Origin of the sequence: Clostridium homopropionicum DSM 5847 (assembly GCF_001263795.1) — a bacterium.
GTDB lineage: Bacteria > Bacillota > Clostridia > Clostridiales > Clostridiaceae > Clostridium_H > Clostridium_H homopropionicum.
On record NZ_LHUR01000012.1, the window covers coordinates 1 to 115,343 of the forward strand.

At 30.8% G+C, this 115,343-nt stretch carries 94 protein-coding genes, 1 riboswitch and 1 other annotated feature (1 of these 96 running past the window's edge); of the genes, 17 read left to right on the forward strand and 77 right to left on the reverse strand.

The genetic code is table 11. The features are described from left to right. The 21 genes from CLHOM_RS03540 to CLHOM_RS03640 form a co-directional block, all read right to left on the reverse strand. The coding region (locus CLHOM_RS03540; RefSeq protein ID WP_242846731.1) for an NAD(P)-binding domain-containing protein at window positions 1-316 on the reverse strand (316 nt) is incomplete at its 3' end. A gap of 110 nt (window positions 317-426) precedes the next feature. After that, the gene (locus CLHOM_RS03545; RefSeq protein ID WP_052220314.1) at window positions 427-1,617 is read right to left on the reverse strand and encodes a glycosyltransferase family protein; all 1,191 of its coding nucleotides are present in this window, start codon (window positions 1,615-1,617) and stop codon (window positions 427-429) included. An 11-nt stretch (window positions 1,618-1,628) separates the two neighbouring features. Next, the gene (locus CLHOM_RS03550; RefSeq protein ID WP_052220315.1) at window positions 1,629-2,687 is read right to left on the reverse strand and encodes a glycosyltransferase; all 1,059 of its coding nucleotides are present in this window, start codon (window positions 2,685-2,687) and stop codon (window positions 1,629-1,631) included. A 90-nt stretch (window positions 2,688-2,777) separates the two neighbouring features. Then, the gene (locus CLHOM_RS03555; protein WP_052220316.1) at window positions 2,778-4,040 is read right to left on the reverse strand and encodes a hypothetical protein; all 1,263 of its coding nucleotides are present in this window, start codon (window positions 4,038-4,040) and stop codon (window positions 2,778-2,780) included. A 20-nt stretch (window positions 4,041-4,060) separates the two neighbouring features. Next, complete coding sequence (locus tag CLHOM_RS03560) at window positions 4,061-5,197, reverse strand: glycosyltransferase (RefSeq protein ID WP_052220317.1); 1,137 nt, start codon at window positions 5,195-5,197, stop codon at window positions 4,061-4,063. 24 nt (window positions 5,198-5,221) lie between these two features. Beyond that, window positions 5,222-6,481 (reverse strand): glycosyltransferase family 4 protein, encoded by a 1,260-nt coding sequence (locus CLHOM_RS03565; protein ID WP_052220318.1) that lies wholly within the window; start codon window positions 6,479-6,481, stop codon window positions 5,222-5,224. A 25-nt stretch (window positions 6,482-6,506) separates the two neighbouring features. After that, a complete protein-coding gene (locus CLHOM_RS03570; RefSeq protein WP_052220319.1) occupies window positions 6,507-7,562 on the reverse strand; it encodes a mannose-1-phosphate guanylyltransferase in 1,056 nt (351 codons plus the stop codon). Window positions 7,563-7,604: 42 nt separating this feature from the next. Further along, window positions 7,605-8,579 carry a mannose-6-phosphate isomerase, class I gene (manA, locus tag CLHOM_RS03575; protein WP_074782755.1) on the reverse strand — a complete coding sequence of 325 codons (975 nt, stop codon included), beginning with the start codon at window positions 8,577-8,579 and terminating at the stop codon, window positions 7,605-7,607. Window positions 8,580-8,592: 13 nt separating this feature from the next. Further along, the gene (locus tag CLHOM_RS03580; RefSeq protein ID WP_423230625.1) at window positions 8,593-9,243 is read right to left on the reverse strand and encodes a sugar transferase; all 651 of its coding nucleotides are present in this window, start codon (window positions 9,241-9,243) and stop codon (window positions 8,593-8,595) included. A 220-nt stretch (window positions 9,244-9,463) separates the two neighbouring features. After that, a complete protein-coding gene (locus tag CLHOM_RS03585) occupies window positions 9,464-10,246 on the reverse strand; it encodes a tyrosine-protein phosphatase (protein ID WP_052220321.1) in 783 nt (260 codons plus the stop codon). Next, window positions 10,243-10,959, reverse strand: coding sequence for a CpsD/CapB family tyrosine-protein kinase (locus CLHOM_RS03590; protein ID WP_052220322.1), 717 nt, complete (start codon window positions 10,957-10,959; stop codon window positions 10,243-10,245). Before CLHOM_RS03590 ends, CLHOM_RS03585 begins: the two co-directional genes overlap by 4 nt. Before the next feature lie 12 nt (window positions 10,960-10,971). Further along, window positions 10,972-11,664 carry a YveK family protein gene (locus CLHOM_RS03595; protein ID WP_052220323.1) on the reverse strand — a complete coding sequence of 231 codons (693 nt, stop codon included), beginning with the start codon at window positions 11,662-11,664 and terminating at the stop codon, window positions 10,972-10,974. A gap of 51 nt (window positions 11,665-11,715) precedes the next feature. Continuing rightward, window positions 11,716-12,798, reverse strand: coding sequence for a hypothetical protein (locus CLHOM_RS03600; protein WP_052220324.1), 1,083 nt, complete (start codon window positions 12,796-12,798; stop codon window positions 11,716-11,718). Between the two features lie 78 nt (window positions 12,799-12,876). Then, a complete protein-coding gene (locus tag CLHOM_RS03605) occupies window positions 12,877-14,532 on the reverse strand; it encodes a hypothetical protein (protein WP_052220325.1) in 1,656 nt (551 codons plus the stop codon). A gap of 72 nt (window positions 14,533-14,604) precedes the next feature. Beyond that, window positions 14,605-16,290: a S41 family peptidase gene (locus tag CLHOM_RS03610; protein WP_052220326.1), complete on the reverse strand. Its 1,686-nt coding sequence runs from the start codon at window positions 16,288-16,290 to the stop codon at window positions 14,605-14,607. A gap of 67 nt (window positions 16,291-16,357) precedes the next feature. Next, complete coding sequence (locus CLHOM_RS03615; protein ID WP_052220327.1) at window positions 16,358-20,866, reverse strand: DUF5050 domain-containing protein; 4,509 nt, start codon at window positions 20,864-20,866, stop codon at window positions 16,358-16,360. Between the two features lie 138 nt (window positions 20,867-21,004). Continuing rightward, window positions 21,005-21,472 (reverse strand): hypothetical protein, encoded by a 468-nt coding sequence (locus tag CLHOM_RS03620; RefSeq protein WP_052220328.1) that lies wholly within the window; start codon window positions 21,470-21,472, stop codon window positions 21,005-21,007. Window positions 21,473-21,610: 138 nt separating this feature from the next. Continuing rightward, on the reverse strand, window positions 21,611-22,585 hold the full coding sequence (locus CLHOM_RS03625) for an SLAP domain-containing protein (RefSeq protein ID WP_052220329.1): 975 nt from the start codon (window positions 22,583-22,585) through the stop codon (window positions 21,611-21,613). A 33-nt stretch (window positions 22,586-22,618) separates the two neighbouring features. After that, window positions 22,619-23,491 (reverse strand): hypothetical protein, encoded by an 873-nt coding sequence (locus CLHOM_RS03630; protein ID WP_052220330.1) that lies wholly within the window; start codon window positions 23,489-23,491, stop codon window positions 22,619-22,621. Between the two features lie 150 nt (window positions 23,492-23,641). Further along, window positions 23,642-24,205 carry a sigma-70 family RNA polymerase sigma factor gene (locus tag CLHOM_RS03635; RefSeq protein WP_052220331.1) on the reverse strand — a complete coding sequence of 188 codons (564 nt, stop codon included), beginning with the start codon at window positions 24,203-24,205 and terminating at the stop codon, window positions 23,642-23,644. 235 nt (window positions 24,206-24,440) lie between these two features. Then, window positions 24,441-24,812 carry a hypothetical protein gene (locus tag CLHOM_RS03640; protein ID WP_052220332.1) on the reverse strand — a complete coding sequence of 124 codons (372 nt, stop codon included), beginning with the start codon at window positions 24,810-24,812 and terminating at the stop codon, window positions 24,441-24,443. Between the two features lie 183 nt (window positions 24,813-24,995). Between CLHOM_RS03640 and CLHOM_RS03645 the strand changes: the two genes are divergently transcribed. Then, window positions 24,996-25,700, forward strand: coding sequence for a Fic family protein (locus CLHOM_RS03645; protein ID WP_052220333.1), 705 nt, complete (start codon window positions 24,996-24,998; stop codon window positions 25,698-25,700). A 77-nt stretch (window positions 25,701-25,777) separates the two neighbouring features. Here the strand turns inward: CLHOM_RS03645 and mgsA are convergent, their stop codons facing one another. The 9 genes from mgsA to CLHOM_RS03690 form a co-directional block, all read right to left on the reverse strand. Further along, window positions 25,778-26,152 carry a methylglyoxal synthase gene (gene mgsA / locus CLHOM_RS03650; RefSeq protein WP_052220334.1) on the reverse strand — a complete coding sequence of 125 codons (375 nt, stop codon included), beginning with the start codon at window positions 26,150-26,152 and terminating at the stop codon, window positions 25,778-25,780. A 438-nt stretch (window positions 26,153-26,590) separates the two neighbouring features. Continuing rightward, on the reverse strand, window positions 26,591-28,798 hold the full coding sequence (locus CLHOM_RS03655) for an S-layer homology domain-containing protein (RefSeq protein WP_052220335.1): 2,208 nt from the start codon (window positions 28,796-28,798) through the stop codon (window positions 26,591-26,593). Between the two features lie 18 nt (window positions 28,799-28,816). Next, window positions 28,817-29,995 (reverse strand): ABC transporter permease, encoded by a 1,179-nt coding sequence (locus CLHOM_RS03660; RefSeq protein WP_052220336.1) that lies wholly within the window; start codon window positions 29,993-29,995, stop codon window positions 28,817-28,819. Beyond that, on the reverse strand, window positions 29,995-30,672 hold the full coding sequence (locus tag CLHOM_RS03665; RefSeq protein ID WP_052220337.1) for an ABC transporter ATP-binding protein: 678 nt from the start codon (window positions 30,670-30,672) through the stop codon (window positions 29,995-29,997). The genes CLHOM_RS03660 and CLHOM_RS03665 overlap by 1 nt, the downstream gene beginning before the upstream one ends. Next, complete coding sequence (locus tag CLHOM_RS03670) at window positions 30,672-32,624, reverse strand: efflux RND transporter periplasmic adaptor subunit (protein ID WP_052220338.1); 1,953 nt, start codon at window positions 32,622-32,624, stop codon at window positions 30,672-30,674. Before CLHOM_RS03670 ends, CLHOM_RS03665 begins: the two co-directional genes overlap by 1 nt. Window positions 32,625-32,657: 33 nt before the next feature. Then, window positions 32,658-34,016, reverse strand: a complete 1,359-nt coding sequence (locus tag CLHOM_RS03675; RefSeq protein ID WP_341376365.1) for a sigma-54-dependent transcriptional regulator — start codon at window positions 34,014-34,016, stop codon at window positions 32,658-32,660. Continuing rightward, window positions 34,000-35,499, reverse strand: a complete 1,500-nt coding sequence (locus tag CLHOM_RS03680) for a two-component system sensor histidine kinase NtrB (RefSeq protein WP_052220340.1) — start codon at window positions 35,497-35,499, stop codon at window positions 34,000-34,002. Before CLHOM_RS03680 ends, CLHOM_RS03675 begins: the two co-directional genes overlap by 17 nt. Before the next feature lie 398 nt (window positions 35,500-35,897). Beyond that, a complete protein-coding gene (locus tag CLHOM_RS03685) occupies window positions 35,898-39,389 on the reverse strand; it encodes a beta strand repeat-containing protein (protein ID WP_052220341.1) in 3,492 nt (1,163 codons plus the stop codon). A gap of 67 nt (window positions 39,390-39,456) precedes the next feature. Then, window positions 39,457-40,620, reverse strand: a complete 1,164-nt coding sequence (locus tag CLHOM_RS03690; protein ID WP_052220342.1) for a hypothetical protein — start codon at window positions 40,618-40,620, stop codon at window positions 39,457-39,459. 764 nt (window positions 40,621-41,384) lie between these two features. Here CLHOM_RS03690 and CLHOM_RS03695 point away from each other — a divergent pair. The 3 genes from CLHOM_RS03695 to CLHOM_RS18445 all read left to right on the forward strand — a co-directional run bounded on the left by CLHOM_RS03695 (window position 41,385) and on the right by CLHOM_RS18445 (window position 44,593). Next, a complete protein-coding gene (locus CLHOM_RS03695) occupies window positions 41,385-42,197 on the forward strand; it encodes a YihY/virulence factor BrkB family protein (RefSeq protein WP_052220343.1) in 813 nt (270 codons plus the stop codon). Window positions 42,198-42,706: 509 nt separating this feature from the next. Then, a complete protein-coding gene (locus tag CLHOM_RS03700; protein WP_052220344.1) occupies window positions 42,707-43,969 on the forward strand; it encodes a S1C family serine protease in 1,263 nt (420 codons plus the stop codon). 438 nt (window positions 43,970-44,407) lie between these two features. After that, the gene (locus tag CLHOM_RS18445; RefSeq protein ID WP_052220345.1) at window positions 44,408-44,593 is read left to right on the forward strand and encodes a hypothetical protein; all 186 of its coding nucleotides are present in this window, start codon (window positions 44,408-44,410) and stop codon (window positions 44,591-44,593) included. 44 nt (window positions 44,594-44,637) lie between these two features. On the opposite strand, the gene CLHOM_RS03710 is transcribed toward CLHOM_RS18445, so the two are convergent. Together CLHOM_RS03710 and CLHOM_RS03715 are read right to left on the reverse strand one after the other, a co-directional pair. Beyond that, entirely contained in the window at window positions 44,638-46,143 is a 1,506-nt protein-coding gene (locus CLHOM_RS03710; protein WP_052220346.1) for a sensor histidine kinase, read from the reverse strand. After that, window positions 46,140-46,847 carry a response regulator transcription factor gene (locus CLHOM_RS03715; RefSeq protein ID WP_052220347.1) on the reverse strand — a complete coding sequence of 236 codons (708 nt, stop codon included), beginning with the start codon at window positions 46,845-46,847 and terminating at the stop codon, window positions 46,140-46,142. The genes CLHOM_RS03710 and CLHOM_RS03715 overlap by 4 nt, the downstream gene beginning before the upstream one ends. A 259-nt stretch (window positions 46,848-47,106) precedes the next feature. On the opposite strand from CLHOM_RS03715, the gene CLHOM_RS03720 reads away from it, so the two are divergent. Next, on the forward strand, window positions 47,107-49,092 hold the full coding sequence (locus tag CLHOM_RS03720) for a fructose-bisphosphatase class III (protein WP_052220348.1): 1,986 nt from the start codon (window positions 47,107-47,109) through the stop codon (window positions 49,090-49,092). Between the two features lie 70 nt (window positions 49,093-49,162). Here CLHOM_RS03720 and CLHOM_RS03725 read toward each other — a convergent pair whose 3' ends face one another. The 4 genes from CLHOM_RS03725 to CLHOM_RS03740 all read right to left on the reverse strand — a co-directional run bounded on the left by CLHOM_RS03725 (window position 49,163) and on the right by CLHOM_RS03740 (window position 54,129). After that, window positions 49,163-51,166: a glycoside hydrolase family protein gene (locus tag CLHOM_RS03725; protein WP_074782753.1), complete on the reverse strand. Its 2,004-nt coding sequence runs from the start codon at window positions 51,164-51,166 to the stop codon at window positions 49,163-49,165. A 60-nt stretch (window positions 51,167-51,226) separates the two neighbouring features. Next, on the reverse strand, window positions 51,227-52,273 hold the full coding sequence (locus CLHOM_RS03730) for an HD-GYP domain-containing protein (protein ID WP_052220349.1): 1,047 nt from the start codon (window positions 52,271-52,273) through the stop codon (window positions 51,227-51,229). Between the two features lie 271 nt (window positions 52,274-52,544). Further along, complete coding sequence (locus tag CLHOM_RS03735) at window positions 52,545-53,822, reverse strand: LysM peptidoglycan-binding domain-containing protein (RefSeq protein WP_052220350.1); 1,278 nt, start codon at window positions 53,820-53,822, stop codon at window positions 52,545-52,547. A gap of 127 nt (window positions 53,823-53,949) precedes the next feature. Then, complete coding sequence (locus CLHOM_RS03740) at window positions 53,950-54,129, reverse strand: Spo0E family sporulation regulatory protein-aspartic acid phosphatase (RefSeq protein WP_052220351.1); 180 nt, start codon at window positions 54,127-54,129, stop codon at window positions 53,950-53,952. 183 nt (window positions 54,130-54,312) lie between these two features. Between CLHOM_RS03740 and CLHOM_RS03745 the strand changes: the two genes are divergently transcribed. Beyond that, window positions 54,313-55,443: an amidase domain-containing protein gene (locus CLHOM_RS03745; protein WP_052220352.1), complete on the forward strand. Its 1,131-nt coding sequence runs from the start codon at window positions 54,313-54,315 to the stop codon at window positions 55,441-55,443. Window positions 55,444-55,514: 71 nt separating this feature from the next. Here the strand turns inward: CLHOM_RS03745 and CLHOM_RS03750 are convergent, their stop codons facing one another. The 23 genes from CLHOM_RS03750 to CLHOM_RS03860 form a co-directional block, all read right to left on the reverse strand. After that, entirely contained in the window at window positions 55,515-56,321 is an 807-nt protein-coding gene (locus CLHOM_RS03750) for a TPM domain-containing protein (protein ID WP_052220353.1), read from the reverse strand. A gap of 20 nt (window positions 56,322-56,341) precedes the next feature. Beyond that, window positions 56,342-56,911 (reverse strand): LemA family protein, encoded by a 570-nt coding sequence (locus CLHOM_RS03755; RefSeq protein WP_052220354.1) that lies wholly within the window; start codon window positions 56,909-56,911, stop codon window positions 56,342-56,344. 247 nt (window positions 56,912-57,158) lie between these two features. Continuing rightward, window positions 57,159-58,112 carry a lysylphosphatidylglycerol synthase domain-containing protein gene (locus CLHOM_RS03760; protein ID WP_052220355.1) on the reverse strand — a complete coding sequence of 318 codons (954 nt, stop codon included), beginning with the start codon at window positions 58,110-58,112 and terminating at the stop codon, window positions 57,159-57,161. 267 nt (window positions 58,113-58,379) lie between these two features. Beyond that, window positions 58,380-58,739 carry a P-II family nitrogen regulator gene (locus CLHOM_RS18655; protein ID WP_052220356.1) on the reverse strand — a complete coding sequence of 120 codons (360 nt, stop codon included), beginning with the start codon at window positions 58,737-58,739 and terminating at the stop codon, window positions 58,380-58,382. 39 nt (window positions 58,740-58,778) lie between these two features. After that, window positions 58,779-60,074 carry an ammonium transporter gene (locus tag CLHOM_RS03770; RefSeq protein WP_052220357.1) on the reverse strand — a complete coding sequence of 432 codons (1,296 nt, stop codon included), beginning with the start codon at window positions 60,072-60,074 and terminating at the stop codon, window positions 58,779-58,781. A 281-nt stretch (window positions 60,075-60,355) separates the two neighbouring features. Then, window positions 60,356-60,574: a hypothetical protein gene (locus CLHOM_RS03775; protein WP_074782751.1), complete on the reverse strand. Its 219-nt coding sequence runs from the start codon at window positions 60,572-60,574 to the stop codon at window positions 60,356-60,358. After that, window positions 60,571-60,996, reverse strand: a complete 426-nt coding sequence (locus CLHOM_RS03780; RefSeq protein ID WP_052220358.1) for a hypothetical protein — start codon at window positions 60,994-60,996, stop codon at window positions 60,571-60,573. The genes CLHOM_RS03775 and CLHOM_RS03780 overlap by 4 nt, the downstream gene beginning before the upstream one ends. An 8-nt stretch (window positions 60,997-61,004) precedes the next feature. Then, entirely contained in the window at window positions 61,005-61,526 is a 522-nt protein-coding gene (gene sigY / locus CLHOM_RS03785) for an RNA polymerase sigma factor SigY (RefSeq protein ID WP_052220359.1), read from the reverse strand. A 90-nt stretch (window positions 61,527-61,616) separates the two neighbouring features. Beyond that, window positions 61,617-62,873 carry an HlyC/CorC family transporter gene (locus CLHOM_RS03790; protein WP_052220360.1) on the reverse strand — a complete coding sequence of 419 codons (1,257 nt, stop codon included), beginning with the start codon at window positions 62,871-62,873 and terminating at the stop codon, window positions 61,617-61,619. Window positions 62,874-62,977: 104 nt separating this feature from the next. After that, on the reverse strand, window positions 62,978-65,143 hold the full coding sequence (locus CLHOM_RS03795) for a CHASE4 domain-containing protein (protein ID WP_052220361.1): 2,166 nt from the start codon (window positions 65,141-65,143) through the stop codon (window positions 62,978-62,980). 144 nt (window positions 65,144-65,287) lie between these two features. Then, entirely contained in the window at window positions 65,288-66,184 is an 897-nt protein-coding gene (locus tag CLHOM_RS03800; RefSeq protein WP_052220362.1) for an HD domain-containing protein, read from the reverse strand. A 73-nt stretch (window positions 66,185-66,257) separates the two neighbouring features. Further along, complete coding sequence (locus tag CLHOM_RS03805) at window positions 66,258-66,722, reverse strand: toxin-antitoxin system YwqK family antitoxin (protein WP_052220363.1); 465 nt, start codon at window positions 66,720-66,722, stop codon at window positions 66,258-66,260. Between the two features lie 2 nt (window positions 66,723-66,724). Continuing rightward, the gene (gene ytvI / locus CLHOM_RS03810; RefSeq protein ID WP_052220364.1) at window positions 66,725-67,777 is read right to left on the reverse strand and encodes a sporulation integral membrane protein YtvI; all 1,053 of its coding nucleotides are present in this window, start codon (window positions 67,775-67,777) and stop codon (window positions 66,725-66,727) included. A 248-nt stretch (window positions 67,778-68,025) separates the two neighbouring features. Beyond that, entirely contained in the window at window positions 68,026-69,252 is a 1,227-nt protein-coding gene (locus CLHOM_RS03815) for a cation:proton antiporter (protein ID WP_052220365.1), read from the reverse strand. A gap of 297 nt (window positions 69,253-69,549) precedes the next feature. Next, window positions 69,550-72,216 carry a bifunctional lysylphosphatidylglycerol flippase/synthetase MprF gene (gene mprF / locus CLHOM_RS03820; RefSeq protein WP_052220366.1) on the reverse strand — a complete coding sequence of 889 codons (2,667 nt, stop codon included), beginning with the start codon at window positions 72,214-72,216 and terminating at the stop codon, window positions 69,550-69,552. 171 nt (window positions 72,217-72,387) lie between these two features. Then, window positions 72,388-73,485, reverse strand: a complete 1,098-nt coding sequence (gene mnmA / locus CLHOM_RS03825) for a tRNA 2-thiouridine(34) synthase MnmA (protein WP_052220367.1) — start codon at window positions 73,483-73,485, stop codon at window positions 72,388-72,390. 86 nt (window positions 73,486-73,571) lie between these two features. Further along, complete coding sequence (locus tag CLHOM_RS03830) at window positions 73,572-74,624, reverse strand: AI-2E family transporter (RefSeq protein ID WP_052220368.1); 1,053 nt, start codon at window positions 74,622-74,624, stop codon at window positions 73,572-73,574. A gap of 39 nt (window positions 74,625-74,663) precedes the next feature. Next, entirely contained in the window at window positions 74,664-75,641 is a 978-nt protein-coding gene (locus CLHOM_RS03835; RefSeq protein ID WP_052220369.1) for a YceG family protein, read from the reverse strand. Between the two features lie 191 nt (window positions 75,642-75,832). Then, window positions 75,833-77,158 (reverse strand): pyrimidine-nucleoside phosphorylase, encoded by a 1,326-nt coding sequence (locus CLHOM_RS03840; RefSeq protein WP_052220370.1) that lies wholly within the window; start codon window positions 77,156-77,158, stop codon window positions 75,833-75,835. A 244-nt stretch (window positions 77,159-77,402) separates the two neighbouring features. Continuing rightward, window positions 77,403-78,221 (reverse strand): purine-nucleoside phosphorylase, encoded by an 819-nt coding sequence (locus CLHOM_RS03845; RefSeq protein WP_052220371.1) that lies wholly within the window; start codon window positions 78,219-78,221, stop codon window positions 77,403-77,405. A 140-nt stretch (window positions 78,222-78,361) separates the two neighbouring features. Further along, complete coding sequence (locus CLHOM_RS03850; protein ID WP_052220372.1) at window positions 78,362-79,540, reverse strand: phosphopentomutase; 1,179 nt, start codon at window positions 79,538-79,540, stop codon at window positions 78,362-78,364. A gap of 137 nt (window positions 79,541-79,677) precedes the next feature. Then, a complete protein-coding gene (gene deoC, locus CLHOM_RS03855) occupies window positions 79,678-80,346 on the reverse strand; it encodes a deoxyribose-phosphate aldolase (protein WP_052220373.1) in 669 nt (222 codons plus the stop codon). A 118-nt stretch (window positions 80,347-80,464) separates the two neighbouring features. Continuing rightward, window positions 80,465-81,508, reverse strand: a complete 1,044-nt coding sequence (locus tag CLHOM_RS03860) for a LacI family DNA-binding transcriptional regulator (protein WP_052220374.1) — start codon at window positions 81,506-81,508, stop codon at window positions 80,465-80,467. A gap of 157 nt (window positions 81,509-81,665) precedes the next feature. Then, window positions 81,666-81,793: riboswitch (cyclic di-AMP (ydaO/yuaA leader) on the forward strand. Between the two features lie 2 nt (window positions 81,794-81,795). Here CLHOM_RS03860 and CLHOM_RS03865 point away from each other — a divergent pair. Further along, window positions 81,796-82,575, forward strand: coding sequence for a cell wall hydrolase (locus CLHOM_RS03865; RefSeq protein WP_052220375.1), 780 nt, complete (start codon window positions 81,796-81,798; stop codon window positions 82,573-82,575). A gap of 240 nt (window positions 82,576-82,815) precedes the next feature. Here the strand turns inward: CLHOM_RS03865 and speD are convergent, their stop codons facing one another. Continuing rightward, a complete protein-coding gene (gene speD / locus CLHOM_RS03870; protein WP_052220376.1) occupies window positions 82,816-83,625 on the reverse strand; it encodes an adenosylmethionine decarboxylase in 810 nt (269 codons plus the stop codon). Window positions 83,626-83,782: 157 nt separating this feature from the next. On the opposite strand from speD, the gene pdaA reads away from it, so the two are divergent. Continuing rightward, window positions 83,783-84,586 carry a delta-lactam-biosynthetic de-N-acetylase gene (gene pdaA, locus CLHOM_RS03875; protein WP_052220377.1) on the forward strand — a complete coding sequence of 268 codons (804 nt, stop codon included), beginning with the start codon at window positions 83,783-83,785 and terminating at the stop codon, window positions 84,584-84,586. Continuing rightward, entirely contained in the window at window positions 84,549-84,707 is a 159-nt protein-coding gene (locus CLHOM_RS18270; RefSeq protein ID WP_161803195.1) for a hypothetical protein, read from the forward strand. Before pdaA ends, CLHOM_RS18270 begins: the two co-directional genes overlap by 38 nt. 97 nt (window positions 84,708-84,804) lie before the next feature. Here the strand turns inward: CLHOM_RS18270 and CLHOM_RS03880 are convergent, their stop codons facing one another. Both CLHOM_RS03880 and CLHOM_RS03885 read right to left on the reverse strand, forming a co-directional pair. Next, window positions 84,805-86,925 (reverse strand): RNA degradosome polyphosphate kinase, encoded by a 2,121-nt coding sequence (locus CLHOM_RS03880; RefSeq protein WP_052220378.1) that lies wholly within the window; start codon window positions 86,923-86,925, stop codon window positions 84,805-84,807. Between the two features lie 44 nt (window positions 86,926-86,969). Continuing rightward, complete coding sequence (locus tag CLHOM_RS03885) at window positions 86,970-88,517, reverse strand: Ppx/GppA phosphatase family protein (protein ID WP_052220379.1); 1,548 nt, start codon at window positions 88,515-88,517, stop codon at window positions 86,970-86,972. A gap of 199 nt (window positions 88,518-88,716) precedes the next feature. On the opposite strand from CLHOM_RS03885, the gene ppx reads away from it, so the two are divergent. After that, window positions 88,717-90,219 carry an exopolyphosphatase gene (gene ppx / locus CLHOM_RS03890; RefSeq protein WP_052220380.1) on the forward strand — a complete coding sequence of 501 codons (1,503 nt, stop codon included), beginning with the start codon at window positions 88,717-88,719 and terminating at the stop codon, window positions 90,217-90,219. A gap of 65 nt (window positions 90,220-90,284) precedes the next feature. Beyond that, window positions 90,285-90,869: an HD domain-containing protein gene (locus tag CLHOM_RS03895; protein ID WP_052220381.1), complete on the forward strand. Its 585-nt coding sequence runs from the start codon at window positions 90,285-90,287 to the stop codon at window positions 90,867-90,869. A gap of 5 nt (window positions 90,870-90,874) precedes the next feature. Here the strand turns inward: CLHOM_RS03895 and CLHOM_RS03900 are convergent, their stop codons facing one another. The 5 genes from CLHOM_RS03900 to CLHOM_RS03920 form a co-directional block, all read right to left on the reverse strand. Beyond that, window positions 90,875-92,653 (reverse strand): aminopeptidase P family protein, encoded by a 1,779-nt coding sequence (locus CLHOM_RS03900; protein ID WP_052220382.1) that lies wholly within the window; start codon window positions 92,651-92,653, stop codon window positions 90,875-90,877. After that, window positions 92,623-93,726 carry an ethanolamine utilization protein EutH gene (eutH, locus tag CLHOM_RS03905; RefSeq protein WP_052220383.1) on the reverse strand — a complete coding sequence of 368 codons (1,104 nt, stop codon included), beginning with the start codon at window positions 93,724-93,726 and terminating at the stop codon, window positions 92,623-92,625. The genes CLHOM_RS03900 and eutH overlap by 31 nt, the downstream gene beginning before the upstream one ends. A 493-nt stretch (window positions 93,727-94,219) precedes the next feature. After that, entirely contained in the window at window positions 94,220-96,055 is a 1,836-nt protein-coding gene (locus tag CLHOM_RS03910; RefSeq protein WP_052220384.1) for an extracellular solute-binding protein, read from the reverse strand. 3 nt (window positions 96,056-96,058) lie between these two features. Continuing rightward, window positions 96,059-96,928, reverse strand: a complete 870-nt coding sequence (locus CLHOM_RS03915; RefSeq protein WP_052220385.1) for an ABC transporter permease — start codon at window positions 96,926-96,928, stop codon at window positions 96,059-96,061. 11 nt (window positions 96,929-96,939) lie between these two features. Continuing rightward, window positions 96,940-98,025: an ABC transporter ATP-binding protein gene (locus tag CLHOM_RS03920; protein ID WP_052220386.1), complete on the reverse strand. Its 1,086-nt coding sequence runs from the start codon at window positions 98,023-98,025 to the stop codon at window positions 96,940-96,942. 340 nt (window positions 98,026-98,365) lie between these two features. Here CLHOM_RS03920 and CLHOM_RS03925 point away from each other — a divergent pair, with 340 nt between their 5' ends. The 4 genes from CLHOM_RS03925 to CLHOM_RS03940 all read left to right on the forward strand — a co-directional run bounded on the left by CLHOM_RS03925 (window position 98,366) and on the right by CLHOM_RS03940 (window position 103,447). Next, entirely contained in the window at window positions 98,366-98,848 is a 483-nt protein-coding gene (locus CLHOM_RS03925) for an NADH-quinone oxidoreductase subunit NuoE family protein (protein ID WP_052220387.1), read from the forward strand. A 25-nt stretch (window positions 98,849-98,873) separates the two neighbouring features. Beyond that, window positions 98,874-100,793, forward strand: a complete 1,920-nt coding sequence (locus CLHOM_RS03930; protein WP_052220388.1) for an NADH-quinone oxidoreductase subunit NuoF — start codon at window positions 98,874-98,876, stop codon at window positions 100,791-100,793. A 20-nt stretch (window positions 100,794-100,813) separates the two neighbouring features. After that, window positions 100,814-102,556: an NADH-dependent [FeFe] hydrogenase, group A6 gene (locus CLHOM_RS03935; protein WP_052220389.1), complete on the forward strand. Its 1,743-nt coding sequence runs from the start codon at window positions 100,814-100,816 to the stop codon at window positions 102,554-102,556. A 102-nt stretch (window positions 102,557-102,658) separates the two neighbouring features. Further along, window positions 102,659-103,447, forward strand: coding sequence for a protein-glutamine gamma-glutamyltransferase (locus CLHOM_RS03940; protein ID WP_052220390.1), 789 nt, complete (start codon window positions 102,659-102,661; stop codon window positions 103,445-103,447). A gap of 78 nt (window positions 103,448-103,525) precedes the next feature. On the opposite strand, the gene CLHOM_RS03945 is transcribed toward CLHOM_RS03940, so the two are convergent. The 6 genes from CLHOM_RS03945 to CLHOM_RS03970 all read right to left on the reverse strand — a co-directional run bounded on the left by CLHOM_RS03945 (window position 103,526) and on the right by CLHOM_RS03970 (window position 109,068). Continuing rightward, window positions 103,526-104,695 carry an aminotransferase class I/II-fold pyridoxal phosphate-dependent enzyme gene (locus CLHOM_RS03945; protein ID WP_052220391.1) on the reverse strand — a complete coding sequence of 390 codons (1,170 nt, stop codon included), beginning with the start codon at window positions 104,693-104,695 and terminating at the stop codon, window positions 103,526-103,528. Further along, window positions 104,692-105,171, reverse strand: coding sequence for an Lrp/AsnC family transcriptional regulator (locus tag CLHOM_RS03950; protein WP_052220392.1), 480 nt, complete (start codon window positions 105,169-105,171; stop codon window positions 104,692-104,694). The genes CLHOM_RS03945 and CLHOM_RS03950 overlap by 4 nt, the downstream gene beginning before the upstream one ends. Window positions 105,172-105,223: 52 nt before the next feature. Further along, window positions 105,224-105,478: a binding site (T-box leader), on the reverse strand. Between the two features lie 57 nt (window positions 105,479-105,535). Beyond that, a complete protein-coding gene (locus tag CLHOM_RS03955; protein WP_052220393.1) occupies window positions 105,536-106,723 on the reverse strand; it encodes a DegT/DnrJ/EryC1/StrS family aminotransferase in 1,188 nt (395 codons plus the stop codon). 26 nt (window positions 106,724-106,749) lie between these two features. Continuing rightward, on the reverse strand, window positions 106,750-107,874 hold the full coding sequence (locus tag CLHOM_RS03960) for a DegT/DnrJ/EryC1/StrS family aminotransferase (RefSeq protein ID WP_052220394.1): 1,125 nt from the start codon (window positions 107,872-107,874) through the stop codon (window positions 106,750-106,752). A gap of 33 nt (window positions 107,875-107,907) precedes the next feature. Continuing rightward, the gene (locus CLHOM_RS03965; RefSeq protein ID WP_052220395.1) at window positions 107,908-108,678 is read right to left on the reverse strand and encodes a DeoR/GlpR family DNA-binding transcription regulator; all 771 of its coding nucleotides are present in this window, start codon (window positions 108,676-108,678) and stop codon (window positions 107,908-107,910) included. 210 nt (window positions 108,679-108,888) lie between these two features. Continuing rightward, a complete protein-coding gene (locus CLHOM_RS03970; protein ID WP_052220396.1) occupies window positions 108,889-109,068 on the reverse strand; it encodes an aspartyl-phosphate phosphatase Spo0E family protein in 180 nt (59 codons plus the stop codon). Window positions 109,069-109,588: 520 nt separating this feature from the next. Here CLHOM_RS03970 and CLHOM_RS17800 point away from each other — a divergent pair. Then, a complete protein-coding gene (locus CLHOM_RS17800) occupies window positions 109,589-109,729 on the forward strand; it encodes a cyclic lactone autoinducer peptide (RefSeq protein ID WP_082204349.1) in 141 nt (46 codons plus the stop codon). Between the two features lie 117 nt (window positions 109,730-109,846). Further along, on the forward strand, window positions 109,847-110,491 hold the full coding sequence (locus CLHOM_RS03975) for an accessory gene regulator ArgB-like protein (RefSeq protein ID WP_052220397.1): 645 nt from the start codon (window positions 109,847-109,849) through the stop codon (window positions 110,489-110,491). Window positions 110,492-110,512: 21 nt separating this feature from the next. Here the strand turns inward: CLHOM_RS03975 and pelG are convergent, their stop codons facing one another. The 4 genes in view from pelG to CLHOM_RS03995 are tightly spaced (at most 1 nt apart) and all read right to left on the reverse strand, a layout consistent with a single transcriptional unit that may run on beyond the window. Beyond that, window positions 110,513-112,018: an exopolysaccharide Pel transporter PelG gene (pelG, locus tag CLHOM_RS03980; protein WP_052220398.1), complete on the reverse strand. Its 1,506-nt coding sequence runs from the start codon at window positions 112,016-112,018 to the stop codon at window positions 110,513-110,515. After that, window positions 111,981-113,429, reverse strand: coding sequence for a GT4 family glycosyltransferase PelF (pelF, locus tag CLHOM_RS03985; protein WP_052220399.1), 1,449 nt, complete (start codon window positions 113,427-113,429; stop codon window positions 111,981-111,983). The genes pelG and pelF overlap by 38 nt, the downstream gene beginning before the upstream one ends. Then, window positions 113,429-114,436: a tetratricopeptide repeat protein gene (locus CLHOM_RS03990; protein WP_052220400.1), complete on the reverse strand. Its 1,008-nt coding sequence runs from the start codon at window positions 114,434-114,436 to the stop codon at window positions 113,429-113,431. Before CLHOM_RS03990 ends, pelF begins: the two co-directional genes overlap by 1 nt. Before the next feature lies 1 nt (window position 114,437). Beyond that, window positions 114,438-115,343, reverse strand: the 3' portion of a protein-coding gene (locus tag CLHOM_RS03995) for a GAF domain-containing protein (protein ID WP_052220401.1). Its footprint extends 303 nt past the window's final position; 906 of the gene's 1,209 nt are visible here — the last part of the coding sequence; the start codon falls outside the window, past its right edge; its stop codon occupies window positions 114,438-114,440.

The following is a 115,343-nucleotide window of genomic DNA, read 5'->3' on the forward strand; positions in this document are numbered from 1 at the left end:
TAAATTTATCAAGTGGTGTTGGAACTGCAATAGCTACTGCATCCACATCTTTAACAAAAGAGAAATTAGTAGTAGCTTTTATTTTACCTTCTTTAACTAAATTTTCTAAATCCTCATCTAAAATATCTCCAATATAGTTATGTCCTTCATTTACCAAGTTTACCTTTTTTTCTTGAACATCAAAGCCTATTACAGTATATCCTGCTCTTGCTTTTTCTACGGCTAGCGGTAATCCTACATAACCTAGTCCTACAACTCCTAGTTTCGCAGTTCTGTTCTTTAGTTTTGATAAAAGTTCATCCTTTAATACTAACATATTTCTCCTCCTAAATGTACTCTCTATAAAAGAACATATGTAATATATTACCAAATTTCAATGATTTATAACTAGTATATTAAGTTTTAAATAAATGCAAGGCATTAAAACTATTTAAGATTATTGAACTTATTAATCACATTTAAATATTGTTTTTCCAAATTTTTCACAACTTGACTCCAAGCAAAAATTTTACTTTCACATGAGATTACTCTTCTATTTAAATTCCCTTTATATATACTACTAATTTCTTTACTAATATTTTTAACAATATCTCTTTCATCCATTTTAAATAAATATTCATCTTGATTAAATTGAATCTCAAATAGATTCACACCTTGACTATCATATATTTTATCTCTCAATTGTTGAGTATATTTAAAATTTGGAACTAAAATTGGGCATCCTGTTCCAAGTGATTGAAAATATGATATCGTATATCTTGTCCAAATTGCTAAATCAGCCGCATTAAATAATTCATTTAATCTATTTTCATTAACTAATTGTGGAATAATAATGATATCACTATTATCTAAGTATATTGAAATATCTTCATTAATCTCTCCAACAATTATCATCCTCATCTTGCTATTATTTGCTTTAGCAGATAAGAATGATTTTACTAATAAATTTAGCTTTTTATTTCCCAAAAATTTACCACTTGTAATTATTAAAAATTCATCAGCCTTTACGCTTAGTTCATTTCTAACTTTATTTCTGCAACTATTGTTCATTTTAAATATTTTATCATTATATCCTAATGTTGCAACTTCAACAATTTTATTGTCAGTTGATATAATATTAGATAAATATTCTAACGATTCTCTACTTACAGTTCTAATTCCAGTTGAATTTCTAGCTGTATTTTTTATTAAATGCCTATTTATGATTTTATTACGGATTACTCCTAAGAAAGATCCAAAATCTGTTCTTTGCTCATGTTCATAAATCACAGGAATATTTTTCTTCTTAGCTTCTTCAGATGCAAAATAACTAATTAACTGCCTCCCCTCCATTAAATGAACTATATCCGGCCGAAAAGTATCAAAGACATCTTTGAAAGAAAAGTAAACCATATCTTTTAGAAGAAATTTATGTTCCCTTCTTTCAACAAACTTGTCAGATACCTCTTCTCTAACAAGGTTTAGCCTCCTTTGTTTAGTTAAGTTACTAAATGGATAATAAATGTCTGATGTGATCACTTTTACTTGATGTCCATATTCCTCTAATAGTTTTGCATAGTAATTTTCTCTATATGAATGATTTGACATATAAAAACCAATTATAAATAATATTTTCACTATAAAACTCCTTAAATTAATAATTTCTTATATTCTTCAATATACTTCTCAGCTATATTTTTATAAGAATAATTTCTAACAATAAATTCGCTCATTATGTTATTTTTATTCCAATCTTCATTTATTTTTAAATTAATTGTATTTTCAATTTCTTGATCATTAAATGGATTTATATATGAAACATAATCTCCAAAATATTCTTTGGTACCTCCTAAGCTTGTAATTATAGAATTTGTCCCAATGGAGCATGCTTCAAGAGCCGCTAACCCTGGCGTTTCCATTGTAGAAGGTAAGCAAAATACTTTAGATGAATAATATAAATTTGCTAAATCTCCTCTATCATATATTCCATCTAAAATTATAATATTAGGACTCCCTTTTATCACTTCAATACACTGATCATAATAGTCTTTATTCCCTATCGCTCCAACAATTACTAAAGGCCAATTATTTTTTTTTGCAATATTTATTAATTTCAATTGATTTTTTCTTGGTTCTATCCTTGCTACATTCAAAATATATTGCTTATGCAAATGATCAATTCCATACTTTCTCAGTGTTGTGCATACAGTTTTAACATTTAAGTAATCCTGTATATTTTCTGTAGCATTATGAATTTTTTTAAATTTTTTTTCATTCTTTATTATTGATTTAATAAATTCTAATTCATCATACGTATTAGGGTAAATTCTATCACTTAAATTCCAAAGATTAATAATACGTTTTTGTATAGACAATTGTTCTGGTACTAGTTTGGATATTTTAAAAGCTGATTTAACTTTTAATTGAGTATATGTATCCATTGAATTAGGTAAATAAATTGGACTTATTACTACCTTTTTATTTAGTTTTTTTACAAATTTGGCTAATTCCAAATAGTATTCATTTGATTTAAAAAAATGTATAATCTCATATTTCTTTATTTGGTTTATAGTACAATCTTTATTATAAATATTAATTTCAATATCTTTTTGGATATTATTGATTTCTTTTGCAGTCTTTTCCATTTGAATTTCTGCCCCACCTCTAAAAACATTCCCAAATGCATGTCCAACGTACAATAATTTCATAATATATTCCCTCTTTTTTTCAATATGTTAAGTAGTTTAATAGAAATATAAAATCACCCAAAATTACAATTTATATAAAACATCTTATTATCAACCTAAAATATCACAATTATTATTATAATTTTTTAAGTTTATTTTTATATTAATAAAATATACAAAAGCCCAATAAGTTACACTTAAAAAATACTCACCATTAAAAAGTTGAATAAAACAAAATAAAGCAATTGTAAAATAATACTTATTATTAAGGTTTTTTCTTTTATCAAATAAAAGCAAGCTAAATAATATAAGTAGAAAATTTATTAGTCCAATAATCCCTAGGTCTATACCAACTCTAGGTAATGTAGATTGTGAACTTACTGTGCTAATACCCAGTCTTAAATTTTCAATAAACATTAATCTATTTCCAATTCCATTTCCTAGGAAAAAATTGTTTTGCAAACTTTCTCTTAATGCAATAAATGGTCCAACGAATCTTATCCCACCCGAACTAGTGTTACTAAAAATTTCATTCTTTCTATTTAAAAAAGTTTGCAAATAAATATTATTTTGAAAAATTTTTATACTTAATATTGTTATACAAATAATAAAAAAAATAAATAGACAATTTTTTAGATTAAATTTTCTTTTATGACTTTTAATCCAAGAAAATATTCTAAATGTAAAAAATACTAAAAGTACTAAAATTCCAGTTCCAGCAAAACTTAGAATAATAGCAATCATATCAATTACTATTAATATCAAAAAAACCTTATTCTTTTCATTCCAAAATTTTATGTATAAGAAACATATACTAAGAGCAGTATATTGTGATAAAAGAGAAGGCTCCTTATATATCGCGTTTGCCCTAAAGAATATCTTTCCTCCAAAAGATATTGAATTTGACCAATTATAGCCTTTCTGCATAATAGGTTCATAATATAAGTTACTTAAAGGCCATCCATAACTTCTTCCCAAAAACTGATATATTGCATATATAGACAATATGCTAGTTATATATATGTATATATCTATAATTCTTTCAAATTCACTTTCTTCTACTTGGCGGTACGATAAAATTAGGAAAGTTAAGAAAAAAATTGTATACACTAAACTTGTTATCTTTCCATTGTTAATTAAAAAATTAAACATACAATAAATTATCATTATATATGCAACTTTATTAGTAAGATTATATTTATATCCTATTCTAAAATTTTTAAAATCAATAATCTTAAGAATACATACAATCCCAATAATAAAAATTCCAACAGTTATAGTAAAATCCTTTATAAAAAAAATACTATAAGCATCAAATATGGTAAATATTATTAACATGTTAATTAACTTGTCTGAAGTCTTTTTTATATACATATTATTAAGGATCCTTTCATCTATGAAATTTCAACAATAGAATCTAATTGTTCTACCACCCTTTCTATAGAATAATACTTATTAAAAATATATTTTGCATTATTTTCATTTAAACAATAATCATTTTTTTTATTAATCACATTATTAATTAAATTTATAAATTCTGATGAATTGTTTGCTTCAAAAATAACTTCATTTTCGTTATCATTTAAAGCTTCTTCATATCCAACTAGAGATTCTTTAGTAGCAATTACAGCTAGTCCTAATGATAAAGCTTCTGCAACTTTTACTTTCATACCTGCTCCCTGAAAAATAGGTGATATGAATATGCTATTTTGAGGAACTATGTCTTCTATTCTATTAAAATTTGCATATATATATATATTATTTATCCCATTAAATTTTATTAATTCCTCATTTGGTCTGTTTCCGCCTATAATTAAATTCATATCAATAAAATTAATTTTATTCCATACTTCTTTTATGAACCACAAAATGCCATTATAATTAGGTGCATACCATAAAGATGCCAAAAAAACTAAATTTAATTTCATATTATTCTTAACTAGTTTAATATTACTTTTTTCCAAACATATAGGAAGTATAAATTCATTTGAATTAGAATAATTATATAACTTATGTGCTCTTTTCCTATCCCTTTCAGTTAGAAAAATAAGTTTGTCACTAAATTTTAGAGCACTATTTTCATCTCTACTTACACTTATCTTTTCTATTAGCTTAATAAAAATTTTTTTTAATCCATAATACTTCTCAACATAATTTTCACAGTAATCATACTCAATATTATCCAACTGAGTTATTATTCGTATATCATTATTTTTCTTTCTAATATCTTTTGCAATAAAACCTAATCTACTATTAGATAAAATAATTATGTCTGGTCTATATCTCAAAAGTTTATGTCTGTCTATTTTCCAGTTTATATAGAGATAATTAGAATGAAATACAGTTCTAGATAAAATATCATAAATTTTATTTTTTTTTGCTACAGAACAACTTTCTTTAAGTTTAGATGGAGAATATATTAATATATTACTTGATTCAAAAGATTTTAAACCTAAGTATAATTTCTTTACATTAATCCCTCCCCCATTTTTTTCATTAATATTATTTGGAGTAATAAAAAGAATTTTCATTTTTTCCTCCTCATATAAAAGTTTTTATATAATATATTTAATATTTTTTAGAGTATTATTCCATGTATACCTTTTATAAATATTTCTTTTACTAGCATCACTAATGCGCATATTTAAATTAGCATCTTTTAATAACATAATAACCTTACTTGCAAAATCTTTTTTATTCTCACAGACAAATATATGCTTATTATTCTCAACCATAATACCTTCAACTCCAATATTATTAGTTACAACTGGAGTACCCATGGCCATAGTTTCAAGTATTTTAGTCTTTATACCAGATCCATATGTAAGTGGAGCTACCATTACTGAACATTCTTGAACATATTCTCTAATGTCTTCAACTTCTCCTGTTACTTCTAAATAATCAAGTTCTTTAAACTGAATTTTATATTCATTACTACATCTGCCTATTATTCTAAATTTAACATTAGGTATATTTTTTTTAATTTCAGGAAAAATTTCTTTCAAAAAATAGCTAACTGCATCTCTATTGTGAGATACATACATATTTCCTAAAAATCCAATTAAATTTTGCTGTTTTATTTTTGCAACTTTCTCTGAAAAATAATCATAATCTACACCTATAGTTACGTCAATAGCTTTGTTGCTATTTGTTTTTCTATTATATTCATCTGCTTCTATAGATGATACAAAAATTATTTTTTCAAAATCATTACATACACCTATCTCATACTTAGCCAATAATTTTCCTTCTAATTTTAATATTTTTTTTATTAATAAATGATAATTTAAAATTTTTTTCAAACTCAAAGGCATTTTTTGAGTATATATACCAAAAGTGCTAATATTTAGATTATCATTATTAGCCTGTCTAATATATCTTTTTGAAATCAAATCGTCCATATCTAATACCTTTTTTATATTTGGAATATTTATATTTCTTAAATATTCTGCTGTTCTTGCCATATCACAAATTAAAATTTCTGGAGAAATTTTATTAATTATTTTTATTAACCGATCATGAGTTTTTTTAGAGTAATAAAGTGAAACCTGTAAAGGCCATTTCTTCTTTATTAAACTATTAATAAGTATATTTTTAAACTTCTCTAATTTTCCTGGTTGTTCAGCATAATATATATCTGATATAAATTTAGGCTGTTTTAATTCTTTAGTTTCCCCATCTTCTAAAAAACTGTATAAATATACATCATAATCATATAATTCTTTAAGCCCTTTACAATAATTATATAATACAACTTTTCTACCACTATTGGTAGGATAGATCAACCTAGTCGTAATAAATAATACTTTCTTCATTTTATTAAACACATCCATCCAAAAGTTACTTTTCGTTATACATCTCTCTTATCTCTTTTATATTCTCAATACTCTCTCTTTTACCAATAAAAATTACATTATCACTTTCAACAACAAAAACATCACTCATTCCTGTAATGATTATTGGCTTATTATTACCTACTACAATATTGTTAGAACTATCAATCTGTTTTACGTCTCCAACAGATATATTGTTATTCTCATCTTTTTCTCTATATCTTTCTAAGGCATACCAAGTCCCTATATCATCCCATCCAAAATCACTTGGAATAACATAAATACTTTTAGCATTCTCCATTATTCCATAATCTACTGAAATCTCTTCTACTTCATGATATTTTCTCTCTAAAACTTCATTGAATTCCTCTTCGCTTGTAGCAGCGATTTCACTTAGAACATTGTATGTACTATTTAAATATTGGTTTGTAAGATTTAATATAGTACATGTTTTCCATACGAACATTCCACCGTTCCAAAGGTAATGCCCATTTTTTAAATATTCTTCAGCCTTTTCTGCATTAGGTTTTTCTACAAATTGCTCCACACTTCTAATTTCACAATTACCTATATCACAAGCTTTAGTTGTATACTTTATATAACCATAGCCAGTTTCAGGTCTATCTGGTCTCATCCCTAAGGTTACTATAGCTTCATTTTCTTTTTCAACAAATTCATAAGCACTGCTTAATGTATTTATAAATTTATCATCACTTGATATTAAATGATCTGATGGCAACACCGCAATTGTTGCATCCTTATAATACTTGTCAATAACAAAGGCTGAAAGAGCAATGCAGGGAGCTGTGTTTTTTCCAACAGGTTCAACTATTATGTTTCTCTTAGGTAGCATTGGTAATTGATCCTCAACTAAACTTACATATTGCTTTGCTGTTACCACAAATATTCTATTTATAGGAATTAGTTTTTCTAATCTTTTTACAGTCATTTGAATCATAGTATCTTCACTCAACAATTTCAAAAATTGCTTTGGTTTTTCTTCAGTTGAAAGTGGCCAGAATCTTGTTCCCTTTCCACCTGCCATAATAAGTGCACATAACATTAAAACCTCTCCTATCCCTTCAGTAGTCAATGGTAGCATCACTTACAAAATATACGTCTTCAACATCTTACCCTGTCCCTCAATTGTGTATTTCCCAAGCTCTGCCGGAATCAAAATACTATCTCCAACATCTATATCCATAGTTTCATCACCATATTTAATCTTTCCCTTACCTTCTACCACCAAATATGTAAAAAATCTATTCTTATCAGAAACTTCATCTATTTCTTCTTTAATATCATATAAATCTACATTAAAGCAATGGCTTTTAATCTTGCATTGCATTGTAGAATTGCCTCCTATATTGATTTTATTATCTTTTTGCTTATCTGTCTTTATAGTATTAAAATCTATAACCTCTAAAGCCTTATCTACATGAAGTTCTCTCTTATTTCCATTCTTATCTACTCTATCGTAATCATAAACTCTATATGTTAAGTTAGAACTTTGTTGAATTTCAGCTATAACAATTCCTTCTCCTATTGCATGAATTGTTCCTGATGGAATATATACAAAATCTCCTGGTAATACTTCAATGTAATTTAAGCAATCTTTGATTTTATTTTCATTAATACTACTTAAAAACCTTTCTTTAGTTACATCTTCCTTAAGTCCATAAACTATTCTAGCACCAGGTTTACAGTCAATTGTGTACCACATCTCATTTTTCCCATTTTGCCCATTTTCATATATCCTTGCATATTCATCATTTGGATGAACTTGGACTGATAAATCCTTATTAGCATCAATAAACTTTATTATTAGTGGAAATTTATCTTTAAACTTTTCTACAATTGATGTACCTAATAACTTTTCAGCATAAATACTTATAATTTCTTCAAGTGACTTCCCAGCTAGATGTCCATTTTGAACTATACTCATTCCATCTTTATGACAAGAAATTTCCCAACTTTCTGCTACATTACCCTGTGGTAGCTCTTTATTTAATTTTTCTAAGTTCCTTCCTCCCCATATATAATCCTTAAAAATAGGCTTAAATTTTAAAGGATATAACATTTCCTTTGTCCCCCTATGCTGCATTCTCATCACCAAACAAAACTCTAACAGTTTTTAAAATCAACTTAACATCTACCCAAAGATTTCTCTCTTTTACATATTTAACGTCAAGCTCCATCCACTGTTCAAACCCAATACTACTTCTTCCGCTTACCTGCCAATAGCAAGTTAGTCCTGGTTTTGCTAAAAGCTTAAGTTTTTGGTAATCTGTAAACTGTACTACTTCTTTAGGAAGATTTGGTCTTGGTCCCACCAAGCTCATTTCCCCCTTTAAAACATTAAAAAGCTGAGGCAATTCGTCAATGCTTGTTTTTCTAATAAATTTTCCAATCTTAGTTATTCTAGGATCTTCCTTCATTTTAAACATAGGCCCAGACATTTCATTTTTCTCCTTCAGCTTTTCCTTGAGTTCCTCAGCATTTGCCACCATGGAACGGAACTTGTGCATGTTAAAGCATTTCCCGTTTATTCCAACTCTCTTTTGTGAAAAGAAAATTGGCCCTTTAGAATCTATTTTTATAAGTACTGCTACAATTATCATTAAGGGAGATAAAATAATAATGCCAAATAAAGAACCTAAAATGTCCATGGTCCTTTTTGCGAAGTAGTATACTATAGATTTTTCAAATTCATTTAAAACCTTTCTTTCAGCTTGTACTTCTATTTCCTGCACAGTCCTGCCCCCTTTTGCCAATTTGTACACAACAAGATAATTATACCATATTTCTTTAATAAATGTTATAATTTGGTTATAAATTAATAGTAAATTCTACCAATTAAACTTCAAAATGAATTTCGTTCACATTATATTAACAATTATATCAAAAAAATAACTTGAATTTTTATGCAAAATAAGGCATATTCTCTTATTTATGAATATTATACTAGTTTATGTTAATAATTCTTTTAAATCTTGCTAAAAGCTCCTTATTTTCTTTGATTTTTCTATTACTATACAAGCTCTCTGTTCTGTTCGACAAATTATTTGCATTATTTATGACTTTTTCATAGATTTGTTTATTCTGATGCTTAATCTCCATTAAAGTTGATTTTAATTTTGGTATTCTTCTTGTAGTTGAGTGTGCATCAGAAGCTACAAAATTACATAAACCATTTTTCATTAGATTTATTGCTGTCTTTTGAATCTTTTTTCCAAAGGTTCCATTTAGGCTTGTAGCATTTAATTGAAAGAGACATCCTTCTTCAATAAATCTATTTAATATCTTTATATCCTTTTCTACAAAATAATATCTTTCTGGATGTGCAATAATAGTTTTTACTCCAAGAAGCCTTAATTCATATATGATATCAAAGGTGTATTTAGGAATTTCTTTATTGGGTAATTCTATTAACATATAGCCTGAATAGTTTAAGCAGTTAATTGCTCCCTCTTTGTAATCTTGAAGGGTATGATTATCCAAAAATATCTCTTGTCCTGGTAGTACTTCTACATTAATGTTATTTTCTTTTGCAGCTTTGTTTAATTCTTCTACACTTTTTTCTATATCCTTGTATTGATTTTCAAAATAACCTCTATAAAAATGAGGAGTGGCAATAATTTTCTTTATGCCATCCTCCTCAGCTATTCTGAGCATTTCAAGGGACATTTCCATGTCCTTTGCTCCATCATCAATACCAGGGAGTATGTGACAATGAATATCTATCATTTTTTCTTCTTACCCCTTTTAGTATGTTTTTTATGATCTTCTCCATAGTAATAATAGTAACCGTATCCATATCCGTAGCCATAGCCTTTACCAGTTTTTACTGGCATTTTAGTCATCACAACACCTAATATATTTGCATTTACTTTTTTTAATAGTTCCTTAGATTTAATTGTTGCTTCTTTTTCTGTTTCTCCTGTTGCCACAACAAGAAGCACCCCTTCTACAATAGTGGATAAGATTTGTGCATCAGTTACTGCTAAAACTGGCGGGCTATCTATTACTATTGAGTCAAACTGATTTTTCACGCTTTCTAGAAATTCTTTCATCTTTTTTGATGAAAGAATTTCTGCAGGATTTGGCGGTATAGTTCCTGAGGTTAATAAATATAAGTTATCAGAATACTTTGTCATAACCTCTTCTAATTTAACTTCACCTATTAGGTAGTTTGAAAGTCCTTTTTCATTAGAAATGTTAAATTTTTTATGTACTGTTGGCTTTCTTAGGTCACAATCTATGATTAATATCTTTTTGTCTGCTTGAGCCATGGACAAAGCTAAATTTCCTGCAGTTGTTGATTTTCCTTCTGAGGGACCTGAGCTGGTTACTAGGATAGTTTTTATATTGTTGTCAAAGGAAGAGTATTGAATGTTTGTCCTTAAAGTTCTATAAGCCTCAGCTGCAATAGACTTTGGCTCCTTTTCTACGATTAGCATTATATATTCCTCCTATTCATCTGCTTCATGCTCTGGTATTATTCCAAGTACAGGAATTTCTAAATATTTTTCTATGTCCTCTTGAGACTTTATGGTGTTGTCCATGTATTCAAGAACAAAGGCTAAACCTACAGAAACCATTAAGCCTAAGAAAAAGGCTATTGCTAGGTTTAGTTTTTTATTTGGTTTTATTGGGTTTTCAGGTGTTTTTGCCTTGTCCAAAATTTGTACGTTACCATTTGGTATTACTTTTTCTGCTTTCTCTATAAAAAGAGCAGTTACCTTTTCAACAATTTGCCTTGCTTCTTCTGGATTTTTACTTTGCACCTTTATGTCCATTATCTGAGTGTCCTGTTGAGGAGTTACCTTCACCATGTCTAGTATTTGCTTTGCAGTTAGATTATCTCCTAGTTGTGCTGAAGCCTTTTCTGCCACATCATTTGAAGTAGCGATTTGTGCATAGGTTTTAACTAACTTTTGGTACATCATAATATCTGAATTATCATAGGATACTGTATCATTTTTAGCATCTGAAGTTTTTCCAATAAAAACACTTAGAGTTGCTTCATAGGTTGGCTTTATAACTAAAAAGCTTACGATTCCTGAAATTAGTGTTGCTGCTAAAGTAATTGCAATTATCATTTTAATTCTTTTTATGATTATCCCAAGGAATTCCCTCAGATCTAAAGTTATTTCTTCTTCCATTAAGCTTTTTCCCCCGTTCTAGCTAGTATTATGCTTTTATTCAGTATTAATTTATAGTTCTAAGCCATAAGCACTCATTAGTCCATACAAATTAATTATGTCTACATTTTTCATTATCTTATCCTGTAAATCTGCTTTTTCAGCTGCTGTTAGACTATTGTATAACGCCATTGTTTCAGCAACATCTGCTGCATAATCATAGGATGAATCATTAGATGCTTTAGTAATTCCATTTATTATACTAGTTACAACTTGTTTTTCATTTTCTGTTTGTACAAGGCTTAGAATTTGGTTTAGCTGACTGCTGGCTTTTGCAAGCATGCTGTTCTTAGTGGCTTCATCTAGTCCAGAATTTCCTCCACCACCTACTGAGCCTCCACTGCTTCCGCCTGAACTTCCTCCGCTTCCTGTTGATCCACCAGTAGTAGTCCCTGGATTTCCATCTTCATATTGAACCTCAATTCCTAATTTATCATCTATCTTAACTTCCTTGCTTTCAACCTTATTAAATACAATTCCTTTTTTATCCCCAGATAATATATTTACATTTCCACATTTAACATTGTCTATTCTTACTTTACCTAAGCTGCCTGGATCGATGAAAATTTCACCTGACATGTCTAGATTTGATAAAGTAACATTATCAGCCTTTATATGTATACTTTTATATTTATCCTTATCAATTTTGCTTCCTTCAATAACTGTTCCCTCTTTCAAAATAAGCAATTCTTTTGATATACTACCATTATCTTTTTTGATAGTTTCAATAATTGCTGGAACTTCTGAAGCTTTTGAGTTTTTTACTTCATTGTCTAAATCAAAATTTTCATTATTTAGTGTTTTATTTAAAAGAATAGCTTTTACTTCCTCATAGCTTACATACTTACCTTCGCTATCATGAATTAGGTCAAGCTTTGCAGTGTTCAATTTCGCCTCAAACTCATTAAATAAAGGATCATTGTTTCCTAAAGTATTATTTATCAAAGAATCCTTAAGTTCTTCTAAATCATATTGATATACAGTTTCAGTGTTATCTTTTAATATATATCCATCAACTGCAGCAAAAGCTTTTAGCGATATAGCTGTTGAAATTAATGCTGTTAATATTAATGATTTTATAAACATTTTTTTCATTATACTTTCCTCATCCTTTATGAAATTCTTTTAAAATGAGTTAACCAAGGGTGGTTAACTCATTTTGTAATTAAACCATTAATTAAAACTTATAGTATATGTTGTTGAATATCCACTTCCATCTTGAAGTGTAACTGTAACAGTTTTTCCGTTTAATAAATCTTTAACATCCATTGCAGCTGCTTCTGCATAGTTTTTGCCTAAAGCTGTCTTGATACTAGCTTTTGTAATTTTTTTAGTTGAATTGTTGTATACTTCTGTGCCACTTACACTTATACTTGTTACTGTATATCCTTTTATAGTGATTCCTTGTGGTATTGAAACTTCATCCATAAGAGCAACTATTTGTGCTTTATTTGGAATATTCGCAAGGTTAACTAGATTTTGAATGAATGGAATACCTGTATTATATAATGTTGTTCCATTTATTAAAGTGTTTAATTCTGCTGCTAGAGCATTTTCTATATCTGTTGTGTTTACAGCAGCTCCAGTTTTAATTGCTGTAATTAAAGAAGTATATTCTGTAAAACCGCTTACTGCTGCTACAGTAGTTTTAGTTTTAATATCATTTAATAATTCTCCTGCAGTCATACTAGCTGGTAATGTAATAATTGCAGAATTGCTTGATGTACTAATTCCAAGATAACCCCCACTAGTTTTAATCTTATCGTCTAAGGAGTTAACTCCAGCTAATATGTTATTTATAGCACTAAATAAAGCAGAATGGTCTGGAGTATAGCTTCCGCCACCACCCCCACCTGTTGATCCACCTGTACTAGTTCCTGGATCTGTAGTCTCTGGTTCAGTTGTTACAGTTCCTTCCCCTTCAACATTTTCGATAGGTTGATCTGTTGTTACTTCTGCTCCAGCTTCAGCTACTACTGTAGTATCCTTAGCTTCCTCAGTTACAACCTTTATATCAACCTTTGTTCCTTCAGTAATTGTTAATTTTACAGCACTATTAAGTTCAACTGTTCCTAAGTTACCACTTAATACAACTTCTGAACCTTTTGGAGCTGTTATTACAAGCTTAGTTAAAGTTGAAGCTGTGTCTACATTTAAGGTAATAGCTTTTTCAATTACTAATTCCTTAGCTACAACTCCTTCAAGTTTTAAGCTTCCAGAAAGACCTGTTATAGAGTCTCCTGTTACATTCTTTACAGTAACCTCTGCATCTTTTCCAGCATCTACTACTAATTTCCCTTTTATAGTACCGTTAGTTATCATTACTTTTCCTGCAACTACTTTTACATCTTCGTAATCTTGAAGGTTTTCCTTTGATAAATCTATTTGTGCTCCTTCTTTAGTTATGTTTAAGCCATTAACAACCTTGTCATCTTTTACTTTTCTTTCATATACATAAGTTGGAGTTTCTCCAGCCTTTGCTTCCTTTAAGTATTGATTCAAATCAAAAGCTTGTCCAGAAGATGTGCTGCTTTCAAGAGCTTTCTTAGCTTCTTCAAATGGAACGTATTTTTTAGAGTCATCATAAATTGAATTTACTCCATTTGTAGCTTGATCTTCCTGGAAGTCCTTAAATAATAAGTCATTTCCTAAACCAAGCATGCTGTTAATCACTGAATTAGATAAAGATTTTAAATCATATTGTCTAATTACACCTGTTTTTGCATCCTTAACAGTGTATGCCCCAATATCAGCAAAAGCAGTTGTATATGTAGCAAGCAAAGCTATGGTTGCTGCTGCTACGGATACAAGCATTTTCGTTTTTTTCATAATTTACCCTCCCATGCGTTAAATTACATCATTTATATTTAATTATATTATAATTACAACTAAATGTAAATTCTAATTATTTATAGTTATTTTACCAAGTACATCTTTTGTTAGATTTTTACCGCTGATACTCATTAGTTCTTTGTGTAAAACAAGGTAATATGTCTTCCCTGCCTCCCATTGCTTTTTCAGTTTTAGTGTGAGCTTATTATTGTTTAGCTCTTGTGTTGTAGCTATTCTTTCACCTGTTTCAGAATTTATCAACTCTATATTATTATCGGTTATACTTTCCTTAACTAAAGTATTGTTAAAATTTATTATTATAGTTGTATCATTTTTAACCTTTTTTATGTCCTTGAAAAGCTCACTATACGGATAAAAACCTTGAGCATCATCTATAGAAGCAAAATCCCTAAGATTCACCCATTTTTCTCCGGAACCTATAAACATTTGACTTTTATTTATTTTCTTTAGAATTTCCTTATAACTTTCCCAATTTTCATCCTTTCTAGCTTCATTTAAGTCAATATAATAGGGTATGTCATTTAGGACAATTTTTATAAATGAGCTTTTGTCTTTTAAAGCTTCAATTGTACTATAATCTGATGCCTTAATTAATAGTAGATAAGCTAAATCCAAGGAATCTATATCTTCCTCAGGAACTTCTAAATCCGGTCTAATACCTACTTTTTGTATAGTATTACCAAGTGGTGAGAAAAACTGATTTGTGGTTAGCTTTAATACACTTCCGTCATTTAGATAATACATGCTTTGAGCTACACCTTTTCCATAGGTGTTTATTCCTATAAAGCCTGCTTTTTTATAGTCCTTTATGGCACTAGAAAGAATTTCTGAAGCACTGGCACTATAGTCATTAATAAGAAAAATTGTAGGCTCTTTTATTAAGTCTTGATAACCGGTTCCATAGTATTTATATCTAAAGCCATTTTTATTTTCCATTTGAACAATTGGCTTAAAGCCAACAAAATGACCTGCAATATCCAATGCTGGATTAATGTAACCACCAGTATTGTATCTTAAATCTACTATAAAGGATTTTGCTTTCATATTTCTTAGTACCTTTAAAGCTTCTGTAAATTCATCTCCTGTGGTTTCTCCAAAGGTATCAACTATAATATAGCCAATATTACTTTTTAATACTGTATATGTTACTGTTGGCATTGAAATTTCTCGTCTTTCAACATTATATTCCTTCGTTATATTGTCTCTTTGGATAACAAGATTTACTGTAGTTCCTGCAAACCCTTTAATAAGAGCACCTATTTGTTCCTCTTTTAAGCCCTTTAATATAGTATTATCAGCTTTTAAAATTACGTCTCCAATTTGAAGTCCTGCTTCTTTTGCAGGTGAGCCATCCATTACCTTTACTATCTCTACTCCTTCTTCCTGGAGCCTAAATTGTATTCCTATACCTGTAAATTTATTGTCTATGCTATTTACAAAATCATCAAACTCTACTTTTGTGAAATAACTAGAATAGGGATCTCCCATATTTTTCAGCATTTCTTCAATACTATTTGCCTTTAAGGTTTCCTCAGAAACTGGATAGTAATAGTAGTCCTGTACTAGCTCCTTAGCTTGCTCCAGGATCTCACCTTCCACAGCATTTACTGGTTTAGTATTTATATTAGTAAGGGTTATTGTATATATTAGTAGGAAAATTATTGCTATGATTGTTTTGTATCTTTTCTTTAGTGGAGAATTTGCTGAATTTCTATTAGTCCTTAATGTTTTCATATCTTTCTCCTTTTAAATTCGGGTCAGACCTCTGGGAAACAAACCCAGGGGGCTGACCCCTAGTAATTTATGGTATTGGGGTTATTGTGATTGAACCTGAAGCATCTGATAGAGAATCTTTTTCTTGTGCATCAATTTGTGTTGGATCACCTACTGCAAGAATAAATACTCTATAATTTGTTCCTGCTACTATTGCATTTCCATTTACATCTTTAGTGCCGGCTGTAAGTCTAAATAGGTATTGAAGACTTCCATCCTTAGCTACAGTCATGTATTTATTTTCTAGTGGTGATTTTGCTGCTACAATTTTAGCACCTGCAAGGTCAAAGCTATTTGCTTTATATTCTCCTGGTACTAGTGATGTTTCTGGCACTATCATTACTTTGTATTCTTTTACTTTATCTTCTTCATAAGATTTTCCAAAGGCAATTTGAATGTCTGTTTCATCGAAGTAATCCTTTAGGTCATTTACAAGCTTGATTACAGGTTTCATGTTTATTCCTCTTACTATTACGCTGAAGGATTTCTTCATGGATTTATCTGCCTTCTTAATAGTAGCTGTAAGAGTTACAGTTATATCTTTATCAACTTGTCTAATAACTTTACCTGGGCTTAGTATAGTTGAGATTACCTGTTCATTTGAAGATTCCCAATAAATTTCAACAGTTTCATCAAATCTTCCTTTTGTCCTTAATTTTAAGTTATCTGTTATCTTTTCTCCTGCTGGAACATAGAAGTTATTTATGTCAACTAGGCAAAGACCGTTGGTTTCTACAGTTACCTTTGACATTGGATCATCCTTAAATGGACTTGGAACTCCAACTTCAATCATGGTTCTTTCTAAGTTGTCAGCAAGATTGTCAATATCTCTTTGAGTTAAATCTTCCGCTTGAAGTACTGCATCGTCTGTACTTTGGATTACTGGTTGAAGCTTATTCTTCTGGAAGTCAAGAAGCTTACTTACTCCATCATCGTAAACTGCAATCATTGCCTTTTTAGCTTCTGTTAACAGAACACTTACCTTATTAATGTCAACATAAAGGATTACTCTAAGTTCATCCGCAATATTAGAAACATTACCAGCTTTGTCTACTGCTTGAATTTTATAATTTGGTACAATATTATCTGTTCTTGCCTTCATGCCTTTTAAATCATAGTCTATTGTAATACCTTGTTTCAAGGATTTCACTCTTGCTCCATTTGTCTTAACTGCATTTTGAAGCTTTTCAAGAGTATTACAATCATCTGTTACTCTTACTATATATACATCTGCATCTTCATTTAATATTTTCATTTTTATTTTGTTTTCTGGGTGTATTTCATAATATCCACTGCTGCCTACAGCTGGATCTAAAATGCTTATAGTTGGTGCTTTATTATCAACAGTTATGGTGTAATCTGATAATGGTGATGCTCCTACTTTATTTACAATTACAAGTCTATATTGTACATCCTTGTAAGCCGGGTCTGCCGCATCCATTCCTGATGGAACTGCCATGGTTTTCGTCTTTCCATCTCCAACTAGCTTAGTTGCAACTCCATTATTTAATTCTGTTAGGGTAAATGGCTGCCAGGATAAACCATCAGTTACTCCAACTGCATCCTCGGCTTTCCAACCATCGAAGGTTGCTTGTCTATCAAGAGGAATTAACCAAGCTATTTCTCCTGCTGCAGGAGCATTCTTAAGAGTTATTAAATCTCCTCTCTTATAAACTTGTTTATCTAAAGTTGGCTTAGCTGGAAGAAGCTCTTCAGTTATATCTAATGTATACGGATTACTTGAAATATATCCTTTTACTACTGGTCTTGCCCCTCTATTATCGTAAGAGCCGTAGCCGTCATATTCTGTTGCTATAAATATGTCATACTTACCACCTTTATAAGTTTGAGCTTTACTGTCCATTTTGTAAGTTCTAAGTCCAGTCCAAGTACTATCACTTGACCCTAAAGCGCTGAGACTTGAAAAGGTGCTTTGGCTTAAGTCTAGCTTAGTTTTTGATGGAAGTACATATATGGAATAAGCTTTAGGGTTATTAGTTTGAGATGGTACCCACTCAGTTATGGTAAAGTCTCTTCCGTCTATGCCAAGTCCCACATCATCTTTGTCACTTGCCTTTACAACTGTTGTTGCGTCTGTCTGTTTAACCTCCGTAGGTTTACTTTCAGACTTCCCTGCTCTAGTTACAGTAATCCATATACTTTGCTGTCCATACATATCTAAATCCATCTTTTGAACAATAGCTTTGTTATATTTTCCGACTCTTGTAACTGCTGCTTTTGATAGAAGATTTCCTCCTGTTTCTTTATCATATACAGTTACTATATCTCCTACATTTAGCTTTTGAGGTGTTGTGATTAAATTGTTATCATATAAATTTTCTACAACTATAACATCAGCACCTTTGTCTGGATTATTATACACAGTTATGGTGTTTGATTCATTTAGCATTTCTGAAGGAATCTGAAAATAAAGCAATATTTGTTTGCTATAGCCTACTACATCTCCTGTGTAAATTCTCACTCCATTTTTTATATCCACATTAACTCTGTCCCAGGCTATTACAAATTGTTTCATGGTGTTATCTTCCATAATACCTGGAACCTTGTCTGGAAGGTATTTATCCTCTAGCCATTTTAGTGTCTGATTTACTTCTGTATAAGGTACTACCACAGTTAAATCATCCATTGATATAACCTTTTGATCTGCACCTGGTTTTTTAATCTGCTCTGCTTTTATCTTTCCATCAGCTGTTATAGGTAATCTATATAAATTACCTTTGCTTGTATAATATATAAAGTCTCCTACAATATTTATATATCCAACTGAGTCATCGCTTAGCTTTTGAGTAATTCCAGTTCCATCAGTACTTATTTTATATAGCTTTCCTGAATCTTTATTGTTAGAATAATAAATCCAATCTCCTGATACATTAAGATGATATCCCTTGTCTATCTGCTTAGATTGTCCCATAATCGGCACAACACTGCTACTACCATCTTTTGAAACCTTGCTTAATTCTCCGGAGTTTGTTGTATAGTAAATCCAGTCTCCTTGTATTTGAATAGAATCTGCCCATTCATCGCTTAACTTTGACTTATAGGTACCATCCTTATTTATAATATAAGGTCTATGCCTATCACTAATGTTAGTAAAATAAATATAATCTCCCGATACATTAATGTAAGCTACTTCGTCCTTGATTGAATTGCTTACGATTCTTCCATGATTTTCTCCATTAGCATCTGTTATAATATTACTTTTATCAGCTTTAACAGAATAAAGTCTTCCCCCATCTGAATGGTTGCTATAATAAATAGTATCTTTTGAAATAGTAACATACGCTGCTAAATCATCTAAGAATTTTTCTCTTCCAGTTCCATCCTTTTTAATTCTATAAAGCTTTCCTTTATCGGCGTAATTGCTGTAATATATATAATCTCCTAATACATTTAAATACTGGGCATTATCTGCTGATATTAATTTATTTAGAACTCCATTAGGATCTTGCTTGTATAGTTGATTTTTGTCTCCAGTATTGTTGTAATAAATAAAGTTGTCAGAGTCCTCCACAGCATAACCATTGTTGCTAATATTACCTGTGGTATTTCCTCTAAGTTCTGTACCTGTTTTTGTAAGTGTTCTCTTATAATTTCCTGGGTAATAAGTATTGATTTTCGCTGTAGCAATTACATTTTTATTTATATCTAAAATGCTAAGAGTTTCTAGTGGATTTTTTGAAGTATAAACTACAGTTTGACCAAGTGGTTTTTCATCAATGGTGTTTTCCATTTTAAAATATACTGCACCATCTATCCCTTCTACAGTTGTTGCTTTTACTGTAACTAGCTTTGCAGAAGAATTTGACGTAACCTCTGCATATACTGCTGGGACTACTAGCTGATACTCTGCAAGAGTACTGTTCCAAGTGTACTTTGACTTTTCACCATTGGCATCAATATAGGTCATAGTATAGTATTTGGTTGGTTGGTTACTTCCATTAATATCCACATTTCCCAAAACCTCTAAAATCTTTTGTTTTGTTGGCTCATAACAGTAGTAAATATTGTAACTATCATTAAGTATTTCATTTTTCAGAGTTGCATTTTTTGCCAAATAATCTATAGAGTATGCCGTATCTCTGAGAATTATAAGACCCTCTTCATAGGGCAGTCCTGAATATACATTTTTTATGGTAAATTCCATTTTTATAGGCTTTCTTAGAAGCTTACCGTCTTTAGCTTTAACATCTTTTTTTATTATAACTTTATATTTTTTCCCTTGAGTATAGGTAGATGAAGGTGTAAGAATTATAGTTTTATTATCTGTATCTAGAGTTACACTATTGTAGATTGTGCTATTTCCATCATCTTGGACTATAATATTGCTGCTATTTACTGTTGATGAGTCTAATTCTCTATTAAATTTTATTTTCCACTGTTTGTTAGTATCTACTACATTAACAGTATCTTTTATTTCATAATCAATAGTAGTATCTGCATAAACACCTTTGGATACTGCCATAATACTCAGGGCAATTAATGCAATTACTGTCTTCTTATGTTTAAAAGCTTTCAATAGTCACCCTCCATTTCTTGAAAATTTTGGTGTTAAATTTAATTTAAACAAAAGCTAGCAATTTGTATTACTAGCTTGTCTATTTTGAAATTTTATTAAATTAGCTTATCTTTTAGATTTTCTTAATTTTATAGACTACTACTCTATGCTTATTACTTCAAGTGTATCACTTAATTGTTTATCTACATAAGTGACTTGTCCATTTGTTAAGTTTACACTCTTAATTGAAGAAGTTATTGTAAGTGTAGGTGTAGTTGATAAATCCATAAAAGTATCTAAATCAAAGTTCTTTCCTGTTAAGGTATAGTCAATTAGTGCATTACTTGCTATTTTGAAGTCTACATATTTATTTTTGTCACTGTGAAAAGCATAAATTGAATACTTAACTCTCTTTCCATCAAATTCTTGGTAGTAAGGGTCTGATCCTGTCATAGTATAGTTTACTAATGAATTGTTTAGAACAGTTTTATTGTACTCATATACTATTCCAGTAGAAGTATCTTTTATTAAGTAGGCATCAGTTGCTGCAAAAGCAGTAATTACTCCTCCTAGTGAAAGACAAACTCCGAGTATTAAAGCTGTTATTCCCTTGTTATACTTTTTCATTATAATTCCTCCCCATACTTTAATGTATTTTTCTGATTTTATTTTATATGTACTTTAGCTAGGTACTAGGTGCTAGGTACTAATCGTTAGTCGCTAATCTCTAGTGGCTAGGTTCTAGTTATTAGTAAAATAATACATTTAGCTGCTGAAGATTACTTTGCACTTTGATATATCAAATTCTTCAATTAATAGGCTGTTTGATGGAAATATAAATCTGTGAAGCACTGCTTTTCTAGGGCTTACCTTAATAGCTTGTCCTTGTAAGTCAAAAACACCTTCCACAACATCTTGTCCATTCTCTGTTATAATTTTAATAGGCAGTTTTTCTAAGCTTGCTTCATTTATATTACCATTCCTAATTAAAAGAATTATTTCTAAGTTACCTTCTTGGTCTTTAGATAAATTATAGGTTGAAATGGAAAATTCATTTGCAGCTATTGCTGGAAGTCTATTTAGAAAATCCATGTACTTTTGCTTTTCTCCAGAATTAATATTTTCTGGAATATTTTCTATTTCAATATCTACAGTTTCCCTAGCTTGTATATTCATATCGAATACTATTTGAAAATCATCCTTATTTAGAGTCTCTACCTTAACTATTTCTTTTTCAAAGTACAATTTCCAAGGTCTTGCACTCATAGGAGGTACTAGTCCTAATTCTTTAAAGTTAAAAACCTTTGTTGCAACTATATTATTTTCTTTATCAATTATATTTAGTGGTACTAGTTCTAGATTTACAGGCTTATCTAGTCCATTTCTTATATAAATTCCTGCTTCAAACTTGTCCTCCATGTCAAAAATATAAGTTGTAGCTATATTAATATCTCCTTCTAAAACAGGAGGAAGTTCGTCCAACTCTTCTTTAATAAATTCTCTTTGAAAGTCTGATACAGTAGTCTCCATTACTGCATTTAGTGAAAGATCAAGATTTGCAACTTTTCTTGAATTAGCTTCTGTATTTTCTTCATCACTAGAATTCTCCATAATAGTTTCTTCTTGTTGTCCAACGTTTTTTTCTGTTTGTTCAGCTTCTAAATTAATATACGATTTTTCACTGGTATTCAGTTCGCTTTTTTTGCTATTTCCGAAAAATTTATCAATAAATTTAGCCATACTACACCTCGTTATACTTAATCTTCCTTTTTATTATTTTACCTTTTCTATTTTTATTAGCTTATTTACTTCGTCTTCAGCATAGTCTTTATCGATTACGTCAATAAACACCTTTTCTCCAGTACTCTTTGATTTTAGAGGAAGTGAGGTTCCATCTATGGAAACCTTGTAATTTTCCGGTGTTTTAGTATCTAATTGGACTAACACAAGTGTAGAATAAGGTAAGCTTTTGCCAACTTCTACAGTGTACTTTGGAATATCCTCTGACTTACTTGTAGTCTTTTTAGGATCTTCCTTAATTGTTCCATTAGTTATACTTTCGGACTTACTATAGGATAACTGAAGCTTTAAATCTCCTGTTATAGCTTTTCCATACTTACTTTTTATTTTTGAAGAAATATCTAAAGTATGAGGAGCATTGACTCCTTTTAAATATCCATTTGGAAGCTTAATAGTAAGCTTGTCTATAATTCCACTGTTGTCGTAGCCTTGAATGTCTGCCAAAACTTCTGTTCCCTTAGGAAGTGGTTTCCCATCAAAAGTATAATTTAATGCTAGAGTTGCGCTGTTTTCGCTTTTATCTGTAAGTATTTCATTAGAAAACTTTATAAATATGTAGTCTGCTGTTGTATCTCCATCACTGGTGTCTTTTTTCTGAATTAAGAAATCTCTGTCTATATCTGCAAAAGCCCATAAAACTCTTAGATCTTTGTTTGGATCTGCTTTAGCTTCTGTTTTCCCTTGCTGCTGATTGTCTTTTGCTTTATCCTCTATTTTTTTGTTATCCCCATTACTATTTGCTTTTGATGAACCTGGTATCATGGATATGCCAACGGAGGCTACCATTGCTACTGAAACAACTCCTACGACTATTCTCAAAAATTTTTGTTTCTTCTGCTTATTCAACTGCTATTTCCTCCTAACCAATAATTTTGTATCATTACCTAAATAGTATAGCATTACTGGTCAAATTTGAAAATAGCAACCATAATTTACATAACAATTTTTTTACATTTAATATTAATAATTGTAAACTTTTTGTAACCTTTTGTTGTATTAATCTTTATTAAATAGAAAATTCAATAATTCTAAGAGCTTTTTTCTTCTTTTTTGCATAGTTACATATTTAATCCCTTTAATCCTACTATATTCTTTTAGAGCACCATGTCCTCCTCCATAGGAGAAAGTTAAAAGATCCAATTGTTCTTTTGAAAGTCCTTTTAATATTTTTTTAAGCTTCTCTTTTTGCTCTTTTTTTAATATTACTTCCTCAATACCATCTTCTCTATTGCTATTGTTAAAATACTCCCCTTCTTCAACAAGCTTTTCATAGCTATCATCAAAATTTCCTTTACTAACCTTTCTAATCTCATAAAAATAATTATTTCTAATAGCATTAGTAACATAGGCAACAAAGCTAGTGTTACTAGTTAAGTTGTAGCTTTCTACAGCTTTAATTATTGTAAGATACCCCATTTGAATCAAGTCATTTCTATCGTAACCTTTAATGTATATATTTCCAACCATCTTTAGTATAAAAGGTGTAAACTTTTCTATAATCTCACTCATTGCTGCTTCATCCTTGGACTTTGCTTTTTTAACTAAGGTAATTAAATCCATTCTTTAATCCTCCCATCTAATTTGTCATAAATTGATTATACTAGAACATATGTTCTATGTAAAGATGTTTTTGTAATTTTATCCAAAATTTGTTTACATCTATTGCTTTTAATCACAATTATTTAGTTAGAGCATGAAATTAAATTCAACAAAAAAATAACTATACATAATAATACATATGCATATAGCTTCAAATATGTATCATTGTGTATAGTTTTTGTTTTATATTTAGATTTTAATTTGTTATCAGCTCATCTATACCAGTAATTATTCCTTCTATACGAGCAACTTTCAAATTAAGATTATCTATTTCTGCAGTTTTTACCTTGTTACTATGCTCAATAGCTTTTACAAGTTCAAATATTTCATCTTGCCTTATCTCCATTAGTTCCTGTCTTTTTATTATGCTATTTTGAGCAACTTGCATTCTATCAATAGAACTTTCCGTAGCATCTATAGATTTCTGCATGTTATTCTGAGCCTTTTGCATACTATCTATATTTTTTTGCATACTATACATATCTTTTTGCATACCATCTTGATTTTTTTCTATAGTATCCAATTTATTTAATATGATTTCAAATATTTGTTTAGTTTCCTTATCCATAATTAAGCACCACCATTAATTCTATTAGTAAGAAAATTATAGCATTACAGTTTTTCTTTATCAACGTACAAAACTTGCCATACTTTAACTATTATTATATTTGAATGGTTTCGTGAAACACTATATAATATATTTATAATATTTTATCTATTAAAAAATAATTTATGGAGTGTGATTTTAATAATGCTATTCAATAGGAGCAAATCTTATGATGATATAATCCCTGCATTAGATGTGAAAAAATTAATAATGCTGGTTAAAAAATTATTACCTGATGTTGTATTTAATATGGCTAGTTTAGAAGGAAATCCATTTACTTATCCTGAAGTACAAACACTACTTGACGGAATAACTATTGGAGGACACAAAGTAAGTGATGAACAACAGATCTTTAGTATACGAAATGCTTGGAATTATTTATTTGATTTAGTCTATAAAAATGATTTATCTTTAGATACCTCTTCTCTTTATTCTATATTCAATAAATTTAATAATATAGTTGCAAAAGATGAAGCCTTAATTAGTGGTATTTTTAGGACTGGTCAGGTTAGGATAGCCGGCACAGATTTTATTCCTCCAAGAGCTGAAGAGCTGGAAAGTATCTTTAAAAATGAATTACCTCAATTAATTGAAAGATGTAAGAGTAAAACTGAATTAGCTTTTGAAATATTTTTATGGGGAGCGTTAAACCAATTTTATTACGATGGTAATAAAAGAACTTCTAGGCTTGTATCTAATATGATTTTAATATTGAATGGTCAAGGCATATTTAATATTAAAGCAAAGGACAGATTGCAGTTTAATACTTTAATGCTTGAATTCTACAATACAAGAAAAGCTGATAATATCTTTGAATTTTTACATAGTAATTGTTTGGAAATATATTAACATCTTGTAAAATAAAAAATGTATGGAATCAAACGTACCATGTCTGTTTTCATACATTTTCTCTACTATTATTAATATTATTCAGCCTTCCCATCTATGGCTTTAATAAATATTTCTGCTGATCCAAGGTTTGTAGCTAAAGGTCTATTATGAACATCACATATTCTAAGCAATGCTGATACATCCGGTTCGTGAGGTTGTGCTGTTAAGGTATCTCTTAGGAAGATAACCATATCAATTTCTCCTTCTGCAACCTTAGCTCCTATTTGCTGATCTCCGCCTAGTGGACCAGATAAAAATCTATTAACCTTTAATCCAGTAGTTTCATTTATAAGCTTTCCTGTTGTTCCAGTTCCAAATAACTCATGGTTACTTAGAACTTCTCTATGCTTAATCACAAATTCCATCATTTCATCTTTTTTATTATCGTGAGCTATTAAAGCTATTTTCATTTTTTATCCCCCCGAAAATTTATTAGTGATATTTATTCTCTATATTTTTATAAAGTCTTGAGTCCATAGTATCCAATTTTCCAATTATTAAATCAAACATTTGCTTCGTATCTTTGTCCATGATATATAACCACCATTTATTTTTGTGAGTAAGAAAATTATAGCATTTTAGATTATGCTTATCAATATACAAAGTTTTCCTTTAGTCGGTAGGAAACTGCTGAAAAAATGGGTTCTTTCCTACGCGACTATGTCATAAATAAAAAAATCCTCCAGTAATAATATCTGCTAAAATTAGTATAACAGATATTATTACTGGAGTTTTACTTATTTTTATGCATTATTTCGTATGTTTATTATATAATTATTGATTTTCGGCAGTTTCCCTGGTACCCTTGTCATAGAAGTACGACCAAGTTTTCTCTAAATGATTTATAATTAATACTCAATATCAACTACCTTACCATCTACACCTATTAGTAAACTTACATATTTGCCAGTGTAACAGTTATTTAGCTTTACCTTACTAAAATATGGGCTGAATTTATAAATTTGATTATCGATTGTTATACTTGTAGCATTAATTTTATTAGGTGAAAAAGCTTTAATAGTTCCACTAACAGCTTGATGTTTTGCATAAATATAGCAATTTCTATTCCAAATATCTGATACGAAATAAATCACATCATTCTCACATATGTCGTCTAAATCTGTAGTATAAGTTTCATTTCTATAAATGTATTGATATGAACTGTTTTCTATTTCACTCCAAAGTTCAGTGCCTTTCCCAACAAAAATTTGAGGTGCACTAAAGCAAGGATCAATAATTACAGCATATTCATAATCCTTGTTATTACTACTCTTCGATAATATTATTGATGAAAAATTATTAATTGAGGCTAGCGCATCTTCATACCCTATCTTTTCCCCATGATAATAATACACCGAAGCCTTTGGTAGCTCTTTATTAGTAATTAAACCGCTACTATCTTCTATATTCATACGCAAACCATACTTTTCTGTAACAACATAATTATCAGTTATATTTTCTTTCTTTTCAATTTTAGTAATGGTATTATCACTTATATATAATTCATACTTTGCTCCAATATCTAAAGAGCCTAAATTATCTGTATAAGTAAAGGTTCCTTTATCAGTCAAAACTTCATTATCACTTAAATTATCATTAGTTTTAGAATTGCCAAGTATTAAGCATTCAAGTAAGCTACCTGTTTTATTATCAATTTTTTTTATATCTTCTATCTTACCATCATATCCCAAAATAAGCGCTACTAAATCTCCCTTTCCAAAAGAAGAAAGTTTAGTAATATTCATACTATTACTATAATAGTAGCTTTTCGAATCTAGTTGAATGCCATTTGTACTATATACATCTGTAAGAAAATTAGTAATATTACCTTCTACATAATTTTCTACAACTAGTATATATTTATTTTTTCCATTTATATCGGTAACTGAATAAACTACATCTCTCTCTGTAATATCACTAGTAGAAATTGCTCTGCCACTCTTTATAATTTTAGTATTAGAATCAAAGGTTATATCTCCAATTTTATTTGATTTTGGATCATAATTTAATGCCAACTGAGGTTTACTGTAAACTGGATCCGTAATCACAGCATAATTATTTGTTGAGTTATTATTAGAATAAAACATTATTGTCATATCAGTTACTATAAAGCTGCTTAAATTTTCATATTTTTCTTTTGTACCATGATAATAGTAGTCAATACTAGAAGGCAAAGTCATACTTTTTTCTATACTGTCTTTATTATAGTAAACAACATTTCCTATCATATTCTTTACAGTAATAGACTCTGTTCCATTTGTTATTCCATAGACCTTAGTAATTTCTTCATTTTCTATTCTAACCCTATAGGTAGCTCCAACTTGAAGTTTTGTATTACTATCCGTTACATATAAAACCCCTTTATCTGTTAACACTTCATTTTCTGCTAAACTGCTGGCTGTATCCGAATTATCATATATAATGCAATCTGAATAAATATTGGTTGAATCTAAAAAAGTAACTTTTTCACTACCATTTCCGTTCTGGCTCTTAATTTCTGTATTTAAAAACCTGTCAAACATCAATGCCGCATTTCTTATGGTAACTTTATCATTTTTCTTAAAGGTTAAATTGCTTGTTATTCTTAAATTTGAAGCCTTGCTTATAAAATTTGATGGCCATGTACCAGTTAAATCACTTTCGGAATAGCCTAACAATTTTACTAATACTGTTGTAATCTCTGAATAAGTCACTGCAGCTTCTGCATGGAACTTTCCATCTGCCATACCAGTTATTAATTGCTTATTCATAAGTACATTAACATAACCGCTTTGTTCACTATTTGCAGTTATATCTGGAAATACTGTAGAACCTTCCATTGCACTTGCTGTATCTATTAAGTTATCAACAACTACTATAGCTTTAGCAAATTGTCCTCTTGTAAATATTTTTGTATCATCACTTATTGAGTTATCCAAAACCCCCAGCTGCTTCATTCTTGAAACTGCACCTGAATAATCCACAGAATCTGTAGCAAAGGCAACTCCTGGACTAATTGAACTAATAAGCAGGCCAAACATTAAGAAAATACTGAAGAATAACTTTACAAATTTCATTTTTTACCCTCCCTTTTACTATTCGTACATTAATGCATCTATTGGATTTAATTTTGCCGCTTTTCTTGCTGGATAAATTCCAAATACAACTCCAACTAATAGTGAGAATCCAAAGGAAATTAATATCCAAGTAAGTGAATATGATTCAGGAACTAAATTAAGTCCTCCTATAACAAATTTAATTATAGCAAGTCCTAATAATATTCCAATTATTCCACCCATACCTGTAACCATGAGAGCTTCAATTAAAAATTGAATTAGTATATTTCTCTTTTTAGCTCCTATGGCCTTTCTTATGCCGATTTCTCTAGTTCTTTCCGTTACTGAAACCAGCATTATATTCATGATGCCTATACCTCCCACAATAAGTGAAATTGTTGCAATACCACCTAAAATAAGCATCATGGAATCGGTAATTGAGCTTAAGGTTGAAAGCATTTGAGCTGCACTCATTACGCTGTAAGAATTTTCATTCTTATATTTTGTATATAGGAATTCTTTAAGTTTAGTAACAGCTTGATCAACCTTATCTTCACTAGAAGTAAGCACTGAAAAATTACTGATTCTCGATTGGCTTGTAAGCTTAGTGGCTGCCGTTACTGGTATGATTATTTTGTCATCATCACCGCTATCTTGTCCATTATCAATTTGCTCTAAAACCCCGACTATCTTAAATATACTTCCGTTAATTTTTATAGTTTGTCCGATTGCATTTTCACCTTTAAATAAATCATTAACTACTGCAGTTCCCACTAATGCAGTTTTTAGGTTATAATCAATATCTAATTGTGATATAAATCTTCCGCTAGATATATGTCTGCTTTTTATAGTTTCGTATTCAGGACTTGTACCTATAATGGAAGTACTTCTTGATTTATTACCATTCTTGGCAGTAACACTGCTAGTAACCGTTGGAGCGATTGAAGCAATTAAATCTGAGTTTTCTTCTTTAAACTTGTTAAGTTCTTCATAAGTAACCGTTCTGTTGCTGCCTCTATCCCTTAAATTAATTGTGACAAGGTTAGTACCTAAGCTTTGAATAGAACTTGTAACATTTTTTGTACTTCCTTGGGCAAAGGCTACTGCGGCTATAACTGCAGCAACTCCAATTATAACTCCCAGCATTGTAAGAAAGGATCTTCCTTTGTTACTTAAAATACTTTTTATTGCCATCTTATAGGCTTGAAGGAATCTCACTATACCACCTCCACGTCCTCTACTATTTCACCATCTTGAATTCTAATGATTCTATCCGCTTGCTGAGCTAGGCTATTATCGTGTGTAATTAACACTATAGTATTTCCTTTAGAATGTAGTTTTTTTAGGATACCCATTACTTCTATTCCAGTTTTACTATCTAAAGCTCCTGTAGGCTCATCTGCAAGTATTACTGGAGGATTTGTTACTAAAGCTCTTGCAATGGCAACCCTTTGTTGCTGCCCTCCTGACAATTCAAAGGGCCTGTGATGCATTCTCTCTTCTAGACCTACTCTTCTTAATGACTCAATTGCTCTTGTTCTAGCTTCTTTGGGACTTATGCCTTGATAAATTAGAGGAAGTTCAACATTTTCTATTGATGATAATTTTTGAATAAGATTAAATTTCTGAAAAATAAACCCTATTTTTTTATTTCTGATTTCCGCTAAATCATCGTCATCCAGTTGACTTACTTCTTTTCCATCTAGAATGTATGTTCCTGATGTAGGAGTATCAAGGCATCCTAGCATATTCATAAGTGTTGATTTACCTGAACCGGATGGACCAACTATTGAAACAAACTCATGAGCTTTTATGTTCAGATTTATTCCATTTAGTGCTGCAACCTTGTTATCTCCCATTGTATAAATCTTATACATATCAGATATTTGAATCATTAGTTTTTACCTCCTCCTGCACTTCCACTTGGAGGCCCTCCTTGTACACCGCCTCCCATTCCACCAAAGCCACCTATGCCACTTTGTGTTTTAGAGGAATTTGTACTAGATGAAGATTGTATTTGTGGTAAAATCACTGTATCTCTTTCATTTAATCCGCTTTTAATTTCTATATAACTATCATTGTATACTCCAACTTCTACCTCTTTAAGAACTGCATTTGCATAATAGTTGTTAGTTGAACTTGAAGAGGTTTTACTACTTGATGTTCTATTGCTGGAGCTTTGGCTGCTAGAAGAACTATTATTTCCGTTTGGATTCCATGATGTATTTCCATTTGATGAATTTGTATTTCTACGTTGTATATTGCTATTGGAACTGTTTCCAGATGCATTATTGCCACTAGCATTGCCTTTAACTTCACCGTTGCTATTTGCAGTATTTTCACTCTGTCCTTGAGGAATATTAGATTGTCCTTGAGTATTTGTTCCTGAACCTTGGGTACCATCTGATTTCACATATACGAAACTCTTATTATTAATCTTTTGTATTGCTTCAATAGGAACATATAGTACATCTGTTGTGTTACTTACTAGGATTTCGCCATTAGCATTCATTCCACTCTTAATTTTTTCATCTGTACCACTTATTTTAATTGTAACATTATAGGAAGTAACACCGTTGGTAGAAGTTCCCTCCATAGCAATTTTACTAACTGCCCCTTTCATTGGAGTAGTTGAAGTATCTGAAAATGCATCCAATGATACTGTAACCTCTTGTCCTACTTTTATTTGTGATACATCTAATTCGTCTATTGACACATTGAAAGCTAGTTGGCTAGTATCTGCTACTTTAGCAATTACGCCTCCTGCTTTGACGCTGTCTCCCACATTTATTGTCTGAGAAATAATACTTCCATCAAAAGGAGCATAAATTTTATAATACTCTAGCTTTTCTTGTGCTGTACTTACTTGCTTTTGAGAGTTTGCAATGTTCAATGATGCAGTTCTTATTGATTTTTCGACTTCATCACTTTGAAGCTTGACCATTGTTGTTCCCGATTTTACTTGTTGATGCTCCTTTACAGAAACACTCTCAACATTTCCTGATACCTTACTTGTAATGGTTGTTTTGTTTATATAGCTTAATTTTCCTGAGTCTATACTGGATATAGTCCCTTTTGTTGTACTAATATCAGCACTTGCAACCATATTTTCTGTTAATGCTCCAGGATTGCTTATTTGAATTTCAACATTATAAAGAAGTGTTCCATTTGAAGAAACTGCTGGCTGACTGCTTACATATGTTACAGTTCCCTTGACTACCTGCATAAGAGAAGCTATATTAACATCGGCAGCTGTACCAGTTTTAATTAGTTTTACATCTGCTGCATTAAAAGGTAAAGTAACCTTAAGTTTTGATGTATCAGTGATTGTTAGAATTGCAGCACCTTTATTTACAGTGTCACCACTACTAACTGATATTCCTGTTACTTGCCCGCTAAAAGGTGCTTTTATAGTAAGGTTCTCTAAATCCTCGTAGGCTGAGTTATTTGATAGTTCTGTCTGAGCTAGACTGCTTGACGCATCTTGCACTTTACTCTGCTGATCACTATCATCTAGTTCAGCTAACAGGTCTCCCGCTTTTACCTTATCCCCTTCTTTAAAATACACTTTTTTTACTATGCCATCTACCTTTGAAACAGTTTCTTGACTTTGTACATAATAAACTGCACCAGAACCGCTTACTGTGACTTTGATATCTCCTTTTTTTACATTTGCTGTTCTCTGCACAGTAGTTGAATTAGAGGAAAGTTTCTTTTGGACATAACTTGAATTATATATAATTAGTCCAATAATTGCTACCAGTAATACCCCAATTATTATTTTCACTGGTTTCTTAGATAGAAATTTTTTAAAACCGATTTTTTTTGCTTTAGCAACGCTTTCCAAGATTTATCACCTTCCACATTATTATTTTTTATACTAATTTATTAAATATTTTTGCATACGATAAATAAGTGCTGATCTAGTTATTCCAAGCAATTGTGCAGCTTTACTTTGGTTATTTTTGCTCATACTTAAAGCTTTAATAATTAACTCTCTCTCAACTTCTTCTAAGCTTATGCCTTCTTCTGGAAAATAGATTATTGGCTCCTTTGCTTTTTTCCTTTGATCAAGGATTTCTATAGGCAGCTCTGTGGATTTAATATATGGCTCATTTGACAGTATTACAATTCTTTCAATTACATTTTCTAACTCCCTTATGTTCCCTGGCCAATGATAATTTCTAATCATCTTCAAAGCCTCTGATGAAATTCCTTTTATTTTATTGTGCATATCATATTTTCTGATAAATAAATCTACAAGATCACTTATATCTTCTTTTCTCTCTCTTAAAGGTGGTATTTCAATTGGAATTACATTTAATTTATAATATAATTCCTCCCTAAATGTTCCATTTGACACAGCTTCTTTAAGATCTTTATTTGATGCTGCAATAACTCTTACATCAACTTTTATATTTTCCTTTTCTCCAACTCTTTGGATTTCTTTTTCCTCAAGTACTCTTAAAAGCTTAAGCTGCATATTAAGGCTCATTTCTTCTATATCATCTAAAAATATTGTACCTTTATTTGCCAATTCAAATTTGCCAAGCCTCTTTTCCTCATAATTTCTTAGAGAATCTTTTTCATAGCCAAAAAGCTCTTCTTCTGCCTTCTCATCAGAAATAGCTCCACAATTGAAGGTTATAAATGGACCATTTTGTCTATTGCTTAACTGATGTAGCCTTCGTGCAATTACTTTCTTTCCAGTTCCATTTTCTCCTGTTATTAATACTGCTGCCTCTGCTTTTCCTATCTGTTCCATAGCTTTATAAATCAAATTGAGCTTTTCATTTTTACTATGAAATTCTTCACTACTTATTTTCTTTGCTTCTTCATCTCTTAAATATTTAACCTCACCTTTAAGTCTCCCTATTTCCATAGCTTTCTCAGCTTGAATCATCAATTCATCCACATCAAAAGGTTTTGTTATGTAATCAAATGCACCTCTTTTCATGCTCTCTATAGCTGTATCAATACTTCCATGGGCAGTAATTATTATAACTATTATATCTTTCTGTATTTTTTTCAGTTCTTCTAGTACCTTCATCCCATCCATATCCGGCAATCTTAAATCTAAGAATACTAAATCAAAATTCTTTTTATGAACCTCTAGAATACCTGATTTACCATCTAAAGCTGTTAAAACTTCATTATCAGTGTTTTCAAAAGTCTTCTGAATAATCCAGCCTATATATTCTTCATCATCAATTACCAATATTCTACCCAATGTTTTCACCTTCCTTTTTGTAGATAGGTATTTTAATAATAAATTTCGAGCCTTCTCCTTTTTTACTAATAACTTCTATGGCACCTCCATGCAGCTGTATTATTCCGTTGCTTATGGAAAGTCCTAGTCCAGTTCCACTTGCTTTTGTTGTATAATATGGATTAAATATATTTTTTATTTGTTCATCGTCCATTCCCGTTCCATTATCCTCAAAACTAGTTATAATAAATCCATTCTCCTCTTTAGTTACTATTTTTAATGTACCGCCATTTTCCATAGCTTCACAGGCATTTATAATTATATTTACAAATACCTGCTTGATTTTGTCGCAATCAATATTCACTAGTGACATTTTTTCTTCAAGTTCATTTATAATCTTCACATTCTTATCTTGAATGTACTTATTTGTAAAGGAGAGAACACTTTTAATGAGCATATTTATATTCATTTCTATTAACATCTGTTTCGATGGTCTAGCATAATCTAAAAGTTCCTGAATTACTTTGCTTTCTCTATCCGATTGTTCCTTAACTATTTTTATGTATTCAGTTAGTCTTGTATCATTCTTAAAATCTCTTTCCATAAGTTGAACTGTACCTCTTATAATTCCAAGAGGATTCCTTATTTCATGAGCTACTCCAGATATCATTTGTCCAAGGGAGGCTAATTTTTCTGCTCTTGCTAATTGTTCTTCTAATTTTTCTTTTTTCAGAAGATCTTGTGCCATTGCATTTATGGAATCTGCAACGCTGCCTATATCTCCCCCCATTGACTCAATTCTATAGGATAGGTCTGTTGACATAGTTTCAAGAGCATACTTTATTTTCTTTATGTTGTTATTCAAATTTTTTATAATAGCAATTAGCAATAGTACACTTATTAATAATCCTAAAGGAACTATTAAAATTAATGAAATAAATATATTTCTTGCTGTCTTAAGCTCTGGGGGCATAAGAGTATCGCTCCAAGCTACTGCAATAACCTTCTCATCTACACTAAGAGGATGAAAATACCTTTGAATTTCTCTTTCATTGTAACTTATGTATTCCGCCTTATCACTCTTCGTCTCTTGAACATTCTTTAAACTGCTTTCTATATTATTATCTATGTATGTAAAATTTATTTCCTCTGCTTTTTTATTGCCTCTTTTGTCCAAGAGCTTTCCATAGGTATAAATCTTTTTATCCTCTGAATAATATATGCCTATTCTAGTATCACGTACAATCTTTGAAAGAGGTTCTAGAAATGCAGCCACAGCTTTCTCGTTGCTACTTTCATTTTTAATGTTTCCAATTTTTGTCTTGTCTATAGTCTCATCAATATAATTTAGCAGATTTCTTGATTTATCTTCCTGCATTACCCTTACGGCGTCACTCATTCTCGCTGGTACTAATATGTTCCATATTAATACTGCTGTGGGTACGCTTAGGGCTATAAATAATACTAGGGCTATTTGAAATTTTAAATCTTTATTTAAAATCCATTTAAGCATAGATTCCTCCATCATGTTTTTAATTTAAAAGATTTTAATTGGTAATATTATCATTATATTTTACTAATTATAAAAATTATATAATAAAAAAATGTATGAAAGCAAACAACAGGTGTCTGTTTTCATACATTTAATCTTTCAAACTTCATTTTGTTCTTCGCTATGTAGAATTTTTTTAATTTCCAATTAAAATATAAGCTTTATGTTTCTTCCCCAATAATTTCAAATGACAGATTTGTCATTTGAGTATTTCGTAGCAGATTAAATTTTTGAAGAAAAATGAGAAGGATAACCACTTGGGCTATCCTTCTCATTTTTCATAATTATTTATCCGAACATTTTGTGTAGCGCCTAACTCCCTTAGTAGGGAGTGAAGTTATTTAGTATTATAATTTATACTATTTAACAACAGCTGCGCCTGTTCCACAAGCTGATGTTCCTCCTGAAGTTTGATATAATGCAGCAGCTTTTGCAGCTATTGTTGTAACATTTGGAACTATAACTGAGTTTGTAGTATCTACTACAAATGTTACAGTATTTCCACTAACAATACCATTTGCTCCAACTATAACAAGATTTCCACCAGTAATTGTATAGTTAGCTAGAAGTCCAGCAGTTCCTGCATCAACTGGTCTATCAAATGTAACTACTAAAGTCTTGTTAGTAGAATCATATTTTGCTGATTGTACACCAACTGTAGATGTTGCATCAGTTAAGGCATTAGTCTTAAATGTTTGAGTAGTAACAGCAAGTGCATTTGTATTTAATTGAACTCCATCTACTGTTAATGTGTTATTAACAGTTAATTGATAGTTTGTGCTTGCTGCTAAAGCAGTATCAGGATACAATACTACTGACTTAGAATCTGTGCTAAGTACAGGTTTTACTGTTATAACTGCGTCTCCAGCATTACCAAATACTCCGTTATTATCAGTGTCTTCAGTTAAAGTATAAGTTCCGCTAACACCTGCTGCAGCTGCTGCTACACCATTAAATGTTAATGTAATAGCAGTATCTCTATTAACAGAATTATCATCTACTGCAGTGTAAGTTTTTACACTGTATGTTACTGTAGGTACAGTAGTTGCTGCTACAGTCTTAAATCTTACATTAATATCATCTGTTAATGGGTTACCAACATTATCTTTAACAACTGATTTCTTAATTGTTAATTTATATGCAGTATTGTTTGCAAGATTTGCTGCTGGAGTAAATTTAACTCCCTGTCCATCAGCATCAACTACTACAGCACCTTCAACTACTGTTCCATCAGAATCCTTAGTAAGAACAACTGATGTTGCATCTAAGCCTGTAAGAACTTCATTGAATTTTACATATATTGGAGAATTTACAAGTACTCCTACTTGATTTGTAATTAGAGCTTTTGTATCTCCAACTCCATCAAGTATTCCATCAGCACTCACTGCAGTATATACATAAGATTGAGTTGCAGTATTTGTATCTAAAACAGCTGAAACTGTAGTATCTACTGTAAAGTCAAATGTGTATGTTCCATCTTGAACATTGCCATTTGTATCTTTTAATCCAGTAAGTGTTAATTCGTACTTACCTTCAGTTATAGCTGCACCTGGTAATGTAAGTGTAAGTGTTGAGTAAGTTACTCCTGCTGGATTTTGGCCAACTAAAGTTAATCCTGCTGCATTTAATGTCAATTGAGCTCCTGTTGTTAAATTAACTAGTTTAGCATTTGCTGCTGGAACTGCTTGAGTACCTGCTGCATTAGCCATTGTAGCATCAAGTTGTTTTCCTACTTTAAATACTAATACTTGGTTATTAGCTAAATTTGTAACTCCTGAAGTAACTGCTGTACCAGCAAGTGAAGTTTTAGTAACTGCTGTTACTGCTGGTTTAACATTATCTTTTGCAGTTGTAAATACAACATCATAAGTTGAAGGAATTGAAGTATTTAATGTAGCACCTGCTGTTGTATTATTAGCATCTGTAATGTATGCAGCTGCAGTTGTAGTATTTCTAGCTGCAATTCTGATTCTGTAAGCTCTATTTGTAACTGTTGGTGTAACTGTTAAAGTCAAGTCTTTTCCATCTGTTGATAATTCAGTTCTATTTAATATACCTGCAGCATCTCCATCAACATTTGTAGTTAAATCAGTTATAGAAATAGGGTTAGTATTTCCAATTGCTGCACCTGTTATATTTGCAACTAATGCTTGGAATGCATCTGCATTTGTTGCTGATGCAACTGCTTCACTAAAGTGAATTACTATCTTATTAGCTACTCCTGATTGAACAGTATCTATACCATCAACTCCAAGAATTTGTGGTGCTGTAAGATCAGCTGTTTTAAAGTTTTGAGTAATTTCAGTTGCAACTGCAGTACCTGCTATTGTTTTTACTCCAGTTCCGATGTGTAATGTATAATTTGTTGCTTCTGTTAAGTCAGCAGCTGGAGTTATTCTAATTACACTATTAGCATTTCCTTCATCTTTATTGTAAGAAATTGTTACTGGGATTTTTTCTGTTTTATCTTTTTGTGTTAAATAAATGTTACTATCTATTACAGTTGCAGGATCAGCTTTTCCATTTAATGTTAAAACAAATCCAACACCTTGTTTGTAAGTAGTTCCATACATTCCGCTTGCAGTTTTTGGATATAATCTTGTAGCAGCAAGAGTTAAATCATCTCCAAGATCTTTTGCAGTTAATGCATTTAATGTTAACGCTGTATCATTAGCTACAAATTTAATTACATTGTTTGCTACTGGATCGCCAATTGCAGTTTTAACATTGTTAATTTCAACTTGATATTGGTGTCCTGTAGTTAATGCTGCAGTCCAAGTTAATCTGATTGCATTTCCGCCTATAACACTAGGAGTATATACAATGTAAGTTCCTAATGTCAAGTCTTTAACTCTTACATTTGAATTGTTTACTGTAGAAGCATCAAGAGTTGTATCGTAAGTAACTGTCATATAGTCATTAACTTGTAAATCATTCGCAGGTACATTACTATTTGTAAGCGCAGTAGTAACAGCTAATCCAGTATCAGTTGTAGTAATTCCATTTGCTGCAACTATTACTGATGAACTATCTGTTGTAAAGCTTACTTCTTTATTTGCTGCTAAAGCATTTCCAGCTTTATCTTTTAATCCTGTAGTTATTACTAATTTATATTTAGTTGCTTTAGTTAAATATGTTGCTGGTCTTGCAACTATTGTCTTGTTTGTTGTATCGTTTGTATCTAATCCTATTCCAGTTAATCCAACTTGTGTTGCTGCTCCAGTAGTTGCACTTATTGAATATAATTTAATATTAGCTGATGCTACTGTTGCAGGATCAACTTCTGTTCCAAGAACTACGCTGAATGTAGCATTTGCTTGAACATTTGTAGCACTATCTAATGCTACACTTTGACTATTAGTATTTATAGCACTTACAGATTGAACAGCTAATGCAGAAGTTACAGAAGTTGTAGGTTTAACTTCAGCTCCAGCTACAACTTTACCATTTGTTACTGTTGCTTGGTAAACTGTTGCAGGAAGAACTGTTTCTGTAGAACTTTCAGTGAAAGTGTCTAATGCAAAGTTTGTTCCAGCTAAAGCTGCATCTAATGCTGCTTTTTGAACTGCTGCTGCATCTACAAATCCTACTTTGTTATCATGGTAAGATACTATAGAACCTGCTGTTCTAGCTGCATCGAAATCTTTGTATAATTCTGCTCCAGCTTGACCTAAAGCATCGTTTACTACTGATGCCTTTAATGCATCTAAGTCATAATTTAAATATGATCCTGCTGCATTTTTTACTACTAATCCATCAACTGCAGCGAATACTGTTGAACCTACAGCTGTAGCTATTAATGTTCCGATAGCTGCTGTTGATAATACGCTAACTACTTTTTTATTAGCCATTTTTATATTCCCTCCTATTATTTAAGTTCTTTATAAAATTAAATATTAATTCCCTTAGTTATTATGACTATTGAACTACTACTTGAGCTTTAACTTGATCAACTGTTAAAGTACCATTTACTACTCCAATGAATACTTTTTCTCCAGCTGCATTTGTTCTTAATTCTAATGCAGTTGTTCCAACTTTAACTGTGTAGTTTTCTGGAGTTGTTGTAGTTAATTTAACTTGTACTAATGTTTGCATTGGAAGTTTAGTAGTATCTGCACTAGTTACTGTGAATGCAACTGTTTCTTTTGCAGTTGATTCAACCTTAACTGCTGCTTTAACTTGATCAGCTGTTAAAGTACCATTTACTACTCCGATGAATACTTTTTCTCCAGCTGCATTTGTTCTTAATTCTAATGCAGTTGTTCCAACAGAAACTTTGTAGTTTTCTGGAGTTGTTGTATCTAATTTAATTTGTACTAATGTTTGCATTGGAAGTTTAGTAGTGTCTGCATCTACAACTGTAGCTGCTGGTAATCCAGTAGAAGCTGTAACTGTAACTACTTTTAAAGTCCAGCCATCATAAAGATTTTTGCTGTCAGCTTTCTTTCCCCAAACATCTACTAAGTATTTGCCTGGTTTTGCAAATTTAAAATCATCTGCAGTAGCTGCAGCTGTTTCATAAGTTGCATCTATAGTCCAGCCTTTAGCTCTTTCAGCAACAGAAGGATCAAATACGTGAAGCTTGTATTGGTCAGCTCCAGTTATTGTTACAGCTTCTCCTACTGTATAAGTATCTTTTAATCCTAAATTGTCCATCTTTGCTCTTCCAGCAAAGTATCCATCTTTTTGGATTTTGAAGCTAGCTGTTGCATATGAATCATATTTAGCTGTGCTTCCTTCAGCTTTTACCCAAACTGAAGCTTTGTAGCTTCCTGCTGGTAAGTTGTTTACATTTGTAGGTATAAATGGATCTTTTCCATTAACTAATTCAGTATATCCTTTAGTTAATTCATACCATGCTTTTGTTGCAGTATTTTGAGCCCAAATTTGATATTGAACTTTTCCTGCATAATCTGATTGAAGAGCAAATGAGAAATCATCTCCTACTTCAGCCATTGTGATTGCTGGTGCTACATAAGTTACTTTAGGTGCCGCAACTGCTGCTGCAGCTGGTTTAACCATTCCTACTCCTGATGCAACTAAAACTGCTGCTAGAAGTAAACTCATCTTCTTTTTAATCACTTTTTGTTCCCTCCCATTTTATAAGATTTATATATTTTTTTAAAAATTTATAACTAAGTTAGTGAATAAATTATTTATATTTGGAAAGGATAAAAATAAGCAGTGTAAACATTATCTTCCCAAAATAAAAAATTTAAAGAATTATATTTATATTCTACAAAAACGCCCATTTCCCTCTTTATTAATTAAAGATTTCTAGGAATTGAACTGTTTTTCTATAATACCAAATATAATACAATATTTATTATATAGGTTTTTGTCCCATATATCAACAAAAAGTATAGATTTTATATATGGTAAATGTTACTTTTGTTGCTAAGTTTATCACCTGTTGGTGCAACTTTTTAATTCCCTAACACATTATCATATATTAATACGTTAATTTTTTATAAAAGTTTGCACTTATAAGAAATTTTTTTCATTTTTTTTGTTATCGAAATGATTTTATACTATTTTTAGGTAAATTGCAAGAGAACTATAATTAAATTTTATTATATTGCCACTATTTCCTATTTTTTCATGTAAATCTATTTCATGTATTTTGCACACTTTATATGATATTACTCATTTATGGTAAATATTCTAGTTCACAAGTAAACTCCCTAATCTTTCTTTATAGAAATCGCTAATCACTAGTCCCTAGTATCTATTGGTTTTGATAAATGCTAGAGATTAGTGATTAGCTACTAACGATTTGTTTTAATATTTATGTATTACTTTTGATATACTATTAGTATCATTTCTTTTAAAGGGGTATTACTTTTATGAAAACTAGAAAAGCAAATCTTTTTATTACCTTAATCCGTAAATTAAAGGAAGATGATATTTTAGCTCTGGCTTCTCAACTTTCTTATAATCTTTTGTTGTCCTTATTTCCTTTTTTTATTTTTTTGTTTACTATTGCAGGTTACAGTGATGTTAGCAGTGAAGAAGTTCTAATAAGCCTAAAAAATATTCTTCCTGTTAATGTATATAGCCTAATTTCTGATACGGTAGTAGAAATTTTCGATTCCAGGAAGGGAAATTTATTATCCTTTAGTTTAATTGTCACTATCTGGATAGCTTCCAATGGTTTCAATGCTGTAATTAAAGCTGTTAATAAAGCTTATAATGAAGAAGAATGCAGGCCCTTTTGGAAGCTTCAAGTAATTTCTATTTTATCAACTATAATTTTATCTTTCTTAATTATATTTTCACTTTTCCTATTAGTTCTTGGAAACTTCATACTTATAAAATTAACCTTATGGTTTAATTTGTCTCTAGAACTTATATATATATGGAATTTTCTTAGATATATTCTGGCTCTTCTGATTATGATTTTTATTTTTACATTAATATATAAAATTACTCCTTGTACACCTTCAAGCTTTATAGATGCTTTACCTGGATCAATTTTTGCCACCATAGGATGGGTTTTAGCATCTCTTGGCTTTGCTTATTATGTAGATAACTTTGCAAATTATTCCAGACTTTATGGAAGTATAGGAGCCGTAATTGCTCTAATGGTATGGCTTTATTTGACCTCTGTTATAATCTTAATAGGCGGGGAGATTAATTCTCTTTTTAGTGACCAGTGACCAGTTGCCAGTGTCCAGTTGCTAGTCACTAATTTCTATGATTATACCACCATTTAATTTTTTGGCTTTGTTTTAAATGAATGTTGGTTTTTTACATTCATTTAAAACTTTCTATTAGTACCCTAAGCTATTTTTGGGATTGGTGAGTTCATTATAATATAGAAATTACAATTCTTATTTAGAATAACTAAAGAAGCGTTAAGAAATTTCATTTGTCTGAGCTGAGCGAGTTAATGAAATTTTAGCTGCTGTAGTTATTCTAAACTTAGAATTGTTTTCTATATTATACGAAATCAACAATCTCTTAAAACATAGCCAATTTTTTAACATTTCATTCATAACTCTGTCATTAAATTGTAACAATAGCAGAATAGAATAATACTAAGAAAACGTTAAATAATTTAAAGAAGTCCCTAATCACTAATCGCTAATCTCTATAGTTTAAGTCAAACTACTCTAGCGATTAGTGATTAGCACCTAGCGACTATCTTTTAATGGGAGGAATTTATATGGATAATTTTAATTTAAATGATAATCTAAATAATGATTCAAATAATAACTCAGAAGGTCTTACTACCACTAATGCTACCAATGTAGATTACATTAATGTTGAATCTTTTTGCAAGGTTAACCCAGAGGAAAATAAGAAGCATAACAAAGGTATGGGTAAGAAAATAACTTCTTATCTTTTAGTTGGTATTTTATCCGCAACCTTAGGAGGAGCTGTTTCTTCTGCTGGTACTATTAAGTATTTTATAAGCAGAGAGGCTAATGGAACCATTGTTTCAGAAAGCAAAACTGCAAGTACTAATAAAGATACTTCAAATGTAGTTAAAACCTCAACAAATACGGTACCACTATCGGTTGCTAATATTGCAAAACAGGTAGGACCAGCTGTTGTTGGAGTTTCTGTTACAACTACCTCTAGTGTGAATAGATTTGGTGTTTCTCAATCTGATGAAGGTATGGGTTCTGGTATAATTTTCAGCGAGGAAGGATATATCCTAACTAACTATCATGTAGTTAGTGGTGCAAAGAAGATTACTGTAATATTTAACGATGGAAAAGAAGGAAAGGAAATCACTGCAAAGCTTATAAATTATGATGCTTCCATGGACATAGCTGTAATTAAGCTTACAGAAAAGGTTACTGTTCCAGCCGTTGCTGAATTTGGCGATTCCGATGCTCTTGAAGCAGGTGACCCTGCCATTGCTATAGGTAATCCTCTCGGAAAACAATTTATAGGTACAGTAACTTCAGGAGTAATAAGTGCTGTAAATAGAGAGGTGGCTGTTGATGGACAAACACAAAAATACCTTCAAACAGATGCAGCTATTAACCCTGGTAACAGTGGTGGAGCTTTAGTAAACATATATGGTCAGGTTATAGGAATTAACTCAGCTAAAATAGGCGGCGATGAGATAGAAGGTCTTGGTTTTGCTATACCAATTAATGCAGTTAAACCTAAAATAGAGAACCTCATAAAGCCACTATTAAAAATAGGAATTAGTGTAGTTGATATAAATGACAGCTTGTCAAAACAATATAATTTACCAATAGGTGTGTACATTCAACAAATCGAGGAATTCAGCCCTGCTGAAAAAGCTGGTTTAATGCCTGGAGATGTTATTACTAAGTTTGATGGAAAAGCAGTTAAAACTGTTCAAGAAATTAATGAATTAAAGCAAAAACATAAATCAGGAGACACTGTTGAAGTTGTAATTAGTAGAGATGGAAAGACAAAAACCCTTAGTTTGAAGTTGTCAGAATAGATGCAGTAGTGAAAAAATCCAGGTGAATCGCCTGGATTTTTTCATTCAGATTGTTCAAAAACTCTATGCAAACTCATAGGGTTTTTGAATTTATAAATTTTTAATGCGTAGCATTTTAAGAAATGATCTACTTTCACAAATACAGATAGAGAATAGCCTTGAAATAAGCAAAAATAGTGCGATAGCACTTTCGCTATCTTTTCATATTCTGAACCTTTGCCGAAGGTCTGCTAGTTTTAAAATTAGCTTTATCAGAAGTTAAGCACTTAGATATTAATTCTACATAAACATTCAAAATCCATTTTGTAATAAATGTAAGGGGCTATTGACAAAATATGTTTATCAACAGCCTGAAATAAAAATATAGGTGTATTGCCTGTATTTTTATTTGTAAGTAGGATATAATTAAAGTAAGGATTACGATTCGGAGGTGATATAATGCAAGTTTTAAAGCAAGATATTATGAATATAATTTCTAGTTTTCCTGAAGTATTTGATATAGAAGAATTTATGTATAAATTGTATGTTTTAGATAAAATAAAAAAGGGACAGCAAGACATTTCAAAAGGAGATTTTCTTACAACTGAAGAATTAAGAAAGGAAATTTCCCAATGGTTTAGCTAATCCCTATGGATTTAGATGTATCCATAGGAATTAGTGCTTAGAGACTAGCGATTTCTTTTCATTATAAAATAGAATTTAACTCCACTCTCCGTATTAACTACTCCATACTCACTGTCATGAAGTATTAGTATATTCTTAACTATGGCAAGACCAAGTCCTGTACCTCCTGCCTCTCTATTTCTTGATTTATCAAGCTTATAGAATCTGTCCCATATTTTTTCTATTTCTTCCTCTGGAATTTGTTCTCCCTGATTTTCTATTTCTACTATTATATTGTGTTTAGCTTTATCTCCTTTTGCTCTTACAAAAATGTAACCTTCTTCTTTAGTGTGTCTAAGGGCATTGGTTAAGAAATTTGTGATTACTTCTTCTATTTTATTTTCTTCTCCAAAGGCTTCTAGGTTTTCCTCAAGACTTTTTTCTATTTTAATTCCTTTATTATAGTCTTCCTTTATTCCCTCAAGTTTTTTTATTATTTTATTTATGGTTTTATCAATAAAGAAAGGTTCTTTATTAATTTTAACGGTTCCAGATTCAAGCCTTGAAAGCTCTAGCATATCTGATACAAGGCAGCTCATTCTTTCAGCCTCATCAATAATTACATCCATATAATAGTCTTTGTCCTCTTCTTTTACTATATGGTCCTTTATTCCCTCAGCATATCCTGCAATCAAGCTTATAGGGGTTTTTAGTTCATGAGAAACTGAGGCAACAAATTCCTTTCTCATTTCTTCAAGCTGTTTTTCCTTTTCTATGTCTTTTTTTAGCTTGTCGTTAGAATCTTGAAGACCCTTCAAAGCACTGCTTAGATTGTCAGATAAAAAGTTTAAGGTTCTGCCGAGATTTCCTATTTCATCTTCACTTTCTACACTGCACTTTTCAGTAAAATCCAAGGATGCCATTTTTAATGCTTTTTCATTTAAATGTATTAATGGCTTAGATATAATTTTTGAATAAATAAATGACATTAAAACAATTAAGACTAATGCTGCTATATATATGTAGGTATAAAATTCCTTCATAACCGCAACAGCTTCCTCCACTGACTGAAGAGAAGATACAGCGAAAATAACCTTTCCAGGGATATTGTTAAATATAATAGGTTCTATAGTTACAATATTTTTTATATTGTATTCTCTATCATTAAATATATAGGTTACTGTTTCTCCTTTTTTCTGTAAATCCTTAAATGCCTCAGGGTCTGATGTCCACTGTCTTATAATATCCTTTACCATTTTTACTTTAATGGATTCTCTCATTTCTTGTCCATCGGTTATATAGCTTAAAAGTCCATTACTTTCTAATATTACGATTTTAGCATTATTATTTTCTTCAAAGCTTTTTATATTTTCTAAGGTTTTATCTATATTGCCAATGTTTTTTACATAGTCCTTTGAAAAGCTTTCAAGATTTTTGCTTAAGATTTTTGTTTTTCTATCTGTATAAAAGTTTTGAAAGAAAAGGGATTGAAATAATAGTTGAGTTGTTATAAAAATAATAAAAAATATTACGGTAATTATGAATAACTTTATTGCAATTTTTTTCTTCATTCCCTCACCTCGAACTTGTAGCCGCTTCCTCTAACAGTTACTATGTATTCAGCTTTATCTTTTAATTTTTCTCTAAGTCTTTTAATGTTAGTGTCTACGGTTCTTGGACCTCCATAATAGTCCATTCCCCAAACCTTATCTAATATCTGATCTCTTGTGAAGGCAATTCCATTGTTCTTTGCAAAAAATACCAGAAGTTCGTATTCCTTTGGAGTAAGTAGAATTTCTTCTTCATCAAGGGTTACAATATGAGATAATTCGTTTATTTTTAGACCATTAAATTTAAAGATTCTATTTACTTCTTCCTTTTCTAGACTTACTTCTTCATTTATACTATTTGCACCAATCCGCTTTAGCAGCGCCTTTCCTTTAGCCACTAATACCTTTGGACTGAAAGGTTTTGTTACATAATCATCTGCTCCAAGCTGATAACCAAGAAGTTTATCTTCTTCTTCTCCCTTTGCTGTAAGCATTATTATTGGAATCTGGGAAGTTTTCCTTAAAGTTGTACAAACAGTCCACCCATCCATATAAGGCATCATTATATCAAGTATCATTAAATCTACTTTATTTTCTTTAATCAAATTTAGAGCCTCAACACCATTTGAAGCTTCAAGTACAGAAAAACCACTATTCTCAAAGTAATCTCTTATTAGCTTTCTCATTCTCTCTTCATCTTCAACAATTAAAACTGTTTCACTCAATGTTCTCACCTCTTGTTTGTTAATTGATTAGTCTTAATAGAGCAATATGAATTTAATCTTTAAATATAGATACCTCTATTTTACCTCAAAAGCAAGATTTTTTAAAACAATAAAAATTTACACATTAAAATTTAATTAGTATACACTATTTCACAAATAATTATCATATTGCACAATTTTTCTTCTTAGCGTATATACTAATATGTGGTATAATAAAAATGCAAGTATTTTATCATGATTTATATAAGGAGGAACCCTCATGACCTTCTGTGACGAGAATAACTTAGAACTCATACAAAAGGATTTAAAATATTTAAAGCTTCTTTCAAAGCAGTATTCAAATATATCCTCTGCCAGTACAGAGATAGTTAATCTTCAGGCTATTTTGAATTTACCTAAAAGTACTGAACATTTTATTAGCGATATCCATGGGGAATACGAGTCCTTTATTCATATGCTTAAAAATGCCTCTGGAGTTATTAAGCGTAAAATAGATGATGTTTTCGGAAATACTCTTTCCGAAGGAGAAAAAGCAAATTTAGCTACATTAATATATTATCCAGAACAAAAATTAGAATTAATAAAGAGTTCTGAAGCTAATTTAGAAGAATGGTACAAGGTTACCTTATATAGACTAATTGTATTATGCAGATTAGTGTCTTCAAAATACACCCGTTCAAAGGTGAGAAAAGCACTTCCTCAGGATTTTGCCTATATAATTGAAGAATTACTTCATGAGCAAGACAATACAGTTAATAAGCATGAATATTACAATGGAATTATTTCTACAATGATTGATATAGATAGGGCTTCTGAATTTATTACTGCGATTTCTAAAGTAATTCAAAGACTAGTAGTTGATAGACTTCACATAATAGGTGACATATATGATAGAGGCCCTGGTGCTGAAATAATCATGGAAGCTCTTATGAAGCACCATTCAGTAGATATTCAGTGGGGAAATCATGATGTTTTATGGATGGGAGCTGCAGCCGGTCACGAAGCCTGCATTTGTAATGTGCTTAGAATTTCCTTGAGATATGCTAATCTAAATACTATTGAAGATGGATATGGAATTAATCTACTTCCTTTAGCTACCTTTGCTATGGATGTTTATGAGAAAGATACTTGTAAAAGATTTATTCCAAAAACTATTGATAAAACTCTAACTAAAAAAGAAATATCTTTAATTGCAAAAATGCATAAGGCTATTGCTATTATTCAATTTAAGCTAGAAGGTCAGATTCTTCAAAACCGTCCTGAATTTTTAATGAGTGATCAGCTACTATTAGATAAAATAGATTATGAAAATGGCACTATTAATTTAAATGATACTATTTATGAGTTAAATGATAAACTATTCCCAACAATAGATTCAAATGACCCTTATAAGTTGACAGTACAAGAAGAAGACTTAATTCATAAGCTTAAACGTTCTTTTGTTAATAGTGAAAAGCTTCAGAGACATATTAGATTTATATATAGTAAGGGCAGCATGTACTTAGTATGTAACTCTAATCTTTTATACCACGGATGTATTCCACTTAATGAGGATGGTTCTTTTAAGGAATTGATTCTTGAAGGTAAGTCCTACAGCGGCAAAGCTCTTTTAGATAAGTTTGACATTCTAACCCGTGAAGCATACTTCTTCAAGAATGGCACCGAAGAAAAAAAATTCGCAATGGATATGGTCTGGTATTTATGGTGCGGTCCTGATTCTCCCGAATTTGGTAAGCACAGAATGACTACCTTTGAAAGATATTTTATCAGCGATAAGAAAACTCATGTGGAAAAGAAAAATCCTTATTATAAATATAGAGATGACGATGAGGTTTGTTTTAATATTTTAAAAGAATTTAATCTGGATCCGGATTCTTCCCATATAATAAATGGACATATTCCTGTTAAGACAAAGGAAGGTGAAAACCCAATAAAGGCTAATGGTAAGCTGCTTGTAATTGATGGTGGTTTCTGCAGAGCTTATCAGCCTGAAACCGGAATTGCAGGCTACACTTTGATTTACAATTCCTATGGTTTGCTTTTATCCTCACATGAACCTTTCGAATCTATTCGAAAAGCTATAGAGGAAGAAAAGGATATATTATCTTCTACAATAATTCTAGAACAGGTAGCCTCTAGAAAGAGAGTTTCTGATACAGATATTGGAGAAGAATTAAAAAAGCAAATTAAAGAATTAGAGATGCTGCTTATCGCCTATAGAAAAGGCTTGATTAAAGAGAAATAAAATGGTGGCAGGCACCGGAGAAAGGAGAATTGACGCAATTCTCCTTTCTCCGGTGCCTGCCACCTTCCATCTATAACTCCCAATCGATTCTTGAATTTACTAGGTAAGCTGGATAACCAAACTCCATCCACTTGTCCACTTCTATTGAAGACTTTAACAGCTTAAGATCTGGAGATACATCACTTTCAAGATCAAGATCATTTAAAGTATTAAATAGAAATAATCCTTTTGCCCCTGCATCATAGGATTGTTTTGCTCTAAATAGATATTCTTCAGGTGAAAGATACTTATTGTCGCTAACGTATCTCCCCTCCTTAAGAAGCTTTTCTGTTTCAGGTGTTAAATCTATTCCCTTTATATTCGCAGTAATTCCAACATACAATTCAATATTAGTATCTTTAACTAATTCAGCAAATTTACTTACATCAAAAAATTCCTCATAACTTAAGGCTGATGGAATTATTCTATCAACGAGCCTTTCACGTATCCAAGTTTCAACGTCTAAGCCATAAGCAAGAGCATCTGTATATGGAAATCTTACTGCAATTTTCATATTCGGAATTTCGCTTCTGATTTCTCTTAAAAAATCATTCATTATTTGGATTTTCTCATCTAGACTAGCTTCGCTTCCCATTACATAAGGATATCTACAAAAATCTAGGTTTAAGCTTTTAACTCCTCTTAACCCACTTGCTTCCTTTAATATCTCTATAATATATTTTCTGTACTTTGGATAGTAGAAGCTAAGAAAATGGCTATCTTCTTGAAGGCAATCATCATAATAATCATACATATACCCATTTAAAAACTTTAATGCTTTTTCATTATAGAAAGCATTCATTCTGAGTGATGCACTGACACCTAAATTAATTTCCTGGCCCTTTGTACCTACTACTTCAACAGGTGCTTTCCCAGTGGAGTTGATTATATTTATGATTTGCTTTCTTGCAAGTATGTCCCCTTCTCTTACATCATTATCATATTTAGCTGCTCCATAAAAGGCTGGACCTGCGTATTCACTATCATAATTAAGAAGTCCGGTAGTTCCTAAACACCAGTTTAATTCATCAGCCTTTAGCTTATTTTTTAAATTTACTGGCATTTCTTCTAGTTTTGATGCATCAGGATATTTTCCCCAGAAGAAATCCGTAAACCCATCATTATCATATACCAAAGATTTATCTTCTAAAGCTTTCTTATTATAAAGTGAAATTTGCTTTTCATTTAAGGATGTAAACTTAATATAGGCAATTTCTGTTTTTTTCCCTTCAACAGGCCTAATTATAATACTGTCTTCATTAAAATTTTCAGCAAAAATAAATTGTTCATTTATATATTTATCTGTTCTTTTTACATTATTTTTATCAAAATTTTTATATGAAAATTCCTTATCTTTATAGGCAACTTTAAATTCTTCAGTATCACTTGTAAATCCAATGCTAACTCCAAGCCATCCCTTTAATTTTAATGGAATTTTTATATCCTTTGAACCCTGAATACTATATAATAGGGGCCTTATTTCTGAAAAATTTCTTAATTTATATATGGTAACTTTCCATCCACTATTGGTTAAATTTTTTTCATCAACTTGAGAAATTTTATTAAGTTCATTAAATATAAATTTTTTGTCTCCTTGGGCTATAACATTATCATCTGGTTTCAAATTTGTCATTCCTGCGAAAATGTTTTCAGCGTTTACAGTAAATTTTAACTGCTTCTTTTTCTTAAGCTTTCCTTTCCTAACTCCATGAACATTAGTGTCTACTGTAAGTGTATAGGATTCTCCTTCTTCATAATTTCTAATAGGAGGCTTTACAAGTATGGCCTTTTTATCTGAACTAAGCTCCAAGCTAATATTAACCTTTTCGCCTTTTTTATTAGTTACATTTATCGCTCTTACTGCTCTACTATCAAAATTTACTTCATCATCAAATAATATCTTCCAAACCTTGTCCTTTTTTACTATTGGCTCTTCTATAACTTGAGCATTTATATTTCCGTTATATCCAGTAAGCATAATTAAGAATAATAAAATAGCAAAAAGCTTGAAGCTTTTAGTTATTTCTATTTTCATACCTTTGCACTCCATTCTAGTTAAAATGCATTTGTCAGGTGCCAGGCACCTTTAATACCTTTAATAATTATTTACACTGACAATTGTCACATTTCTATAATTCCAATCTTCTGTAAGATTTACAATCTCTTGATTATCTAATATTCTTACTATTGGTCTTAGTGAGCAATCTTCATTATTTTCTACTACTATAGACTTTTGTCCATTACTTAGCTGAATTATTGTTCCTAAAGGATATGGAGCTACTTTTTTTAGAAATACCTTAACTAGCTTAGGGTCGAAAACACTCCCGTTATAAGCCATTATATACTCTATTGCTTCTGAAGGCAAGCTTGCCTTCCTATGTGGTCTTTCAGTAATTAATTTATCATAGATGTCACAAAGACATAATATCCTCCCAAAAAGAGATATTTTTTCTCCTTTTTTACCATCTGGATATCCTTTTCCATCAAATCTTTCATGATGTTGGAGTATTCCTACATAGGAGGTTACAGCAATTGAATTGTGATAAGTTTTTATGTATCTGTAGCCTTTTTCAGGGTGAGATTTTAGGATTTTCTCTTCTTCTTCTGTAAGTTCTTCTTTTGTTAAAAGTTCTTTTGGAATAAATACCTTCCCAATGTCATGAAGCATTGCAGATGCTACCAGCTTTTCTAATTTTGAATCTTCTAAATTTAGCGCAATTCCAATTACTGATGACAATACAGCAACATTAACACAGTGGCTGAATAAAAAATCATCATAGTTTTTAATATCTATCATATTTATCATTACGCTTTTATTTCTTAATATTTCACCTATTACAGATTTTGCTATATTTTCTACTATCTCTAAAGTTTTAGTAATATTTTTGGGGTTGTTGTAAATATGTTTTATAGATTTAACGGCTTTAATTCTTAATTCATCAGAGATTACATGTTCTATTTTGATATTTTCTGATACACTATCTTCAATATAAACACCATTTATTAATAATTTTTGTATATTATCTATGTACTCCTTTGTAATTTGTACATCCTTTGCAAGAAGCACTACTCCATCCTGAGAGTATAGGTTTTTTCCTAAAATCATTCCTGGTCTTAAGCAGCTAGTTGGTACATATCTCATAAGCAATCACCTCAAGTAATTATCGTAGTTTTTTCACTTAAGTAAAGCAAAGAATTTTAAGTTTTAATTAATAATAAGAAAGCTTCAACACAAGTTAAAAGAAATCTCTAGTCTCCAATCTCTAATCGCTAGATTATAGTCATAAGACTTTATTATTAATCTTTAATTTTTAGCTACTAGCGATTAGCGATTAGCGACTTCTTTTAATCTTTTTAGTAATTATGAACTATGAAAAATGCTTTTGAAATTTTCTACTACTATTATTATTAAATTATAGCTTCTTTTCTACTCTATATAAAGAATTAAGCACAAGCCAATTTTGAGGGAAAAACCTATTTATTGTCCAATAGCTTACTCCTCCAAGATTATACCTATTAACAAGTCTTAATTTAGCATCCATACTTCTGGCATCTTCAAACCATACCACATGCTGCCTTCCTGAAGCATCAAAATAGTTAAAGAAAGGTGCCTGAGATTTTTCATCATACCTAATTACGGCCCCGTACCTTGCAGCTAAGTCCACGGCAGCTGTATTTGCAATACTTCTAGCAGCAGTACCTTTAACGTAAGGAAGGGTCCAATCATAACCGTAGTTTGGTATTCCCATTAATATTTTATCTCTAGGTATTGCAGTAACTGCGTAGTTAAGTACTTTTATTACTTCATTAATAGGAGCAACAGCCTTAGGCGGTCCATAGGTGTAACCCCATTCATAGGTCATAAGAATTACGTGATTTAAGAGAGCTCCATGAACAGGATAGTCATGTGCTTCATATAATAGTCCTGGCTGATCTGCTGAGGTCTTTGGTGCTAATGCACTGGTTACTGTATAGCCTAGAGGTCTTAATCTTGCTACTACTTTTCTTAGAAAATTATTATATTCCTCCCTATCCTCTGGAAAAATATATTCAAAATCTATATCTAACCCATAATAATTTTTACTTCTCAAGGTTTCTATAACATTATTTATTAGAGTATCTTGAACCTGCTGATTTGTAAGTATAGTCCTTGCTAATTGACTACTAAAACTTCCTCCTTCTTCAATATTAGTTATTACCATAAGTGGAGCAACTCTTGCAGCTCTTGCTGCCTGTATTAAAGGGGTATCATTAATGGTAGAAAGACTTCCATCTGGCCTTACCTGATAACTAAATATACTCAAGTAAGTTAGATAAGGTAGGGTTCTTCTTAACACATCTAGATTAATATTAGGAAAAGCATATCCATTAACTTCTAAAGTTCCTATTCTCTCAGTAGGTGGAATGATAATTACCTGTCCTGGTGAAATAGCTGATGGATTAGTGATTTGAGGATTTGCATCCAGTATACTTTGAACTGTTGTCCCGTATTTCCTTGCAATGGAATAAAGGCTATCTCCTGCTACAACTGTATATCTAAAATTGTCTCTTAAAATAACTAAGCTTTGTCCTACAACTAGTCTTCCTGGATTTGTTATTTCATTATCTCTTATTATTTTCTCTGGGGACACTCCAAATTGTCTACCAATAGTATATATACTATCCCCTGGTTTAACAACATAAATATCCAAAAGTGCACCTCCTAAATTCATACTAATTTACTATATGCTAGCTAGATAAAATAGGATACATAGGACCTAGTATTATCGAAAATGAAAAAAAATTATGGCTATAAAAATTTCACCATAATTTTCTCACTCATCCACTTTTCTTAATTTTTATCATATACTCATTAATGAGTTCATCTAAAGCCTTGCTTACTTCTAACACTTCTTCTTCTGAGCTTTCCATGTCAGCAACAACTTCATTTAAAACATCTCTTAGGCTTTCTATTTCTTCTGTAACAAGCTTTAAATCTCTTTCTTTATGCTGCCCCATAGTATCACTCCTTAAAACACATTTCAATACTTAGTAATATAATATCATATTTAACCCTAAAAGTAAATTTATGTTATTAATTAATATATTAGGAAATTGTTAATTTATTATTACCATAGTTAATATATATCAATTTACCTTCATATAAATGTAAATATATAATATTAGTGAGGTTTTCTAATTATGTTTATAGTTATTAAGAGATCAAAATTTATCATTTTTTTATCGATTCTACTGATTCTTGCATTCCTTAGCTTTATTTTATTTTTTAAAAACACACCTGTAATAAATTTAGATAATAATCAGGAAGAAGTAAGAACAAAGGTAGAAGAGATTTTTAGATTAAGAAATTTATCTATTTTAACAAATGATGAAAAAGCAATAGGGAATATTTATGATCTAAAGACTAAATACGGAACTTGGGCTTATGAACATGAGATAAAAAAGCTAAAGTATCTTCACAACTGGTCTGAAAAGCAGGGCGTAAAATTTATCAGCATTAATCCTAAAATTGTTATCAGAAGCATTAAAGGAGGAAATGGAATTTATAATATCAATCTTATGTGTTCAACAGAATATGTTTATGTATATGAAAATGAAAAATCTGAAATCAGCCAAACAGAAGAGATAAATAGTTTTAGAATAGGAACTTCCCACTCTTTGAGATTGAATAATAAGGATGAAAAATGGTTTATCACTAAGGAATGGTATACAGATCCTTTTGCAGATTCTTTAAATTTAGATAATATTAAGGCAAATGATATCAAGGAATACATACTTTCACAAACTTCAAGGGATTTTTCTAATTTAAATAATAGAAGAATATCCGCTGTAGAGTATGCTGATCAATATTGTGGTACTGCTGCTGAAGAGAAGTATGGGTACAAATATAACAAAAAATATGGTGACTATAATCCTCTTGGAGGCGATTGTGCAAATTTTGCATCACAAATTCTTTTTGAAGGTGGAAAATTTAAAAAAACTGGCGCTTGGAATTTTAATAAAACTGGAGGTACAAAGGCTTGGCTTAATGCACAAGGGTTTAAAGATTACATGGTTGGGAGCGGGAGAGCTTCAGTAATTGCAAAAGGTAACTACAATCAGGTATATAAAGCTTCCTACAAGCTTCAACCTGGAGATTTTGTGGCTTATGAAAAGAAAGGAAGAATTACCCATATATCAGTAGTCACAGGAGCAGATTCAAAGGGTTATTCACTTGTAAACTGCCATAATACTGATAGATATAGAGTTCCATGGGATCTTGGTTGGAGTGATAAAAATATAAAGTTTTGGCTAGTTAGAGTACATTATTAAGTAAAAGGTGCCAGGCACCGGAGAAAGGAGAATTCCCTGTATTCTCCTTTCTCCGGTGCCTGGCACCTATTTTACCACTTTCCTGATGATCCTCCGCCTCCGCTGCTTCCACCGCCGAAGCCGCCAAAACCACCACTTCCGCCTCCGCCAAAGCCTCCGCCTCCGCGTCCACCACGACCTCCTCGGAAAATAGAGTTCCAAAATACTATTTCTAGAAAAAACCTAATTATTCTAGCTCTATTGAAAATTATATCTAAAAGAAGTAATCCTAAAATAAAGAACACCGGAATAGAGCTTCCTACATGTTTTCCATCATTGCTATAATTGTAATTTATTTTCTCATTTTTCTCTAAGGTTACTCCATACTCTTTACTGATTGCATCAGCAAGAACCGAGTAGGCTTCCTTGATGCCACTATTGTAGTCATTATTTTTAAATCTTGGAACAGCAACCTCTTCCATTACTCTGCTAGTTAGAATATCTGGAACTGCTCCTTCAAGTCCCTTTCCTACTTCTACAGACCAAGTTCTCTCATCCATAGCAATTAATATTAACAGACCATTATTTTTGCCTTTTTCACCTATTCCCCAATTTGAGAAGAGCTTATAACCATAGTCTCTAATATCATTTCCTTCAAGAGATTTAATGATTGCTACAGTTGCTTCTGCTCCTGTCTTATCTTCCAGCTCTTTTCCAACTGATATTAAATACTCAACAGTGCTATTTTCCAAAATACCTACATAATCATTAACATATTTTAAGCTTGTAGGCTGTGGATATGTTACTGCTATTACTTCTTTAACAGGTATAACAAGTAGTGACATAATTAAGATTAATGGTAATAGCAGCTTTAATCTAATACTTTTATTATTCCCCATGAATTCACCTCATCGTAAACTTATTTCGTGAAATCAACCTTTGGAACTTCCTTTGCACCTTCAGCAGCTTTATAGTAATCCTTTTGTTCAAACCCAAAAATTCCTGCAATTATTGAATTGGGAAATCTTCTAATAGTAGTGTTATAATTTTTTACTGCTTCATTATATTCTTGTCTTTTAATTTTAATTCTGTTTTCTGTGCCTTCCAGCTCTACAGATAAATCTCTAAAATTTTGATTTGCTTTTAATTCTGGATAGTTTTCAACTACTACTAATAATCTTGACAAAGATGATGAAAGCTCTGCATCTGCATTTGCTCTTTCCTCAACATTTGTTGCTCCTCCAAGCTTTGCCCTGGCATCAGCTACCTCAGTGAATATTTCTTTTTCATGAGTTGCATATCCCTTTACAGTATTTACAAAGTTAGGTATAAGATCATTTCTTCTCTGCAGTTCTGTTTCTATATCGCCTTCCGCACTAGTTACGACTTGATCAAGTGCCACCATCTTGTTATATCCGCTTACAACAGGTATTGCTAATATTAAAATTATCCCTAATACAATAAATACTGATTTTAAAGTTTTACTCATTTAGTTACCTCCTAAATATAATATAATCTATTTTATGATTACAAATCATTAAGTATACAGATATAGAAAAATGCGTCGCATTTTTAAAATTGACAATGCACAATTGACAATTGGCAATGAAGGATGTTTTGCTAAGGCAAAACTAGATTATATTGCAGCTTTGCTGCAATTATTAAGATTGGTAATTAAGATCTACTTAATTACTTCCTTAATTGTCAATTTATAAGAATTTTACCTCGTAAAATTCTTAATTAACTTTAGGTTTCTTTTGAATAACTTCACTTATCCCCAGGAATACACCTATAATCCATGGTATAACATGATAAAATAGTCTATATATAATTAATATTGCCATAGCCCTATCTGGTGGTGTACCCATAAACCTAAGCCCTAGAAGACATATTAAATCAAAGGACCCCATCCCTCCTGGAATAAAACTCATCATAGCACCTACAGAAGACATGGTTATTATGGCCATTGCCTCAATTAATCCTACCTGGTGTGTGAATAATCTGCAAATACTCCAAAATAACATAGCAATAGAAAACCACTCAAGTAAAGATACTGCCATTACTTTTATTCTTATTTCTTTTGGTTCCATATTGTTGTTATATATTTCTGGCATAAATTTTTTCTTTAACCATTTCCATTCATATATAAAATAATACAAAGGAAGATAAATTGCAAATCCTATTACTCCTATCCATAAAAAATTATATTCTTTTAAAATTGGTCTAGCATTTAAAACGTTTAACAATACAAGCCAACAAGCAAAGCAAACTCCAATAGTTGTAGAAGAAGCAATAATTACACTAGAATAAACCGCTTCCTTTGTTCTTACACCATTTTTCTTATATAATAAAGTTCTAAGACTAGCACCTGTAAGTCCTGCAAAACTTAAAAAGTTATTAAAACTGTTAGCTATCCAAGATAATTTCCACACTTTCGCAAAAGACATTTTGACTTTTATATGTTCTAATAAAAAATAATCATAAAGTGTCATGGTACTTAAACACAGGATGCCTAATAAAATTAAAATTAATATAACAGAAATACTTAAATTATTAAGTAAATGATGAACTCTATTAAAATTATACGCCCTAATCTGTGAACTTCCTTCAACATATACAAAAACTATTGCACAAATAGCAATAGTTGCTTTAAGAATACTTTTCTTATGTTTAATGAAAAATAAATTCATATATATTTTCTCCTTTGGAATAAATGAGATATTGAAAGATAACAACATTTCTAGTATTATTTTAAAATTATTCACATAACTGAAAAAGCTAGAGATAGTTAACATCCCAAGCTTTTTCTGTATATCTTATAGTATCTTATACAATTTTTCGTATACATGAATTCTTTTATACTCATTTTCATCTACAATATTATTATATACTAATTTACTTAACATTGCACTAACTTTTTAGAATATTTCGGAATAAATGTGAAACCTCTCTAAAATCTATTTATCTTGAAGAGCATCCCAATTTTCTTCTCCAGTTCTTATTCTTACAACTCTTTCTACAGGGAATACGAATATTTTTCCATCTCCTATTTTTCCTGTTTTAAGAATTTCTTTTGCTTTTTCAACTACTGTATCTACTGGTATTTCTGAAACCACTATTTCTACTTTTATCTTTGGCACTAAATTAATTTCCAAAGGTACTCCTCTGTAGTATTCTGGAAAACCTTTTTGCATACCACAACCAAGCACTTGTGATACAGTCATTCCTGTTATACCAATTTCATTAAGACCTTTTTTTAGCTCTTCAAACTTGTTTGTCCTTGTTATTATATCTATTTTAGTCATTTTCTTTTCCAAAATTGATATCCCCCTTATATTTTATATATATTTAATTTATTATGACTCCATTTTGATTTTAATTGGATTTGCTTCATATTCTCCAAAAGCTTTAACTTCAAAGTCTGCATAGCTGTTAATTCCATGTTCAGTAATGTCAAGTCCACTTATTTCTTCTTCTTCACTTACTCTTAAGCCTATAGTTGCCTTAATTGCTTTGAACATTATAAATGTAGTAACTATTGTCCATAGGCCTACTGCACCTATACCTATCAATTGTACTTTTAATAATCCAAAGCCTCCACCATAGAATAAGCCTAAGTTATCTCCACTAGCTGCAAATAAACCAACTGCTAAAGTACCAAATACTCCATTAAAGCAATGAACACCTACAGCTCCAACTGGATCGTCAATTTTTAACTTCTTGTCCAATAATTCTACTCCAACAACTACTAATACTCCTGACATAGCTCCAATTGCTACTGCTCCTACTGGTGATACTAAATCACATCCTGCAGTTACTGCTACAAGACCAGCAAGTGAACCGTTTAATGTCATACTTACGTCAGGTTTCTTATATCTTATCCAAGTAACTATTAAAGTAACTAATGTAGCTGCTGCAGCTGCTAAATTTGTAGTAACAAAAATATGAGAAATAGCATCTACATTTGTACCTGATAAAGTAGATCCTGGATTAAATCCAAACCATCCAAGCCATAATATAAATACTCCTAAAGCACCTAGAGTAATGCTGTGTCCAGGTATAGCCTTTGATTTTCCGTCCTTAGTATACTTACCTATTCTTGGTCCGATAATTGCTGCTCCAACTAAGGCTGCCCATCCACCTATTGAGTGAACTACTGTTGATCCTGCAAAATCATGGAATCCTAATTTTGAAAGCCAACCACCACCCCAAATCCAGTGTCCTGCTACTGGGTAAATTACTGCACTAATAATGAAGCTGTAAACAAGATAAGATTTAAATTTAGTTCTTTCTGCCATTGCTCCTGAAACTATAGTTGCTGCTGTAGCACAAAATACTGTTTGGAAAATTAGAAATGCTTCTAGTGGTATTCCAAGTCCTAAGTGCTCATAAGTGCCTCTACTAAATAAATCTGGTAAACCTATAAATCCTCCAAGGTCTGTACCAAACATAAGACCAAAACCTAATATCCAAAATATAAGTGATCCTATAACAAAGTCCATTAAATTCTTCATAATGATATTTCCTGCATTCTTTGCTCTTGTAAATCCTGTTTCAACCATTGCAAAGCCTGCTTGCATGAAGAATACCAACGCTGTTGCAATTAGTACCCATACAGTATCGATAGATGTAGCTAATTTTGTTAAATCCATAAGATTACCCCCTTAAATTTTTATTTAATAATATAATAAGTGCTTATTTATCAATTTGTTAAATTTAATATTGAATATTTAATAAATTGATAATCAACTTTATATTAGTTATTATATTCGCAATAAATAAATATGTCAATTATTAATTTGTTAATCAAAACCTTTACATATTATAAATTTTAAAAAAAATAAATCGCTAGTCTCTAATCACTAATCTCTAATGGTAAATCTATACCTATTAGGAACTAGTGAATAGAGATTAGCGACTTCTTTTAATTATTTTAGATCTTACCACTATTACTATATTTATCCATTATAACTCTCGTAATAATTAAGTATATTATTAAATTGCCTGGAGTGTTTAATAATCCAAATACTCCCCAAAGCCAATAGTACTTTTCTCCTCTCTTTTTAGCATCCTTAAATATCCATAAGCCTTGAATGAAAAGTATTGGTAGTACTATAGGCAAAAGAATTCTAATTACGTCAATTTCCCTCATAAAAATTTTCCTCCTTTAGTAATAATAAATTTTGATATTGGTATTAATGCAAAAGGAGCAAATGTTATCATAACAAGTTGAAAATATAAAATATATTTTACATCAATATATAAAGCAATAATTGCAATAGATAACAAAATCCCTAGGGCTAAGAATATAAAGCCAATAATTTCCCACCTGTTTTTCTTACTGCAATTAATCGCATCTGCCTTTTGAATAATTTCCATTACGTTAATGTCCATACTGAAATCAAGATCATGGATTAAATCCATTTTCTCTTTTGATCTTTTTAAGCTTTCCTGAAATTTAATTGCTTCTTTCAGTTCTTCCTCTGATAGCTGATTATTCAAAAGTTCCTTACCATAAACTTCATTATAGTATTTATCTATAAGGGCGTTTTCTATAGATTCTTTTTTATTCATTATATTCCTTACCTTCTTTCTAATTCAGCTATTATACTTTTTATGCAGTGATGCAATCTAGAACGAACAGTGCCTATAGGACACCCTAGAATTTCTGCTATTTCCTCATACTTGTAATTATAATAATGCTTCAATATGAACACAGCTCTCTTTTCATATGGCATTTTCTGAATAATTTTAATTACTTGATTAAATTCTACTTTAGAAATTACACTATCCTCTACATTATAGTCCCCAGAAGAATTAACTTCTTCCATGGAAACTAATCTTTTTTCCCGTCTAAGCATATCACGATAGACATTTGTTCCTATAGCAATGAGCCAGGTTGAAAATTTTGCTTTAGGAGTATACTTTTTAATGTTTAATGCAGCCTTTAAAAGAGCTTCTTGAACAACGTCCTGAGCTATTTCAGGATTTCCTGTAATCTTTATAATATATCCCTTCAGAATTGAATAATTATCTATAAGCAGGTTGTTTAATGCACTTTTATTTCCCTGTTTAGCTCTTTCAATTACTTCTAGTTCATCCACTCTTCCACCGCCCTTTCCCTTATAAATGTAACGTTTAAAACAATAAAAGGTTCAAATATATTTTAATATTTTAAATGAGTATAAAAAATACTAACCATCTAAGGTTAGTATCTTTAATTTTTTAATTCTATTTTTATCAATATCCTCTATTATAAACTTTATGTTTCCACACTCAACAGTTTCACCTTTTTCAGGAAATCCTCCAATTTCACCAATAACAAAGCCGCCTATTGAATCAAAATCTTCAGATTCAATGTTTGTTCCAATCATCTCATTTACTACGTCAATTTTAGTGCTTCCATCAACTATATATTCATCTTCCTTTATTACTTCAATCTCTTCATGAGGCTCTTCATCATACTCATCTTCGATATCACCAACTATTTCTTCCACTAAATCTTCCATAGTAATTAAACCTGCTGTACCACCATATTCATCCATAACTACAGTCATAGCAATTCTATTTTTCCTCATTTCTGAAAAAAGTTCTGCAGTTGGTTTATACTCGTAGGTAAAATACGGCTTAACCATATACTTTCTAATATCAAAGTTTTCTCTATCCATATCTAAAAAAAGTAGATTTTTAATATGAAGAATTCCAATTATATTATCAGTAGTGTCCTTATAAACTGGCATACGTGAAAACTGCTCTTTTTTAAACACCTCTACTAGATCTTCATATGAAGTCTCAACTTCGATGGCTATCATGTCAGTTCTAGGAACCATAACATCCTTTACTTGAGAGTCTCCAAATTCAAATACATTGTAAATCATTTGCTTTTCTTCTACTTCAAGTACGCCCTCTTCATGACTTACATCAACAATAGTTTTTAACTCTTCTTCTGTAATATATGGCTTGCCCATCTCTACTCTACTTCCAAATACTTTACCAATTCCATTGGTAATAAAAGTAAAAATTATAGAGACTGGCTTTAATACTATAGTTATTAGATATATTGGTTTTGCCACCATTAATGAAAACTTTTCTGAATTTCTAGCTGCTAAGGATTTTGGAGTTATTTCTCCAAATATTAATACTAGCACAGTCATTACAGCGGTAGAAATTCCAACACCTTTATCTTTAAAAAGACTTATGGCAATAGAAGTTGCTAAAGCTGAGGCTCCTATATTAACCACGTTATTGCCTATAAGTATTGCACTTAATAATTTACCTGGATTTTCCACTAGCTTGCTTACTAATTTTGCTCCCTTAACATTTTCATCTACCATATGTCGTATTCTTATTTTACTTAAGGACATCAAAGCTGTTTCTGAAGCTGAGAAGAAAGCTGAAAAACCTAGAAGAATAGCCAAAACTACTAACTGCCATGTACTGTCTGATTCCAAATCAAACCACACTCCTAATTATAATTTTAAATTTAAAATAATTATACCATAATTACTTAACACTATGTATGAATTTTTACATATTTTCTTCACTTCTATTCAAACTATTGCAAATTGAACCATGCATTAAACCAGAAGATAGAACCTGAATATAAATTACTTTTTGCTCCTAACTCTCCTCCCATTAACTCTGCAAGTCTCTTGCAAATAGACAATTCAAATCCTGTGCCACCATACTTTCTTGTGACAGTACTATCTTCTTGAATATATGATTCAAATAGTTCTTCCTTTGTAATATTATCAATTCCAATACCTGTATCATATATTTCAAATCTAATTAACACTTTATCTTCTTCTTTTGTTTCCAATAAAACCTTTAAACTTACTTCTCCATCAAAAGTAAACTTTATTGAATTACTGAGTAAGTTTATAATAATTTGATTTAACCTTTCTTCATCCCCAAATATAATTTCAGGTATATCGTCTGATATGGTGTAAGAGAAACCTATACCTTTTTTATCTGCCTTTACAGACATTATACTTACAAGGTTTTTAATCAACATATACATATTAAATTTATGATTATTTAAATTTAATTTACCTGCTTCTATTTTAGAAAAATCTAAAAGACAATTCACAATATTAAGCAATACATTGCCAGCACTTTCAACCGATTCTATTAAATCTTTTTGACTTTGATTTAAATTAGTTTGTTTTAATAGTTCATTTATACCTATTATGGCGTTAATTGGAGTTCTTATTTCATGGCTCATATTCTCTAAAATTTCATTTTTCATCTTAACAGAATCATCTGCAGCGTTTTTTGCCTCTATTAACTTATATTCTGTGTTTTTTAATTCAGTAATATCTTGATAAACAACAATAATATAGCCATTCTCTGGTGAATATGCTGAAAGCAAGAACCATTTATCTTTTAAATTTATATATTTTTCAATTTGTGTCTTTTCTCCCATTTTGCTATTAGTACTAATTTCCTTTATCCAGTTGAATATTTCCTCTTTATTGCTGCAATAAATCTCTGATACCTTTTTACCTGAAATATCTTTATCCATTAAACCAGTTAGCTTTTCATAAGCCTCATTTACCTTTAAAAATACATAATCTTTCTCATTATTTATTTCATTCTTTTCTACTTTAAGATAGGCAAAGGCATATATTAGGCTTTCAAATAAGTGTCTATATCTGTGTTCATTTTGTTCTATTTTCTTTTGATATTCATTTAAACTCTCTAGCATTTTATTTGCTACTCTAGATAAGTTATCAAACTCATTATCCCCTTTTACAGGTAGTCTATAGGATAAATCACGTTTCTTTTCAATATCCATAAAAATTTTACTTAAATCTTGCAAAGGTATTAGTACTATTTTTTCAAGAATAAGTAAAAGTATAATTCCAAAAATAAGTCCACTTACTATAAGGCTAGAATTAAATATTATTCTAGTTTTCATACCCTCTAAATAAATTCCCCTTCCATTTTCTATTAACAATTCAAGCTTAGGATCTCCAAATACATCCTTAATAACAGTTGAACCTATTATTCTATTTTCATCTAATATTGTTGATTTGAAATCAGAATGCACTATAGTTCCTGCAAAAATACTATAATTATTCAATGGATTTTTTTCATAATATTTTTCTATATATATGGAATAATTATCTACACCACCTAAAGTATGTATTTCATCATTGCTTAAATGTCTTCCCATGATAATAATACCTCTAACGGGACCTCTTCCATCAGTTCTAACTATTGGTCTACATGAGATAAGCATAATTCCATTTTCCATGGAAATAATTCCTTTACAAGGTTTTATATTTAATTCCTTAGTATTATTCTTATATATAATTTTCTCTTTTATTTCTTTCAAAATCTGGTCAAATTCAGCATCTCCAATTTCTACTTTTTCTTTAAAAATAACCTTTCCATCTAGATTTATAAAAGAAATAGCATTCAACTTTATTGGATTTGATTCTAATCCAGTCAAATTAGCTACAATAAATTCTTTGTTTCCATCATTAATAAATTTATAGCTGTCATCCCATCTTGACCAATCTAGGTTAAGAGTATCTAAATTAGTTATGTTATCTTGAATAATTCTTAAAGCTTGTGAAATATGTTCATTTAAATTATTTTTCTCTATTTGCTTAAATTTATTTCCTAAAACATATATAGACAAAACATGGTATACAGTAGTTAAAATTAACACTATAAGGCATACTATAATAATTGTTTTCTTTCTAATATTCATGCTATTTCTCCTGAATTACATTACTTTATATTAGATTATGTTGCACTTATAAATATGAGTATTCTATACACCTTACAGATTTCCTCTTTTTAAAGATAAATAAAAAAGCTATAAATGACGTAAATATCATTTATAGCTTTCATTTTAAACATACAATCTTGTTCCTATTCTTCTATCATACTCAGACCAAGTTTCAGGTAAAGTAATTTCCCTTACCTGATTTACTTTATTCATGGTAGCATCAATATAGTCAGCATAGTGAACAATAAAAGCTTCTTCTGTATTTGTAGCTTTTGGTGATCCAAATTCAGGTTTCCCGTGATGCTGAACTATGCACCCCTTTAATCTTTGTTTAAAATCCTCACTATATATTTCCCCACCTGTTCTAAAAGCTTCTTCGATCATATTTATTCCAATAACAATATGTCCCTCCATATTTCCTCTTAAAGTAGTAGAAAAAGGTCCATCAAAAAAATACTCTTCTATTTTTCCTATATCATGAAGTTTTGCAGCAAGTATAGCAATTTCTTTATTTCTACAATCATATCGATGGGCCATAATCTTAGCCATATACATTACATTTAAGGAATGTTCTGCAAGTCCGCCTATATAATTATGATGCTGCTTAAGTCCACCTATTCCCTTTTTGAACTTTTCAACAAATTCTTCATTCTTAAAAAAATAATTGTTTAGTTCAATTGACTCTCTAGTTTTAAACTCTTCCTTGGATATATATTCCAATTCTTTCATTATATCTTCTATTGGTCTTTTCACAGCAGGGAGATAGTCCTCTAACTCAAAATCATCAACTTCCTTAAATTCCGAAACTTCAAATATATTGCCATTTTCACCCTTTACCCAAAGTACACTGCCAATATCTAATTCATCTGCCTCATCTGATAAATTAGCTTTTATATCTCCACTTTTATCTCCTAAAAAGGCTATGAGTTTTCCATTTTCTTTTGAAAGCTTTTTCATGAGCATCAAAGTAGTTTCTACATTTTCATCTTTATTTATATCCTTTGCTAGTATAGTCTTCATCCACAATCATCCTTTTTAGAATATACTTTTGTGTAAAAAACGCTTATACTTATTTTTATCAAAAGATAAAGTTTTATTCTGATTTTTCTTCAATCAATTCATTGTCCTTAAAAACTCCTTGAAGTTCTAATTCTCCAGCCTCATTGTAATATTTGCCAGTTCCGTTAGCATTGCCATTTTTTAATTGACCTTTATAATTTATTTTTCCATCTTCATAGTAAATGGTTCCTACACCATCATAAAGTCCATCCTTCCATTCTCCTTCATAATTTACATTGCCATTTTCATAATAGGATTTCCCAAATCCATTGGGTTTTCCATTTTTAATTTCTCCCTCATAAGTTAGTTTTCCATTACTATCATAAATTTTTTGTTTTGAATTATCAGCTTTTGTATTCCCTGAGTTCTCCTCTACTTTAGAATTTTCTATTGTTTTGTCCTTGCCTATTGAAAAACTGCCGGCTTTATAAATTAAAGAAGTCAGTATAACAAATCCAATGGCTATTGATAGAAAAATCCACAACTTTTTATTTTTCATAATTATAATACTCCTGTTCTATGTAAAACATTGTAAAAAATCACAAGAAAGATACAAAAAAACATACCTAGTACTCCATTCGCCATAACTCCAATAAACAGAGCCGCTAATATGGCTACAGGATGTACACCAAGTGATGTAGATACTATTTTAGGCTCAACAATTTGACGGGTTATATTGGCTAATAAATATAATGCTATGATTGCAACAGCTGAAACATAGTTCTGATAAAATAAAAATATTAAAGCTATTGGTATATAAATTAGTCCCATACCAACAATAGGTAATATATCAAAAATAGCAGATAAAAAGCTTAGTAAAAGTGCATATTTTACTCTGATAATAGAAAAACCTGTTAAAGTAATTAAAAAGGTTATAAACACTACTATTAAATATGAAAATGCATAGTTGAGAAGCATCTTTTTAGATTCTTGCACTGTGCTTATTATTTCATTATTTTTTTCTGAGGGGATCATATGAATAATCTTTTCCTTAACAGTTGACATATCCTTTGTAAAATAGTAAGTACTGATTAGTGTAAAAAATATTACCATAACTACATATGGAATTGATGAAAAAATAGAAATAATTCCTCCTAAAAGTGTAGTTGTAAAATTTAATGTGGCATTTGATAGTTTATTTATATTGCTGGAGAGATTACTTTCGATTGTACTTATAATGCTTGGATCTAAATTACTATAAAATACATATAATCTATCATAAATATTAGGGATCAAAGCTGAATTGGTAGATAGGTAAGTTTGTATAGTTTTTGCTAGCTGTACAGCCTCCTGAATTAAGTGATATATACCCCAAAATAACAAAATAGAAATAAAAATAAAAAAAGTTACTGTTGAAATTAATGATGCAATAGATCTTTTTATTTTTAGTTTTATTATTAAAAATCTTGTTGGCTTTATTAGAATTAATGAAAAAACAAAGGCTAATGTAAAGGGTAGTGTGTAGGTTAAAGTCTTAAAGAATATTAGAAAAACCAATGTATAAACAGCAAAAAAAATTGCAACTTTATCTATTTTTTTTAAAACTCTTTCCATTTAAATCGCCTCCTAATACTATTTTAGTAATATAAAAATGCTATATTCTTTGTAAGATAATTATAAATCTATAGCAAAACAGAGTATAGTTCAAATTATATATAAAAACAGCTAAAGTTTCAACCTATAATTTGGAAATTAAAAGGCTATTTATTAAGATATGCTTTATTCTATATACCAAGAAAAACAATCTTAAAAATAGCCTTTAATAATCTATGGAGGTTATACTTCAATTCAATTTTATTTAATTATTCTTCCAGCTTTAATAATTTAGCCAAATACTTAGATGTACTTGCTTGGAAGGTTAGTGTAATAATTATGGCAGTGAAGGTTACTGATGAAATAATCTCTGAGTTAGGAAGCTTCATAGAAACAAGCATTCCTGCTAGTGCTGCTGGGATTACTCCAGTTTCCCTTATCCACATAAGATACATTATTTCTTTAAAAGTCCATTTAGCCTTTCTATCAAACATTACAGAAACAAAAGCCGATACTGGTCTTGCTACAAATATTAAAATTAATACTACAAGTAAATCGCTTTGCCAGTATTTAGCTAATACATCAAATTGGATATGAGTTCCTAACATAACGAATATCATCATTCTTAATATTATTGTCATTACTTCTTTAAATCTGCTTTGCGTTATATAATGTTCTTCCGGTATAAAACAATTTAGCATTTTCTTATTTCCACATATCATACCAACTATGAATACTGCCATAAATCCACTAAAATGAAAATGCTCTGAAAACACATAAGCTCCTATTACAGTTACAAGAGAAATCTCTGAAGGAAATTCCTTCAAAAATCCCATTCTGTTTTCAGTTATAAGCCTAGTTGCAATTAATCCAAAGATTGTACCTACAATTATTCCACCACCAGCTGTTTTAAGCAATTCCAAAGCACTTTCTCCAACTGATAATGAACCTCCTGTTAAAGCACCTAGTATGGAAAAAGTTATGATTGCACCAGCAGCATCATTAAAAGCTGATTCAGAGATAATAGTTTGCTTGAGTTTGCTGCTTATTTTCATATTTTTAAATAATGGAACTAAAACTGATGGATCTGTAGATGCTATTACTGATCCTATTAAAAGAGCAAACATTAAATCTAAATGAAATATTTTTGCAGCAAAAAAACCTGTTATAGCAGTTGAAATTAATACTCCAACAGTAGCTAAAAGAAGGACTGATAACTTCACCTTATTCAATACCTTAAGTTCTATTTCTCTACCGCCATCGTATAATATATACGCTGCACCAAAGGTCAATATCAACTGATTACCTAAAGGATACCTGTCTATATTAATTAAATTTAAAAAAGATGGTCCAAGTATTACTCCTGCTAATATGAATAATACTACATCAGGAAGTTTAACAATATCACTAATTTTTGCCATAACTACTCCTGATAAAATTACAACTGCTATTAATTCTAATAATTGCTGTGTTGCTTCTATTGTTTCTGTACCCATAATTCCACTCCCCCCTTATTTCTAAAGTAACCTTGATTAGCAATTTTGATATTACTCTATTTTAGTTTAACTTTCAATATATTGCGTTTTTTACATAATAATCAGTAAATTTGCACTGTAAAACAAAATATTGCCCTAAAAATATTTCAAACTCAAATCTCTTTTTTCGACTTTAGTCCAAAATTGTTAAAAAAAATTAACAAAAAATTTTAAGACTAGAGCCAAATTTCTATTGACAATAGTCTTAAAATTATTGTATTATATAGTTTTAAATACTTTCTAATATTTTATTGTTTTCTATTTTTTAAACTTATTTTCTCCATGTTTTGAAACTAATAATGCTATATCCAAAATTAAAGTAGGCAATGAAATAAACTGAGGATAAGCTAAATATTTAGACTCCCAATTAGGATCAAATTTCTCTTTATATTTTCTAAGACCTGAAAAGCTATACCAATGGTTGCCTAAATTATACACAATCTTAGCTAGCTTCTCTTGTCTATGTGCATAAGGTGCCACTCCCACCTTAGAAAGAGGTGCCATTCCTACATTAAAATTTTCGTATCCTTGTGTTTGACACCAAAGAATTAACTGTAAAAAAAGAGTATCCATAGTTCCATTGGGTGCATCTTCTCTAAACCGCATTAAATCAACTGCCATAGATTTATTGTTATCATATTTAGGCATTAAGGTTGCAAAAGCAATTATTTGATTCTCATTATTTTTAATTACTGCTACGGGTGATCTGTTTACATATTCTTCTTGAAAATATCCAAGAGAAAAACCTTTCTCTTTTCTTCCTTTTAGCCAATCGTTAGAAATTTTCTCAAGTTCAAGCATAAGACTTTTTGAAAAAGGGGGATGAATTACTTCAAATCTTAAATTGTCCTTTTCAAAACGATTTTTTACAAGTCTCATATCTTTCTTTTTCTTTCCTTCTAAATTAAAACTAGTTAAATCTACTATAGCTTCTTCTCCAAGTTTAAAAAAATAATATCCATTTTCATGATACATTGACAAATACTTTTCTGAAACCTGATAAAAAGCAGGATTCATTCCATAGCGATCTGCAAAAGCTTGGAACTCCTGTATTGCCTTTTCAAAGTATGCTTCATCTCCAATAGGATCTCCTAATACTACTAGCTTATCTCTAATATTAGAATATGCAATTAATACCTTATCTTCTTGAGCCCAATAGAAATTCTTATCTCTCATAAACAATAGATGAGTCCTATAGCTTCCACCATATTTAGTTAAAAATTCTTTTAACTTTTCTAAATCTTTCTCGCTGCAAGTTGCCCTAAAAGGTCTTTTGGGTCTAATTAAAGTTCCTACTCCAATCAAAAACCAAGTAAGTCCAAAAGCGTAAATAGCATTATCGATAATTACTCTCTTGCCCGTAAAAATTTTACTTATTATCCCTGGTTCTTTATAGATTCTTATAAAATCTATATTGACTTTACGTGCTACTACTACGTATAGTCCTAAGGCTAATATTGTTATGATAATAAATCTTATAATAGTGATAATTCTTACAGGAGCACTTTCTCTATAGTACCCTTTTCTTGTAAACCAAAGTAAAAAAGCTACAAACAATAAAAATAATGCCTCTTCGTAATTTAATCCTTTAAAAAAGGTAAATAAAGCTCCAGTTAATAATAATACTACTGTAAAGTAGTAAGCCATCTTAACTCTTTCTTTTATTCCCCTGGAAATAACTAAGAGCAGTAAGCCTATTACAATTGAAATTCTATAAGAAAACCTCATAAATGCAAAAGATGTAAGGTCAGCAATTATATCAATTCTAGATGCTATACCTGGGATTGCAGCTGATACTAGAAGTATTATGCCGCATATAAATACTAAAATGGATAGGGCCCAAACTCCAAAATCTACTATATGCTCATAATTAGAAATCCATATCCTTTGCCATCCTGATAAAGACTTTTGTACATAGGTTATAGGAACTATGGCCTTAGGAATATTTTTTGAAATAGTATCTCTAACTTCCCATATAGATAATGCAACTCCAATAATCCAAGGTATTACATAATAAACTGCTCTGTAAATAATTAATATAGCTAAGGCTCTATAAGACACAACCCCATTCAATTGTAAAACCCAATAAAACACTAAATCAAAAGCTCCAATTCCGCCAGGAATCAAACTTATAATTCCAACTGCCGAAGATGCTGCTATTACAAACAAAGCCTTTCCAAAGGTAATCTGTATAGTGATACTTCTACAAATAAACCATAGAAGACCTCCTGCTAAAGTCCATTCAAATATTGACACAAAAACTAAAATTACTCTTAATAGCTTTGGTTCTATTTGCTTTAGGCCCTTTGGAATTAATTTTTCTTTTAACCAATTTATCCGATATAATAGGAAATAAAATGGCAAATATAATCCAAATATCATAAGACTAATTAAGATAAATTTATGCTCTAATAGAACACTTTTAAGTCCAAAAAAATTAAAAATTTCAATTATTGCTAAAAAAGATAGTCCAGTAATTGTTGAAGGAATAAGTATTGAATTTGCATAAATAAACTTTCTTATTGATACATTTTGCTTTTTATATAAAATAGTTCTTAAAGTAGCTCCTGTTAAAGCCACAATTCCCCAAAGATTATTAAAAGTATTGGCAATCCACGAGATTTTAATAATTTTCAAAACAGGTAAATATAAATTAAAATATTTTGAAGTACAGTAATCGTACAATACCATACCAAAAACTGCTATTAGTCCACCTATTATAAATAAAAATATTTTATATTTGGAAATTTCATATAGTAAATGAACAGTATAACTAATATTCACATTTTTAATTTCATTACTTCCCATTACTAAAATAATTAATATAGATAAACTTGAAATAATAAGCCTGACTATATTTTTTCTATTCTGAAATACAATCGATTTAATATTTATACAAATCCACTTTATAAACTCTTTAAACATATAATTCACCAGCCTTCTTAACAGTTTTCATTGTATAACAACTGTATTTGTTTTTCAACCTTAATTTTCCAAAAATAACTGAAACTGATGATGTCATAGATGAATGCTACAATAAAATAAAAAATAGCATACTTAGAGAAATTTGTATGCTATATTTTTATATAATTTTTATTATTTATCTTTAATCACACGATTAATAGTACCTCCACCTAAGCATACTTCTCCATCATAAAATACTACTGCTTGCCCTGGAGTTATTGCCTTTTGTGGTTCATCGAAAATCACAGTTACCTTATCCTTTTGATTAATTACTGTTACTCCTTGATCCTTTTGTCTATACCTAAACTTTGCAGTGCATTTAAAGCTTTCTGGTTTTTCTTTATGGCTAACCCAATTTAAATCTACAGCTTCAAGTCCATAAGAAAATAACTTAGGATGTTTTTCTCCTTGAACTACATATAAAATATTATTTTTCAAATCCTTTTCTACTACAAACCAAGGTTCTCCAGTTCCCTTACCGCCTATACCAAGACCTTTTCTTTGTCCTAAAGTATAGTACATTAAACCATGATGTTTACCTACAACTTTCCCTTCTAAGTTTTTTATATCTCCAGGCTTTGCTGGGAGATAGTGACTTAAAAACTCATTGAAATTTCGTTCACCAATAAAGCAAATACCTGTGCTGTCCTTCTTTTTTGCAGTTTCAAGTCCAGCTTCTTCAGCAATTTCTCTTACCTTTTTCTTTGGCATATGTCCTATAGGAAACATAGTTTTTGAAAGCTGATATTGCCCTAAGGCACATAGAAAATAAGTTTGATCCTTACCTGGATCATTGCCTCTTAATAGTCTATATTCTCCATCTAAATAATCTACTTGTGCATAATGACCTGTAGCAATATAATCTGCTCCAAGCTTTAGGGCATAGTCTAAAAATGCCTTGAATTTAATCTCTTTATTGCACATTACATCTGGATTTGGTGTTCTTCCATTTTTATATTCTTCTAAAAAATAAGTAAAAACCCTGTCCCAGTACTCCTTTGTAAAATTAACACTATAGTATGGTATTCCTATTTGATTGCATACCATAATCACATCTTCATAATCCTCAGTAGCAGTACAATTTCCATTCTCATCTTCCTCATCCCAGTTTTTCATAAATACTCCAATTACATCATATCCTTGCTGTTTTAAGAGCAAAGCTGTAACTGAAGAATCTACTCCACCGGACATACCAACTACTACTTTTGTATCCTTGGGTTCTTTCTTCATAAATCAACAACCTTTCTTTTAATTAGTTACCAGTACTCAATACCCAGTAACCAGATTTTCCTTTACTGGCTTCTGGTCACTGGCCACTAATTATCTTGCAAATCTTTATTATTTATCAACTTTTTCTCTTCAATTACTTTAACATCTAATAGGTCTAGAATAAACATAAACAGTGGTATTCCAAGGAGAAGTCCCCATACTCCCATGTAATGTTCAGATACTATTAAAACCACAAAGGTAAAAAATACTGGAAGTTTAGTATTTACAGACATGAACTTTGGATTTAATACATATCCCTCTAGCGCATGCAGTACTGCAATTAATACAAGTACTGATACAACTTTCATAATTCCGCCTATTTTAAAGGCTATTATTGAAAGTGGAATTATAGAAATAATTACTCCAGCTACTGGAATCAATCCAAGAAAGAAAATCATTATTCCTAAACCTAATAACTGGTGAAAACCCATTACCCATAAAGAAATTACAGAAAGCACTGCATTTATAAAGGCAATAAGTATTTGGGCTTGCATGACTTTTGCAAAAGAATTTAAAAAGTTTCTTCCAAAATATTTAAAATATCCAAATACTCCTCCAATTTTACTTTTTTCAAATTTATTTAAAAATTTAATTATTTCTTCTTTTTCAAGATTAAAGAACAAGCTTAAGATAAGTGCTATAAATATATTAATGCTAAACTTGCCAGCGTTAGTGGCTACCTGAAGTAAATAATCGCTACCTGCTTGAAGGTTGTTAGCTATATCAATATCCTTTAACATTAAAAATAAATACTTAGTAATCTTATTACTATTATAATCAAATTTGAAATCTAAAAGCTGATGAATTATAGTAACCACTTGATTAATAATTATAGGAGTATACTTGTATATTACCGATGCTATAATTACAAAGAGCCCAGTGTATAACAGAATAGTTATAGCTTTTCTTTTAATGGGAACAACCTGTCTTAAATATTTAAGGATGAATTCCTGCATTCGGTAAATCAAATAAGTAAACAAAAAGGTTAGCAACTCCAAATTGATTATCTCTCGAGTTGCATAGAAAAAAATAATTATCAATAAAAACACTAATATTCTTTTTGTGTTTTCTTTTCTTATTAGTTCTTTTAAAAGCACCATTACATCGCTCCGCTCTTCGTTATAAATTTATTATACGCTTTACTTATGAGATAGCCTATAAATTATACCATTTTTTCTGTAAGGAAGATTATTTCTGTACTCTTCTAACCTATGAATATCATAGTATTCCTCTTTAACGAAATTTTCAATATCACTTGCTCCAGCAGGGTTAAAAATCATAATATCAATTCCTAAAGCATTCATGAACATTAAGGTTAATGCATCTGCATAAGACATATGCTTTCCTTTATTATTATTATAGATGATTATTTTAGGCACCTTCATAGGGTAGTCAAAAGATTTCAAAATTTCTATAAGCTCTTTATCCAGATTATTTAATACTACAAAGGTTGAGATCTTCATCATTTTTTCGTCTCTCTCATCTCTATTTATAAACATTAATGCTATATCCATAATTCTGTTAATTAAAGGAAGTCTAACCTTTGTTTTAAAATTTCTATGTTTCCAAAAATAAGGAATGTGGCAGAATTCAATTATTAAATCAGCGATTTTTTCCTGCAGAACTGGATTTAAAGTTTTGTATCTCCAAGAATCAGAAGAAAGCAATCTACTTCTTTCTAATTCTCCATTTAAATTTAAGGTATTAAAATAAGCTTTGCTTTCAGCTTTTTTATATCTTTTTTTGTAAAGAGGAAATTTTTTAAAAAATAAAACATTTTCTTGTTCTAATAACTGACTTATTTCTTCTCTATACTGTTTTATATCTTCATGTACTCCATTTATTTTTGAAAATAGATTTGGAATAACTATTTCCCTTACACCTATTTTAAAACCAGGTCTTATCATTGCCTCCTGACTTCCCCAAAGAACTATTTCTTCATAAGTGGTTTTCAGAGTATCTCTTTCCACCTTATAAGTGGAAAATTGCCAAGGTTTATAGCAACCAGATTCCTTATCATGTAGTATATCATTAATTTCTTCACTTATTTTAAAAGCTTGAGTTGCTGTCCTTTGCTTCATAAAATTAACTTCATCAAACTTTTGGTCATTATTCATAGATTATCCACCTTCCACACTTTCTAATCAATTATTTACCTTGAAAAATCTTAGTATATCTAGGTTTCAACTAATTTTATCATTTATTTACATAAAAATAAACACAATATATAAATAAATGTAAAAAACCAGAAGGCAGTTAAATCTGTATTCTGGTCTTACTAAATGACTGTACTAAATAACATATTCATTTAAAATTTTATTGTTCCATCTTTTGTAACAATTCCTTTTATTAATGGCTTTGTAAGCACTTCCTCATCAACAATACCATAAGCCTTTTGAATTATTTCTTCAGATTGAAGTGTTTTTTCTTCACAATTTGAATGAATAGTTGCAATTGCCTCTCCTTCATTTACAAAGTCTCCAATTTTTTTATGAAGAACTACTCCTACAGCTAAATCAACTTTACTTTCTTTAGTTTCACGCCCAGCTCCTAAAACTAATGCGGCAATACCAATATCATCAGCCTTAATTGCTTTTACATAGCCAGTTCTAGCAGCTAACACCTTTTTAACAACCTTTGCTTTAGGAAATAGTGATATGTCATCCACAAAATCCGGATTTCCACCTTGTGCTTCCACTAATACCTTAAGCTTTTCTATTCCTTTTCCTGAACTTATTATCTCCTCTAAAATTCCTCTAGCTTCTTCAAAGCTTTTTGCCTTTTCACCTAATATTAGCATATAAGCTCCTAAAGTTAAGCAAAGTTCAGTTAAATCTTTAGGTCCTTTCCCCTTCAAAGTATCTATAGCCTCAATTACTTCCAGAGCATTTCCTACCGCAAAACCTAATGGTTCGTCCATATCTGTAACTACTGCTACAGTATTCCTTCCCACATGAGTACCAATATCAACCATTTCTTCAGCTAATTTAAAAGAACTTTCCTCATCTTTCATAAATGCTCCACTGCCCGTCTTAACATCTAAAACAATAGCGTCTGCACCTGATGCGATCTTCTTACTCATTATGCTTGCAGCAATCAAGGACATGTTATCTACAGTAGCAGTAACATCTCTTAGTGAGTAGAGCTTTTTATCAGCTGGAGCGAGATTTGCAGTTTGACCACCAATAGCAATCTTCTTTTCATTTACATTCCTAATAAACCTTTCAATAGGCATTTCTACATTAAATCCTGTAAAGGATTCTAATTTATCAATAGTTCCTCCTGTGTGCCCAAGCCCTCTCCCAGACATCTTAGCCACTGGAACTCCTGCTGCAGATACAATAGGCCCAAGTACAAGAGTAGTAGTATCTCCAACTCCACCTGTGCTGTGTTTATCTACCTTTATACCTTCAATAGCAGATAAATCAATTATATCTCCGCTTTCTACCATAGCTTTAGTGAGTTCTGCTGTTTCCCTTTTATTCATCTTTTGAAAATAAATTGCCATCATTAATGCAGAAACTTGATAATCAGGTATTTCTCCTTTTGTATATCCTTTTATGAAAAAATTAATTTCTTCTGTAGTTAATTCTCCACCATTTCTTTTTTTCATAATAATGTCATACATTCTCATAGAGTTTATCTCCTTTTCATTGAATTCGGAACATGAGAAAAATGAGATGCATTTTTCTTAGGTGCTAGGTTCCAGGTACTAGGTACTAGTGAAGGATGTTTTGCTTAAGCAAAACTACTATCGCATATTGTAGCTTGCTATAATTGCGGATTTCATAATTAAGCTCTGCTTAATTATTTCAATTTCTAGTACCTAGAACTTAGCACCTAGTACCTCAAGAATTTTACGTCGTAAAATTCTTATGTTATATCTCTCTTATAATCTTCCTCATTAGTTTAATGAAAGTTTCTCTTACCCTCGAGGAGGTTTCCACTACTTCTTCATGGCTCAAAGGCTGTTCTAGTATTCCAGCAGCCATATTAGTCATGCAGGATATCCCTATTACTTTAATTCCACTATGAGAAGCAACAATAACTTCAGGTACCGTAGACATACCTACCGCATCTCCTCCTAAGATTCTAAGCATCCTAATTTCAGCAGGAGTTTCATAAGAAGGACCGCTCATACATGCGTAAACTCCCTCTTGAAGTTTAATATTCATATCTTTTGCAGCTTTTTTAACTATTTCTCTTAACTCTTTATCATAAGCATTACTCAAGTCCGGAAATCTTGGACCAAACTCCTCTAAATTTCTTCCAATCAATGGATTATACCCTGATAAATTTAGCTGGTCTTTTATCAGCATTAAATCTCCCGGTGTAAAATTCTCATTTACAGCACCTGCAGCATTTGTCACAATAAGTTTTGTAACCCCTAATAACTTCATAACTCTGACTGGGAAAGTCACTTCTTCCATAGAATATCCTTCATAGTAGTGAAACCTTCCCTGCATTGCTACGACTTTTTTACCTTCAAGAGTTCCAATTATAAGTCTCCCTGCATGACCTTCTACAGTAGAAACAGGAAAATGAGGAATTTCACTATAATTTAAAAAATTAGGTTCCTCTATTTGATCTCCAATAGCCCCAAGTCCTGACCCTAAAATTAATCCAATTTGTGGTTTTGTTTTAGAGTTATTTATAATATAATCTGCTGCTTCCCTTAATTTAGTATATAAATTCAATATTAACACACTCCCCGTTTATTATTAAGCAGGCTGCAATCACTAATCTCTAATTTCTAGTTTATAATCGCTAAGCTATAGCATATATCTAGACACAATAGCGACTAGGGACTGGAGATTAGCGATTTATATAAAAGCGACTAGTGATTAGCAATTATTTTCTGTAGAAAGCTTTCTCCAATCTTAATAGGTTCTAATGAAAAGATTTCTGATATAGTTTGACCAATATCTGCAAAAGTTTTTCTTGTTCCAAGATTTATATTTCCCTTTAGAGATTTTCCATATGCTAAAAATGGAACATATTCTCTTGAATGATCAGTTCCAGGTGTAGTAGGGTCACATCCATGATCTGCTGTAATAAATAATACATCTGTATCCTTCATGGAATCTATTATTTCATTAAGTTTTTTATCAAAATCATAGAGTCCTTTTGCGTAGCCTTCTACATCATTTCTGTGTCCCCATTTCATATCAAAATCCACTAAATTAGTAAATATCAATCCTTTATTATCTCTTTTCATAAATTCTAAAGTTTTATCTACTCCATCCATATTATCTTTTGTATGTACAGCTTCTGTAATTCCTTTTCCTGAAAAAATATCTTCTATTTTTCCTACAGCAATTACATCAAAATTATGTTTTTTTAAATTATCTAAAACTGTATTGTAAGGTGGTACTAATGAAAAATCTCTTCTATTAGAAGTTCTTGTAAAGTTTCCTGGTTCACCAGTAAAAGGTCTAGCAATAACTCTTCCAACTGCATGTTCACCTTTTAAAATATTTCTTGTAATTTCACAATATCTATAAAGCTCCTCTAGTGGAATAACTTCCTCATGAGCTGCAATTTGAAATACACTATCTGCTGAAGTATATACAATGAGATTCCCTGTGTTTATATGTTCTTCTCCCATTTCTTCTATTATAGCTGTTCCTGAAGCGGTTTTATTTCCTATCACTTTTCTTCCAGTTACTTTTTCAAACTCTTCTATGATTTCCTTTGGGAAACCCTTAGGGTAAGTTGGAAATGGATCTTTAGAATTTATGCCAACCATTTCCCAATGACCTGTGGTAGTATCTTTACCATTAGATATTTCACTAAGACGTCCGTAGCAGCCTAAAGGACTTTCTTCTTTTTTGATACCTACCATTCCATCAATATTCCCAAGTCCCAATTTCTCCATATTAGGAAGGTTTAAGCCTCCAATAGTTTTTGATATATTTCCAATGGTATTACTATTTTCATCACCATACTTATGAGCATCAGGTAACGCTCCCATTCCAACACTATCTAATACTATCCATATTACTCTATTTATCATAGAATGCCTCCTTAATAAATAATAAAGATGAAATAGGAAATTTTTATTCTTAATGTAAAGCCTATCTCGCTCCATTACCTTCTTAATCAGTTAGTACAAATATTCCCCAATTAATTCCCTATTTCATCATGTAATAGCTAATAATCTGATTTGCTATCTTTGCTTCCTTCTACAATAGAAATTGAAGCACTAGCTCCTATCCTACTAGCTCCAGCTAAGATCACTGCCTCTGCATCTTCTCTTGTTCTAACTCCACCTGAGGCTTTAACTCCCATATTTTCTCCTACTGTTTCCCTCATCAGCTTAACATCTTCTGGTTTTGCACCACCTGTTGAAAAACCTGTTGAGGTTTTTACAAAATCAGCTCCTGCTTCTTTTGACAATTCACAAGCTTTTATTATTTCCTCTTTAGTTAGAAGGCAATTCTCTAAGATAACCTTTACTAGTGCCTTTCCTTTAGCAGCCTCTACTACTGCCTCTATATCTTCTTTAACTTCATCATATTTTTTTGACTTTAAGGCACCTATGTTTATCACCATATCAATCTCTTCTGCGCCCTTTTCGATAGCTTGTTTAGTTTCAAAGGCTTTTACTTCTTTTGTTGTAGCACCTAATGGGAAACCTACAACTACACAAGTTTTTACATCAGTCCCCTTTAATTCATTACTTACTAAAGAAGCATAGTAAGCATTAACGCAGACAGAAGCAAAGTTGTACTCTTTAGCTTCTTTGCAAATTTTTATAATGTCCTCCTCAGTAGCTTCTGGCTTAAGCAGCGTATGGTCTAAGTACTTTTCTAATTTCATATAATCTATTCCTCCTTTTGGATAATTGGCATTTTTTTCTTCTTTTTATCAAATAAACCCTCTTAATGGTAGCGGTTACATAGCAAGTTATTAAGCTAAGTAAATGTATTTTATACATTTACTTAGCACCTTTTTTTGTTTTTGCTTTTGGATATTTTTCTGATCCTTTTAAAACGAGCTTTGGCATTAATGTTATCTTTTTAATCTCTTTGTGAGCTTTATTACTTAAACTATCAATAAGAATCTTCATACTTCTTACTCCTATTTCCCTAGCGGGTCCATTTATATAGCTGATGTTCATTCCTATAATATTCACCATATCTAAATTATCAAACCCAATAACAGCTATATCTTCAGGAATTTTTAGTCCTTCCTCATAAATAGCCTTGATACATCCAAGAGTCATAAGGTTACTGCAAGCAAAAATGGCTGTGGGTCTTTCCTCCATTTTTAACATTTCTTTTGTAAACTTATATCCACCTTCTTGTCTGTAATCACCATAAAAAACATACTGTTCTTTTAAATTTAATCCATGAAAGGCTAAAGCCTTTTTATACCCAATAAATCTGTCTTTGGCTGATTGAGTCTTCATTCTTCCAGTAATAATACCTATGTTTTTGTGACCTGCTTTAATTAATGCCTCTGTTCCCTGATAAGCGCCCTTAATATTGTCCATAAATACTCCACTAAAATTAGAATACTTTACATGACCTTCTACCAACACTACAGGTATTCCAAGGCTTTCCAAAGCACTTAAGTACTCGCTATTGAATTCATCTTCGACAGATGTGGGGGTAATTATAATACCTTGTATTCTTTGTTCTCTTAATAGTTTTAAAGCTTTTAACTCTTTTTTTATATTATCATCAGTATCGAATAAAATTATATTTAAATTATGACTATCTGCTTCTTCACTTATCCCTTTTATAACCTCCCCAAAAAAAGGATTCATTATATCTGGTACAATAACTCCTATAGTATTAGTTTTATTTGTTGATAAGCTTCTAGCAATAGCACTTGGTGTATAATTAAGTTCTTTTATTACTTTAAGTATCTTTTCTTTGGTCTCTTCTTTAACATATCCATTTTCATTTAAAACTCTAGATACAGTAGTTTTAGAAACCCCAGCTACTTTAGCAATATGGCTTATGGTAACTGACATTGTTGTACCTCCTGACAAATTTAGGCAACCGTTTTCATAGTATATCCTTCAAGGATTTCAAATATAGAATACCTCAATACTTGGTAAAATTCAATATAATTTTATGTTTTTCCATTAATCTTATATAGATACCTATTAAAACTTTTGTTAGAATAAAGCATGAAAACAGCCGAATCTCCAAAAGGAGTACGGGGGACTATTTTTTAGGGGTGAATCTCAGATTTTGAGTAGGGTGACCTCAACCCAAACCCGTCAACTAACCTCGGAGGCACAAGGAGGTAATATCTATGAAAATTAAAAATTTAAAGACTTTAATTGCTACACTATCACTATCACTTTTTATTGCTACTCCAGCAAGTGCTGCTACCTACAGAGTTGTATCTAATGATAGCCTTTATAAAATAGGAGTACTTTTTAATACTTCTGTATCTTCTATTAAGGCTAATAATAATCTTTCCAGTGATATTATACAGCCAGGTCAAGTACTTCAGGTTCCTGGAATTACTTACACAGTAAAATCTGGAGATACACTATTCACAATTGCTAAAAAATATGGTATATCATTATATTCTTTAAGAAAAGCAAATAATAAATGGGATGACTTAATTTATCCTAATAATATACTTACTGTTCCTGTAAAAACTAGTAATACAACTTCAACAAGTGTAGGACAAACTTCTCCTTCTAAAAGTGTAATTCCTTATTCTTCAAGCGATTTAGATCTTTTAGCAAGATTAATTAGAGCCGAAGCAGAAGGACAACCTTATAATGCAAAAGTTGCAGTTGCAGCAGTTGTAGTAAATAGAGTGCAAAGTTCAGAATTTCCAAATACTATAAGTGCAGTTATTTATCAAAGGATAAATGGATATTATCAATTTACTCCAGTAAAAAATGGAATGATAAATAATACAGCCACAGCAGAAGATAGACAAGCAGCTTTATCTGCTTTATATGGAAGCGACCCTACTAATGGAGCATTATTCTATTTTGATGATAGTGCTACAAACCAATGGCTTTGGTCGAAACCATTAGCTGCTAGAATTGATAGAATGGTATTTGTATATTAAAACAAGCTATTTTTTAAGTTGTTGAGTTCGTAAAAGCAGAGAACCCAAATCTATGATTTGGTGTGAATCGCTTTCTCCTTGGAGGAATGACAAGGAGTTTCTATATAATGAACTCATCAATCTTAAAAATAGCCTTAGCGTACTAAAGGAAAGTTTTAAATGAATGTAAAACCATCATTCATTTAAAACTCATACTTAAAATTAAAAAGGTTCAGCTCAAATGAGCATGAACCTTTTTTCCTAAATATTTATTCCGTAGAATATTTCAGTCATTTCTTTATTTAATTTATCAAGAATAACCTTTTTTTCATCCTCTGATAAATCCTCTTCCTTTATCTCAAATAGATAATTGCTTAAATCTAAATCCCTTAATTTCATCTTTGTGTGAAATATATTCGATTGATATATATTCATATCAATAAAGTTATATCTATTTATTGTTTCTTCAGAAATGTAGTTTTGTACTGAGTTTATTTTATGATCTATAAAGTGCTTTTCCCCATCCACATCTCTAGTAAAACCTCTTACTCTGTAATCAATAGTAATGATATCCGAATCAAAGCTTCCAATTAAATAATTTAATGCTTTTAAAGGAGATATGGTGCCACAGGTAGAAACATCTATGTCCACTCTGAATGTACTAAGATCATTTTGAGGATGACTTTCTGGATAAGTATGAACTGTTACATGGCTTTTATCCAGATGTCCTACGATATTTTCCCGTATTGGGGTTATTATTCCTCTATTACAGGAAGGGTCCAATACATATAGAGGTACCTCTTCTTCAGAAATTAATAAGGTTACACTGGCACCTTGGGGATCATAGTCTTGCTTTGCAACATTTAGTACACTAGCGCCTATTATTTCTGTAACATTTGTTAGTATTCTAGTTAATCTCTCTGAGTTATATTGTTCATCAATATACTCAATATACTTTTTACGATCCTCTTCAGTTTTTGTATAACAAATATCGTAAATATTAAAACTTAATGATTTTGTTAAATTATTAAAACCATATAATTTTATCTTGTTTTTACCGTGTTTCTCCAACGTTCTTCCTCATTTCTAGAATATTTTATTATTAAGATTTTCTAATATGTATTTTACTCTTTTTTTTATTAGAAGGAAAGTCCTAATTGTTTCCGGAATTTATTTACACTCATTTTTAAATTAATATTGAGAATAATATTTTTAGGAGTTGATAAATATGCAAAAAAAGAATTATTTTATTGTTATAATTTATTTCTTATCAATAATTAATCTTCTATCTTCTTATAGTGCACAAGCTCTTGAAGTATCTCAAGGTAATATAAGCACTAAAGAATATAATTGGTATTTTAAGCATAAGGAAAATGGTGTTCCTCCAGAAGCGCCTGTTGAAACAGCTTATTTTACATCAAAGTATGATTGCTTTTATTTAGGTGATACTTCTAAGAAAATCATATACTTAACCTTTGATGAAGGTTATGAGAATGGATATACAGAACCAATCCTAGACGTTCTAAAAAAGCATAAAGCACCAGCAGCATTTTTTGTTGTAAAGCCCTATATAACTACCAATCCTCAGATAATTAAAAGAATGGTAGAAGAAGGTCATTTAGTATGTAATCATAGCTCACATCATCCTTCTATGGCTTCAATACGTGACCAAGATAAATTTAACAAAGAATTATCTGATGTAGAGGATGCTTTTCGTGAGGTTACAGGAAAAAATATGCCTAAATATTTTAGGCCTCCAATGGGTAAATATAGTGAACAGTCTTTACTTTATACTAAAAGCTATGGCTATAAAACCATATTTTGGAGCTTCGCCTACGCCGATTGGGAACCTAACAGACAGCCTTCAGCTGAATTTGCAAGAAAAAGAATATTAGACAGAACTCATAACGGAGCTATTATACTGCTTCATGCTGTTTCTAAAACAAATGCTGAAATTTTAGACAGCTTAATTACTGAATGGAAAGCTAGGGGATATGAAATTAAGAGTTTGGAAGAAATTGATAAAAGATAGGAATAGAAGAAAAATGCGTCGCATTTTTAAAATTGACAATGCACAATTGACAATTGACAATGAAGGATGTTTTGCTAAGGCAAAACTAGATTTTATATTGCAGCAAAGCTGCAATTATTAAAATTGGTAATTAAGCTCTGCTTAATTACTTCCTTCATTGTCCATTGTCAATTTTCAATTGTCAATTTATAAGAATTTTACCTCGTAAAATTCTTATATCATTCATTTTCTATTTCCGAAGTTATAGGCTGAAAAGTTATTGCAACTTCCCTTTCCGCTTGAATATAATTTTCATTTAAAGCTATTTCATAAAGTTTTTGTTGACAGTCTAAAGCCTTTTTTCTTCCTCTGCTCACCTTTAAGTAATTACCATCAGCCTTAAGCATTCTTGCTTTAACAGTATCTTGAAGGCATATATGTAATATCTTCTTTGCTTTTTCTTTAGCTTGTTCCCCTTCCACCGGAAATAATATTTCTACTCTTCTATCAAGATTTCTATCCATCCAATCTGCACTAGATAAAAATACTAATTCTTCACCTTCAGAATAAAAATAAAATATTCTGCTATGTTCTAGAAACCTTCCAACTATACTTCTTACAGTTATATTTTCACTTATATTTGGGATTCCAGGTCTTAAGCAGCATATTCCTCTTACTATTAGATCAATTTTAACCCCTGCACATGAAGCCTTATAAAGTGCCTTTATTATTCCTGTATCTGCTAAGGAGTTCATTTTTGCAACTATTTTTGCCTTTATTCCCTTTTTTGCATTTTCTTCTTCTTTTTCTATTAAGCTTAAAAATTTGCTTCTTAGATTAATAGGAGCAACTGCTGTTTTATATAGGGACTTTGGCTCAGAATGGCCTGAGAGCATATTAAATATAGCTGAAGCATCAGCGCCAAAATAAGGGTTGCCAGTAAATAATCCTACGTCAGTATAAATTTTTGCAGTAACATCGTTGTAATTTCCTGTACCTAAGTGAACATATCTTTTTATTCCCGACTTTTCTTTTCTAACAACTAGAAGTACTTTGCAGTGAGTCTTTAAACCAACCAAACCATAGATTACATGGCACCCTGATTTTTCTAATCTTTTTGCCCAATGTATATTATTTTCTTCATCAAATCTTGCTTTTAATTCTACTAGAACTGTAACTTGTTTTCCCTTATCTGCAGCTTGAGCAAGAGCCTCTACTATTGGTGAGTTACCACTTACCCTATAAAGGGTTTGCTTAATTGCTAGCACATTTGGATCAATAGCTGCTTGCTTTACAAGAAAAACTATAGGGTCAAAGGATTCATAAGGGTGATGAAATAAAATATCTCCTTTTGAAATCGCAGAAAAAATATCCTTATCCTCTAAAAATTCAGCTTTCATTAAAGGTTTAATGTCAGGATATCTTAAATTATCATATCCTTTTATATTGCTGAGTTTCATTAAAAAAGTTAAATCAAGTGGTGTGTTTATCTCATATTCCTGTTCTTCTGAAACTTCTAATTCCTCTTCTAATATTTTTAATAGTGTTTTACTCATACAGCTTTCATATTCTAATCTAACTACATTTCCCCATTTTCTAGCTTTTATAGACTCTTGAATAGCTTCAAGAAGATCCTCTGCACCTTCTTCATCTAAGGTCAAATCCGCATTTCTGGTTATTCTATAGTAAGCTGAAGTTAATATTTTATGACCACTAAATAACGTGTCTAAGTTCATTCTTATTACTTCTTCTAAAAGTATAAAAGTCTTGTTACCTTCAATAGATGGGATTTCCACTAATCTATCTAATACTGAAGGCACTTGAATTGTTCCGAAAATTTCTTCCTTTGTCTCTTTATCTTCTAGCAATAATGCAATATTTAAAGACTTATTTACTACTAACGGGAAAGGTCTGCTTTTATCAACAACCATAGGGGTTATTACTGGAAAAATATTATTTTCATAATAATCTTCCAAAAACATTTTTTGTTTATACGATAACTCCTTTTCCTTTAGAATAAATATTTTTTCTCTCTTCATTGCTGGAATTAAAGAATGATTATAGCAGTTGCCTTGTTCTCTAATCATAATATGAGCCCTACTAGCTATCTTATCTAACTGATCCTTTGGTGTTAGCCCTGCAGGATCTGGCTTTGTAAACTCTGCATCCACTTGATCATACAATGCTGCAACTCTTACCATGAAAAATTCATCTAAATTGGAGCTTACAATGGCCTCAAATTTTAACCTCTCAAAGAGAGGATTTTCTTTATCTTGAGCATTTTCAAAAACTCTTTGATTAAATTCAAGCCAGCTTAATTCTCTATTTATAAAGTTTGTAGCTAAGCTATACTTGTTCATCTAATTATCCAACTCCTTATTTACTAGTCATTAGTTTCTATTGATTATTCTTCAATCTTAGGCTCAATACCCATTAGTTCTCCAAAAAAGCTTGCTTTCCTATTAAAATCCCACTTTTCTAGAGTTATATCTTCTTTAGAATTTAATCTAAAATACAGGCCTTCTCTTGTATTACTTATAGAAATATCCTGAATTTTTTGCTTATGTGAAATATCTAAAGCTTCTGCTATCCTAAAAATAGCCACTAGTTTTGACACAGTAATCCTATCCTCTCCAGTTAAATTGGCATAATTCTCGTGAGAATATCTAGGGATTTTATATGAGTGATATCTAGCCACATTTGCCACGATTTCCATTTCTCTATCTGAAAATCCTATAATATTTTGCTTCCTAATAATATTATAGGAATGGATATTATTCCCATTAAAGCTTACGTATTTTCCAACGTCATGTAGAATAGCTGCTACTTCTAAGAAAAGCCTCTCTCTCTCTCCTAGCTTATGTAGACTCTTTAATTGGTCAAAAATTGATAAAACAATATTCTTTACAAACTTACTATGAATCTTATTAATGTTATACTTTTCTGCAATATACCAAACAGAACTTATAACATCATCAATAACATCCTTTTTTCTAGGTAAATCAAAAATATCGTCCTCTATATCAATTAGTATTCCATGTCTTAAAGAAATCATAGGTGCATATATAATTTCTGCATCTACAATTTTTAAAAAACTATAGAATATCAGAACTGATGGAATTAATAATTCCGAAGCATTGTTTGAAATTCTATATTTTTCAACCAGCTGCTCGTTGCTGTGCTTTAGAATTTCTTTATAAATTGAATACAATTCTTCACTAGTTAGGGTTCTTTTATAATAGTTTTCTTTCATTCTAACGTTAGCCAACTTTAGAATTGTATACAGTTCTCCTCCTAAGGCTATATAATTTTTAATATTTCCTCTAATAATATTTTGTTGCAATAAATTAAGCTTGCTTTCTATATATTCTTGCATTATTCTAGCAAAGTTTATATTATTTAATTCTAATTCAGAAAGCATTTCTCTAATTCTTAAAGTTCCAAGCTTAATATAATCCGTATATTTTAAATTCCCATTTTCGTATACGGATACCTCAAGTCCACCAGAAGATACATTTACAATTAAAGTTCCAGTGGACTCTATTAAAGATGTAGCCTCTGGATCATCTCTCAAAGCCTTATAGATATATAATCTTTCTTCTGAATTATTGATTATTTCAACCTTAAGTCCAGTACTAAGTCTAATTTGTTCTAAAACGTATTCTCGATTATCTGCTTCTCTTATGCCTGAGGTAGCTACTGCTTTGTATTTTTTTACTCCATACTCCTTCATTATCTTTTTATAACCACTTAAAATATGACATATTTCATGTATTGTTTCAACTGAAATTCTGCCTGTGTTAAAGGAATCCTTACCAGCATTAGTAAGCTTTTTAAGTTCCTCAAGTATAACTCTATCCTTACCTCCAGTCACTTCAGCAATAACCATTCTAATGTAATTTGATCCTACATCAATAGCCCCAATAACCTTAAATTCTATGTAATTTTTCATAATTCCTCCTGTTTTCCTCTGAAAATAGAAACAATTAACTCATTTGTATTTATTATATCAAATTATTTGTAGTCTTTTGTCTTTACTAATGTAAAAATTATTTAACAAGTAAATATATAATAAGGATTTAATAAACACTTTGAATTTTCTTAGTTCAAACTGTATAATGTAATATAAATAAAATTAAGGGAGGCATAAAATGCATAAAATTGGAGTTATTGATATTGGTTCAAATTCAATGAGACTGGTATTAGTAGGGTTATACGATAGCCTGTCCTTTAGGATTATTGATGAAATAAAAGAAACTGTTAGACTTGGTAAAGATATGGATGTGGATGAACAGCTTCATCCATATAGAATAGAAAAAGCTATTGAAGTATTATCATTTTTTAAGAAAGTATGCAGTGCCTCTGGTATTGATACAATTGTTGCTGTTGCAACAGAAGCTGTAAGAAAAGCTTCTAACCAAAAAAAATTTATAGATAGAGTATTTAATGAGACTGGCATTAAAATTAGAATATTAAGCGGCTTTGAAGAAGCTTATTATGACTACTTTGCTATAGTGAATAGTATGGATATTAAAGAAGGTCTTGTAATGGACATTGGTGGTAAAAGCACTGAGTTAATATGGATAAAGGATAGAAATATCAAGGAGGCAATTAGTCTACCTATAGGTGCTATAAACCTTACAGAAAAGTTTAGCCTGGATAAAAGCATGGATGCCCCTAATATAGAAGCATTGAATAGTTTTATAAAAGAAAATCTAAGAACTGTACCTTGGCTTAAAAATATTATTGGTCTTCCACTTATTGGCGTTGGAGGTACTTTCAGAAATATTGGAAAGATCAATAAAAAACGACTTAACTATCCCTTAGATCATTCTCATAATTTTCATATGGATTCTCATGAAATTACAGAAATTTATAATTTAATTAAAGATAAATCTCCAAGTGAAATAAAAAAAGTAAAAGGATTATCTAAGGATAGAGCAGATATATTTTTTGGTGCTTTGACAGCTGTTAATAATGTGGTTGAATTTTGCAGCATTTCTGAGGTGTGCGTTAGTGGAAATGGTCTTAGAGAAGGAATTATTTACGAGCATGTTTTAGGTGGTAAAAAGCCAGTAGAGGATGTTCTAGACTTCTCTCTAAATAATATGATTAATTATTATAGATTAAATAAAGAACATAGTAATCAGGTTTGGAATATAGCTGCTTCCTTATTTTATCAATTAAAACCTGTACATCAAATAAAAATAAGCTCTAATAAGATTCTCAAAACTGCTTCATTACTACACGATTGTGGAATTCATATTAGCTATTATCATCACGAAAAGCATTCCTTCTACATTATTTTAAATTCTCCAATAAGAGGATTAACTCACAGAGAGCAGCTTATTGCAGCCTATGTATCAGCTTTTCATAGGAAGGATGAATTTACTATAAACAACTATACTCATAAAAAACTTTTATCACAAGAAGATTTATTGTTAATTAAAAAGCTGGGAGTTATACTTAGGATTTCTGAAAGCCTAGATAAGAGCATGAATGGAAATGTAGAAGAACTTCAATGTATTATTGAAAAAGATAAAGTAAAAATTAAAATATCATCTATATTTTCTCCTAATATGGAAATTGAAGATGCTATGAGTGCTGCTTCAATTTTTAATAAACTCTTCGATAGAAAATTAATAATTGAATAACAAATAAATTGTATAAAATTTCCTCCTATTTCATACATTAAGATATGAAGAAGGAGGTTTTTTATATGAACATTAATTCTTATATTAGTGAGGAAGAGGTATTAAGTATATCTGAAAAGTATATAAGCTCTCAAAATTTAGCTCATTCAATAAAAGTTGCTGATTATTCTTTGGTTCTTTTTGATGCACTAAAAGAGGAGTTAAAACTTTCTTGTAAGTATAAGGCTATTCTCAAGTACAGCGCTTTACTTCACGATATTGGCTATTATATTGATAAGAAAAAACATCATAAGCATACAAAGAATATTATCATGATAGACTCAAACTTTAACAAAATACCTGATGAATTTAGAAATTTCATGGCATTAATAAGCAGCAGCCATAGAAAAGACATTGATAAAGACATAAAATATTATTCAAAAGAGCTTCAACAGGAATGCTTAAAATTAATTTCAATCTTAAGAATTGCAGATTCTCTAGATCATACTCACAAGTTTGATATTAAACTACACAAGGCTTCTGTTCAGAATAAAACTCTTAATATAAGTCTTATTGGGACAGAAGCCTCAAATATAATTGATAGATTAGAAAAAAAATCTAAGCTTATTAAGGATGTCTTTAATATAGGTGTATCTTGTGAAATTAACTAATTTTTTTAAATTTCTCTAGTTTCTCTACTTAACCATAGCTTTTCTTCTTCATTTAAATAAGCCGATAACTTTTCATATACATTTTTATGATAATTATTTAGCCATTTCTTCTCAACCTCAGTTAACATCTCTTTGTTCAATCCATCTAAATCAATTGGACAATAGGTTATAGCTTCAAATTTCATAAATTGACCAAATTCAGTCTTTTCATCTTCAATAACCAACATCATATTTTCAGTTCTTATACCGTATTTACCCTCTTTATATATTCCAGGTTCATTAGTAATAATCATACCTTTTTCTAATCTTGCCTCATTAGGTATTTGGGCAAATCTTTGAGGTCCTTCATGAACATTTAATAAAAATCCTACACCATGACCAGTACCGCATTTATAGTCCATTCCTTCATCCCATATAGGTTTTCTAGCAATTACATCTAAATTAGAGCCAGTAGCACCATATAGGAATTTTAAGCTGTCTAATGCAATATGACTTTTCAATACTAGGGTAAAATCCTTCTTTTCTTCTTCTGTTAAATCTCCAAGTACAATTGTCCTTGTTACATCTGTAGTTCCATCAAAATACTGTCCACCGGAATCTACAAGGAAAAAGCCCTTCGGTTTTAATGTATACTGACTTTCAGGGTTTGCTTTATAGTGCATCATAGCTGCATTATCTTTATAAGCTGCAATTGTATCAAAGCTTACTTGAAGGAAATTTTCTTGCTCTCTTCTAAAGGCTTCTAACTTATCTTCTGCAGAAATTTCAGTAATTTCCTCTTTCTCTATAGATGTCTTTAGCCACTTAATAAATTTAACCATGGCTACTCCATCTTTCACCTGGCAATTTCTTAAATTCTCTATTTCAATATCATTTTTAATAGATTTTAGCTTAGTAGTTATATTCATAGCTTCAATTTTTCTTGTACTTGAGCTAATTGCCTTATATAATAGTATATTTGTTTTTGTTGTATCAAGTATTATCGAATCTTTTTTAGTTAGCTTCTCTAAAAATTCCTCTATTTTTTCATAAGGTTTTATTTTTATACCTTCAGCTTCTAATTCTTTTTTTATATCCTTTGGCACCTTTACAGGATTAATAAATAAATAACATTTCTCCGTTGAAATAATTATATAAGCTGTAACTACAGGGTTATTAGGAACGTCATATCCTCTTATATTTAATAGCCAAGCTATATCATCTAGAGAAGTTAAAAGATAATAGTTTGCCCCTAGCTTCTCCATCTCTTTTCTTACTTCATTAAGCTTTTCTGTTCTTGATTTTCCTGCGTATTTTACTTCATGAGTAAAAATTTCTCCTGTAGGTATTTCAGGTCTATCCTTCCAAAGCTTATTAATTAAATCTTTATCAGTTTTTAATTCTATGCTTTTTAGCTGAAATCTACTTTCCATTTCCTTTACTTGATCTACTGAAAAAACCTTTCCATCAAAAGCAACTTTACTTCCTTCCTCTAAAGTCTGAAATAACCATTCATAGTATGAAGGCACCTCTGGTTCTGCTGCCTTAAAAAGCTTCATTCCTGAACCTTCAAGCTGTTTTTCTGCTTGAATGTAATACCTTCCATCTGTCCAGAGACCCGCATCATTTAATGTTATAACCGCTGTGCCTGCTGAACCAGTAAAGCCTGAAATCCACCTTCTGCTCTTCCAATGTTCAGCAACATATTCACTCTGGTTGGCATCGAAGCTTGGAACTATATATGCATCAATGTCATTCTTTTTCATTAACTTTCTTAAATCTTCAATTCTTTCCCTAATTGACATATCAAAACCTCCCTTTCATATATCCATGAAGCTAAGATTATGCTTATTATTCCTGCAACAATTTTTGCAAGCATAAAGCTTCCCAGCATTTCTGGTGCTAGCCCTGAAACAAATCCAAACTGTCCTCCAATAACAAAAGCACCACTTACAGAAAAAGCAGCAGCCACCACTTTCCCCTTAGGATTCATTTCTTTATAAATTCCAAAGGTTAAAAGATTGCTCGCTAAATTTCCAATTAACCCTGAAACTGCTTCCCTATTTAATCCAAACTTACTTCCTATTTTTTCAAGACTACTGCCAAACAAACGGTTTAACATATAAATCATAGGATATGCTCCAGATAAAACAATAGATATTTTTACTATTATTGATGCAACCTCAGAAAAAGGAGCAAGTCCATTAACTATTTTATATCCAAATAGTATATCTATACCTTGAAGGATTAATCCTATAATACTTAAGGCAACTATTGCCTTACCAAAAATATTAAGAACTTTTATTATTTCTTTTGGAATTAATAAAATTGATACTGAAAGCATAAGAGCAATAATAAAAATGGGCATAATGTTCCATAAAAGAATATTAAGTTTTAAACCTTGAAAAATACCCGCAACTAAGCAACCTATTGGCAAGGAAATAGTCCCTATTAATACTCCTTTAAAAAAATATTCCTTATCTCTCTCTTCTATAATACCCATAGCTACTGGAATAGTAAAGCTTATAACAGTTCCAATAGTTGAGGCTACAACAACTCCAGCAAATAATCCAATTTCTTTGCTGATATATAAGTCTGAAGACATTTGAAATCCTCCCATGTCTACTGCAAAAAATATAGCCGGTACTATTGAAGGATCTATATTTAAAGCTTCGCTTATTGGCATAATTACTTTAGAAAGTACATTGGACAATACTGGTGCTAAGGATAATATTCCAATCATGCCAAGTCCTAAGGATCCCATGGTCTTAATTCCTTCTTCAAATTTTTGCCCTAGTTTAAAAGGACTGCCAAGAACATAATCTATTGCACTTATTACAAAGAAAATTCCCATTAAATACAAAATAACTTTATCCAACTTTTTAATTCTCCTTAATGGCTTCACCACAAATATTGTTTAAAATTCTTTATGTAGAATAGTCTTTTATTTAAATATACTTAACTTCATAGCTTAATTATGTAGATAAGATATACGATTTTACTTTATTAATTATAGTTTTAAGTTATGCATTTATCAAGTTATACAATTAATAGAAGTTTGATTAATAATATAAGAATTTCAGATGAAATTTTTTTGTACTAAATCCTTTAACAACAGCGTATATTTTTTTGTAGTATTTTTTAAAATTAGGTAGGAGAAATTTAAATGAACACAAAGAAGATATTTGTAATTACTCAAGATGTTATTGAAGAATGTTTAGCAGAATCTATTGGTGAATAAATAATGTCTGTAAATTGCTATTAATACCATATGTGTTGGTAGCTTTTTTATTTTTTGATATAAGGTGCCAGGCACCGGAGAAAGGAGAATTTAAAGAATTCTCCTTTCTCCGGTGCCTGGCACCTTTAAATTATTGTTTTACTTCTGACCAAACCTTATCAAACTCTGTAATAGCTTCCCCAATATCCTTTAAGAATTCACCCTTTTTAACATCTTCGTCAGATGGATACACTGCAGTATCTTCCATAATTTCTTTATCAATAAAAGGATATGCAGCCTCATTAGGATTTCCGTATGGGAATTCTGCTGAAATTTCAGCTGATATTTCTGGTTCCATTATAAAGTTAACAAACAGTTCAGCAGCTTCAGTATTTTTTGAAGTCTTTGGAATTACAAAGTTGTCTTGTTGCAGGAACAAGCCTTCCTTTGGAATTACATACTTAACATTTGCGTTTTCTCTCCTTGCTAAAGAACCTTCTGCTCCCCAAGCAAAAATAGCCTTTGCTTCTCCATTTATTAAGCTGGTTTTTGGACTATCACTGTCATAAGCCTTAACATTATGTTGAAGCTTAATTAATTCTTCTTTTGCCTTCTTTAGTGCCTCAGGAGAAGTTTCATTTAGAGAATAGCCTAACTTCTTTAAGGTTATTCCTATAATAGCTCTCTCATCATCTAATATAGTTAAAGAATTTTTTAATTCTGGTTTCCATAAATCTGCATAACTTGTTATTGTTCCTTCAGGAATTTTTGAGCTATCATACGCAATGATACCTGCAAGCCACATATATGGAACACTATATTTATTACCTTTATCAAAAGGTAAATCTAAATACTGCTTACCTATATTTTTTAAATTAGGCAAGTTATTTTTATTTATTTCTTTAATAAGATTTTGCTTTTTAAGAATTTCAACCATAAAATCACTAGCTACAGCAATATCATAACTTTCCCCACCTGCCATAAGCTTTGCTAGCATTTCTTCGTTGGAAGAAAAAGTACTGTAATTTACTTTTATATTATAGGTTTGCTCAAATTTATCAATAACTGATTGTGGAAGATATTCTGACCAGTTAAATACGTTTATTACTTGCTTAGGACCCTCATTGGCTTTCGCAAAGCTCCATATGCCATAGCTAAAACCAGATATAACAAAAATTATAGCAAAAACAAGGGTTCCTATTTTCTTCATATTTAGGTTTATATTTTTCAAAGCCATAGATAGACCGGCAACAATAAAAGTAAATACTACTATTATTGTAGATAAAGCATTAATTTCAGGTGTTACACCGAATTTAACCATTGAAAATACCTTAAGTGGAAGTGTCATGCTTCCAGCTCCAGTTACGAAAAAGCTTATTATAACATCATCAAGAGATAAGGTAAAAGCAAGAAGTCCTCCCCCTATAACTCCAGGCATTATCATTGGAAGTGTAACATGAAAAAATGTTTTTATTGGTGTGGCACCTAAGTCCAGTGCAGCTTCTTCTACTGATGCATCAAAGCCATCCAGCCTTGTTTTCACAACCGCTACCACATAAGCAATACTAAAGGTTACATGGGCAATTATTAAAGATATTCTTCCTAGTGGTAATTTTATTAATGAGAAGAATGCCAATAACGAAATACCCATTACTATCTCTGGTATAATTAAGGGTACATTTAAGACTGAATCAATAATATTTTTCCCCTTAAATTTATATCTATATAATCCTAAAGCTGCAAAGGTTCCAATGATTACTGCAATAATCGTACTAATAATTGCAACTATAAAGGAGTTTTTAACTGCCTCTAATATTCCTGCATTATGCATTAGGCTATAGTACCACTTCATTGTAAAGCCATTCCAAACTACATTTAGCTTAGAATCATTGAAAGAAAATACAATAAGCACCATTATAGGTACATAAAGAAACAAAAACATTAAGAAAGCATAAATAGATTTGAATATATTTCCTTTCCTATTCATAGTCTAAAACACCTCCCACTTCTGCTTATTCCCACTAGACTTGGTGTAATAGAAAATTAAAATTACCATAACTATCATTAAAATTACTGAAATAGCAGAACCGAAAGGCCAATCTCTTGCTGTCAAGAACTGGTTTTTAATTAAATTACTCATTAATACAACCTTACTTCCACCCATAAGATCTGTTATAAAAAACAAACCTAAGGTTGGAACAAACACAAGAAGGGAACCTGAAATAATTCCTGACTTTGTAAGTGGAAGAGTAACCTTCAAAAACTTGTTCACTGGAGTTGCTCCAAGATCTTCTGCAGCCTCTAAAATTCTCATATCAAGCTTTTCAATTGATGCGTAAAGAGGAAGCACCATAAATGGAAACATCATATATAACATGCCTATTGTAACTGCAAAGTTATTGTACATCATCTGTAGGGGTTCATTTATAAGTCCTATATTCATTAATAAAGTATTAATTATTCCCTCTGTTCTAAGCAAAATAATCATTGCATAAGTTCTAACTAAGGAGTTTGTCCAAAATGGTATCATGATTAATAATAGAAATATAGGCCTAAGCTTTTTACTTGATCTAGCAATAATAAAAGCAAAGGGGTAACCTAATACCAAACAAACTATAGTAGTAAATAAACCTATTAAAACTGATTTGAAGAAAATCATTAAGTATAACTTATTAAATATTCTTCCATAATTACTTAAAGTAAAACTGTACACAACATCTCCAGCTTCTCCTCTTGCACAAAAGCTAACTATTAAAATTAATGCTAGAGGTACTATAAAAAAGGCTAGCATCCAAATAGTAACTGGTAACACTGTAGCCAAAAATCCTGCTTTATTTTTTGGGGAAATTCTCTTTTCCATCTTTATCACCCCTATGCCTTAATTACTACTGTATGCTTTGGATTCCAAGTAACAAATAAATCTTCTTCTTTATTATCAAAGGCAAAATTTTGTCCGATTGGTTCATTTACGATGATTTTCTTACCATTTTTTAGAACCATTATAGTTTTGATATTTGATCCAACATATATCTGCTCTTTAAATTTACATTGAAGCCACACGTCTCCTTCTTCTGCCTGAGGCTTAATTTTTATTCTCTCAGGTCTTACGGAAACTGTAAATTTATCACCTAAATCATAATTAAGATTTGGAATTCTTATAATATCCTGCTCTTGTTCTAAGTGCAGCAGCACTTCTGCGTCTTTTATTTTAATTGCCTCTCCTTCTAGAAGGTTTGTCTCTCCTAAAAAGTCAGCTACAAATTTAGTCTTTGGTCTTTCGTATAGTTCTTCTGGTGTTCCTAGCTGTTCTATTACTCCATTATTCATAACTACTATTCTATCAGACATAGTTAAAGCCTCTTCCTGATCGTGAGTTACAAAGATAAAAGTAATGCCTAGCTTTTTTTGAAGATATTTTAATTCCAATTGCATCTGTTTGCGAAGCTTTAAGTCAAGAGCACCAAGAGGTTCATCTAGTAATAACACCTTTGGATTATTTATTAAGGCTCTAGCAATAGCTACACGCTGCATTTGACCTCCGCTTAGCTGAGAAGGCATTCTGGTTTCAAACCCTTCCAATCTTACCGTTCTAATCATTTCCAATACCCTTTTTTCAATATCATCCTTAGGAACCTTTTTCATTTTTAGTCCAAAGGCGATATTATCAAAAACATTCATGTGAGGAAAAAGTGCATAATTTTGAAAAACAGTATTTACACTTCTTTCATGTGGTGATTTTTCTGTAATATTTTCTCCGTCGATTATAATTTCCCCACTGGTAGGTACTTCAAAGCCAGCGATTATTCTTAAGGTTGTCGTTTTTCCACAACCGCTTGGACCTAGAATAGTCAAAAATTCTCCTTTTTTAATCTCAAGGTTCAGATTATCTATTACTGTCTCCTCTTGATCAAAGCATTTACAAACCTTTAACAATTGAACAAAAACATCCTCTGTCACACCTTAACAACTCCTTTATTATAATTTTTTATGGTAAAAAGAAAAACCCCTTATGGCATAGCATAGGCCAAGAAGAAGGTTGTTTATAAAATTATAATTATCAACAAAAAAGTGTAATTATAACGTAATTGAATATAACATAATTAGTTTTAAATCTCAATAGTTTTTTTGTTATTTTTTCGTCATTTTTGTCTGATTTTATAATGTGTTTTTTATTGCAATTTTACTATACATAATAAGTGAATTCTTATCAATTTTTATCCAATAAATAATTATTTCTCATTCTGCTAATAATACCCTTGTTATATAAAATACATTCTTATGGAAGGATGGTGGAAAAATGACTGATTACAAGTTAGATAAGGAAAAATTGAAAAAATTAGATGAATATATTGATAGCATAGAAAAAAAAGAAGGCGCTCTCATCAATATTCTTCATGAGGCTCAAGATATGTTTGGATATCTACCGGAAGACTTGCAGCTATTTATAGCTAGAAAGCTAGATATACCCGCTGCAAAGGTATTTGGAGTAACCACCTTTTATTCATTTTTTACTATGGAACCTCATGGCAAACACCTTATAAGTATTTGCATGGGTACTGCTTGTTTTGTAAAAGGCGCTGATAAAATATTAAATGAATTTAAAAACAAACTTAATATTAAAGATAATAACACCTCAGAAGATGGATTATTTACCATTGATACTTTAAGATGTGTTGGAGCTTGCGGTCTTGCACCTGTGGTAACAGTTGATGGAAAAGTATATGGAAGAGTTAAAGTTGAAGACGTAGAAAAAATAATTAGCGAATATACTGGTAAATAAATTTGGGCTACAAGGAGGTATATACATGAATAAAATCAATTCTCTCGATGAATTGAGAACCTTAAAAGAAGAGTATAAAGCATTGATGCAACATCGTTTTATTAGTGAAGAAATATATAGCAGTCAAAATTTAAATACTTTGTCTTACAATACTAATAAAGCTTTCAAGGATATTTTAGTTTGTGGAGGAACCGGCTGCGAAGCTTCAGGTAGTATTGATGTATCAAAGGTGTTTTTAAAAGAAGTCGAAAATCTTGGTCTTAAAGATAGAATCAAAGTAGTTAAAACTGGGTGCTTTGGATTTTGTGAAAAAGGACCAATTGTGAAAATAATGCCTGATAATATTTTTTATATAGAAGTAGACGAGGAAAAAGCTAGATTAATACTTCAAGAACATATTATCAAAGGAAATTTGGTTGATAGCTGTCTCTATAACTTACCTGACAATGATAAAAAACTCCCTCATCAAAACGATTTACCCTTTTATAAAAAGCAAATGAGAATTGCACTTAGAAATTGCGGCCTTATAAACCCTGAGGATATTAGGGAATGTATTGCAGTAGATGGTTATGAAGCACTGGGAAGAGCTTTAATAGAAATGGATCCATTACAAGTAATAGATGAAGTTAAAAAAAGTGGACTTAGAGGAAGAGGTGGCGGCGGATTCCCAACAGGCACTAAATGGGAAATGACTAGAAAAAGCGAATCTGATGTTAAATATGTTATTTGTAATGCAGACGAAGGTGATCCAGGAGCTTTCATGGACAGAAGTATACTAGAAGGTGATCCTCATTCAGTGCTCGAAGCTATGGCTATTGCAGGCTACAGCATGGGGGCAACCAAAGGCTACATATATATAAGAGCCGAATATCCTCTTGCAATTAACAGACTTAGGATAGCTATAAAGCAAGCCTACGAAATGGGTTTATTAGGTGAAAATATTCTCAGCTCAGGTTTCTCTTTTGATGTAGATTTAGTATATGGTGCTGGTGCTTTTATTTGTGGTGAAGAAACTGCTCTTATTAACTCTATTGAAGGCGGCCGAGGTGAGCCAACAGTAAAACCACCTTATCCTTCTCAAATTGGTCTTTGGAAAAAGCCTACAAATATTAACAACGTAGAAACCTTAGCAAATATAAATCCAATCCTTCTAAGGGGAGCTGATTGGTTTAGCTCCATAGGAACTGAAAAAAGTAAGGGAACTAAAGTATTTGCTCTAGCTGGAAAAATAAACAATGTGGGTCTTGTAGAAGTTCCTATGGGAATTACCCTTAGAGAAATTATATTTGAACTAGGTGGAGGAATTAAGCATAATAAAAAATTTAAGGCTGTTCAAACAGGAGGTCCTTCAGGTGGTTGCATTCCAGAAGAATATCTGGATACTCCTATAGACTACGAAAGTCTCACAAAAATAGGTTCCATGATGGGCTCCGGTGGAATGATTGTAATGGATGAAGATGATTGCATGGTTAATATATCGAAGTTTTATCTTGAATTTTCTGTAGATGAATCCTGTGGTAGATGTACAGCTTGTAGAATAGGAAATAAGAGATTATTAGAAATATTAACAGAAATATCAGAAGGCAAAGGAACCATGGAACATATTGAAGGCTTAAAAAGCCTAGGATATATAATTAAGGACGCATCCCTATGCGGACTTGGTCAGTCCTCACCAAATCCAATACTTAGTACTATAAGCTTTTTCTTAGATGAGTACATAGCACATGTTAAAGATAAAACCTGTCCTGCTGGTGTATGTACTTCACTATTAAAATATCATATTAATGAAGAAAAATGTATTGGGTGTACTGCCTGTGCAAAATCTTGCCCTGTAAACGCTATTTCTGGAGAGGTAAAATCACCTCATCTTATAAATAAAGAATTATGTATTAAATGCGGTGCTTGTGAATCAAAATGTAAATTCAATGCAATTACAAGAAGATAAAAAGAAAAGAGGTGTTAGAAATGAAGATTGTTAATGCAACTATTAATGGATTTCAGGTCTCCGTTCCAGAAGGAACGACTATTTTAGACGCTGCTAGAAAGATTAATGTAAAAATCCCTACTCTTTGTTATTTAGACTTACATGATATAAAAATGGTAAATAGAACTGCTTCTTGCAGAGTTTGTCTAGTAGAAATTGAAGGTCGCAGAAATCTTGCACCAGCTTGTGCTACTGAGGTTTTTGAAGGAATGATAATTAAAACTGATACCTTAAGAACTATTAAAGCTAGGCGTACAATGGTAGAGCTTCTATTATCAGATCATCCTACTGATTGTCTAGTTTGTGAGAAAAATACTCAGTGTCAGCTTCAGCTTATTGCGGCGGAACTAGGAATAAGAAAAATCAAGTACAAGGGACATATGTCTAACTATAAAAAAGATTCCTCTAGTGGAGCCCTATATAGAAATCTTGATAAATGCATAATGTGTAGAAGATGTGAAACTATGTGCAATGAAGTTCAAACCTGTAATATACTCTCGGCAGTAGATAGAGGCTTTGAAACTGTAGTATCACCTGCCTTTGGCTGGCCTATGCTTGAAACTATGTGTACCTTCTGCGGTCAATGTGTAGCTGTTTGCCCTACCGCTGCGTTAACTCAAGTAAGCAATGTAGCTAAGGTATGGGATATACTGGCTGATCCAGATAGATATGTTGTAGTTCAAACTGCTCCAGCTATTAGGGCCGCTCTTGGTGAAAAATTTGATATGGAACCTGGAACCATAGTTACAGGTAAAATGGTTGCTGCTCTTAAAAGATTAGGCTTTCGAAAAGTATTTGATACAGATTTTGCAGCTGATGTAACTGTTGTAGAAGAAGCTCATGAATTTATTGATAGACTTCAAAATGGAGGAAGGCTTCCTATATTAACTAGCTGCTGCCCTAGTTGGGTTAAGTTTATTGAGCATCAATTTCCATCTCTAGTTGACGTACCTTCAACCTGCAAATCTCCACATATTATGTTTGGAGCAATCGCTAAAACTTATTTAGCAGAAAAGATGGGTATTGATCCCTCAAAAATAGTTGTAGTTTCCGTAATGCCATGTATAGCTAAAAAATATGAAATAAATCGTCCTGAATTAGAACATGATGGACAAAAAAATGTTGATTTGGTTATAACTACAAGAGAACTTACGGATATGATCAACGAGGCTGGTCTAGATTTTAGCAATCTTCCTGAAGAAGACTTTGACCATCCACTAGGTGAATCTACAGGAGCATCAGTTATTTTTGGTACCACAGGTGGAGTTATTGAAGCCACATTAAGAACTGCTTATGAATGGCTTACTAAGGAACCTTTAGAAAAAGTTGAATTTCACGATGTTCGTGGACTTAAGGGTCTAAAGGAGGCAGTAATTAAAATTAACGGTGAAGAGATTCGAATAGGTGTAGCCCATGGACTTGGCAATGCCAGAGCTTTGCTTGAATCTATAGAAAGTGGAAAATCAAAATATCATGCCATAGAAATAATGGCTTGCCCTGGAGGATGTATAGATGGCGGCGGACAGCCTTATCACTTTGGTAATATTGAAATTGTAAAAAAGAGAATGGAAGCTCTTTATAATGAAGATAGAAATAAAAAAGTTAGAAAATCTCATGAGAATCCCGCTGTTATTAAGCTTTATGAAGAGTATTTAGGAGAAATAGGAGGAGATAAAGCCCACCATCTTCTTCATACTCACTATACTCCACGTAAAAGAATATAAAAAGGCTATGTTTTAAGAAATCATTAAAAGTTAGAGACAGCACACAATTTATTCATATTATATTAATATATAATATTTTAACACTCTACTGGGAGGGTAAAAATGCTGAAAGTCTCTAACAAAATTATATCTACTGATGATATTAACAATGCATATGGTATAAAGCCTATTGAAAAAATAATCACTGACAAAATGGTATCTAGTAAAGAAATTTATACCTATGATTCCTTAAAAGAATTAAAGTTTGAACTAGACTTAAGACTAAGTATTATACAGGCATCGCGAGATTTAAATAGGAGTAGTTTTAAATTTAAAATTTTCGAAGAATCTATGTGTAATCCCCAATTCTGGACCCGAACTGAGGAAGGTGGATTTTTATTGAATAAAGATGTGGAGCCTTATGACGCAATTGAGGATATCTATATAAACAGTTCACAGTATGGTACAGAATGCGCTACTGCAATAGTAATTGTCTATTATAAAGCTTTACTAAATATATTTCCTAGAATCCTTTTTAATAAGTTATTCGATCATATATATTTAATGGATTGGAAGTACCTTGATGATGATCTTGGTATTGGCACTTTCTTAAATGTAGCAGATTATTTCCCAGGTGATTGCAGATATTTTAATAATCCTGATGTAAATCCAAAAACTCCTGAATGGCAAGGTGAAAACGTGATTGACCTTGGAGATGGAACTTATTATGGTCACGGTATTGGAATAAAAGATGGAGAAGAAATAATTAAGGAGTTGAATAAAAACAGAAAAGAGAATTCTACAAAATCAGCTTACTTAACAAATTCTGTAACCCTCTTAGATTTTAAGTATCTTGCAAAAGAATACCTTAACTTTAATTTTAGGTCATTACTGTTGAGATACTATTTTTAAATAAACAAAGATACATTAGGTAGAAAAGAGGCTAATGTATCTTTGTTTATTACCTTATCAAGCTTGCCATTTTCAAATCTAATTTCCAATTGTACTTATAAATCTCTCTATTCTCTTTAATGCTTCAAAGATATTTTCCATAGAAGAAGCATAACAAGCTCTAACAAACCCTTCTCCACACTCTCCAAAAGCATGTCCTGGAACTACTAACACCTTTTCTTCTAGCAACAGCTTCTCACAAAATTCATCAGAAGATAATCCAGTAGACTTTATGCATGGAAATAAATAAAAAGCTCCCTTAGGCTCAAAACAATCAAGTCCCATTTTTCTAAAACCGTCTACCATTACACGTCTTCTTCTATTGTATTCCTTAACCATTTCATCTACATTATTATCACTGTTTTTTAAAGCTTCTAAAGCTGCATATTGAGCAGTGGTTGGTGCACACATAATTGCATATTGATGAATTTTTTTCATTGCATCAATTAATACAGGATGACCGCATGCATAACCCATTCTCCATCCAGTCATTGCATAGGTTTTTGAAAAGCCGTTGATTACTATAGTCTTGTCCTTCATTTCTGGAAAACTTGCAATGGATACATGTTCACCTTCATAGGTAAGTTCTGCATAAATTTCATCTGACAATACAATAATATCCTTGTCCTTAAGAACTTCTACAATTGCTGCAAGCTCTTCTCTATTCATTATTGCCCCTGTTGGATTATTTGGAAATGGTATAATTACTACCTTTGTTTTTGGAGTAATAGCCTTCTCTAATAACTCTGGAGTAAGCTTAAATTCATCCTCATGTCTAAGATTAATAACCACCGGAGTTGCTCCAGTAAATACAGTACAGCCCTTATAAGCTACAAAGCTAGGCTCAGGTATTATTACTTCATCCCCTGGTCCAACTAATGCTCTAAGAGCCACATCAATACCTTCACTTCCACCAACGGTAACTAATATTTGATTATCTGCGTTGTATTCCAATGAATACTTTCTTTTTAAATACCTTGAAATTTCTTCTCTTAATTCTATAAAACCTGCATTTGAAGAATAATGAGTATGCCCTTTTTCAAGAGAGTAGATACCTGCTTCTCTTATATTCCATGGTGTTACGAAATCCGGTTCTCCAACTCCAAGAGAAATAACATCTTTCATTTCATTAATTATATCAAAATATTTTCTTATGCCTGATGGAGGCATATTCCTAACATTAGATAAAATCATATCTTCTATAATCATATAAATATAGCCTCCCTATCATCTCTTGTTTTTTCTTCAAAAATTGTACCTTTATCTTTATATTTTTTTAGAACGAAATGTGTAGCAGTGCTTAGAACACATTCTTGTGTAGATAATCTTTCTGAAACAAATAGTGCAACTTCCTTCATAGATTTACCTTCTACAATTACTGTTAAATCAAAGCCGCCAGACATAAGGTAGCAAGATTTAACCTCAGGAAATTTATAAATTCTTTCTGCAACTTTATCAAAGCCTTCTCCTCTTTGTGGCGTAACCTTAACTTCTATTAATGCAATTACACTTTCCTTGCTTGTTCTTTCCCAGTTAATTAAAGTAGGATATCCTACAATAATGTTATCTTCTTCATATTTTTTTATTGCTGCCTGTACTTCTTCAACAGTTTTCCCCGTCATGGCGGCTATTTCTTTTTCAGTATACTTGCTGTTCTTTTCAATAATCTCTAAAATTTCTTCCATTCCAAATTACCCCCTAATTTATTAAATTAAACAAAAAAAATCCTCCATCCCGTAAAGGGACGAAGGAATATTTCGCGGTACCACCCTAATTAGTGCTAAAATTAGCACTCTCTCAATTGGAACTTTCATTCCAATCCTCAGTAACGTGAGGCTACGTCTGTCTCTATTGTGAGAATTAAAATAATTCCCCTTTCTCGATAAGAAACTCTAGGGCTGCATTCCACAAAATTCTATTATCGGGCTCTCACCATTCCCCGACTCTCTTTAAATTATCATTCTGTGTACTCTTCCCTTTCATAATTTTTAGAGTATTCACTTTTATTTTATATATTATACTAGATTGCTTTTAAATATTCAATATTTTTTATTTAGCTGCAAATATCTTCTCAACAGTCTTAACTATTTCCTCTGCAACATATGCTGCATCTTCAAGTGATAGCTTAGAATAAATAGGTAAGGATACTTCATTTGCATATTGATTAAAGGCATTTGGATAATCCTCAATTTTATATCCTAGGTTTTTATATAAAGTAAACATAGGAAGTGGAATAAAGTGAACATTTGTAGCTATATCTTTATCAGCCATTGCTTGAATCAATTCATTTCTTTGCTCTAATGTAAAGCCTTTAATTCTAAGAGGATATATGTGGTAGCAAGATTCAGTACCTCCTTCTTTCTTAAATGGAAGTATAGCCCAATCCTTATCCTTAAAGGCATTATTGTAAACATCAAAAATGACTTCTCTTATCTTAAGCATTTCGTCATATCTTTCTAATTGTGCAAGACCAATAGCAGCCATTATATCTGTCATATTACACTTGAAACCATCTGTTAAAATATCGTACTGCCATGCACCAGCTTTCATTTTTGAAAGGGCATCCTTAGTTTGACCATTAAGAGATGTGTATTTTAATTCTTTATACAAATCCTCTTTTCCAGCGAAGTTGTTGTTATTATAAGTAATTCCTCCGCCTTCTGCAGTTGTAAGATTTTTAACTGCATGGAAAGAGAATACATGGAAATCCATCTGTCCTCCAACTCTTTTACCTTTGTACTTAGCACCAAAGGAATGAGCTGAATCAGAAATAAGTACTATATCTTCGCGATTCTTAGCCTTAATAACCTCTCTAACCTTATCATAATCAACTGGAACTCCTGCAAAGTCAACAGTCATAATAGCCTTTGTTTTTGGAGTAATAGCATCATAAATCTTTTGTTCATCTATTAAAAAACTATCCTTTTTAACATCAACAAACTTAGGCCTCATTCCTCTATGTAATATAACGTTTGATGTAGATGTATAAGTATATGGAGTTGTTATAACCTCATGGTCTCCCTCTATTCCTAAGACCTTTAGTACAAGCTCCATTCCTGCTGTGGCACTTGCTATAGCAACGCCTTTATTTGTCTCACAGTATTTCGCCATTTCCTCTTCAAATTTAGCTGTCTTTGGACCAGAAGTAATCCAGCCAGATTTTAAAGTATCAATTACAAGATTAACCTCAGCATCCGTGATATCTGGTGGTGAAAAAGGAATTTTTTTATTTGCCATAATTATACCCTCTCTTTCAATTAAATCTATTTGCCTTTATAGAAATTTTTGACAGTTTCGCATACATATTCAACTTCCTCTTTTGTAATCTCAGGATAAATTGGAAGTGCTAAAATTTCTTTTGATACTTTTTCAGCAATTGGGAAATCTCCTTCTTTATATCCTAAATAGCTAAAGGCTTTTTGCATGTGAAGCGGCTTTGGATAATAAATGCTATATCCTACTCCATTATTAGCTAAATATTGAACAAGTTCATCTCTCTTTTCTGCAATAATGTTAAATACATAGTAAACGTGCTTTTGATCTCCTTTTACCTTTGGTATCTTAATATATGAACATTCACTTAAGCTTTCAATATAAAGCTTAGCAACTTCTTCTCTCTTATTTATAGCTTCATCAATATATTTTAGTTTAACAGATAAAACTGCAGCTTGAAGGGCATCTAATCTAGAATTATATCCTATATAATCATAGTGATATTTCTTAGCAGCTCCATGCACTCTATAGCTTTTTGCAAGAGTTGCAAGTTCTTCACTATTAGTTACAATCATACCTCCATCACCATAGCCTCCAAGAGTTTTCGTTGGGAAGAAGGAATACACTCCAAAGTCGCCAATAGTTCCTGAATGTCTTAATGTTTCTCCTCTTCCTTTCCATCTCATTCCGAAGGCTTCAGCTGCATCCTCTAAGACTTTTAAATTATGGTTTTGTGAAATTTCCATGATTTTATCCATGTCAGACATTTGATTGAAAAGGTGTATTGGTAAAATACCCACAGTATTATTATTTATTTTTTCCTCAATTTTATTAACATCTATTCCAAAGGTTTCTTCGTCAATGTCTACAAATACAGGCTTTCCTCTATGTCTTATTATGCAGGAAGCAGAAGCTAAAAAAGTAAAAGGAGAAGTTATTACTTCCTTTCCATCCTTAAATCCAAGAATATCTGATGCAAGAACAAGAGCATCTGTACCTGAAGCAACTCCAATGGCATATTTGGCACCTGTATACTCTGCAACAGCTTTTTCAAATTCTGCTACCTTATTTCCAAGGATAAAGCTTCCCTTTTCTATCACGCTTTGAATTGCACTGTCAAATTCAGCTTTCTTTTCTTTGTACTCTCTTTGTGAAGTATAAAAATCTACCTTCATTTTTTCACTTTCCTTTCTAAGTATAATATATATTTACTTTTCTTTTGATTTTAAAACTTTAACTCCAAGCTTTTCTATTTTCTCTATTTCATCACTGGGTGCTTCCCAATCAGTTATTAGTATATCTATTTCTTTAGTCTCTACCGTCTTAGCAAAAAACTCAGCACCTATCTTATCAAAATTAGCAAGACATATCTTTTTATGTGAAACTTCAGCTACTGTTCTTTGAAATATAGCGCCTTCTGGAGTTGCGCTGCTTAAGCCATGTTTTGCAGATATACCTCCTCCAGTAATAAAAGCAACGTCAATTCTAAGGGTTCGAACAAATTCTGTAGCCAAAATATCTACGATTCCTTCATCCTCTTTAATTTTGCCACAGACTATGTAAGTTTCAATGTTGTTGAAGGTTTTTAACTTTTCTGCTACTGCTAAGGAATTTGTAACTACAGTGTAGTTTTTATTTATGGGTAAATACTTTATGAGAACATAATGAATACTGGCTCCCCCAATAAATACCGTATCTCCCTCTTCAATAAATTCTACAGCTAGTTTAGCTACTGAATTTTGATGTTGCGTACCTTCATTAAAGCTTAGTTTACTTGCCATGGGTAATCTTCTAACCTTTGATAAAGGAATTGCTCCACCATGAGTTCTTTTAAGTAAGCCACGCTCTTCCATGAAACTAAGGTCTCTTCTTATAGTATCTATAGATATTCCAAGTTCCTCTGCCAAGTCTTTTGCAAATATCCTTCCTTTAGTTTTAACTCTAGATAGTATCAGCTCTCTTCTTTCCTCAGCGAACAAGTTAAGACCTCCTTTCAGGTAAATTTCATTTTAGGTAGCGCTCTTAATTATAATATCACGTTTATGCAGTTTTGTTAATATGTTTTGCTTTTTTTTTCGGTTTTATGTCTGTTTTATAAAAATAAAAAACCGTACAACTTATTTTGTACGGCAAATATACTCTATTAGCTTTGTAAATTATAAGGAAACCTTATTATATAATTGATCACTTTATCTATTTACTATTTTGCTATTTATACTATCTTTATTTTTAAGCATTTCTCTGTAATATTCTACAATGCATTCATCTAAAGTTTGACTTAAAACAATAATTTTATTACTGATAAGACTATGATACTCACATTCCTTATTTAATTTTTCTCTTAGTTCATCAATTCTTTTTTCTAACATTGCTCCTCCACTGAACTTTTCAAATATTAAAGTTCTTCCTTATGGTTGGATATGCGAATTAATTTTGTAAACAAACCATTTATCTTCTATAAGATACATAAAATTACATACCATACATACATATTAAAATTCATTTTGAGTAATGTCAATGTTAATTTATAACGATAATTAGTTAATAAAAATTCTTTTTGAAGAATTTGTACCTATTTTTCTCCCTTTTCTTTTAATTACCCAATTTAGTAATTAATTAAATTATTTTTCAAAATTTTGGAAATATTAATTTACATAATATACCTAATTAGTGTATAATAAAACAGAAAAGGATTTTACAGGATACGTAATTGGAGGGTATATCTTGGATTATGGTTTTTTAAATCCTGATATAATATCAAATTTAATGATAGACATAAAGATATTAATTGGATGTTGAACAAAATATCCTTAGATATTGATGAAATTGCAAAAAACTATCAAAATAAAGAAATATTAGACCATAATAATTTAAAGGAAGGTGTTAATAATGAATAAACAAAAGTCCCTTATAAAAAAAATCTATTCCAAGACTGCTAATTTACTAGTTAAATCTTCTATAAAAATTGCAGTTGACTCTGCTTCAATTCTAAACCTCTATCAACCAAAAGCTCCAAAAAATCTAAAATAGATCTAATAAATTAATCAGCAATTTCTTCAATATCTATTAATTACTCTAGATTTATTAATACATACACTGGTAGTATGCTTTTCTTTTGGCCAAAATTTAATAAAAGGCGGTTTTAAAATGAGGTTTGTAAATAAGTTATCCTATGCCTGTGCAAATCATTTTATGAATATACTTGAGGAAGATCATAAAAAAAGAGCTATATACTACTTTGCTTTTCAAGTTTTTATAGGAGCACTAGTAAAGGGTATTGTATTAGTTTCCTTGGGCATTGCTCTAAATATGCTGCTTCAACTTGGTTTAATTGTTATAATCTTTTGTTCTTTAAGATTAATTGCAGGAGGATACCATATGGACACATACGGGAAATGTCTTTTTGTATCTATGATGTTGTATGTCTCTGCAGGAATCATTGCTAAATATACATATAGTTATTGGAGTGTACAAGCCTTGGCAATATTAATAGTCTTTACACTAGTCTATGCACTTTATTGCATAATAAAATATGCTCCTAAGGATACACCGAATAAACCTATTACTGATCCTGAAGATATTAAAAAATTTAAATTGCTATCACTAATATATATATCAATATGGACTATATTTGTAATTTTATTACTAGTTTACAATAATGTCATGTTTGTATTATGCATTAGCTTTGGAGTTTTACTTGAGATGTTTACCCTTACACCTTTAGGACATAAATTTTTTGATTGGGTTAAGGGAAGTTTAACTAAAGATAAAAAAAGAATTTGTAGAAATTGATATACACTCAGTATATAAAGCTTATTGCCATATAGTAAGCTTTTCTTTTTTGTTATCTTTTCTATACTTTTTTATTTCAGTTCTATTATTTAAAAAGTTGGCAACTCTAACAAAAACACCCCTTTCTTCTTCAACAAACAGTGGCTGAATAGCAAAAGTTCTATATTTTATTCCATTAAGTAATCTAACAATATTTATTATGGCAAATATAAGTGTTATAAAAGCTCCAAGGGTAAATCCATATCCAAAATATTTTAAGCCTTTATTAGCAAAATAATAGGTCAATACAATATTTGAAATAAAGAATAAAATTGAAACAAGCAAAGCCCTTATCCTTGATTCGAAATACAGTAATGTTAATATAATAATTAAAATCATAACATTAAATAATGCCCCAAAGGCGCAAACATTAAAAATATCTCTTATCAGTATATTTAAATTCAAATATTTAAATATTGATGTTGATAACATTACCATAGATATTGAGATTAAGCTTTGTATCTGAAAAGTATACAAAAGTTTTCTATAAAGCACTTCCTTTAATTCTTCACTGGCCGAAGTAATCTTCTGATAATTTCCATAGTTATTTACTAATCCATAATATTTCTTATAGCTATCATAGAATTCTGTTTCAATAGATACCAAAAATAATACTGACGTTGGAATAGTTGTAAGATAAGCTAAAAAAACAGCATTGTCATAAATGGGAGCATAGAGATAAGTTTTATAAACCTCTACACCTATAGTGCTTAACCACATTAATACATCATCTGCCCATAACCCTAAGGTATAGAATAATCCAATCCAAAATAAACTTGGAAATCTATTTAAATACCTTAGAAAATCATATTGCAGATTGTTACCATAATAAAATGTAGATAAAAAATCGTAAATGAGAACTATATAAGTAATGCTTAAGCCAATTAAATAGGAAAATAAGATATTTGAAGTATAGGATAACTCAGCAAACTTTATTGGAAAGTTCATTAAGTATATGGCTAGAGCTATAGATATTATACCTCCATAAATATAAGCTTTTGCGATTAACTCATAATTTTTAACTGCACTTAAATAAGTCATTATTACCCAAATCATTGATAAAACAACAAATAAATATACTGCCATAATTTTATAAGCTAAAGGTAGAGGCTTAAAAATATAAAATAATACAGCTATAAAAAAGGATGGAAAAAAAACAACCTTATTTAGCCCTATAAATGATGGGCGTATATATTTATACTCCTTCATGTAAAGCCTATCTGATATATATCGTGTTATAATCATCTGCCAAGGCGATGTTATTATCTGAGAAAATATAAAGCTATACACAATAGTACCTAGAAAAACATCCTTCTCTTGCGGATTATATTGGGACAATTCTACAATGAACAAAATGCTATTAACAGTAATAACAGCAGCTATCCACGGTCCAGCAGCAACTATTGCTGAATATAAATAGGCCTTTCCTTTACTTGAAAAACTTTCTTCTCTAAATAATTTTTTTAGAGTAAATCCAATTCCTGCCATAGTTGAACTCTAACTCCTTATAAATACTAGCATAACTATTAATAAATTTCTCCATGCTATATTTTCTTTCCACTCTTCTTCTTCCGTTATATCCCATATTTTCTTTCATCACATTATCTTTAAGTAATTTAATAATCTGTTCTGCAGTTTCTTTAGGAGAAACTAAGCTTGTAACAATTCCACACGACCCTTCATTTTCATCTGCTTCTAAAAGTTCCCTGCAGGATCCTACATCAGTGGAAACAGTAGGAATTTCACTTGCCATGCCTTCCAAAATTACTAATGGTTGTCCTTCTGATATTGATGTAAGTACTAAAACATCAATTATTTTTAAATATTCCTTTACATCCACTCTACCTGTAAAAATTACGCTTTCTTCTAGAGAAAGAATCTTTATTAATTCTGCACATTGATTATAGTAATCTTTGTCTTCATCCATTGGCCCAATAAGATATAGCTTTGATGTTTTTACTATATCTTTTACTATTTTAAAGGCTCTAATCATTGTCATAACATCTTTTATAGGAACTATTCTCAATATTGCTCCCACATTATATCCTTTGTGCGCTTTTTTCACTATATTGTATCTTTCTAAATCAACTCCATTAGGAATTACTATAGTTTTTTCTATTTCTGCACCTAGCTGAACTTGAATATTTCTATTTCTCTCAAATAATGAAACTATCTTATCCGCATTCTTGTATGCTGCCCTAGAAATAAAGTAGAAAAAATCAATCCAAAGCTGCTTGTATACTCCCGTAACCCATTTTGCCTTCAGAATTTCCTCTTCTCGTTCCCTTGCATATATTCCATGCTCAGTAAGCAGAAAAGGGTTCCCGGTCAGTTCCCGCATATAAACACCTAAAATGCCCGCGTATCCTGTAGATACAGCATGATAAATATCCGCCTCTATGATATTTCCTTGAAACAAATTAATAAACGGAAGCATCATGGTTCTAATCGTCCAAAAGAACGTATTAAAAATTTCATCTGCAAATCTTTCATTATACATTTTCAATACAGTGTCCCAAAAAAAAGTGCTTTGCAGAAAATCTATGCTATTGCCCGCCTTAGCTTTGTTTCTTAATAGTTTTATTACTTGACTCCAGTCACACTCTTTATCCATTGATAAAAACTTCTCTAAATTTTCAGCCTCATCAGTATTAAAATTTAATTTCTTATTAATACTCTTGTGATTCAACTTAAGATAATCATCCAAGTATATAGTTTTTATTTCTATAAGATTACTTGGTAACCTATACCGATATTCTAAATTTTCTTTAAATGAAGGCATCAATGATAAGATCTTGAAATGTACTTCTGGCATACCTTGTATAAGCTGATGAATCCAGGCTGAAACTCCTCCAGTTATATATGGATATGATCCTTCTGCTATTATACATATTACCATTATTCTCCCTCTCTTCTAGTCCAATACTCTATAAGGTTTGTATATCTATTAGGAATTTCTTCAGTATTTATTGGGATATTGTCGATTAAATCTTGTAATTTAAAAAATTCTTTTCTTTCATAAGCGATTCTGAGCTTATTTAAATTAGCTTCAAGACTAGTAGGCCAAGTCTCCAATACTTTTTCATTTATTTCTTCAGCTCGAGTAAAATTTTTACTACGCAAATATGCCTTCACTAGCTCATCTATAATTTCTGGTGTTTCTTTTTTTGCTTCACAAATTTTGTTTAACACCTCAATATACTCACTATTAAAAGCCTCTAAAACCTTTCCAGTTAACAACTCTGAATCTATATATTCTTTATAAACTATAGCCATCTTAAATAATAGATTTATTTCCCTGGTAGTATTATAATCTCGCCTTAATTGATTAATAGCTTCTGACAACTCATTTTCAAGCATATTTAACATAACAGCAGAATAATGTTGTACTTCTATATCCTTATCATTTAAACCTATTTTTAGAAATTTTAGCTTATTGCTGCTTTTATCTGAATTAAAGTTTAGTATTAGCTGTTTTTTCGTTTCTACATCCATAAGTTTCATTTGGTCTAAAAGACTTATAGTTTTTACTTCTTTCTCATAATCAATAGAGAGTCTTTTACTCATGAGTTCTTCATAATTTATGTATCTTTCGTAGTCATCTAGGATCATACTGTCTCTTAAGAAATAATCAAGTGAAAAATAAATGATAGATACTATAATTCCTCCTAATCCAAACATAAAAAGAAATATATAATTGGGAACCCCTTCGTATTCTTTTAAGTATGTATTGGTTAAAACTTTAAAAAATGCATACAAAAAAATATGAATTCCTAGACTAGCAAACTGATATTTAGGATAAATAAGTATCAAAATCAATAGTATTAAATCTATTATTGATAATAAACTAATTGAAAATATGGCAAAAGAAGTGCTTATTTGTGATTTATTTTTTACTCTATTCATTTTATAATTTTCCTAGATTTAATTTATTTTTTATTCTTTCTTCCACTAAATAGGTTGCATTTTGAGATGTAGCTGGTAGTAAAATATAGACTTCTTTTGCTTCTTCACTATAGCTAATTATGTCAACAGATCTTAAAACCCCTGCTATATTTTTATTAATTTCTTGAACATTCATATTTTCAACACCATATTTAAGAATACTATATTCCATGCCAAACTCACTTCTTCTTCTCTCTTCTGATTTTATTCTTTCCGTAAAATACCCATATTTCATTATTTTAGTACCTTCAATATATTTTGAATCACTTAGCTCATCCACTAAAATAGCCTGATTTAATGCTTTATTAACCCATTCAATAATTAGTTTAAATAATTGATAAGCATACTCGGACAAATTGTCAAAATCCATACTATCTACATTAACAACTGCAATTGTTTGATTTTCCTTTATCAACGGCGCAGACATTAATGGAAATTCTTTTTCCTTTATATCTACCCATTTTAAAACCTTCTGATTTATTATTACATTAGAGAAACCTATTGAATCTTTTACAAGCATAGACCTGTTCCTTGCTTCTTCCCCCAAATTAATCTTTAATCTCATATAACCACTTTTTTCATCATAGGTATATATAGAAACGCTTTTGGCTTTTAAAAATTTTGATAAAATACCTATTGTTTCAGTGAATATTTCCTCTAAATTAAAGGTTTCTAATCTTGAAGCAATTTCATATAGATAGAGTATACTTTCTTCAGAATTTATTATTTGTTTTTTTAATTCTTCAAGAGCCTTTTGAGATAAGTTATAGGATTTTTCAAGGCTTCTATAATTTTTGCTCATAATTAATTTTTCGTTAATCATCTTTTGAATATTGGCTTTATAACTATCTCTAAAGTTCCCTAATAT

What these genes read in the sequence shown, in the direction of transcription:
- CLHOM_RS03880 (WP_052220378.1), bottom strand. Translation starts at nt 86,925, where the DNA reads ATGAACAAGTATAGCTTAGCTACAAACTTTATAAATAGAGAATTAAGC.
- CLHOM_RS03595 (WP_052220323.1), bottom strand. Translation starts at nt 11,664, where the DNA reads ATGGAAGAAGAAATAACTTTAGATCTGAGGGAATTCCTTGGGATAATC.
- CLHOM_RS03970 (WP_052220396.1), bottom strand. Translation starts at nt 109,068, where the DNA reads ATGTTAGAAAAAAGAATTGATGAACTAAGAGAAAAATTAAATAAGGAA.
- CLHOM_RS03605 (WP_052220325.1), bottom strand. Translation starts at nt 14,532, where the DNA reads ATGAAAAAAACGAAAATGCTTGTATCCGTAGCAGCAGCAACCATAGCT.
- CLHOM_RS03725 (WP_074782753.1), bottom strand. Translation starts at nt 51,166, where the DNA reads ATGAAAATAGAAATAACTAAAAGCTTCAAGCTTTTTGCTATTTTATTA.
- CLHOM_RS03800 (WP_052220362.1), bottom strand. Translation starts at nt 66,184, where the DNA reads ATGAAGACTATACTAGCAAAGGATATAAATAAAGATGAAAATGTAGAA.
- CLHOM_RS03710 (WP_052220346.1), bottom strand. Translation starts at nt 46,143, where the DNA reads ATGAAGAAAAAAATTGCAATAAAGTTATTCATAATTACCGTAATATTT.
- CLHOM_RS03900 (WP_052220382.1), bottom strand. Translation starts at nt 92,653, where the DNA reads ATGTCAATTAGGGAAAGAATTGAAGATTTAAGAAAGTTAATGAAAAAG.
- CLHOM_RS03695 (WP_052220343.1), top strand. Translation starts at nt 41,385, where the DNA reads ATGAAAACTAGAAAAGCAAATCTTTTTATTACCTTAATCCGTAAATTA.
- CLHOM_RS03750 (WP_052220353.1), bottom strand. Translation starts at nt 56,321, where the DNA reads ATGGGGAATAATAAAAGTATTAGATTAAAGCTGCTATTACCATTAATC.
- CLHOM_RS03935 (WP_052220389.1), top strand. Translation starts at nt 100,814, where the DNA reads ATGAAGATTGTTAATGCAACTATTAATGGATTTCAGGTCTCCGTTCCA.
- CLHOM_RS03945 (WP_052220391.1), bottom strand. Translation starts at nt 104,695, where the DNA reads ATGATTATAGAAGATATGATTTTATCTAATGTTAGGAATATGCCTCCA.
- CLHOM_RS03955 (WP_052220393.1), bottom strand. Translation starts at nt 106,723, where the DNA reads ATGGCAAATAAAAAAATTCCTTTTTCACCACCAGATATCACGGATGCT.
- CLHOM_RS03960 (WP_052220394.1), bottom strand. Translation starts at nt 107,874, where the DNA reads ATGAAGGTAGATTTTTATACTTCACAAAGAGAGTACAAAGAAAAGAAA.
- CLHOM_RS03795 (WP_052220361.1), bottom strand. Translation starts at nt 65,143, where the DNA reads ATGAATATTAGAAAGAAAACAATTATTATAGTATGCCTTATAGTGTTA.
- CLHOM_RS03620 (WP_052220328.1), bottom strand. Translation starts at nt 21,472, where the DNA reads ATGAAAAAGTATAACAAGGGAATAACAGCTTTAATACTCGGAGTTTGT.
- CLHOM_RS17800 (WP_082204349.1), top strand. Translation starts at nt 109,589, where the DNA reads ATGAATAAACAAAAGTCCCTTATAAAAAAAATCTATTCCAAGACTGCT.
- CLHOM_RS03930 (WP_052220388.1), top strand. Translation starts at nt 98,874, where the DNA reads ATGAATAAAATCAATTCTCTCGATGAATTGAGAACCTTAAAAGAAGAG.
- manA (WP_074782755.1), bottom strand. Translation starts at nt 8,579, where the DNA reads ATGTTATATCCTTTAAAATTTAAGCCTATTTTTAAGGATTATATATGG.
- CLHOM_RS03990 (WP_052220400.1), bottom strand. Translation starts at nt 114,436, where the DNA reads ATGAATAGAGTAAAAAATAAATCACAAATAAGCACTTCTTTTGCCATA.
- CLHOM_RS03755 (WP_052220354.1), bottom strand. Translation starts at nt 56,911, where the DNA reads ATGAGTAAAACTTTAAAATCAGTATTTATTGTATTAGGGATAATTTTA.
- CLHOM_RS03975 (WP_052220397.1), top strand. Translation starts at nt 109,847, where the DNA reads ATGAGGTTTGTAAATAAGTTATCCTATGCCTGTGCAAATCATTTTATG.
- ytvI (WP_052220364.1), bottom strand. Translation starts at nt 67,777, where the DNA reads ATGGAAAGAGTTTTAAAAAAAATAGATAAAGTTGCAATTTTTTTTGCT.
- CLHOM_RS03895 (WP_052220381.1), top strand. Translation starts at nt 90,285, where the DNA reads ATGAACATTAATTCTTATATTAGTGAGGAAGAGGTATTAAGTATATCT.
- CLHOM_RS03730 (WP_052220349.1), bottom strand. Translation starts at nt 52,273, where the DNA reads ATGAGATATGTACCAACTAGCTGCTTAAGACCAGGAATGATTTTAGGA.
- CLHOM_RS03585 (WP_052220321.1), bottom strand. Translation starts at nt 10,246, where the DNA reads ATGATAGATATTCATTGTCACATACTCCCTGGTATTGATGATGGAGCA.
- CLHOM_RS03925 (WP_052220387.1), top strand. Translation starts at nt 98,366, where the DNA reads ATGACTGATTACAAGTTAGATAAGGAAAAATTGAAAAAATTAGATGAA.
- mnmA (WP_052220367.1), bottom strand. Translation starts at nt 73,485, where the DNA reads ATGAAGAAAGAACCCAAGGATACAAAAGTAGTAGTTGGTATGTCCGGT.
- CLHOM_RS03550 (WP_052220315.1), bottom strand. Translation starts at nt 2,687, where the DNA reads ATGAAATTATTGTACGTTGGACATGCATTTGGGAATGTTTTTAGAGGT.
- CLHOM_RS03780 (WP_052220358.1), bottom strand. Translation starts at nt 60,996, where the DNA reads ATGAATAAAAAAGAATCTATAGAAAACGCCCTTATAGATAAATACTAT.
- CLHOM_RS03685 (WP_052220341.1), bottom strand. Translation starts at nt 39,389, where the DNA reads ATGGCTAATAAAAAAGTAGTTAGCGTATTATCAACAGCAGCTATCGGA.
- CLHOM_RS03885 (WP_052220379.1), bottom strand. Translation starts at nt 88,517, where the DNA reads ATGAAAAATTACATAGAATTTAAGGTTATTGGGGCTATTGATGTAGGA.
- CLHOM_RS03910 (WP_052220384.1), bottom strand. Translation starts at nt 96,055, where the DNA reads ATGAATAGGAAAGGAAATATATTCAAATCTATTTATGCTTTCTTAATG.
- CLHOM_RS03815 (WP_052220365.1), bottom strand. Translation starts at nt 69,252, where the DNA reads ATGGGTACAGAAACAATAGAAGCAACACAGCAATTATTAGAATTAATA.
- CLHOM_RS03860 (WP_052220374.1), bottom strand. Translation starts at nt 81,508, where the DNA reads ATGTCAGTTACCATAAGCCATATTGCTAAAGTAGCTGGGGTTTCTAAA.
- mgsA (WP_052220334.1), bottom strand. Translation starts at nt 26,152, where the DNA reads ATGAAAATAGCTTTAATAGCTCACGATAATAAAAAAGATGAAATGATG.
- CLHOM_RS18270 (WP_161803195.1), top strand. Translation starts at nt 84,549, where the DNA reads ATGAAATTAAGAGTTTGGAAGAAATTGATAAAAGATAGGAATAGAAGA.
- CLHOM_RS03565 (WP_052220318.1), bottom strand. Translation starts at nt 6,481, where the DNA reads ATGAAGAAAGTATTATTTATTACGACTAGGTTGATCTATCCTACCAAT.
- CLHOM_RS03665 (WP_052220337.1), bottom strand. Translation starts at nt 30,672, where the DNA reads ATGATTCAAATATCTGATATGTATAAGATTTATACAATGGGAGATAAC.
- pdaA (WP_052220377.1), top strand. Translation starts at nt 83,783, where the DNA reads ATGCAAAAAAAGAATTATTTTATTGTTATAATTTATTTCTTATCAATA.
- CLHOM_RS03645 (WP_052220333.1), top strand. Translation starts at nt 24,996, where the DNA reads ATGCTATTCAATAGGAGCAAATCTTATGATGATATAATCCCTGCATTA.
- CLHOM_RS03830 (WP_052220368.1), bottom strand. Translation starts at nt 74,624, where the DNA reads ATGGTGCTTTTAAAAGAACTAATAAGAAAAGAAAACACAAAAAGAATA.
- CLHOM_RS03590 (WP_052220322.1), bottom strand. Translation starts at nt 10,959, where the DNA reads ATGCTAATCGTAGAAAAGGAGCCAAAGTCTATTGCAGCTGAGGCTTAT.
- CLHOM_RS03950 (WP_052220392.1), bottom strand. Translation starts at nt 105,171, where the DNA reads ATGGAAGAAATTTTAGAGATTATTGAAAAGAACAGCAAGTATACTGAA.
- CLHOM_RS03700 (WP_052220344.1), top strand. Translation starts at nt 42,707, where the DNA reads ATGGATAATTTTAATTTAAATGATAATCTAAATAATGATTCAAATAAT.
- CLHOM_RS03625 (WP_052220329.1), bottom strand. Translation starts at nt 22,585, where the DNA reads ATGGCTAAATTTATTGATAAATTTTTCGGAAATAGCAAAAAAAGCGAA.
- pelG (WP_052220398.1), bottom strand. Translation starts at nt 112,018, where the DNA reads ATGGCAGGAATTGGATTTACTCTAAAAAAATTATTTAGAGAAGAAAGT.
- CLHOM_RS03770 (WP_052220357.1), bottom strand. Translation starts at nt 60,074, where the DNA reads ATGGATTTAACAAAATTAGCTACATCTATCGATACTGTATGGGTACTA.
- CLHOM_RS03840 (WP_052220370.1), bottom strand. Translation starts at nt 77,158, where the DNA reads ATGAGAATGTATGACATTATTATGAAAAAAAGAAATGGTGGAGAATTA.
- CLHOM_RS03915 (WP_052220385.1), bottom strand. Translation starts at nt 96,928, where the DNA reads ATGGAAAAGAGAATTTCCCCAAAAAATAAAGCAGGATTTTTGGCTACA.
- CLHOM_RS03940 (WP_052220390.1), top strand. Translation starts at nt 102,659, where the DNA reads ATGCTGAAAGTCTCTAACAAAATTATATCTACTGATGATATTAACAAT.
- CLHOM_RS03555 (WP_052220316.1), bottom strand. Translation starts at nt 4,040, where the DNA reads ATGTATATAAAAAAGACTTCAGACAAGTTAATTAACATGTTAATAATA.
- CLHOM_RS03835 (WP_052220369.1), bottom strand. Translation starts at nt 75,641, where the DNA reads ATGAATAATGACCAAAAGTTTGATGAAGTTAATTTTATGAAGCAAAGG.
- CLHOM_RS03640 (WP_052220332.1), bottom strand. Translation starts at nt 24,812, where the DNA reads ATGGATAAGGAAACTAAACAAATATTTGAAATCATATTAAATAAATTG.
- mprF (WP_052220366.1), bottom strand. Translation starts at nt 72,216, where the DNA reads ATGTTTAAAGAGTTTATAAAGTGGATTTGTATAAATATTAAATCGATT.
- CLHOM_RS03655 (WP_052220335.1), bottom strand. Translation starts at nt 28,798, where the DNA reads ATGAAATTTGTAAAGTTATTCTTCAGTATTTTCTTAATGTTTGGCCTG.
- CLHOM_RS18445 (WP_052220345.1), top strand. Translation starts at nt 44,408, where the DNA reads ATGCAAGTTTTAAAGCAAGATATTATGAATATAATTTCTAGTTTTCCT.
- CLHOM_RS03600 (WP_052220324.1), bottom strand. Translation starts at nt 12,798, where the DNA reads ATGAAAAAAATGTTTATAAAATCATTAATATTAACAGCATTAATTTCA.
- CLHOM_RS03745 (WP_052220352.1), top strand. Translation starts at nt 54,313, where the DNA reads ATGTTTATAGTTATTAAGAGATCAAAATTTATCATTTTTTTATCGATT.
- deoC (WP_052220373.1), bottom strand. Translation starts at nt 80,346, where the DNA reads ATGAAATTAGAAAAGTACTTAGACCATACGCTGCTTAAGCCAGAAGCT.
- CLHOM_RS03805 (WP_052220363.1), bottom strand. Translation starts at nt 66,722, where the DNA reads ATGAAAAATAAAAAGTTGTGGATTTTTCTATCAATAGCCATTGGATTT.
- CLHOM_RS03680 (WP_052220340.1), bottom strand. Translation starts at nt 35,499, where the DNA reads ATGCTTAAATGGATTTTAAATAAAGATTTAAAATTTCAAATAGCCCTA.
- pelF (WP_052220399.1), bottom strand. Translation starts at nt 113,429, where the DNA reads ATGGTAATATGTATAATAGCAGAAGGATCATATCCATATATAACTGGA.
- CLHOM_RS03610 (WP_052220326.1), bottom strand. Translation starts at nt 16,290, where the DNA reads ATGAAAACATTAAGGACTAATAGAAATTCAGCAAATTCTCCACTAAAG.
- CLHOM_RS03720 (WP_052220348.1), top strand. Translation starts at nt 47,107, where the DNA reads ATGACCTTCTGTGACGAGAATAACTTAGAACTCATACAAAAGGATTTA.
- CLHOM_RS03560 (WP_052220317.1), bottom strand. Translation starts at nt 5,197, where the DNA reads ATGAAAATTCTTTTTATTACTCCAAATAATATTAATGAAAAAAATGGG.
- CLHOM_RS03760 (WP_052220355.1), bottom strand. Translation starts at nt 58,112, where the DNA reads ATGAATTTATTTTTCATTAAACATAAGAAAAGTATTCTTAAAGCAACT.
- CLHOM_RS03775 (WP_074782751.1), bottom strand. Translation starts at nt 60,574, where the DNA reads ATGAGGGAAATTGACGTAATTAGAATTCTTTTGCCTATAGTACTACCA.
- CLHOM_RS03850 (WP_052220372.1), bottom strand. Translation starts at nt 79,540, where the DNA reads ATGATAAATAGAGTAATATGGATAGTATTAGATAGTGTTGGAATGGGA.
- CLHOM_RS03740 (WP_052220351.1), bottom strand. Translation starts at nt 54,129, where the DNA reads ATGGGGCAGCATAAAGAAAGAGATTTAAAGCTTGTTACAGAAGAAATA.
- CLHOM_RS03865 (WP_052220375.1), top strand. Translation starts at nt 81,796, where the DNA reads ATGAAAATTAAAAATTTAAAGACTTTAATTGCTACACTATCACTATCA.
- CLHOM_RS03635 (WP_052220331.1), bottom strand. Translation starts at nt 24,205, where the DNA reads ATGGATTTAATTACCTTAGTTAAAAAAGCAAAGTCCAAGGATGAAGCA.
- ppx (WP_052220380.1), top strand. Translation starts at nt 88,717, where the DNA reads ATGCATAAAATTGGAGTTATTGATATTGGTTCAAATTCAATGAGACTG.
- CLHOM_RS03570 (WP_052220319.1), bottom strand. Translation starts at nt 7,562, where the DNA reads ATGTTATGTGCACTTATTATGGCAGGTGGAAAGGGAACAAGATTCTGG.